We start from the raw sequence: 107,922 nt of genomic DNA, 5'->3' as shown, positions 1-107,922 counted from the left end.
AAGGACAATCTGACGCGCGAGAACATCATGGCGCAGGCGGCCAATTTGAAGAACGTGCCGCTGTCGCTGCTGATGCCCGGCATCACGCTCAACACCACGCCGCAGGATTTCCGCCCGATCAAGGACGGCTATATGCTGCAGTTCAACGGCAACGACTGGATCGTGGCAAGCGAGCTGCTGCGCGGCACCTAACGCGCGAAGCGACAAGTGGGGGCGAGGTGGCGCGCTCCGCGCACTCGGTGCAGTAGGGTGGGCAAAGGCGCACTTGCGCCGTGCCCACCACCTATCAATGCTTCGAGAGAAATGGTGGGCACGCTCCGCTTTGCCCACCCTACGAGACCGACGCAAGATCGGCGAACGGGAGGACCCCATGGATTTTCACCACTCCGAACGTTCGCTCGAGCTGCAGGAGCGCGTCCGCCGGTTCATGCGGACGCATGTCGAGCCGGTCGAGGAGCTCTATTACGAGCAGGTGAAGCCGGAAGCGACACGCTACCGGACGCCGCAGGTCCTTCAGGACCTGAAGCGGCTGGCGCGGGAGCAGGGGCTCTGGAACCTGTTCCTCTCTGGCGAGCACGGCCAAGACCCTAACAACACCGGCTTGACCAATCTCGAATATGCGCCGGTGAAAGAGATCATGGGCCGCATCCTTTGGGCGCCTGAGATCTTCAATTGCTCGGCGCCCGACGTCGGCAACATGGAGGTGCTGGCCAACTACGGTACGCCGGCACAGCAGGAGCGCTGGCTGAAGCCGCTCTTGGAGGGGCGCATCCGCTCCGGCTTCTCGATGACGGAGCCGCAGGTCGCCTCCAGCGATGCCACCAATATCCAGTGCGAGATCAGGCGCGACGGCGGCGACTACGTCATCAACGGCCGCAAATGGTTCACCTCGGGCGCGATGAACGAGGATTGCGAGATCCTGATCGTGATGGGCAAGACCGCGCCCGACGATCCCGATCGCCACCGCCAGCAATCCATGATCCTGGTGCCGAGAGCGACGCCCGGCGTGCGCATTGTGCGCGACATGCTGACCTACGGCTATGACGACGCGCCGGTCGGCCATCCCGAGATCGTCTACGAGAACGTTCGCGTGCCCGCGGAGAACATCCTGCTCGGCGAGGGCCGCGGCTTCGAGATCGCGCAAGGCAGGCTTGGCCCCGGCCGCATCCATCATTGCATGCGGCTGATCGGCTGCGCCCAGCGCGCGCTGGAGTTGATGTGCCGGCGTGCGGTCTCGCGCACGGCCTTCGGCAAGCCGCTCGCAGAGCAAGGCTCGGTGCGCGAGGACATCGCCAACTCCTTCTGCGAGATCGCGCAGGCGCGGCTCTTGACGCTGCAGGCCGCCGACAGGATGGACCGCGAGGGCAACAAGATCGCGCGCGACCTGATTGCGGCCGCCAAGATCGTGGTGCCCAGCATGGCCGCCCGCGTTATCGACCGCGCCATCCAGATCTACGGCGCTGCCGGCGTCTCGCAGGACACGTTCCTGGCGCGTGCTTACGTCTACGCCCGCTTCATCCGCATCGGCGACGGACCGGATCAGGTGCATCTGGCCGCGGTGGGGAAGGAGCTGATCAAGCGCGGCGGGGTAATGGCTTAGGGACGATCTTCCTTCTCTCCTTGTGGAAGAAGGTGCCTGCCTTCGCCGCAGCGTCGCTGCGATTATCGCGCTTTTGCGAAAAACAACGTTCCAAGAATGAAAACACGGTCAGACAGGCAAGCGCACCGATTGTCCTGACGGGTGGCGCCGTGAGACTCATGTCGTCGCGCTGTTTCACTGTCGCGCTCGTCGTCATGCTGTTGACGCAATGTCTGTCTTAGACGGCGACAAGTAAAACACGTGCTGGAACTGTCGGGGTTCCTACAAACGGTTCCGTAGCCAGGGGTTGGCTCGACCCGCAAAACGATTTGCGGCATCGGAACCGAACAATCGAAAATCACAGGAGATATAATGGTGTTCCGATCGAGCGCCGCAATTTGCGGTGCCGTGGTTGCGCTTGCCGTTTCCGTTTCTATTGCGCGATGTGAAGCTGGTGGGGTTCACTCAAGCGCTGCCGACAATGCCGCTTCCGGAGAAGCGATCGTTGGCGCGGCATCCATGTACAATCCGTTCAAGCCAGGCAGAGAGGAGGGCGGGCCGAAGACGGCTTCCGGCGAGCGCTATGACCCCTCGGTCTGGTCGGCTGCCATCAAGACGAGCTTGCGAAAGAAATTCGGTGGGGTCCGATTTGGCGTGAAGCCGAAATACGCCCTCGTCGAGGCCATCGGCAAGAAGGTCATCGTCAGGATAAACGACGTGGGACCGCTAAGGCCCGGCCGCATCATCGACTTCAATGAGCGGACGATGCGTCATTTCGATCCGAGCCTGGAGCGCGGGGTCATTCCTGATGTAAAAGTCCGGCCGCTTGCCGGCGGCGATTGGACACCCGGACCGGTTGGTTGAACCGTCGCACCAGCAGGTCGCGCAGCACGACCGAAGGTCCCGGCGTTATCGCCATGATGACATCATGGTTTGCTGCGCGCCTGCGGCAGCCATGTCTATGCGTGCAAACTGCTAAGCGGCCGTGATCTTCGAAGCCGGGCCTTCGGCTCCAGTGCCAAGCGAGTCCACACCTGTCGCCTCTATGCAGAGTTTGAGCGCTCCGCCCAGAGTTGCAGCAGCCAGATCCGCCTTGGCACCTTCCCGCAGGCTTTCCAGCGCCGCTGGGTCGATGTCCTTCATCCAGCAACCCAGAATGATTGTAGCCTTCGGCAATTTACGGCGAAGCCGTCGCACCGAGTAACGCATATGAGCAGGACTACTTGCGTCCATATAGACAAGACAGGCAATGGCGACCCCGGCGGTCTCCAGCCGGAAGATATTCGCCGTCGATAAGGCTCCCGCTGCTTCAACTCGTGCCGACAAGCCATGCTCATCCGTCAGTTGAGCCAGCATGATCGCAGCGGCTTCGTCGATCGGATTTCGTCCAGCCAGGCAGAGCACGGGATGATCGCCTTGCCATTCAGAAGGCAAGTCCTCCTTGCGCAGCACCCGCAGGCTCTCATAAGGCGCGTCCTCAGCCACGCCCTCTATGGCAGATGTAGCTTCGACATCTGTGGTCGGGTTGACCTTCGGCGACGGACGCTCATCCTGCTCCGAAATGTTATTGGCAAATTCCTGGACCGCATCCCTGATTTTGGTCAACCGGTCGGGAGCCAGAGCGCCGCGCTCGGCATCTGCTTGAGCCAGTTGCAGTCCTCGCAGGGCTACTTCGTCGTAATAGGAGCTAAGAGATCGCTCCTTCAAGAACTCCTCGGCTTTTGCCGAAGCTTCTGTCGGATCGCCGGCGAGCATCCGCTGATAGAATATCTCAGGCGGAGAGAGCGCTGGTCGGTCTCCAAACATGACGTCGAGGAACTCCAGGCGCTCGACATGGCGGCCCAGGACGACCAGACACACGGTGAGGGGTGTCGCCAGAACGAGGCCGATTGGACCCCAGAGCGCCGTCCAGAACGTCGCGGAAGCCACAACGGCCACCGGCGATAGTCCCGTGCTGTGTCCATAGACCATCGGCTCCAGCACATGGCCGACGATTGGTTCTACCACCACGAACAGCGCGATCGTCCAAAGCAGCATCGTCCAGGTTGGATCGACCGCAACCGCAAGAGCGAGAGGGAAGGCGGCGGCGATGACCGCCCCAATGTAGGGCACGAAGCGCAGCACTGCTGCCAGAATACCCCACAGGATCGCGCTTGGAACGCCGATCAGCCAGAGACCCATTCCGATGATGATGCCGAAGCTCCCGTTCAGCAGAAGCTGGATCAGGAAAAGCCGGCTGAGGCGGCTCGCCGCGTCATCAAGGGCAGCTGTGGTGCGCTGCAGGTCGTCCGAACCGGCCAGCCTGATCAGACGATTACGAAGATCCTCGCGCTGAAGCAAAATGAAGATCACGAATATGACGATGATCCCGGTCGTTGCGAGCGGATGAAGCAACGGTGAAATCAGCGTTTGCAAGCTCTCCAGCGCGCCGGGATCGGGCTGAAGCACTTCCACAGGAACGGGCTTCGGCGGGGCCGCTTTCGGAGCTGCTATGGTCCCCAACGAATTCGCGGCCTCCTTGGGCTTGTCGAGTTCTTTGCTGAGGTCCTTCAACATGCTGGAAGCCCGCTCGAGCGTGCCTCGACCGGCGGTCGTCTCACGGAAGGATTGGATCTTCTCGCTTATTGTGGACTGATATCGCGGCAAATCGCCGGCCAGCTGCGCGAGTTGGGTAGCGAGCAGACTGCCCATCGCAAATATGAACGCGAAGGCGATCACGACCACGCTCACCACAGCCAAACTGCGTGGAATGCGCAGACGCTGAACCAGTCGAACCAGGGGCGCCAGCACGAAGCTGAGCAAGACGGCCAGCGCTATCGGAATGATGATCTCGCGACCGTAATAGAGCACCATGACAATGATCGCGGCGAGAATAGCCATCGCCACGGCGCTCAATAGCGAAATCAGTTCTTCCGGTGTTCGTGCTTTGAATGGCTGCCTGATCACAGCTCCTCGCTAGGCCGGGAAAAGCGGCGAGTTTGTTGAGGGTCCGGTGAGTTCGGACGGCACATCTTTGGGAAGGTCGTCCAGTCCTGACATGACGCAAGCTGTCGAAGTCGGTGCATGAGCTTCAGGCCGGTTTGCGAGCCGGTCACAACTGACCAAGCCCGATCGGCTAGGGCTACGATCCCGACGGGTACGCATTGTTGCCATGAGCATCTGGAGCTAACGATGGTGCGCTAACGGCGGCATTGAATCGGGAGCGCCAAGCCACGTTGGGAATGAACATGTCACGCCGGGTTTAGTTCCGCGCGCTGCTCCAAGAGCGCGGTATGGCGCCCCGCTTCAGCTCGCGATAGCGTCTCGGCGTGTGATCTTTCCGGCCTGCTTCCCGCCGGAAAGCCTGAGCATTCGGGCCGCTTCCAAGGATCACTGCCTCCTGCATCGCTTCCGATAAAGCCAGATGGTGGCGATAGCAAAAGCCGCGGACTGCTCCGCGGCTTTGGTTCACAGGGAGGCGGCCTCAGCCAGCCTTCGGCTTCTCACGATCTGCCGGCGCAGCGCGAAAGCTCCAACATTGACATCATGCCCCTGTTTTGCCCGACGAGTCAAATATCATTTCGTAAAATACGAATAGACTTGGATTAGAGCCAAGCCGTTGATATCGCTAGCCCCGGCTACTGTGCACGGGGTTGTTTTCGCGCTTTTTGATGGAGCGACCCCACCGCCGTCTCCGCTGGCGATAGACGTGCTGCTACCCCGCCTTGGCGACCCGGCCGTCCGCTGCGCCTGAGCGCAGGTTCTGGAAGAACTTCTCCACCTCGCGCGACAGCGTCTCCGCCGTCTCGGTCACGCTGCTCGCAGCCGCCAGCACCGAGGAGGCCGCCGTATCCGTCTCGCCGATGGCATCGCGGAGCGAGCTGATGTTGGCGACGAGGGTCTCGTTGCCTTGGGCCGCCGATTGCGCGTTGGACGAGATCTCGCGCGTGGCGGCGTCCTGCTGGCCGATGGCGCCGGCGATCGCCGAGGTGACGTCGTTGATCTCGCGGACCGCGCCGCCGATCTCGCGGACGGCATCCACTGCGTTGCGGGTGGAGGACTGGATCATCGAGACGTTCTCGCTGATGTCGGCGGTCGCCTTTGCGGTCTGGCCCGCGAGTGCCTTCACTTCATGCGCGACGACGGCAAAGCCGCGGCCGGCATCGCCCGCGCGCGCGGCCTCGATGGTGGCATTGAGCGCGAGCAGATTGGTCTGCTCGGCGATCGCCTGGATCAGGCTGAGCACGCCGTCGATGCGTTGCGTGGCGGCTGCCAGGCTCTCGATCTCAGCGATCGATTTCTCGGTGCGCTGGCCGGTCTGCTCGACGGCGCTGGCGGATTGCCGCACCTGCCGGCCGATCTCCACCACCGACGCCGACAGCTCCTCGGCCGCGCCTGCCACCGCCGTGACATTGTGCGAGGCCTGCTCGGTTGCGTTCGCCGCCGTGCCGGCGCGGCTGCTCGCGTCCGCGGTGACGCGGGTGATGGTCTGCGCCGTCTCGCGCATGACGGAGGCGTTGTCGCTGAGGCCGCGCATGATCGCGCCGATCGCCTCGCGAAACGCGTCGACGGATTGCTCGATGTGGCGGGCGCGCTCCTCGCGCGCGGCGGAGTCCTGCGAGACCTGAGAGGCGAGATTGCGGTTACGCTCCATCGCGTCCTGGAAGATCTGGATCGCGCGTGCCAGTGCGCCGATCTCGTCGGCGCGGTCAGAGTGGGGCACCACGACGTTCTCCGCGCCGTCAGCGACCTGCTTGATGGTCGCGGTGATGGCGGAGAGGGGGCGTGCGATCGAGCGGGCGATGATGACGATGCCGATCACGACGAGGGCGAGCGCCACGCCGGCGAGGCAGGTCAGGACGAAGGACAGTGTGCGATTGGTCTCGGTCTCGTGCGCGATTTGCCTCGCGCGCTCGGCATAGACCTTGGACAGCGCCTCGAGATCCTTGTTCAGCGCCGAGCGCACGGCGCGGTTGGCCTCGTTGTCGCCCCATTCGCGGCCCGCGGCCGCATTGATCTCGACGCCGCGGCGCACCAGCTCCTTGCGAAACTCGACGAACTGCTCGATGCGCTTCTTGAAGGTGGCGAACTGCTCGGCATCGTCAGCCTTGACGATGGTCTCCCAGCGCTTCACGACGTCGAGGATCTGTGCGTTGAACTTGAGCAGGCCCTCGCCGTATTTCTTCACCACGGCCGGTTCAGTCGACATGTAGACGCCGCGCGATTCCATCACGACCGCATAGACCAGCGAGTTGACCCGCTCGACATTCAGCGCGGCGGCATTCGCGGTCTCGATCGCGGTGGTCAGCTCGGCACCGCGGCGGCTGTTGTAATCGGACAGCATCGCGATCGCGGCCGTGAGCAGCGCGAACAGTGCGAAGATCGCGTAGAGCTTGTTGGCAAGCGTGAAGCGGCCGGCAAGGCCGGCGGCATTCCCAGATTGATCGGTTGTCATGGTTTTCAGGGGCCCGAATGGCCGGGAGCGGCCGGAGAGCGCGGTCGTGCAAACTATTGCAAAACTATGCAGAATGAAGATGGACGCAGCGTTAACGCCGGGTTTGGCGCCCTTCGCCTTCGGTGGCAGGAAAGGTAGATATTTCAGCGTCTTGATCTGAAGCTATAGTCTTGGGATTGTTCAGGAGTCGGCCTTTGGCCGACGAACCCCGGAGAGACCCTTGGTCTACCGCCACACTATCGACGCCACGACCTACACGTTTCCGGATCTGCGCGACCTGCTCGCCAAGGCGACGCCGCCGCGCTCCGGCGACCGGCTGGCCGGGATCGCCGCCGCCAGTGCCGAACAGATGATCGCCGCGCGGATGGCGCTGGCCGACGTCCCGCTCGGGCAGTTTTTGCAGGAAGCCGTCATCCCCTATGAGACCGACGAGGTCACCCGCCTCGTCATCGACAGCCACGACGCCAAAGCCTTCGCGCCGGTGGCTTCGCTGACGGTCGGTGCCTTTCGCGACTGGCTGCTGTCGGATGCCGCGACGCCCGAAATCTTGCGCAAGCTGGCCGGCGGCATCACCCCGGAGATGGCCGCCGCGGTCTCGAAGCTGATGCGCAACCAGGATCTGATCCTGGCGGCGCGGAAATGCGAGGTCACCACCGCTTTCCGCAACACCATCGGCCTGAAGGGCCGGATGAGCACCCGGCTCCAGCCCAACCATCCCTTCGACGACGCCAGGGGCATCACCGCCTCCATCCTGGACGGCATCCTGCTCGGCGCCGGCGATGCCTGCATCGGCATCAACCCGGCGAGCGACGACCCGGCCGTGATCGGCCAATTGCTGCGGCTGCTCGACGAGGTCATCGCGCGGTTGAAGATCCCAACTCAGGCCTGCGTGCTGACCCATGTCACCACCACGCTGTCGCTGATCGGGCAGGGCGTGCCGGTCGACCTCGTGTTCCAGTCAGCCGCCGGCACTGAGGCTGCCAACCGCAGTTTTGGCATCGACCTCGCGCTTCTGAAGGAGGCGCAGGACGCTGGGTTGTCGCAGAAGCGCGGCACGGTCGGGCAGAACGTGATGTATTTCGAGACCGGGCAGGGCTCGGCGCTGTCGGCCAACGCCCATCACGGCGTCGACCAGCAGACCTGCGAGGCGCGCGCCTATGCGGTCGCCCGCGCCTTTGCGCCCCTCCTGGTCAACAGCGTGGTCGGCTTCATCGGCCCCGAATATCTGTACGATGGCAAGGAAATCATCCGGGCCGGGCTGGAGGATCACTTTTGCGGCAAGCTGCTCGGCCTGCCCCTCGGGATCGACATCTGCTACACCAACCACGCCGAGGCGGACCAGGACGACATGGACAATCTGCTGACGCTGCTCGCTGCCGCCGGCGTCACCTTCATCATGGGTGTCCCCGGCGCCGACGACGTCATGCTGAACTATCAGTCGACGTCTTTTCACGACGCGCTCTATGTCCGCGACGTCTTCGGATTGCGCCGCGCACCGGAATTCGACGACTGGCTGGTGCGGTCCGGCATTGCGGGCGCTGACCTCCGTCTTGCCGGCGATGCAGGCCTGCTGCCCGATTTTGCGTCACGGCTGATCGCGTGACGTGGCGGAGCACCCGGCGGCCCGAGGAAACCATTGATGCCTCCGGGAATTAAGCTCATGCCACAATATTGAGAAATTCCGGGGGCAGCATTACGCTATGTGGCTGTCTGGCAATTTCCGCAGCTAAGTCGAGCGTGGCGGGGGAGCTTTGATGCGAGCTGAAAGTAACGGGACGTCCCGGCGGATTCTCTGCGTGTTTCCGCGATACACATCGTCGTTCGGGACGTTCGAGCATTCCTACCCCCTGACCGATGGCGTCCGCGCCTTCATGCCGCCGCAGGGACTTTTGCTGCTCGCGGCCTATCTGCCCGAGGAGTGGCAGGTCAAATTCGTCGACGAGAACCTTCGCCGTACGACAAGGGAAGAGTTCGAATGGGCGGAGGCGGTCTTCGTCAGCGGCATGCACATCCAGCGCCAGCAGATGAACGATATCTGCCGCCGCGCCCACGAGTTCGATCTGCCGGTCGCGCTCGGCGGTCCGTCCGTCAGCGCCTGCCCGGATTACTATCCCTCCTTCGACTATCTCCATGTCGGTGAGCTCGGCGACGCCACCAATCAGCTGCTCGAGATCTTGTCGCGCGATATCTCGCGTCCGGAAGCGCAGGTGGTGCTGACCACCAAGGACCGCGTGCCGATGACGGAGTTTCCGATCCCGGCCTACGAGCTCGCCGACGTGAAGAAATACTTCCTCGGCAGCATCCAGTATTCCAGCGGCTGTCCGTATCAGTGCGAGTTCTGCGACATCCCCGGCCTCTACGGCCGCAATCCGCGCCTCAAATCGCCCGAGCAGATCATCGCCGAACTCGACCGCCTGCGCGAATGCGGCATGACGGACACGGTCTATTTCGTCGACGACAATTTCATCGGCAACCGCAAGGCGGCGCTGGACCTCCTGCCGCATCTGATCGAATGGCAGAAGAGGACCGGCTACATGGTGCGGCTCGCCTGCGAGGCGACGCTCAATATCGCGAAGCGGCCGGAAATTCTCGAGAAGATGCGCGAGGCCTATTTCGTCACCATCTTCTGCGGCATCGAGACACCCGACCCCGATGCGCTGAAGGCGATGCACAAGGACCACAACATGATGGTCCCGATCCTCGAGGGCGTGCAAACCATCAACTCCTACGGCATGGAGGTCGTGTCCGGCATCATCATGGGGCTCGATACCGACAAGCCCAACACTTCGGAGGCGCTGCTCGCCTTTGTCGAGGACTCCCGAATTCCGCTGCTCACGATCAACCTGCTTCAGGCGCTGCCGAAGACGCCGCTGTGGGACCGTCTGGAGCGCGAGGGACGCCTGGTCGAGGACGACGGCCGCGATTCCAACGTCAACTTCCTGTTGCCCTATGACGACGTCGTCGCGTCCTGGAAGCACGCCATGGCCGTCGCCTACGAGCCCGAGAAGGTCTACGCGCGCTTCCAGTATCAATGCGACCACGTTTACGTGCACCGCCTGAAGATGCCGACGCCAGACGAGATGAAGACCTGGCCCAACATCAGGCGCGGCCTCGTCATGCTGCGAAACATCTTCTGGAAGGTCGGCGTGCTCGGCGACTACAAGCGCGTGTTCTGGAAGTTCGCACTGGGCCGCATCAAGCGCGGCGATCTCGAAGGGCTGATCGGCTGCACCCTGATCGCGCACCATCTCATCACCTTTGCGCGGGCGGCCTCGACCGGCCAGCAGAACGCCTCGAACTATTCGATCCGGCTACGCGAGGCTTCCGTCCCCGCCGAATGATGCGACATGTCTGATCCGGCCATCCCGCGTCGTCCGACCCTCGATCTGCGGTCGCTCACGCCCGCGCGCGTCGCACTCGGGCGCAGCGGCGCGAGCCTGCCGACGCGGGCACTGCTCGACTTCACACTGGACCACGCCCGCGCCCGCGATGCCGTGCATGCCGTGTTCGATGCGCCGCGGCTGGTCGCGGATCTCCGCGCGCTTGGCCTCGTCGTCACCGAGGCGAACAGCCAGGCGGTCGATCGCAGGGACTATCTGCGGCGGCCCGATCTGGGCAGACGGCTCGATGCCGGATCAGTCGAGGCCCTGACGCGGAGCGCCTCGGAGCCGTGCCAACTCGCGGTCGTGATTGGCGATGGTCTGTCGGCGGCGGCGGTCCACGCCCATGCGGTCGCGCTGGTGATGCGCCTGCTGCCGTTGCTCGCAGCCGATGATGGTGTCGCGATCGGCCATGTCGTCGTCGCCTCAGGCGCGCGCGTCGCGCTCGGCGACGAGATCGGCGCCATTCTCGGCGCGCGCATGGTCGTGATGCTGATCGGCGAGCGGCCGGGCCTGTCGGCGCCCGACAGTCTCGGCGCCTATCTGACTTTCGCCCCGAAGCCTGATCGCACCGATGCCGACCGCAACTGCGTGTCGAACATCCACAAGGCCGGGTTGAGCTATGACGAGGCGGCCTTCAAGATCGCCTGGCTGGTCCGCGAGGGGCTCGCGCGGCAAGCGACCGGTGTGGCGCTGAAGGACGAGAGCGCGGACCGCACGCCGCGTCGAATTGGCACGGCTTTGCCCGAATGAAGGGCATTAAGGCAAAATCGCCACATCTTGATCGATTCGGCCACACTCCGCCTGCTTGCGAGAAGGGTGATTGACCTGCTAAACCCCTCGCGGCGATTTTCTGCGCATTTTCAAAGGGCAAGCCTCCCATTGGTATGGCATTTTCAAGCCGTTCGCGGGGCGCGACAAGCTCACAGACCCGAGCCGATTTAGGAACTGGACAAGGCATGCTCGAAAAGCACAGCGAGAGTGAGGTTCATGTCGACAAGGTCGAGCAGGGACCTGCGTCCTCGATCGCCTTCGGGCTGGAGCGCATCGGGCTGTTCGCCGTCCGGGCGCCCATCGTCTCCTGCATCGTCCTGCTCGTCCTGATCGTCGGCGCCGTGTTCGGCATCCACCGGATCAAGATCGACGATTCACTGTCGCAGCTGTTCCGGTCCAACACGCCGGAATTCAAGCAGTACGAAGCGGTGACCAAGAAGTTCCCAGCCGAGGAATTCGACGTCCTCGTCGTAGTCGAGGGCAAGACCCTGCTGGCGCGGAACAACCTCGAGAAGCTGCGCGACTTCGTCACCGACATGCAACTGGTCGAGGGGACGCGCGGTCTGGTCTCGCTGTTCTCCGCGCGTCAGGCGCCGGCGCCGGGCAAGCTTCCCGCCGCGCTGTTCCCGCCCGAGCTGCCCGAGGGCGCGGCCTATGACAAGTTCATCGAGGGCGTCAAAGCCAACGAAATCATCCGCGGCAAGCTGTTGTCCGAGGACGGCACGCTGGCGCTGATCGTGCTGTCGCTCGATCCGGAGGTGGTCGCCTCCAATAAGCTGACCAAGACCGTCGCCGACATCCGCGCGCTGATGAAGGAAGACCTCGGCGACACCGGGCTCAACGTGCAGCTTTCCGGCGTGCCGGTGATGCAGCTCGAGATCCGCAACGCGGTCGAGCGCGACGGGCTCACCTACAACATCCTCGGCATTCTCGCCGGCTGTGTCATTGCCATCATCTTCTTCCGCAAGATCTCTTTCATGGTGGCGGCGGCGTTCCCGCCGATGATCGCGATCCTGCTGGCGCTCGGCGCGCTCGGCTGGGCCAATTTCAACCTCAACATGTTCCTCAACGTGATGACGCCGCTCATCATGGTCATCAGCTTCTCGGACTCGATGCAGCTCACCTTCGCCGCGCGCGACCGGCTGATCGCGGGCCAGGACAAGTTCACTGCATTCAAGAACGCGGTACTGGTGGTGGGACCGGCCTGCGTGCTGACGCACGGCACCGCCGGCATTTCCTTCATCGCGCTGCAGTTCTCCGACTCCGATCTGATTCGCAAGTTCGGCGAGGCGGGTCTCGCCGCCACCATCATCGCGCTGGTCGCGGTGTTGTCGCTGGTGCCGGTGTTCGGCGTGCTGTTGGTTCGCAACGAGAAGGTCTTTGCGACCAAGTTCCAGACCGCGGATGCCGGCGTGCAGGCGCTGCGTAATTTCTGCTACTGGATCGCCGTGCGCATGGTGGGCCGCCCCGGCCTGTTCAGCCTGATCGCCGTGGTGTTCGTGGCGGGCCTCGGCGTCATCTACGCCAATCTGGAGCCGCGCTACCGGCTCGCCGACCAGGTGCCGGACAAGCGCCAGGCCGTCGCCGCCAGCGACCGGCTCGACGCCAAGCTCACCGGTGCCAACCCGGTCAACGTTCTGATCCAGTTCCCCAAGGGCGAATCGCTCTATTCACCGGAGACGCTGCAGACCATCGCGGACGTGCACGCGACGGTGGAGAAGGCGGCCGGTGTCGGCAATGTCTGGTCGGTCGAGACCCTGCGCCGCTGGCTCGCGGACAAGGCCGGCAGCGCCGACGTCGCCACCCTGAAGGAATATGTCAGCGTCATTCCGGAGCATCTTGTGCGCCGGTTCATCGATGCCGAGCAGGACGCCGTCGTGGTCGCAGGTCGCGTCCCGGACAAGGATTCCAGCCAGCTCCTGCCGATCGTCGACAAGCTCGATTCCGAGCTCGACGCCGTCCGCAAGAAGCATCCCGGCTATGAAGTGGCGGTCACGGGTCTTGCCGCGATCGCTGCGCGCAACTCGGCCGGCATGATCGAGAAGCTCAACCGCGGGCTCACCGTCGAATTCGCGCTGGTCGCGATCTTCATCGGCCTGGCCTTCCGCTCCTGGGTGGTGATGTTCGCCTGCATCCTGCCGGGCATCTTCCCCGTCGTGATGTCAGGAACGGTGCTGTGGGCGATGGGCGAAGGACTGCAATTCGCCAGCGTCGTGGCTCTGACCGTTTCGTTTGGCCTGGGCTTGAGCGCCACCATCCATTTCCTCAACCGCCTCAGGCTCGAGAGCAAGCCGGGCGTCGGCTCGGCGCTCGCGGTGGAGCGCGCCACCGTGCTGGTCGGCCCGGCATTGATCCTGACCACGCTGGTGCTCGCCTGCGGTCTCGTCGTCACGGTGTTCTCCGACCTGCCGTCGCTACGGTTGTTCGGCTGGCTCAGCGCCTTCTCGATGGTGATGGCGCTGGTCGCCGACCTCTTCATCCTGCGGCCGACGGCGATGTGGTTGATCAATCTGCACGCCAAGCTTCAGGGCACCGACAAGCCGGCGATCTGAGCGGCTTCATTCATGAGACATGAAATCGGCCCGGTCCGGGCGACTGCGCTGCGTCTCCGAAAAACAACAAAGCCCCGGTTCGCGAGAACCGGGGCTTGCTGCTTTCGAAGCGGAAAGAGCTGTCAGCCCTTCGTCATCGTGATGTTGACGCCGCGAATCTCGCCCTTGGATGAGATCTGCACCGTTTGCTTGGTGCCATTGGTGCGCAGCGACAGATTGGCGGCAAAGCCGTTGGCCTCGACGAACACCTCGATCTGGCCGCCACCGGCGGTGCCCTGGAGATTGCCGAAGATGTTGCGGTTGGTCTCGCTCCAATTGCCGGAGATCCGCTCGCCCTGGCTGGTCACGTCGCTGGTGAGGTCGAACTTGTAGCTGTCGGACGCGCAGTGCAGCGCCTGCTTGAGGCTGAGACCGGTGCCGGCAACCTTGTAGTCGGCCTTGCAGCGGATGCGCTCGGTGGAGCCGTCGGACAGCGACACCGTACCCGTGCCGGTCCACGCGCCCTCGAAACCTGCAAACGGTCCGGACGACTGAGCCTGACTTGTCGAAACCGAGAAGAGCAGCACAGCGCCGATGCCGGCCGCCTTGATTGCCAGTTCAGATCGCCCAAAGAATTTCATCTTCAAAATATCCCGTTTTGGAACGACGTCCGCTTATCACTAAGAACGTCTCGCCACATCGAAGGTTTAGTGTTCCGAGCCTGTGTCAGGTTCAATGGCCGGCCGCCCACATGTCGGCATCGCGAAGCGCACTTGCCATGGTTGGCGTCCGGATTCTCTGCGTTTCGGCATGTTTCTGGCGGCCAAGGCGGGATGGAGAGATGCAGCTCTGCAACAGGTGCGCAGCAAAACGCAACGCACCTGGATTATGACGTAGTATCAGTCTCTTACATTTGCCAGAGAAGGCGCAGGGAAGACCTGATTTGGTGGACGTGGCGCCAATTTGGCCGCATTTGCCAGTGCTTGTGCCTTCTCCGAGGCCGCTACTCCTGCGGCGACTTGCCATCAGAGCAATCCGTTCCGGTCGTCGCCCAGTGCTGCCCGGGATTGGTGCGATTCTGCCGTCAGAATGAAGGAATACAATGCGTAAGCTTCTCGTCGCTCTCACCTTGCTGTCGGCCTCCCTTTCGACCGCAGCGTTCGCCCAGCAAGGGCGCGGCACCGACGCCGAGCAGAAGGCCTGCTCGCGCGATGTGCAGAAGCTCTGCCGTCCGGTCATCGACCAGGGCGATTTCACCATCCTGGCATGCCTCAAGGAGAACCGGGCCAAGATCTCGCAGGCCTGCGACCAGGTCCTGAAGAACCACAACCAGTAAGCTCGGCCACTGGCCCACAAAAAGGCGGCCCTGGGGCCGCCTTTTCGGACCTGATCCGCAAAGGGCAGCCATCGAGAGACAGGATTGGTTTTGCGGCCGTATTCCCCTATATGGGGGCCGCGGCGGCATCGCCGGCACGGGCCAGCGCGAGCGAAAAAGCCCTTCCTGTCCAAACGATTGTAGACCAGCCCTCGATGACCTCTGCGAGTGAATTGCGATCCGGCAAGGGTGAGCGCGACGAGAATTTTCCCGTCGCGTCCTGGATCATTCATCCGCGTCATCGCGCGCTGATCCTGGCGTATTACAATTTCGTCCGCACCGCCGACGACATCGCCGACCACGCCACGCTGCCGCCGGACGAGAAGCTCGCTTATCTCGACCTGCTCGAGGCGGAATTGCTCGGCACGGGCGATACCCAGGCCGAGGCCGTCAGCTTGCGGCACGCACTGGCCGAACGTGGCATGGCGCCGCGCCACGCGCTCGACGTGCTCATCGCGTTCCGTATGGACGTGACCAAGTTGCGCTACGAGACTTGGGACGAGGTCATCCATTATTGCCGCTACTCGGCGATGCCGGTCGGCCGCTTCATGCTCGACGTCCATGGTGAGAGCACCTCGACCTGGGCCGCGTCGGATGCACTCTGCGCAGCGCTGCAGATCAACAACCACCTTCAGGATTGCGGCAAGGACTTCCGCGAGCTCAACCGCGTCTATCTGCCGCGCGATGCGCTGGCCGCGAGTGGCGCCTCGGTCGAGCAGCTCGGATTGGCGCAGTCGCCGCCGGCGATGCTGGCCTGCCTTCAGGCTCTCGCCGTGCGCAACGAAGCGCTGCTCGACGAGGGCAGGTCGCTAGCTGCGGAAATCCGGGATTTCCGCCTCGGCGTCGAGGTCTCGGTGATCCAGGCCTATGCCGACCGCATCGTGCGCCTGTTGAAGGTGCGCGATCCCTTGCGCGAGCGCGTGCACCTGAACAAGCTCGAGCTCCTCACCTTCAGCCTCGCCGGCATGATCGGCGAAGTCGGCCGCCGCGCGGTCGGGCGCAAGGCCATTTCCAGACCGGGGACTGCACATGACGCTTGAGGCGACCTCGCCCAGCGCCAATTATGGCTCGACCGCATCCGGCAGTTCGTTCTATGCCGCGATGCGCATCCTGCCGCACGACCAGCGCGAAGCGATGTTCCAGATCTACAGCTTCTGCCGCCAGGTCGACGACATCGCCGATTCCGATGGGCCGCGCGACGAGCGGCTCGCCGCGCTTCAAGCGTGGCGCAATGACATCGATGCGCTCTACCAGGGCAATCCGCCGCGGCGGCTGAAGGACTACGTCGCCTCGGTGAAGACCTTCGGCCTCAAGCGCGAGGATTTCCTCGCGATCGTCGACGGGATGGAGATGGACGTGCCGCAGGACATCCGCGCGCCCGACATGGCGACGCTGGATCTCTATTGTGATCGCGTCGCGAGCGCCGTGGGGCGGCTGTCGGTACGGGTCTTCGGCCTGCCGGAAGAAGACGGCATCGAGCTCGCGCATCATCTCGGCCGCGCGCTCCAGCTCACCAACATCCTGCGCGACATCGACGAGGACGCGGGCCTCGGCCGGCTCTATCTGCCGCGCGAAGCGCTGCTGCATGCCGGCATCACCTCCAACGATCCGGATCGCGTGATCGTCGAGCGCGCGCTGCCGAAGGTCTGCCTGCCGCTGGCGCAGCGCGCAAAGGTGTATTTCGAGAAGTCGGACGAGATCATGAACCGCAACCGCCGCCGCGCGGTGCGCGCGCCGCGGATGATGTCGAAATACTATCATGCCATTCTGGATCTCCTGATCGCGCGCGGGTTCAACGCGCCGCGCGAGCCGGTGCGTGTGTCGAAGGTCACACGCATCGCCATCCTGCTCCGTTACGCTCTCATCTGATGCAAAAAACAGCTCACATCATCGGTGCTGGAATCTCCGGCCTTTCCGCCGCCGTGCGGCTTGCCAATGCCGGCTTCAAGGTCGCCGTGCACGAGGCGACGCAGCAGGCTGGCGGCCGCTGCCGCTCCTATTTCGACGGGGCCACCAATCTCACGATCGACAACGGCAACCATTTGCTGCTGTCCGGCAACAGTCATGCGCGCGCCTATGCGCGCTCGATCGGCACCGAGGCGGGCCTCGTCGGTCCGGAGCGCGCGCAGTTTCCCTTCGTCGATCTCAAGACCGGGCAGCGCTGGCAGATCGATCTCGGCGATGGCCGGCTGCCGACGTGGGTGCTCGACGAGAGCCGCCGTGTCCCCGACACCGGGTTGATCGATTATCTAAAGCTGGCGCCGCTGATCTGGGCCTCGGAAGAGACGCTGGTCGGCAAGTCGATTCCCTGCGAGGGCGTTCTCTATCAGCGCCTGGTGCAGCCTCTGCTGCTCGCGGCGCTCAACGTCGATCCTCCCGAAGGCTCGGCAGGGCTTGCCGGCGCGATCGTGCGCGAGACGCTGCTCGCTGGCGGCCAGGCCTGCCGTCCCCTGATCGCACGCGACGGGCTTAGCGCGGTGCTGATCGAGCCTGCCGTGACGTTCCTGCAGGAGCGCGGGCACCCCGTTCAGCTCGGCCATGAGCTGCGCTCGTTTGCGACCCATGACGGCAAGGTCGGCGCGCTGAATTTCGGCGGCGAGGATGTGATCCAGATCGGCGCGGGCGACGTCGTCGTGATGGCGGTGCCGCCGCGCGCTGCCTCCAATCTGCTGCCGGGCTTGAAGACCCCGACCGAATTCCGCGCCATCGTGAATGCGCATTTCCGCGTCGAGCCGCCGGCGGGATCGGCTCCGATCCTCGGTGTGATCGGCGGCGTCGTGGAATGGCTGTTTGCGTTCCCCAACCGGCTGTCCGTCACCATCAGTAACGGCGACCGTCTGGTCGACATGCCGCGCGAGGAACTCGCGCAGGCGATCTGGAACGACGTCTGCAAAGCGGGCGGTGTTTCCGGCGAGCTGCCCCCCTGGCAGATCGTGCGCGAGCGCCGTGCCACATTTGCGGCGACGCCGGCGCAGAATGCCCTGCGTCCGGGGCCGGTCACTGCGCTGAAAAACCTGTTTCTTGCAGGCGATTGGACTGCTACGGGATTGCCTGCAACCATCGAGGGATCGGTCCGATCCGGTGATCGCGCCGCCGATCTGGTTCTGGCCGCCAAGGGATAGTGACAGGCGGCCCTGACGGGCATTTGTCCCGGTCAATTTCGGCCCATTCAATCGACTATCGGAGCAATCGAGCGAGATGGATTCCGTGAACGCGACCAGCCGCGAAGCCCAAGAATTCAGGAACTTGGAATCGAGCATTGCGTCGGCCACCGAAGGCGTCCTCGGCTTCCAGCAAACCGACGGCCATTGGGTGTTCGAGCTCGAGGCCGATTGCACGATTCCGGCCGAATACGTCCTGCTGCGTCATTATCTCGCCGAGCCGGTCGATGCCGTGCTCGAAGCCAAGATCGCCAGTTATCTTCGCCGCGTGCAGGGCGCCCATGGCGGCTGGCCGCTGGTGCATGACGGCGAGTTCGACATGAGCGCCAGCGTGAAGGCGTATTTCGCGCTGAAGATGATCGGGGATTCCATCGACGCGCCGCACATGGTGCGTGCGCGCGAGGCGATCCATTCCCGCGGCGGCGCCATTCACAGCAATGTCTTCACGCGCTTCATGCTCGCGATGTTTGGCGTCGTGACCTGGCGCGCGGTACCAGTGCTGCCGATCGAGATCGTGCTGCTGCCGTTCTGGTCGCCGTTCCACATCAACAAGATCTCCTACTGGGCGCGCACCACCATGGTGCCGCTGATGGTCATCGCCGCGCTGAAGCCACGGGCGAGGAATCCCAAGGGCGTCGGCATCGACGAGCTGTTCCTGCAGGATCCGCGCTCGATCGGCATGACCGCCAAGGCGCCGCACCAGAGCATGGCCTGGTTCGTGCTGTTCCGCGCGCTCGACGGCATTTTGCGCGTGGTCGAGCCGATGTTTCCCAAGAGCCTGCGCAAGCGCGCCATCGACGCGGCGCTCGCCTTCACCGAGGAGCGCCTGAACGGCGAGGACGGCATGGGCGCGATCTATCCGCCGATGGCCAACATCGTTATGATGTACGACGCACTCGGCAAGGACGAGAGTTATCCGCCGCGCGCGATCACGCGCCGGGGTATCGACAAGCTGCTCGTGATCAAGGACGACGAAGCCTATTGCCAGCCCTGCGTCTCGCCGGTGTGGGACACGACGCTGACGGCGCACGCGCTGCTCGAAGCCGGCGGCGACAAGGCGGTGCCGGCGGCCAAGCAGGGTCTCGACTGGCTGATCCCGAAGCAGGAGCTCGAGGTGAAGGGCGACTGGGCGGTGAAGCGGCCCGACGTACGCCCGGGCGGCTGGGCCTTCCAGTACAACAATGCCCATTATCCCGATCTCGACGACACCGCGGTGGTCGTGATGTCGATGGACCGGATGCGCCGGGAGCACGGTGCGGCCGGCTATGACGCCGCGATCGACCGTGCCCGGGAGTGGATCGAGGGCATGCAGAGCAACGACGGCGGCTGGGCTGCCTTCGACGTCAACAATCTCGAATATTATCTGAACAACATCCCGTTCTCCGACCATGGCGCGCTGCTCGATCCACCGACCGAGGACGTCACCGCCCGCTGCGTCTCGATGCTGGCCCAGCTCGGCGAGACCGCGGAGACCAGCAAGCATGTCGCGGACGGGATCGCCTACCTCCGCAAGACCCAGCACCCGGAAGGGTCGTGGTACGGCCGCTGGGGCATGAATTTCATCTATGGAACCTGGTCGGTGCTGTGCGCCCTCAACATGGCCGGCGTCCGCCATGACGACCCGATGATCCGGAAAGCCGCCGGCTGGCTGGCCTCGATCCAGAACCAGGATGGCGGCTGGGGCGAGGATGCCGTCAGCTACCGGCTGGACTACCGGGGCTGGGAGGCCGCTCCCTCGACCGCCTCGCAAACGGCATGGGCCTTGCTTGCCCTCATGGCTGCTGGCGAGGTTGATCACCCGGCCGTCGCCCGCGGGGTGGAGTACCTGATTGCAACACAGAACGAAAAAGGACTGTGGGACGAACAGCGGTACACCGCCACAGGCTTTCCCCGTGTATTCTATCTACGGTACCATGGTTATCCGAAGTTCTTCCCGCTGTGGGCGTTGGCGCGGTATCGGAACTTGCGGAACACCAACAGCAGGGTGGTAGGGGTCGGAATGTGACTTTGGGGACGGGGGACTATCTTACCGCGGGTCAAACCGTTGATCCGAGGCCGATATTGATCGTGACTGGACTGGTTCAGGAGGCCCGCATTGCGGCCGGGCCCGGAATGGCGGTCATTTGCTCGTCGAGCAGCCCCACCCAGTTGCGAGCGCTGTTGACGGTGCTGGATCCCGAGACGATTCGCGGTGTGATCTCCTTTGGCGTGGCCGGCGGGCTCGACCCGACGCTGCGCTCCGGCGACGTCGTGCTGGCGACCGAGGTGCTCGCGGGCGATACCCGCTGGGCCGCTGGCCTCTCGCTCGGCGACGACCTCATCGACCGCCTGACGTCCGGGCGCCGCCGCGTGGTGCGCGGCAGCCTCGCCGGTGCCGAGGAAGTGGTCACGGGGCGGTCCTGCAAGGCGGCGCTGCATTCGGAGACGGGAGCGGCCGCCGTCGACATGGAAAGCCACATTGCGGCCGCCTACGCCGCCGAGGCCGGCTTGCCGTTCGCCGCGGTCCGCGTCATCAGCGATCCCGCCCATCGCGCGCTGCCGGCGCTCGCCCGCGCCGCCATCAAGCCGAACGGCCAGATCGACGTGCTGGCCGTGCTGCGCGGCATCGCGCGCAACCCGACCGCGCTGCATGGACTGGTCTCGACCGGCCTCGACTTCAACCGCGCGCTGCGCTCACTTCGCGGCTGCCGCGACTTCCTGATCGGCACCGAGATCGTGGAGAGCGAGGCGCTGGTTTCAGAGGCGGCCTGAGCGGGTTCTATCGATCATTAAAAACAAAAGGCCCGGTCGCCATTGGCGATCGGGCCTTTTGTTTGATCTGCGTCACTCGGATGGAGCGGGGGCGCAATCGGGCCTTCAACGCGGAGGGACTGTCCCGGATTTCGCTTGCGCTCCATCCGGGCTACAGGGCGTCGCGCTTACGCGGCGGTTGACGCCTTACGAGCAGCCTTCTCCTGCGCGGCGGCTGCCTCGTCCTTGCGGATCTCCGACAGGCGCTTCTGCACTTCGGCGGAGAAGATGTACTGCGCCGGGCGCTGCTTGCTCATGTCGATCTCGGGGGCCATCGGACCCGTGGTCCTGACGCCGCGCAGCGACACCCACATCGCCTTCAGCGGGTTGTTGATAGCTGCGGTTGCCGCCGTCGGCTCGTAGCCGCAATGGGCCATGCAGTCGGCGCACTTCTCGTACTTGCCGGTGCCGTAGGTTTCCCAGTCGGTGGTGTCCATCAGCTCCTTGAAGGTTTTGGCGTAGCCTTCACCGAGCAGATAGCAGGGCTTCTGCCAGCCGAAGATATTGCGCGCGGGCATGCCCCAGGGCGTGCACTCGTATTCCTGGTTGCCGGCGAGGAAGTCGAGGAACAGGCCGGAATGCATGAAATTCCACTTCTTGCCCTTGCCCATCGCAAAGACGTCGCGGAACAGCTTCTTGGTCTTGGTGCGGTTGAGGAAGTGCTCCTGGTCCGGCGCACGCTCATAGGCATAGCCCGGCGACATCGAGACGCCGACACCGAGCTCGACGGTGAGGTCCAAGAACTTCGCGATCTCCTCGGCCGGATGGCCGTCGAAGATGGTGGCGTTGACGTTGACGGTGAAGCCGCGCGCCTTGGCCGCCTTGATCGCGGAGACGGCGCGGTCGAACACGCCCTTCTGCGACACGGCCTTGTCGTGGTGCTCCTTCAGGCCGTCGAGATGCACGGAGAAGAACAGATAGGGCGAGGGCTCGAACAGATCGAGCTTCTTCTCGAGCAACAATGCGTTGGTGCAGAGCGAGACGAACTTCTTGCGCGCCACGAGGCCGCGCACGATCTCGCCGATCTCCTTGTGGATCAGCGGCTCGCCGCCGGGAATGGCGACCATCGGCGCGCCACACTCGTCGGCCGCGTCCCAGCACTCCTGTGCGGTCATGCGGCGGTTGAGGATCGCATCCGGATAGTCGATCTTGCCGCAGCCGACGCAGGCGAGGTTGCAGCGGAACAGCGGCTCCAGCATCAGCACGAGCGGATAGCGCTTGCGGCCAAGCAGCTTCTGCTTGATCAAATAGCCGCCGATACGCATTTCCTTGAAGAAGGGGATAGCCATTACAAGTTTCTTTCTGGGCTTGAAATTCGGGTGGGTCAGCTCGCAGCCAGTTGGGCCGGAAGCCGGAATTCGATGTTTTCCTCGCGGCCCGGAAGCACCGAGACCTTGACCGGTCCGATCCGCCGCATCGCTTCGATCACGTCATCCACGAGTACCTCGGGCGCCGAAGCGCCGGCCGTGACGCCGACGATCCTGGCATCTTTCAACCACTCCGGATTGAGCGCGCTGCCGTCGGCAATCAGATAACTCGCGACACCGGCCTCAGTGCCGATTTCGCGGAGCCGGTTCGAATTCGAGCTATTGGCAGCGCCCACCACCAAGATCACGTCGACCAGCTTGCTCAAGTCCCTTACCGCAGATTGGCGGTTCTGTGTCGCATAGCAGATATCCCGGATATCCGGGCCTTGAATATCTGTAAAGCGGGCCTGCAGGGCCGAAATGATATCCTTTGTGTCATCCACCGACAGGGTGGTCTGGGTGATATAGGCCACTGGCGTATCCGCCGGCAGTTCAAGGGCCTTAACCTCTTCAACGCTTTGGACCAGCAGTACGGGGGCGGGAACCTGGCCCATCGTACCCTCGACCTCGGGGTGGCCGGCATGGCCGATCAGGATCAACGTGCGGCCCCTGGCGATGTAGCGCTTCCCCTGATTGTGAACCTTCGTGACCAGTGGGCAGGTGGCATTGAGCACCGGAAGGTCGCGCGCGGCCGCTTCTTCCTCGACGCTCCGGGCGACGCCATGAGCGCTGAAGACCGTCACGGCCTTGGGCGGCACCTCTGACAGTTCCTCGACGAAGATCGCGCCTTTGTTTTTCAGGCTCTCGACGACGTACTTGTTGTGCACGATCTCATGGCGCACGTAGACGGGCGGGCCGTACTTCTCCAGCGCCCGTTCCACGATCTCGATCGCACGCACCACCCCCGCGCAAAAGCCGCGCGGTTGCGCCAGATAAACTTCCATTGGACGCCCATCACGCAAGTTGCACCAATCCGCTCTCAAGTTCAGGGGATACCCTGCTACGAACCAATGAGTTGCAATATCCGCACCATCGGTTTCGCGCACGCGGTAGCCGCCCACCCTTGGCGGGGACCCCGGTGCATGGAGGCGCAGTACTTTGTGTCAAAAAATCGGCATTAAGGAAAGGTGGAATGAACTTTGGTTCCCTGCCGGATCAGTTTCGCGGTATTATAGTAGAGGGGGCCCGTGGCAGCAACGTGGCGACATTTTGTGCGCACGCTTCGTCACTTTCCCGCCTCAACTCCTCGGCTATACCCACGGCCCCGCATGATTTTGCCATGGTCTTCCGCCGTTTACCTCGAACCTTCTGACGGCGATAACCACTCAAAACAGCAATAGGTTTCGGCCGGGAACTCCGTTAAACAGCGGGCGTTTCCGGCAAGCTGTTAACCGCAGAAAGAAAAGTAGTGCTGCAAAGCGTCGTCGTTGCCATCGTCAGGGCCTGCACCCGGTTTGCCTCCCTCGTCGTCGTTCTCGGGCTCCTGCTGGCGGTGGGGGCGGGCTATTACACGTCCCAGCATTTCGCCATCAATACCGACATCAATTCGCTGATTGCCCAAAATCTGGACTGGCGCCAACGCGACCAGCAGTTCGATCGCGCCTTCGACCGGGATGCGACGATTACGGCGGTGGTGGAAGCCAAGACGCCGGAGATGGCGACCGCGGCGTCGGACGCGCTCTATGCCAAGCTGAAGGACAACAAGACCGACTTCCAGTCGATGCAGCAGCTCGGCACCGGCGAGTTCTTCGAAAAGAATGGCCTCTTGTTCCTGCCGACAGAGGAAGTCGCCAAGGTCACCGGCCAGTTCGAATCCGCAGCACCCCTGATCGAGATCATGGCGGGCGATCCCTCGATCCGCGGCCTGACCGGCGCGCTGGAAACAGGACTTGCCGGCGTCAAGCGCGGGCAGGTCAAGCTCGACAACACCGAACGGCCCTTCAATCAGATCGCGCAAACGGTCGAGACCGTGCTCAATAAGGGCAATGCGACCTTCTCCTGGCGCCAGCTCGTCAGTGACGAGCCGCTGACGGATTCGGACAAGCGCGCCTTCATCGAGTTCAAGCCGATCCTCGACTACAACGCGCTGGAGCCCGGCAAGGGCGCCACCGATGCGATCCGCAAGGCCGCAGCCGATCTGGATTTTGCCACCAAATACCAGGCGCGGGTCCGGCTGACCGGACCGGTCCCGATCGCCAACGAGGAATATGCAACCGTCCAGGAAGGCGCCGTCGTCAACGGCATCGGCACGGTCCTCGTCGTGCTGCTCATCCTGTGGCTGGCGCTGCATTCGGCGAAGATCATCTTCGCGGTGTTCGTCAATCTCTTCGTCGGTCTTGCGCTGACCACCGCCGCCGGCCTGATGATGGTGGGCTCGCTCAATTTGCTGTCGATCGCGTTCGCCGTGCTGTTCGTCGGCCTCGGCGTCGATTTCGGCATTCAGTACAGCGTCCGCTATCGCTCCGAGCGCTACAAGCACAACGATCTCTCGGGGGCGCTGATCCTGGCTGCCAAGCGCTCGGCCATTCCGTTGTCGCTGGCGGCAATGGCGACCGCGGCCGGTTTCCTCTGCTTCATCCCCACCGACTACAAGGGGATCGCCGAACTCGGACAGATCGCCGGCGTCGGCATGCTGGTCGCGTTCCTCACCAGCATCACCGTGCTGCCGGCGATGCTGAAGCTGTTGAACCCGCCCGGTGAGAAAGAGCCGGTCGGCTATGCCTTCCTGGCGCCGCTCGATCACTTCCTGGAGAAGCACCGCGTGCTGGTCGTCGGTGGCACGATGTTTCTGGCGGTCGCCGGCCTGCCGCTGCTCTATTTCATGAAGTTCGACTTCAACCCGATGAACCTGCGCAACCCGAAGGCAGAGTCGATCGCGACCTTCCTCGATTTGCGCAAGGATCCCAACACCGGCGCCAATGCCATCAACGTGATGACCACGTCGGAAGAGCAGGCAAGACAGGTGGAGGCAAAGCTGGAGAAGGTGCCGGAGGTGTTGCGCGTGATGTCGCTCAACAGCTTCGTTCCTGAAGACCAGCCGCCGAAGCTGAAGCTGCTCGCGCAGGGCGCCAAGGTGCTGAACCCCGCGCTCAATCCCGACCAGATCGACGCCGCGCCATCGGACAAGGAAAACGTCGATGCGCTGAAATCCTCGGTCGACAATCTGCGCCGGACCGCAGGCGATGCGAAGGGCCCGGGAGCGGTCGCCTCGCGTCGGCTCGCGGACGCGCTGGAAAAGCTCGCCAATGGCGACGAGGCCACGCGGAACAAGGCGCAGGACGTGTTCGTCGCGCCGATGAAGATCGTGTTCGACCAGCTCCGGAACGCGATGCAGGCCGAGCCGGTCACCCTGAAGTCATTGCCGGCAGATCTCGTCAGCGCCTGGAAGAGCAAGGACGGCATCATCCGCGTCGAGGCGCTGCCGAAGGGCGATCCCAACGACAACGACACGCTGCGCAAATTTGCGGCGGCAGTGCTCGTTGCCGAGCCGACCGCGATCGGCGGTCCGGTCTCGATCCTGAAATCCGGCGACACCGTGGTGAAGGCATTCATCCATGCCGGAATCTATGCGCTGCTGGTGATCGGCCTGTTGCTGTGGGTCACGCTGCGCCGGTTCGTCGACGTGCTGATGACGCTGGTGCCGCTGCTGGTGGCCGGCGCGGTCACGCTCGAGATCTGCGTGCTGATCGGCTTGCCGCTCAACTTCGCCAATATCGTCGCGTTCCCGCTGCTGCTCGGCGTCGGCGTGGCCTTCAAGATCTACTATGTCGTGGCCTGGCGCTCGGGCAGGACAAACCTGCTCCAGACCAGCCTGACGCGCGCGATCTTTTTTAGCGCGCTGACAACGGCGACCGCGTTCGGCAGCCTTTGGCTGTCGAGCCATCCCGGCACGTCCAGCATGGGCAAGCTGCTCGCGCTGTCGCTGGTGACGACGCTTGCCGCCGTGCTGCTGTTTCAGCCCGCCCTAATGGGCAAACCCCGCAATCTCAGGGAGTAGACAGATGTCGCCGACCTGGTCGGCGGCGCCCTTCTGACCGGGTTTGGCAGTGCCGGTGGCCTTCGGGGCTGCGGGCGCAGCCTGCGCCGCTGTAGCGCCCGTCGTTGCCGGGGCTTTCGGCGCCGCGCCGGTGGGCTTCGGCGCGCCCTTGGCCATGGCGTTGGCGGGGCTCAAGGGAATCGGGGGACTGACCCGGGTCCAGGTCTCGCCACCGCACAGGAACCCCATCACGCAGCCCTTGATCTCGAGCTGGTCGGTGCCAACCGGCGTGATGGTCGCGCTGTAGAGCTGGCCGTCCTTGGCGTTGTAGACCTGACCTTCCCATTGATCGGCGCCGGGCTTCTTCTTCATGTCGATCAGGGTCGCCATGCCCAGCGTGGGCCGGGTCTTTTTCGACGCGTCCGGATTGTTCTCGTCGCGGCCGCCGGGCTGTTTTTCCCAGGAAACCGCGCCCCACATGCTGCCATTGCATTGGGCGACACGAATGTTGGCGACGCCGTCGGCAACCCGCCAATCGCCGGTCGGATCGGCCGCGAGGGCCGGGTTGAGGCAGGTGTAACCGCCAGCCAGTATTAGTCCGGTGTAAAGGGCTAAACGCATGATAGTTCCTTGGCAGTGCAACATGGTCTAAAGCTCTGCTTGCGAAGATGGTCCGAAAAAGGGCAAAAGGCCGCACAGACCGTTTTCAGCGACGTTCCGTTTTCAGTTGACGAGACGGCCCTCAACCGAAGTATGTAGCGGATGCACAGCCCAAATCCAGACATGTCTCAGCTGTTCGCGGACCGCCAGGCCCAGCGCAGCGCCCTGCATAATCGGCATCTGAACGAGCAGTTCGTTCGGGTTCTGAAGACCATCGGCTACGATGTCGGCTTCCAGAAGGGGCAGGGACAGTACCTCTACGACCGCGACGGGGCGCGTTATCTCGACCTCTTGTCCGGTTTTGGCGTGTTTGCGATCGGGCGCAATCATCCTGTCATGCGCGAGGCGCTCAAGAGCGTGCTCGATGCCGACCTGCCCAACCTCGTCCAGTTTGACGTCTCGGTGCTTGCCGGCGTGCTTGCCGAGCGGCTTTTGAAATACGTTCCCTATCTCGACAAGGCGTTCTTCGCCAATTCCGGCGCCGAATGCGTCGAAGCCGCGATCAAGTTCGCCCGCGGCGCCACCGGCCGTCCGGGGATCGTCTATTGTGCCCACGGCTATCACGGCCTAACCTATGGCGCGCTGTCGCTCACGGGTGATTCGAACTTCCGCACCGGCTTCGAGCCGCTGCTGCCGGGCTGCACCTCGATCCCGTTCAACGATCTCGCCGCGCTCGAAAAGGCGCTGGCCTCACGCGAGGTGGCGGCCTTCGTCGTCGAGCCGATCCAGGGCAAGGGCGTCAACATGCCCACCGACGAGTTCCTGCCGGGTGCGGCTGCGCTCTGCAAGAAATACGGCACGCTGTTCGTCGCCGACGAGATCCAGACCGGCATGGGCCGCACCGGCCGCTTCCTCGCGGTCGAGCACTGGAATGTCGAGCCCGACATGGTGCTGCTGTCGAAGTCGCTGTCCGGCGGCCACGTGCCGGTCGGCGCGGTGCTGACGCGCAAGAGCATCTTCGACAAGATCTTCAACCAGATGGACCGTGCAGTCGTGCACGGCTCGACTTTCTCCAAGAACGACTTGGCGATGGCTGCGGGCATCGCCACGCTCGACATCATGGAGTCCGAGAAGCTGATCGAGTCCGCCGCCAAGCGCGGTGCCGAGCTGCGCCTCGCGCTCACGCGCATGGTGCCCGGCTACGAGCTGTTGAAAGAAGTCCGCGGCAAGGGTCTGATGATCGGCGTCGAGTTCGGTCCGCCGAAATCGCTGCGGCTGCGGGCGTCCTGGAACGTGCTGGAGGCGGCCAACAAGGGCCTGTTCTGCCAGCTCATCACCGTGCCGCTGTTCAAGGACCACAAGATCCTCACGCAAGTCGCGGGCCATGGCAGCCACACCATCAAGCTTCTGCCGCCGCTCACCATCACCGAGGAAGATTGCGGCTGGATCGAGCGCGCCTTCGACGACGTCATCGCCGGCAGCCACAAGGTCCCCGGCGCGATCTGGTCGCTCGGCAAGACGCTGGTGGACAACGCGGTGAGGCGATCGGCGTGACCTGATCCCTCAGGCCGCCTTGGGCTTGTTTACAGTCTCGATGCGGTCGAGAGCCTTGCCGAGATCGCGCTTGGCAATTTGGATATCGTAGTCATTCTGAAGATTGAGCCAAAGCTCGGCCGTGGTACCGAGGGCTTTGGCGAGTCGAAGTGCTGTGTCGGCGGTGACCCCAGTCTGTTCGCTCGCGATTCGCTCGATTCGCGTGCGGGGAAGGCCGCATGTCTTGGCGAGCGCACCTGCCGATATGTCTAGCGGAGCCAGAAATTCCTCCCGAAGAACCTCACCAGGATGCATGGGCTTTAGTTTTTTGGCCATCCTCGCGTCTCCTAGTGATAATCCACAATCTCGACCTCGGCGGCGCCCTTCGCTGTCCAGACGAAGCACACTCGGAACTGATCGTTGATCCTGATCGAGTGCTGTCCCTTGCGATCGCCCGCGAGGGCCTCAAGACGGTTGCCGGGCGGCGCCCTTAAGTCGCTGAGTTCGCTGGCTGCGTGCAGATAGCGCAATTTCCGACGCGCAACCTTCACCAGATCAGCCGGAAAGCCTTTAGGGCTTTCGCCGTCAAAGACCGCCTCAGTCGTCTTATCCCTGAAGGTCTTGATCACTCAGACAATGTATCACTACCTGATACACAATTCAAGGTCCCGCGTATCAACGAGGCCGCTACCCCTCGACATTCGCCTTCATCGCCGCCTCGAACTTGTCGACGAACTCGGCGAGCTCGTCGGCGCCGAGATCGCTGACGGCCCAGAAGTTCAGGCCGCGATTGCCCCAGCGCCGGCAGTTGAAGCCCTGCATGGTTTCGGTCTTGGGCGCGCGGTATTCCGCATTCGACGTCTGCGACACGAACAGATTGACCACGTGCTGCCGGCGTTTGTAGACGACCGCGCCGATGGCACGTGCGTCGATATAATCGAGCCTGCCGCCGACCAGCGTAAAGCCTTGTGCGGTGAGGTCGATCACGGGAGGGGCGACGTCGAGTTTGCCGTTGAACCACGGCTTCACCGTGTGCTGGTCGGTCGAGACCACGTCGATGAGGTGGCCGGCCTGGAGCGAGCGCAGATGCGCAGAGACGACCTCCGACAGGATGCGCTGCTGGTCGTCCTGGCGCAGCACCAATGCGACGACGCCGGAGGCGGCGAGCGCGGAGACTGCCGAGCCCATCGCAAAGCCGCGCAGCACGGCGCGGCGGCTCGGCTGTTGACGCTGCGGCTGCGGCAGCGAAGCCTCGATACGCGCACGCAGGCTCGCCGGTGCGGTGTAGCGCAAATCGGCCTCCGCGAGCACGCGCTGCATGTCGCGTTGGGCTGAAAGCTCCGCAGCGCAGGCCGGGCAGCTGGCGATATGGGCTTCGACCTCGCGCGCGTGGCCGGCATCGAGCTCGTTGTCGAGCAGCGCGTGAAGCAGGATCCTTGCTTCGTCGCAGGTCATCTTGCTTGCTCCTCATCCGCCGTCCAGGCCGCGCGCAGCATGGCGCGGGCGCGGGCGAGGCGGGACATCACGGTGCCGACGGGCACGCCGGCGGCCTCGGCGATTTCACGATAGGACAGGTTGTTGATCTCGCGCAGCACGAATGTTTCCTTGAACGGTTCGGCGAGGGCGTCGATCAGCTTGCGGATCGCGCCCGCATCTCGGCTGCGCAGCACTTCGGTTTCGGGACTGGTCTCGGTCTCCTGCCAGATCGGCGTCTGCTCGGCAGCGCCGGGCGTATCCTCGATCGCGCTGTGCCTGTGCGCGCGCCGTGCGTATTCGGCATTGCAGACGTTACGCAGGATCGCAAACAGCCAGGGCTTCATCGCCGGCCCGCGATAGCTGTCGAAATGCTTCAGCGCGCGCAGATAGCACTCCTGCACCGCGTCCTCGGCATCGGAGGCATCACGCAACAGATAGCGCGCGAGCGTGTAGACGTCGTCGAGATAGGGCAGCGCCGCCTCGCGGAAGCGTTGCGCCTTCTGCAAATCGTCGTTGGCGGGCATCGCTCCTCGCTTTGCCTCTTGTTCTGCTCGTTGCTTCGTGTCGTCGTTGCTCGTCTCGTCCCTGTTCGTTTCGTCCAAGTTCGCTTGGTCGCCGCGTGTGACCGAGGGCACACGAGCCCGGCCGGCGTGGGACCACCGGCCGGGCAAGACGTTGATGCCTTGGTTCGAGATGCTACTCAACCTTGATCATCCCCGTCATGTGCGGGTGCAGAGAACAAAAATATTTGTAGTCGCCCGCATTGGTGAAGGTGAACGAGAACTTGTCGTCAGTGTCTAGGGTCTTGGACCTGAATTTGCCGGCCGACACTACGGTGTGGGGGATGTCGTCCCGGTTGGTCCAGGTCACGGTGGTGCCGACCTTGATCTTGAGCTCGGCCGGCTGGAAGACGAAATTGTCGATATGCACTTCCATATCGTCGGCACGGGCGGTTGTGGCGGGTACCAGCATGGCCGCGGCCAAAGCGAGACCGAAGGCGACACCGAAGTCGCGGCGATTGAGTGTCTTCATTGTCAGCTTCCGTTCGCCCTGCATCAACCCTGGAGCGGCGTGTCGATGATCGCGAGCCGCTGCTCGTTCTGCTTGAAGTTGATGCTGGCAACGCCGAGCATTGCGCGGAGCTTTGCGTCCTCGACCTTCATCGGTCCGGGCGAGGGGGCAGCTCCCGGCGCCGGCTGCGGAAAGGCGGTGGAGCGTGCGGTGTGGAAGGTGACGTTGCCCTCGACCTTCTGCATCACCTGGTGAATGTGACCGTTCAGCACGGTGACCGAACCGAAGCCTTTCACTTGGTCCAGCGCGCGGGCGCCGTCCTCGGTGCCCCAGCCCCATTCGGGATAGACGGTCCAGAGCGGGATGTGGGCGAACAGCACGATCGGCGTCGATTTCGACTTGCCGCGCAGATCGTCCTCGAGCCAGGCGAGCTGCTCGGCGCCGAGATTGCCGAGGCCTCCGGCCTTGAGGTCGACGACATTGACGAGGCCGATGAAGTGCACGCCGCCGGCATCGAACGAATACCAGCCCGCGCCCTTGGTGCCGCGGCCGTAGCGCTCGCGATAGAACTTCACCTCCTCGTCGAGGAAGTCATGCTCGCCGGGCACGTAATGCACGTCGAGCTTGCTCTGCGAGATGATGCGATCGGCGTTGTCGAATTCCGCGGCCTTCGACAGATGGGTGATGTCGCCAGTGTGGATCATGAACGACGGCTTGACCGGCATCGCGTTGATCTTGTTGACGGCTTCCTCCAGCGTGCCGAGCGCGTTGGGATTGGCCGGCTTGTCGAAGCCGACATGGCTGTCGCTGATCTGGAGGAAGGTCATTCCGGGCGCGGCCGCGGTCGCAGCTTGCGCGGAATCGATGATGCCGAGCGAGCGCGGCACGCCACCGGTGAGGGTCCAAAGCACCCCGGTGCCGGCCCAGGTCATGCATTCCAACACCTTGCGGCGGCTTAAGCCGTCCTCGCCGTGATCGTGTCCGCTCATCGCGCAGCTCCACTTCGCCCGGAATTGGGCTTCGGAGAGGTGATTGGAGGAGCGGGGGTGTTATTCCCGGACGCGATGACGTTTTCGTGAGGTGGTTGGACGCGTAGCCCGTATGGAGCGTAGCGGAATACGGGACCAATCGAGCGTCCTCTCCCGGATTCCGCTACGCCCATCGGGGCTACGCATTCACTTCGCATCCTCCAAAATCATCGTCGCGCCTTTCTCGGCGATCATCGCGGTCGGCGTGTTGGTGTTGCCCGACGTGATGGTCGGCATGATCGAGGCATCGACAATGCGAAGGCCGCCGAGGCCGTAAAAGCGCAGGCGCTCGTCCACCACCGCCATCGGATCATTCGCCGCGCCCATCTTCGCAGTGCCGACGGGATGGAAGATGGTGGTGCCGATGTCGCCGGCGGCCTTGGCGAGCGAGGCATCGTCGTCGCCGACGGCGGGGCCGGGCAGATATTCGCTCGGGCGGTATTTTGCCAGCGCCTTCTGCTGCATCAGGCGGCGGGTGGTGCGGATGGCATCGGCGCCGACCTGGCGGTCGTCATCCGTTGAAAGGTAATTCGGCGCGATGATCGGCTTCTCGTCTAGGGCCGCCGAACGCAGACGTACGGTGCCGCGCGATGTCGGCTGGAGATTGCAGGCGCTCACCGTGATCGCGGGGAAGCGGTGCAGGGGATCGCCGAACTTGTCGAGCGACAGCGGCTGCACGTGGAACTGGATGTTGGCGCGTGCGCGCGTCGCATCGGAGCGGGTGAAGATGCCGAGCTGCGACGGCGCCATGGTCAGCGGGCCGCGGCGGCGGAACGCGTAGTCGAGGCCCATCAGGCCGCGGCGGAGCAGGTTGTAATAGGTCTCGTTCAGGGTGCGCACGCCTTCGACCTTGTAGATCGCGCGCTGCTGCAGATGATCCTGCAGATTGCGGCCGACGCCGGGCTTATCCATCACGATGTCGATGCCGAGCGGTGACAGCCAGTCGGCAGGTCCGATGCCGGAGCGATGCAGCACCTGCACCGAGCCGATCGCGCCAGCCGAGAGGACAACCTCGCGTTTGGCACGCGCCTCGATGATCTCGCCATTCTGGATGAAGCGCACGCCGACGGCGCGGCCCTGCTCGATGATCAGACGGTCGACCAGCACATGCTTTTCGAGCCGCAGGTTCGGGCGGTTCAATACCGGCTTGAGGAAGCCGCGCGCCGACGACCAGCGCCGGCCGCGCTTCTGATTGACGTGGAAATAGCTGGTGCCTTCGTTGTCGCCGGTATTGAAATCCGGGATGCGCTTGATCCCCATCTCCTCGGCTGCATCGCCCACGGCATCGAGGACGTCCCAGGACAGCCGCGGCGCCTCGATGCGCCAGCCGCCGCCGGCGCCGTGATGCTCGCTTGCGCCAAGGAAGTGATCCTCGAGCCGTTTGAACAGCGGCAGCACGTCGTCATAACCCCAGCCGGTCATGCCGAGCTGGCGCCAGTGATCGTAATCGGCGGCCTGTCCACGCATCGAGATCATGGCGTTGATCGCCGAGGAGCCGCCGATCACCTTGCCACGGGGATAGGCGAGCGAGCGGCCGTTCAGCCCGGGCTCGACCTCGGTCCTGAACATCCAGTCCGAGCGCGGATTGCCGATGGCGAAGAGATAGCCGACGGGAATGTGGAACCAGATCCAGTTGTCGTCGCCGCCGGCTTCGAGGACGAGGACGCGATTGCTGGAGTCGGCAGACAGCCGGTTGGCGAGGATGCAGCCCGCCGTGCCGGCCCCAATGACAATGTAGTCAAACTCACCTTCGAGCCGCCTTGGCATTCTGCTTCCACCCAACAGGCGTCATGCCCGGGCTTGTCCGGGGCATCCACGCGCTTTCCGTTCTAATAGTCAGACGTGGATGGCCGGGACAAGTCCGGCCATGCCTGTGAGTCAGGGCTACACCCCGATCCCCGCCAGTTGGGTGGACTGGTGCTTGCATGGTAGACAGGCCTGCATTTTCAACAAAGCTTGAGACCCTCCATGCCCATCGTGAACCGCGTCGCCGACCTTCAACCCGATATTCAGGCCTGGCGCCGGGACATCCACCAGCATCCGGAGCTGCTCTATGACGTCCACCGCACCGCAGCATTCGTCGCGGACCGCCTGCGCGAATTCGGCTGCGATCAGGTCGTGACGGGGATCGGCCAGACCGGCGTGGTCGGCGTGATCAAGGGCAGCAAGCCGGCTGGCGAGGGCCTCAAGGCCATCGGCCTGCGTGCCGACATGGATGCGCTGCCGGTCGAGGAACAGACCAACCTGCCTTACGCTTCGAAGACCCCGGGCAAGATGCACGCCTGCGGCCATGACGGCCACACCGCGATGCTGCTCGGTGCTGCGCGTTATCTCGCCGAGACCCGCAACTTTGCCGGAGATGCGGTGGTGATTTTCCAGCCGGCCGAGGAGGGTGGCGCCGGCGGCTTGGCGATGGTCAAGGACGGAATGATGGAGCGCTTCGGCATCGAGCAGGTCTACGGCATGCACAACGGTCCGGGCATTCCGGTGGGCTCGTTCGCGATCCGGCCAGGTCCGATCATGGCGGCGACCGACGAGGTCGATATCATGATCGAAGGCCTCGGCGGCCATGCCGCGCGGCCGCACAAATGTGTCGATTCCGTTCTGGTCGGCGCGCAAGTGATCACGGCGCTGCAGTCGATCGTCGCGCGCAGCATCGATCCGCTGGAATCGGCCGTGATTTCGATTTGCGAGTTCCACGCGGGCAATGCCCGTAACGTTATTCCGCAAACCGCGACACTGAGGGGCACCATCCGCACGCTGTCGCCGGAGGTGCGCAAGCTGGTGGAGAAGCGCGTACACGAGGTTGTGGCGGGCGTGGCGCAGATCACCGGCGCCAAGATCGACCTGCGCTACCAGCGCAATTATCCGGTGGTGAACAATCACGCCCCGGAGACCGAGATCGCACGTCGCATCGCGGGGCAAGTTGCGGGCGAGGCCAACGTCCTCGAGATGCCGCCGCTGATGGGCGGCGAGGATTTCGCCTATATGCTGGAGGCACGCCCCGGCGCCTTCATTTTCTGCGGCAACGGCGACAGCGCCGGCCTGCATCACCCCGCCTACAATTTCGACGACGAGGCGATCGTCTTCGGCACGTCGTATTGGGTCAAGCTGGTCGAGGAATCGCTCGCGGCGTCGTAAGGCTCTTACTTCACCTCGCCCCGCTTGCGGGGAGAGGTCGGAATTCGAGCGCAGCTTGAATTCCGGGTGAGGGGGACTCTCCGCGAGTCCGTCTCTCACCGCGATCGCGGAAGCAGCCCCTCACCCCAACCCTCTCCCCGTAAGAACGGGGAGAGGGAGTGGAGATATCTTCAGAAGATCCGCGAGAAGATCACGTACAGTGTGCCCGACAGCAGGATGGCGACCGGCAGGGTCAGCACCCAGGCCAGCACCATGTTCCTGATGGTGGCGACCTGGAGACCCGAACCGTTCGCGGCCATGGTGCCGGCGACGCCGGACGACAGCACGTGAGTGGTCGAGACCGGCAGGCCGAACACGTCGGCGGCGCCGATCGTGGCGGCGGCGACGAGCTCGGCGGAGGCACCCTGCGCGTAGGTGAGATGGGTCTTGCCGATCTTCTCGCCGACGGTGACGACGATGCGCTTCCAGCCGATCATGGTGCCAAGGCCGAGCGCGATCGCGACCGCCACTTTCACCCAGGTCGGGATGAACTTGGTCGCGCTGTCGAGGCCGCCCTTGTAGGCATTCAAGGTCCCGACCTCTTCCTTGCTGAGGTCGTTTTCCTTGTCCTTCATCAGGAAGCGGATCGCTTCCGAGGTCAGGTACATGTCGTTGCGGGTGTTGCCGACGACTTCCGCCGGCACCTTGTTCAGCGAACCGTATTTCGCGACCTGCTCGCCGACATCTTTCACCAGCACTGCCAGCGAAGGGTAGGTGCCTTCGCTGATGTGATGCGAGGTGACGTATTGCGTCACCGCAGGACGGGGATCGCCGATGATCGCATGGCCGGCGCCCTTGGCCGCAACCACCTTGGAGGCGGCTTCCGAGATCTTCGCGAACTGGGCGACCTGCGACTCCGGCAATGCGCGGTTGAGCGCATAGGCCGTGGGCACGGTGCCGATCAGGATCAGCATGATCAGGCCCATGCCCTTCTGGCCGTCGTTCGAACCATGGGCGAAGCTGACGCCGGTGCAGGTCAGGATCAGCAGGCCGCGAATCCAGATCGGCGGGGCTTTATTACCCTCAGGGGCGGCATAGAGCGCCGGGTTCTTGATCATCAGCTTGAGCAGCAGCAGCAGGCCGGCGGCGCAGACGAAGCCGACCAGCGGCGACAGCAGCAGTGCATAGCCGATCTCGGTGGCCTTGCCCCAGTCCACGCCCGATGTGCCGTCGCGGCCGCGCATCAGCGCGTTGGCAACGCCAACGCCGATGATCGAGCCGATCAGGGTGTGCGAGGAGGAGGCCGGCAGGCCAAAATACCAGGTGCCGAGGTTCCACAGGATCGCGGCGATCAGCAGGGCGAACACCATCGCGAAACCGGCGCTTGAGCCGACCTGCAGGATCAGCTCCACCGGCAGCAGCGAAACGATGCCGAAAGCGACCGCGCCGGAGGACATGAGCACGCCGAGGAAGTTGAAGAAGCCCGACCACATCACCGCAACTTCGGCCGGCAGCGAATGGGTGTAGATCACCGTCGCAACCGCGTTGGCGGTGTCGTGGAAACCGTTTACGAATTCGAAGCCGAGCGCAATCAGGAGCGCAACGATAAGGAGGATATAGGGCAGGTAGCTCGTGACCCTGGTACCGGTCGCATCGACATCGGAATAGATGCTGTAGGCCACATAGAGCAGGCCCGCGGCGAGGATGCCGAAGAACAGGATCATCGTCAGCGGATTGAAGCCCTTGTCGAGATTTGGCCGCGAGGCCGGCTGGATCGGCGCGGGATCGGCTACCGCGCGGTCGAATGCAACATCGGTCATGTCTGGACGCCCCTTAACTTTCTGTAAGGGCTATTGTCCCCGATGGATTTGAAGGCTGGATGACAACCGAGGCTTGAAAGTCGTTTTCCCACCTGTATCTAGGCGGCGCGCGCCGCTTTCTTCTGCAAGCCGGCGGCGATCTTCAAATCTTCGACAAAGCGCTGATATTCCAGCACCTTGGCTTCCGGATCGGGCAACCGCAGCAGATAGGATGGGTGCACCGTCACCAGCGCCTTGCGGCCGTCGGGCAGGTCGATCAGCCGGCCGCGGTTCTTTCCGATCGGGGTGATCTTGCCGAACACGCTCTGTGCGGCGGTCGCGCCCATCGCGACGATGAGATCGGGCTGGATGACGGAGACTTCCCGCTCATACCACTGCCGGCAGGCCTTTATCTCCGGCGTATTCGGCTTCTGATGCAGGCGGATCTTGCCGCGCGGCACGAATTTGAAGTGTTTCACCGCGTTGGTGACATAGACCTTCTTGCGGTCGACGCCGGCCTCCTGCAGCGCCCTGTCGAGCATCTGGCCGGCCGGACCGACGAAGGGATGGCCCGCGAGGTCTTCCTTGTCGCCGGGCTGCTCGCCGACCAGCATGATATTGGCGGACTTCGGGCCCTCGCCGAACACGGTCTGGGTCGCGTCCTTGTAGAGATGGCAGGCGCGGCAATGGGCGGCCTCCTCGCGGAGCGCTTCGAGATCGTCGGCAGCGGTTTTGCGTTTCATCGGAGCCTCCGGCCGCCTTTGAGGCTTGTGCGGATCGGTTGCGGCATTGGCGATCATGGCGCCGGTCATGCGTTCGGCGTCCTCGATCAAGGGCTTAATGATCGAAGCCTCGGGCAGGTTCCTCCAATATTTCTTCGGCATCTCCGTTTGCATCGCCTTCACCTTCAGGCGTGCCGGATTGAAGATGCTGGCGTAGTAACGCCGCCAGGTTTCCTCCAGCCGGTCTTCGCTCGGCGCCTCGCTCTTGCTGACGCCTGATGTGAACGAGAGCGCGTGGCCATCCCAATGCGCGCACAAATCCGGCGTCAAAATCGACCAGGGCATGTCGGCAAAGCGCTTGGCGAAGAACGGTGCGGCGAGCTCGACGATGTGATGCTCGGGCTCGAACCAGGCGACATAGTGTGCTTCGCGTTCCCTGCCGATCTCGCGGAAGCGCACGAAGGCATGCATCTTGTGCTCGTCGCGGTGGACCGCCTTTGCCATGGCCGTGACTTGCGCGACATCGGGATCGGTCGCGACCTCCATGAGATCGTGATTGTCCTTCAGCCGAAACAGCAGGCGATAGAGGATCGCGAAACGCTCGGGATCGCGATGCAGGATCGCGGCCTTGGCGAGCTCGACGAATTTTGCAGGCACGTTGAAGGTGCCGTCGCCACCCGCCGGCAGCGGAGACGGCGAGGGCGGCGTGAACAGCTCCGCTTCGCCGCCCTGCACGGTCCAGGTGATGTCGGCCGGCTTCATTTGGTGTAGCACGAGGCTACGCGCGGCTTTGCGCCAGCCATCGAAATCGGTTTCGTTCTCGAGGGTGATGTACTGCATCAGAAGCCAAATCCCAGTTGCGTTGCCGGCTTGAACCGTTCGATCAGCCGTGCCTCGTCGAGGCGATGCGGCGGGGGCCGGTGATCGCTGAGGACGATGAACGGCAGCGCCTTGGTGCGCGGCACATGCAGCCGCGCGAGATCGGCGACGCGGATCGTGTTCGTGCGGCGCGCCGCGATGATGCGCTCGACCGCCTTGGTGCCGAAGCCCGGCACGCGCAACAATTCCTCGCGGCTGGCGCGGTTGACGTCGAGCGGGAAGCGGTCGCGGTGACGTAGCGCCCAGGCGAGTTTTGGATCGATGTCGAGCGGCAGCATCGCACTGTCGTCGACGATCTCGCCGAGGTCGAAGCCGTAGAACCGCATCAGCCAGTCGGCCTGGTAGAGTCGGTGCTCGCGCAGCAAGGGCGGCGCGCGCAGAGGCAGCGCGCGGCTGGCATCGGGGATCGGGCTGAACGCGGAATAATAAACGCGCCTCAGCCTGTATGAACCGTAGAGATTGGCGCTGGTGTGGAGGATGGTGTGGTCGGAGGCCGCGTCGGCGCCGACGATCATCTGCGTGCTCTGGCCGGCCGGCGCGAAGCGTTGCGGCTTGGCTTTCGTGTTCGCGCTGCGGCTTTCCTCGGCCTCGTCCAGCTTCAGCCGCAGCCGGCCCATGGTACGGCGGATCGCGCGCACGTCTTTCTCGGGCGCAAATTGCTGCAGGCTCGTCTCCTGCGGCATCTCGATGTTGATGGAGAGACGGTCGGCATATTTGCCAGCCTCGGAGATCAATGCATCATCGGCCTCCGGGATCGTCTTGAGATGGATGTAGCCACGGAAGTGATGCTCCTCGCGCAGTTTGCGCGCGACGCTCACCACCTGCTCCATGGTGTAGTCGGGGTTGCGGATGATGCCGGAGGAGAGAAACAGCCCTTCGATGTAATTGCGCCGGTAGAAGTCGAGCGTCAGCTTGACGACTTCGTCGATGGTGAAGCGGGCACGCGGCACGTTGGAGGAGGCCCGGTTGACGCAATAGAGGCAGTCGTAATTGCAGGCGTTGGTCAGCAGCACCTTGAGCAGCGAGATGCAGCGGCCGTCCGGCGCGTAGGAATGGCAAATGCCCATGCCGGGCGCGCTCGATCCCATACCCTTGCCGTCGCTGGAATCCCGCCTCTCGGTGCCGCTGGAGGCGCAGGACGCGTCGTACTTGGCGGCGTCCGCCAGGATTTCCAGCTTGCGTTGCACGTCCATATTGGAATCCCTTTGATTCAGCTCATGAATCCCAAGGCCCGCCAATTCGATTGACTCCCGGGGCGTCGTTAGCTTTATATTAGAACATATCATGAACAAATGAGCTAGCCGCTGGTTCTCTTTTTGAGAGCCATCGGCAATCACCCTTGAGGAGCGGCGTATGAGCGGCGCACGAACAAGCGCGCTTGCAGCCTTGCGCGGCCAGATCGAGCGCATCGAGACGGCGGAGGTCGTGCATCATCATGACCGTGTCGCGCTCGGCCATAGCGAGGCCGACAGCGCGCTGAAGGGCGGGCTCGCGCGCGCGGCAATCCACGAGGTGTTTTGCGAAGGACGTCAGGGCGCAGCCGCGACGGGCTTTGTCACGGGCCTTGCCGGGCGCGTGACGGCACGCAAGCCGCTGCTGTGGGTGCGGCAGGATTTTTCAGACATTGAAACCGGTGCGCTGTCGATGAGCGGGCTCGCCGAGCTCGGTCTCGATCCGCGCCGCATGGTGATGGTGCGCGCCGCCGACGTGGAGAGCGCGCTGCGCACGTCGGCCGATGCGCTCGCCTGCGACGCGCTGGGTGCGGTCGTGCTTGAGCTCTGGGGTGAGACGAGGCAGTTCGATCTGGTGGCGAGCCGCAAGCTGACGCTGGCTGCGCAATCTTCCGGTGTCACCGGCTTGCTGCTGCGGATGGCCGCACAACCTTTGCCCTCAACCGCCGAGACCAGATGGATGCTGCGCGCGGCGCATTCGCCGCCGGGCGCGATGTGGAGCGCTTGGGGGGCGCCGCGCTTCGATGCCGAGCTCCTGCGCAATCGTCATGGCCCTTGCGGCCGGTGGATCATGGAATGGAAATGTGATGAGTGCCAGTTCTCTGAATCGTCGGCGTATCCTCAGCCTGTGGCTGCCGCGCCTGCCCATCGATCGGATCCAGCGGTTCTTTGGCAACGTCGGACTGCATGAAAATAATGCGCCCAACATCGTCGTTGCCAAGGACAGCAACGCGCTGGTGATCCATGCGTTGGACGAGGCCGCCGAGCGCCTCGGTCTGTATATCGGCCAGCCCCTGGCCAATGCCCGGGCGATGTGCCCGGATCTAAAGGTGTTCGATGCCGATGCCGTGGCCGATGCGAAGACGATCGGCGACATCGCCGACTGGTGCGACCGCTTCACGCCGCTCGTGGCGCTCGATCCGCCGCACGGGCTGTTCCTCGACATCACCGGCTGCGCGCATCTGTTCGGCGGCGAGGCTGCACTGTTGCAAACCCTTGTCCGGGCCCTCGATCGCCAGGGCTTTGCGGTCAGCGCGGCGATCGCCGGCACCTCGGTCTGCGCGCGCACGCTGACGCGGCAGGCATCTGGTATCATCGTTGCCGATGGCGGGGAAGCGGCGGCAATCAGCCGATTTCCGGTGTCCGCGCTCGGCGCGGGCGAGACCATCAGCACCGGCCTGCGACGCGCCGGCCTGAAGACCATCGGCGATGTCGCCTCGCGTACGCCGAGCGAAATCACGGCGCGGTTCGGCGCACGGTTCTCCACGCTGCTCGCGCATGCGCTGGGGCAGGGCGATGCGCCGATCAATCCACGAAAGCCGCTGCCCGATTACATCGTGGAGAAACGCTTTGCCGAGCCGATCGCGACGGACACCATGATCGCGATGACGCTGTCGCGCCTCGCCGACACGCTGATCGCGTCGATGGAGAAGCAGGGCAAGGGCGCGCGACGGCTGGAGGCCGCCTTCTTCCGTACCGACGGCGCGGTGCGCGCGATCATGGTCGAGACCGGGCGGCCGGTGACGCAAAGCAAAGTCATCGACCGGCTGTTCCGCGAGCGTCTCGATGCACTCGCCGATCCCCTCGATCCCGGCTTCGGCTTCGACATGGTCCGGCTGTCGGCAAGCCGCACCGAGATCGTGGTGCAGGAGCAGCGCGATCTCGACGCCCATGTCCACGACAATGACGAGCTTGCCGCGCTGATCGACCGCATCGCCGCGCGCATTGGCGGAAAGCGCGTCGTCGTGCATCTGCCTGAGGATACCCATATCCCTGAATGTGCGGTGCTGGCGGCGCCTGCCCAGCATCATCTCGCCGTGGCCATACAGGCCGAATGGCCCGCGCGCACCGAGAGTGAGCCGCCACTGCGTCCCTTGCGGCTGTTCGACAAGCCTGAGCCGATCAATGTGCCGTTCGCGACCGTGCCCGACGGGCCGCCGCATCAATTCACCTGGCGCCGCGCGCAACATGCGGTGGTGCGGGTGGAAGGCCCCGAGCGCATCGCCATGGAATGGTGGCGGCAGGACGGCAAGCAACTGACGCGGGACTATTTCCGCATCGAGGATGCCGAGGGCCTGCGCTTCTGGATCTTTCGCGACGGTCTTTACGAGGGGGAGTGCTTCGACGGCGACGGCAAGCCCGCTCTTCCCGGTTGGTATGTGCACGGTCTCTTCGCATGAACACGCCCGCTTATGCCGAGATCGGCATCACCACGAATTTCTCCTTCCTGCGCGGCGGCTCGGATCCGCGCGCCTATGTGCACCAGGCCAGCAAGCTCGGCATTCCCGTGATCGGCATCGCCGATCACAACACGCTCGCCGGTGTGGTGCGCGCCTACAAGGAGCTCGACAATGACGAGGTGCTGCACAAGCCGAAGCTTCTGATCGGCACCCGCATCGTCTTCATCGATGGTACGCCCGATATTCTGGTCTATCCGCGCGACCGCGCCGCCTATGGCCGGCTGTGCCAGCTTCTTACCCGGGGCAAGCGCGGCGACGACATCACGCGGATCGCGAAGGGCGAATGCCATCTCACCTTCGCCGATCTCCTTGCGTTTTCCGAAGGCCAGCTCCTGATCCTGACGCTGCCGCATCGCTTCGATGCGGCGCAGACGCAGGACATCCTCGCCAAGCTGAAAGCAAGTCGTGCCGAGGGCGTGTGGCTGGCGGCGAGCCTAATCTATCGCGGCGACGACCGCCGTCGCCTCGCGCAGCTCGATGATCTCGCCGCAAAAGCAAAAGTGCCGCTGCTTGCGACCAACGAGGTGCTCTATCACCATCCCGCGCGCCGTCCCCTCCAGGACGTTCTGACCTGCATCCGGGAGAAAACCACGATCGAGGCGGTCGGCCGGAAGCTGGAAGCCAATGCCGAGCGATTTTTGAAGACGCCCAGGGAGATGGCGCGGCTGTTCCGCGATTTCCCTGAGGCTATCGCGGAGACCATGCGCTTTGCGGACAAGATCACCTTCTCGCTCGACCAGCTCAAATACCAGTATCCGGATGAGCCGGTGCCACCGGGGAAGACCGCGCAGGGGCATCTGGAGGATCTGACCTGGGCCGGTGTCGACAAATATTTTGGCGGCAAGATCGACGACAAGCTGCGCGCCACCCTGAAGAAAGAACTCGCACTGATCGCCGATCTGAAATACGCGCATTACTTCCTCACCGTGCACGACATCGTGCATTACGCCCGCAGCCAGAACATTTTGTGCCAGGGGCGGGGATCGGCGGCGAATTCGGCGGTCTGCTACGTGCTCGGCATCACCTCGGTCGACCCGACCAAGGTCGATCTGCTGTTCGAGCGCTTCATCTCCAAGGAGCGGCTGGAGCCGCCCGACATCGACGTCGATTTCGAGCATTCGCGGCGCGAGGAGGTGATGCAATATGTCTATCGGCGTTACGGCCGCCATCGCGCCGCGATCATCGCCACCGTCATTCATTATCGCCCGCGCAGCGCCATCCGCGATGTCGGCAAGGCGCTGGGCCTGACCGAGGACGTCACCGCCGCACTCGCCGACACCGTCTGGGGCAGCTGGGGCAAGGGCCTCAACGACATGCAGGTCAGGCAGGCTGGCCTCGATCCGCAAAATTCCATGATCAATCTCGCAGTCGAGCTCGCGACCGAGCTGATCGAATTCCCCCGTCATCTGTCCCAGCATGTCGGCGGCTATGTGCTCACGCAAGACCGGCTCGACACCTATGTGCCGATCGGCAATGCCGCGATGGACGATCGCACCTTCATCGAATGGGACAAGGACGATGTCGACGCGCTCAGCATGATGAAGGTCGACGTGCTCGCGCTGGGCATGCTGACCTGCATCCGCAAGTGCTTTGATCTGATCGAGCAGCACAAGGGCGAACGCTGGATGCTGGCGAGCGTCCCGCAGGATGATTCCAAAGTCTACGACATGCTGTGCGACGGGGAGTCGCTCGGCGTGTTCCAGGTCGAGAGCCGCGCCCAGATGAACATGTTGCCCCGGCTGAAGCCACGGACCTTCTACGATCTCGTCATCGAGGTCGCGATCGTGCGGCCGGGGCCGATCCAGGGCGACATGGTGCATCCCTATTTGCGGCGGCGGAACGGCTTGGAAAAAGTGAACTATCCATCGCCGTCACCGGAGCATGGCGACAAGGACGAGCTTTACAGAGTGCTGCACAAGACGCTCGGCGTGCCCTTGTTCCAGGAGCAGGCGATGCGGATCGCGATCGAGGCCGCGAAGTTCACGGCCGAGGAGGCCAACGGCCTGCGCCGTGCGATGGCAACGTTCCGCAATGTCGGCACCATCGGCAAGTTCGAAGACAAGATGATCGGCAACATGATCGCACGCGGTTATGCGCCTGATTTTGCCAGAAACTGTTTCGAACAGATCAAGGGTTTTGGCAGTTATGGTTTTCCGGAGAGCCATGCTGCAAGCTTTGCGCAGCTTGTCTACATCTCTTCATGGCTGAAGCATTATCACCCTGATGCATTCTGCTGCGGCCTCCTGAACTCGCAGCCGATGGGCTTTTACGCCCCGGCGCAGATCGTCAGCGACGCCCGCAAGAACGGCGTCGAGGTGCGCGAGATCGATGTGTCCTACAGCTCTGCGCAGAACACGCTGGAAGAAGGAAGTGGCAAATATTGCGCCGTGCGCCTGGGCTTCCGCCAGATCGACGGTTTTCATTGGCTCGATGAGGATGAGGAAAGGCTGAAAAGAGCCGCGCCTCGGAATGAGTATGTGGAGAGAGCGCCCGACTGGGCTGACCGTATCGTCGCCGCGCGCAACCGCCGGCCCTTCACCTCGCTGGAAGATTTCGCCCGCGACACCGGACTGCCCAAGCGCGCGCTGACCCTGCTTGCCGATGCCGACGCGTTCCGCTCGCTCGGGCTCGACCGCCGCGAGGCGCTGTGGCAGGTGCGGCGCCTGCCCGACGATGTGCCGCTGCCGCTGTTCGAGGTGGCCACCGCACGCGAGCAGCCGGACGAGCACGCTAGGCCGTTGCCGGTGATGCCGCGGGCCGAACAGGTGGTCGCGGACTATCAGACCATTCGGTTATCGCTGAAGGGGCATCCGATGGAATTTTTGCGCGAGATGTTTACGCGCGAGCGCATCGTCGCCTGCAAGGACATCAATCATGACAACGAGCGGCGCCGCGTCCGCTGTGCCGGCGTCGTGCTGGTACGGCAGCGGCCGGGCAGCGCCAGCGGCGTCGTGTTCATGACACTGGAGGACGAAACCGGCATCGCCAATGTTGTGGTGTGGCCGAAGATCATGGAGCAGTACCGGAAGGAGGTGATGGGCGCACGCCTCATCCTGGTCGAAGGCTACATCCAGAGCAGCCCCGAAAAGGTGACGCACCTCATTGCCCAGCGGATGATCGACCGTTCGCACGATCTGGTCGGCCTCGCCAACGACGCCCTCGGCCGCAAGCATCCGGTGCCGGCAGGCGCCACCGTGGTCGAACCGCTCAACGACGATCCCCGCGCCCACACGGATGCGCCCGCGCAAAAACTTCGCCACCCCCGCAACGTCCGCATCCTGCCGCCGTCGCGGGATTTTCATTGAGGAATATAGAGCACTCTGCTGCCACACCGTCATTGCGAGCGCAGCGAAGCAATCCAGACTGTTACCGCGGAGAGATACTGGATTGCTTCGCTGCGCTCGCAATGACGAGCATATTCTAAAAATTCACCCGGTTCGAAATCGCGCCGTCCACCACCAGATTGGAGCCCGTGGTGAACCCCGACACCGGGCTCGCCAGAAACACCGCTGCGCTCGCGATCTCCTGTGGCGTGGCCATGCGGCCAGTAGGGTTGCGCTTCATCGCATCATTGTAGCGCTCGGGCATGTTCTGTTCGATCGTATTCCAGACGCCACCCTTGAAATAGACCGTGCCGGGCGAGACCACGTTGACGCGGATCTTCTTCTTCGCGTACTGCCGTGCCAGCCCCTTGGCCATGTGGATCAATGCCGCCTTGATCGGGCCGTAGGAGCTCGCCGTGTCCGCTTGCGCCGCGGAGATCGATGAGATGATCACGAAGGCGGGGTCGCCGCTGCTCGCACCGCTGGCCTCGAGGAACGGCCGCGCGGCGTCGAACGCATGCACGGCGCCGAGCAGGTCGAGCTGAAAATTCTGTTCCCACGATGCGGCATCATGGCCTTGCGCCATTGCGCCCGCGTTGGAGAACAGCATGTCGATGCCGCCAAGCTCCTTTGCAGCATTCTCGATCCAGGATTTCAGTGCCGCGCCGTCGGTGACGTCGACCGGGCCGCCGGTCGCGCGGATCCCGCTGGCCTTCAACTCCGTAACGGTGGCGGCAACCTGATCGGCGTTGCGTGCACACACCGCGACATTGCTGCCTTCGCCGGCCAGCGTCGCCGCAATCGCCCGCCCGATGCCGCGCGTGCCGCCAAGCACGACGGCGTTCTTGCCTTTGAGACCGAGATCCATTGTTTGGTTTTCCTTTTTTGTTGGTCGCAGCGAGTGTAGCTGTTTCGAGAGACGCCCAAAAGCCTCCACATCGTCATTGCGAGGAGCTCTTGCGACGAAGCAATCCAGACTGCCACTGCGGAAAGACTCTGGATTGCTTCGCTTCGCTCGCAATGACCGTGTGGAAACAGCGGCCCTCACTCCGGTGCCGCCCCCACCGGCGGGCCGCCGGGCGGGCGGTGCAGGAATGTCAGTGAGACGTAGGCGCCGGCCCAGGAGCCGATCGCCGCGAAAGCCACATAGAAAGCGTTTTCGGTGTAGCTGATCACGGCATAGGAGGAGAGCATGTACCAGACCGCGCTCCAGTTCGCCGCGGGCACGCGCTTGCGCGCGATCACGGCCGAGGTGAACATGACATAGACCGCGTCGGTGGCCGCCGTTGCGATGAACACGGCGCCTGCGGTGAGGGGATCGATGGCGGCCATTGCATGTCCTTGTGTGCTAATGCGATGGTCGCAAACTAAAGGGAGAGAAGGGTCATGCAAAGCCCCACCGAAATTCTCAGTGGCATCTGGACCTCCGCCGGCGGTGATGCCGCCGCGCTCGCGCGCGTGCGGCTGACGGGCGAGGAGCCGCAAATCCCGTCCTCGTTTCGCGTCGCAATTGCCGGCCAGACCACGATCGCCGCCGCCGGTCTTGCCGCCGCCGAAATCTGGAGATTGCGCAGCGGCGAGGCGCAGGACGTCAGCGTCGACCTGCGCCATGCCGTCGCCGAATGCCGCTCCGAGCGCTATTTGCGCGTCGACGACAAGCCGCCGCCGCCCGCCTGGGACGCCATCGCCGGCGTCTACAGAACCGGCGACAACCGCTTCGTCCGCTGCCACACCAATTTCCCGCATCATCGCGACGCCGTCTGCAAGGTGCTCGGCTGCGAGCCCGAGCGCGAGAAGGTGCAGGCCGCATTGATGCAATGGAAGGGCGAGGATTTCGAGACTGCGGCTTACGCTGCGGGCGGCGTCGTTGCCCTGATGCGGAGTTACGACGAATGGTCGGCGCTGCCGCAGGCCCGCGCGCTCGCCGAACTGCCGCTGGTCTCGATCGAGAAGATCGGCGAGGCTCCGCCAAAGCCATGGCCGCAACGATTGCCAAAAGGCGATCGCCCCCTCGCAGGTCTGCGCGTGCTCGATCTCTCCCGCGTCATCGCGGGGCCCGTCGCCGGCCGCACGCTCGCAGCGCACGGCGCGGATGTGCTGCTCGTGTCAGGCCCCGAACTGCCGGCCATTCCGTGGCTGACCATCGACACCGGCCGGGGCAAGCTCACCACCTTCATCGAGCTGAAGAGCGAGGCGGGCAGGGCGCAGATGCGCGCGCTGTTGAAGGACGCCGACATCTTCTCGCAAGGCTATCGGCCGCGCGCGCTCGCCGCTCTCGGCTTCACGCCGGAGGACGCGGCGAAAATCAATCCCGGCATCGTCTACGTGACGCTGTCGGCCTATGGCCATGCCGGTCCATGGACCGAACGGCGCGGCTTCGATTCGCTGGTGCAGACCACGACCGGCTTCAACCATGCCGAGGGACAGGCTGCTGGCATAGATGGGCCAAAGGAATTGCCGGCGCAGATGCTCGACCACGCCACCGGCTATCTGATGGCGTTCGGCGCGATGATGGCCAAGGCCCGCCAGGCCCGCGAAGGCGGCAGCTGGCACGTGCGCGTGTCGCTGGCGCAGACCGGGCGCTGGCTGTGGAATCTCGGACGGCTCGAAAATGGCCTGAATACCCCGGATATTACGGGCGAGGCCGTACACGCTGCATTCATCGAGAGCATGCCATCTGGCTTCGGCACGTTGAAGGCGGTGCGCCATTCAGCGCTGCTGTCGAAGACGCCGGCGCAATGGAGCCGTCCGGCGATGCCGCTCGGCAGTCATCCGGCAGAGTGGCCGGTGACAAACTGACGTGAAGCTGACGTGTCGCAAATTTTTAACGCAAACCGAAAGGCGCGCGGCGTTTTTTAGGTTGTTTGAAATCACAATTCGGCACTATTAGCGCGACCGATGACGCCGGCATCCGCCGCTATCATCGCAGACATGACCGGGCCCCATGGTAGTTGAAAATACCAAGCGATTGCAGGTGCTTACAAAACAACGGGTAATTACATCCGTAGTTTTACTAGCTCTTGCCGGTGCCGGGGCTTACGGCTTCCTCCATGCGGGAGCGAAGGAGAAGAACCACTCCGAGATATCCAGCCAGTCGCGCAGGAATGCGCAGAACTTCACGCCGACGCCATCGGAATGGGCGACGCTGACGATCGAGCCGGTCAAGGCCAAGACCTTCCGCGCCGAGTATGTCACCGAGGGCAAGGTCGCGGTCGACGAGGACCGTTCGACGCCGGTGTTTTCGCCCTATGCGGGCCGCGTGACCAAGCTGCTCGCCAAGCCCGGCGAGGTGCTGAAGCAAGGTCAACCGCTGTTCACGATCGAGGCCGCCGACACCGTGCAGGCCCAGAACGATTTCATTGCGGCAATGACCTCGCAGAACAAGGCGAAGTCGGCGATCGATCTTGCCGACATCCAGTTCAAGCGCGCCAAGGACCTCTACGAGGGCCATGCCATCCCCCTGAAGGACTACCAGCAGGCGGAAGCGACCCAGGTTCAGGCGCAGAACGACATGCGCTCATCGGCGACGGCGCTGGAAGCCGCACGCAACAAGCTGCGTATCCTCGGCTTCACCGACGAGACCATCAAGGCGTTCCAGGACAAGGGCGTCATCAATCCAGAAGTCACGATCTATTCGCCGATCGCGGGCACGGTCGTGCAGCGTAAGATCGGCCCCGGCCAGTACGTCAATTCGGGCGCCAGCGATCCGGTCTTCGTCGTCGGCGACCTCTCCACGGTCTGGCTCACCGCCTTCGTGCGCGAGAGCGATGCGGCTGCCGTGTGCATCGGGCAGGACATCACCGTCAACGTGATGGCGCTCCCGGGCCGCCCCTTGACCGCCAAGGTCAACTACGTCGCCGCCGCGATCGATCCGAACACCCGCCGCCTGCTGGTCCGCGCCACCATCGACAACAAGGACGGCCTGCTGAAGCCGGAGATGTTCGCCAACGTCACGATCTATTCGTCCGGCGACCGCGCCGCGCCGGCGGTACCGAAGCAGGCCTTGATCTACGAAGCCGACAAGGTCCGCCTCTGGGTCGCACGCGAGGACAAGTCGGTCGAGCTGCGCGAGATCAAGATCGGTCTCATCAATGGCAATCTCGTCGAGGTCACCAGCAATCTGAAGCCCGGCGAGCAGGTGGTCACCAAAGGCAGCCTGTTCATCGACCGCGCGGCGTCCGGCAGCTGATCGACGGGCCGGGAAAAAAGACAAGCTGAAGACCTGAATGGATCGCCTCGTCGCCCTTGCCGTCAACCGGCGCTTCCTGATGGTCGGGATGTTCGTCGCCGTGCTCATCGGCGGCCTGATCGCGTTCAACCAGCTCAACATCGAGGCTTATCCCGATCCGACCCCGCCGATGGTCGACATCGTGACGCAGAGCCCGGGCCTGTCGGCCGAGGAGATCGAGCGCTACATCACGATCCCGATCGAGACGCAGGTTGCGGGTCTGAAGAACGTGACGACCATTCGCACCATCTCGCTCTATGGCCTCTCCGACGTCAAACTGCAGTTCTCCTTCGCCTACACCTATGACGAGGCGTTACAGCAGGTCTTGAACCGCCTGGCGCAGCTCGCGCCGCTGCCCGGCAACGTGCAGCCGCAGATCTCGCCGCTCAGCCCGATTGGCGAAATCTTCCGCTACCGTCTCGTCGGCCCGCCGAACTACAGCGTGCTCGACCTCAAGACCATCCAGGACTGGATTCTCCAGCGGCGCTTCCGTGCCGTGCCCGGCGTGATCGACGTCACCGGGTGGGGTGGCAAGAGCAAGACCTATGAGCTCCAGGTCGACTTCAACAAGCTGGTCGCCAACGGCCTGACGCTGCCGCAATTGCTCCAGGCGGTCGGCAATTCCAACGTCAATGTCGGCGGCAACACTGTCAATATCGGTCAGCAATCGGCCGTGGTGCGCGGCGTCGGCCTGATCCGCTCGATCGACGACCTCGCCAACACCATGGTCTCGCAGACCAACGGCAATCCGGTGCTGGTCAAGGACGTCGCCACCGTCACCGTCGGCCAGAAGCCCCGTCTCGGCATTGCCGGCCTCGACGAGGCCGACGACATCGTGCAGGGCATCGTCCTGATGCGCCGCGGCGAGCAGAGCTCGCCAACCATCAAGCGCGTCCACCAGCTCGTTCAAACCATTAACGAGTCCAGCATCCTGCCGCCCGGCGTGCGCATCGAGCGCATCTACGACCGCGGCGACCTGATCGAACTCACCACCCACACCGTGCTGCACAACATGGTGGTCGGCATTCTCTTGATCGTGCTGCTGCAGTGGATCTTTCTCGGCGATCTCCGCAGTGCGCTGATCGTCGGCGCCACCATTCCGTTCGCGTTGTTCTTCGCGGTGATCATCCTGGTGCTGCGCGGGGAATCGGCGAACCTGCTGTCGGTCGGCGCGATCGATTTCGGCCTGATCGTCGATGCCACGGTCATCATGGTGGAGGCGATCTTCCGGCGCCTGACGCAGACGACGCCGATGTCGGAATCCGAGCAGATGTCGTCCGAGACGCTGTTCGGCATGAAAAGCCACGCCATCCTCAGCGCGGCGGCCGATGTCTCCCGTTCGATCTTCTTCGCCGCCGCGATCATCATCGCAGCCTTCCTGCCGCTGTTCACGCTCTCCGGCGTCGAGGGCAACATCTTCGGGCCGATGGCCCGGACCTATGCCTACGCTCTTGCCGGCGGCCTGCTTGCGACCTTCACCGTCACTCCGGCGCTGTCCGCGATTATCCTGCCCGCGCATGTCAGGGAGACCGAGACCAGGGTGATGCTGATCCTGCATCGCATCTACATGCCGGTGCTGCGTTGGGCGGTCGCCAACCGCGGCATCATGCTCGGTGGTGCGTTCGGCCTCGTGCTGATGACGGTTGCGCTCAGCCGGTTGCTTGGCCTCGAATTCCTGCCGAAGCTGGAGGAGGGCAATCTCTGGATCCGCGCCACGCTGCCGCCGACCATCTCGCTCCAGGAAGGCAACTCCTACGTCAACGAGATGCGCAAGGTGATCCGCGCGCGGCCTGAAGTGGAATCCGTGGTGTCGCAGCACGGCCGCCCCGATGACGGCACCGACGCGGCCGGCTTCTTCAACGCCGAGTTTTTCGCGCCGCTCAAGCCCGCCAGCCAATGGCCCGGCACCCGCGACAAGGAAGAGCTGACCGCGCAACTGCTCAAGCAGCTCGACGATCGCTTCCCCGGCGTCGAGTTCAACTTCTCGCAATATCTCCAGGACAACGTCTCCGAAGCCGTCTCCGGCGTGAAGGGCGAGAACTCGATCAAGCTGTTCGGCAGCGACCTCCAGGCGCTGACCGACACCGCCAACAAGATCAAGTCGGTGCTGGCAACCGTGCAGGGCGTCACCGATCTTGCGGTGTTCACCTCACTCGGGCAGCCGACCATCCAGATCGACATCAACCGCGCCAAGGCCGCGCGCTACGGCCTTGCCCCGGGCGACATCAACGCCACCATCAAGGTCGCGATCGGCGGCGACACCGCCGGCGACATCTACGAGGCGGGAAGCGATCGCCACTTCCCGATCATCGTTCGCCTTGCGCCGGAATTCCGCCGGAGCGCCGAGGCGATCCAGAATTTGCGGATCGGCGCGCCCGGACCGAACGGCACCGTCACGCAGATTCCCCTGAGCGAGGTCGCCACCATCAGCCTCGTCTCGGGTGCCGCCTACATTTATCGCGAGCAGCAGGAACGCTATCTGCCGATCAAATTCTCGGTGCGTGAACGCGACCTCGGCAGCGCGATTCGCGAGGCGCAGCAGAAGATCGCCGATCAGGTGCAGCTGCCGCCCGGCGCGCACATGGACTGGGTCGGCGAATTCGGCAATCTCCAGGACGCGATCCGGCGATTGTCGATCGTGGTGCCGATCTCGCTGGCGCTGATCGGCGTCCTGCTCTGGTTCAATTTCGGCTCGATGACCGACACGCTGCTCGCCATGAGCGTGATCCCGATGGCGATCTTCGGCGGCGTGCTCGGTCTGTTGATCACCGGCACCGCCTTCAGTGTCTCGGCAGCGATCGGCTTCATCGCGCTGTTCGGTATCGCCGTGATGGACGGCATCATCATCCTGTCGCAGTTCAACCAGCTCATCGAAGAGGGCATGGACCGCATGAGCGCGGTGATACGCACCGGCGAATTGCAGCTTCGGCCGGTGCTGATGACCTGCGTCGTCGCCGGCATCGGCCTGTTGCCGGCCGCGCTGTCGGAAGGCATCGGCTCGCAGGTGCAGAAGCCGCTCGCGGTCGTCGTGGTGACCGGCATGATGCTCGCGCCGATCGTGATCCTGGTGACGCTGCCGGTGCTGATCTCCTTCTTCTCCCGCCGCGCACGCTGACGCCGCCGATCACAGCATCCGCTGCGCGATCCGCACCAGCATCATGGTGCCGAGGCCCAGCAGCATCAGGCTGGCCAACCGGCTGCTCATCGACAGCATGCGCGGCGTCAGCCGTGACCGCGCCGTTGCCACGATCGTGCTGAGCACCGTCCACCAGATCGCGGAACCGACGAAGACACCGGCGATCAGCGGGGCTGCCGCGGCCTGCATGGAGAAGGCGTGCAGCGCAGCCAGAAACAGGATGACGGTCAGCGGATTGGTGAACCCAAGCGCGATGGCGCTGAGATAGGCGCGCGCCAGACGTACGTTGTCGATGTCGTCGGTCGTCTGGAGCGCGACCGAGCCGCGATGGGTTCGGATCGCGAACCACAGCAGCGTGAGCGCCGAGACGATGCCGAAGCTGGCGGCATTGGCCTCGACCCAGGGCTGTGCAAGCGAGCCCAGGCCCAAAACCGCGAGGGCGCTGTAAGTGAGATGCACGGTCGCCGCGCCGAAGCCGGTTGCGAGGCCCGTGGCCATTCCTGATGCCAATGTGCGCTGAATGCACAGCATGCCCATCGGTCCGATAGGGGCGGCGACGGTGAAACCAATTCCAATGCCGGAAAAAAGCGCGGCAAGATAATGCGATAAAGGCATGCACCCGCACGAACAAATGAAATCTGTGCGTGTGCGTAGCCCCGAAAATGAATCGCCGCCTCAACCAGAAGGGTGAGAAACGAGCGAGAGCACAAACACGTTCGTGTGAGTCCAAGGAGTTTGTGCCTTCGCGACAACAGTTCCACGCCTCACTGTGGAACCGTGTCGCGGTCGTTGAACCGAATGGCGCTTGGCGCGACTCAGAACCCGTAGAGTTGCGCCGGGTTGTCGACCAAGATCTTCTTGCGCACATCCGCATCCGGCGCCCATACCGGCAGCTGGTTGAGCAGGCGGCCGTCGTCGATCTGGTAGAGCGGTGCGATGTCGGTGGCTTTGCGTCCCTCGACACGGCTCGAATCCGGGTGGGGCCAGTCCGTACCCCAGACGACGCGGTCTGCATTCGCTGCGATCAGTGCGCGCGCATAGGGCGCCATGTCCTGATAGTCGGGCGCGAGCTTCGAGGAGCGATAGGCGCCGGAAATCTTGACATACGCCTTGCCGGATTTCACCAGCGCGACCAGGTCGGCAAATCCCGGTTGCTCCAGCCCAAGCGAAGCCTCGAGGCCGCCGAAATGGTCGAACACGACGGGGACCGGCGCCGTCTCGACGAGGTCCTTGATCGCCGAGATCATGGGGAGCGTGGTGTAGAGCTGCACGTGCCAGCCGCGCGCCTTCATGCGCTCGACTGCGGCGGTGAAGCGCGGCCGGCCGACATTGGGGTCGTTGACGCCGCCGGTCGCGAGATTGAGGCGGACACCGCGAAAGCCGTCTGCTTGCATCGCGTCGAGCTGGGCCTCGGTCGTTTTGTCGTCGATCACGGCCACCCCGCGCGCGGCCGCGCCGCGCGCCTTCATGCCGAACAGCGTCGAGGAATTATCGGTGCCGTAGACGCTGGGCGTCACGATCACCACGCGCTCGATATGCAGCGTCTTGTGCAGCGCTGCCATTTCTTCAGGGCTCGCTGGCTCCGGCGTGTAAACGCGGCCGGCAAAAAACGGAAACTTCTCGACGTCGCCATGGATGTGGGTGTGACAGTCGCAGGCATGCGCCGGGACGTCGAAATTGACCGGCGTCGCGGGCTGCGCCGCGCGGGCGTGGGCTTTGCTGGTCATGGATACTCCGGCGGCAAGAGAGGCAAGCATAACGCTGCGTCGATTGAGCATGGTTTCTCCCCCTATTTATTATTTGGCAGTGGCCTCGCGACAATAGCACATCAACCCGGCAGCCGCTGCGCTTCGCTGCATAGCTGCTCGACTAGGTCCGCAAGCGGGCGTGAGCCGTCGACGCGCACGACCGGGCAGGTCAGCTTCGCGAGCCACGCTTCATCTTTTGGGAAACTACGGCCGTCGCGATCGCCGGCTTCGTAGTGCGAGGCCCAGTCGACGAACGACTCCGCCTCCTCATGACGCCAGCCGCCCTGTGCGACGGCATCCGCTCCGAAATGCGTAGCCTCGCGGTCACGCAGGCGCTGCAAGCGGAGCTCGCGCGGCGTCGTCACAAAGACGACGAGATCGAAGAATGGGACGAACTCGTCGCCCCAACCGGTGACGGTTCCGCTCAGCACCCAATCGAGCCGCGGCAAGAACATCTCGCGCATCAGCCGCAAACGTTCGGCGGCAGGGCGTGTCGTCTGGTAGGGCGGCGCGGTCGGGAGCCAGAAATAATCATCGCTGTCGTGATGCGGCAGCGCAAGCCGGCCGGCGAGCGCACGGCCGAGCGTCGTCACGCCGGAGCCTGAAGCTCCCATCAGATGGATGCGGCGGCTCTTCATCGGCACCAAGCCAGACGATTTGAAACTACTGCCCAGACGGCGTGCGCAGGCCGTGCCAGGCGTCGCGGACCTGCTGGTAGTGTACCTCGGGCAGATAGTCCGGCGTGTTCAGGCTCAAGGTCTTGACGTCGAGATGGCCGACGGCGCTGAGCAGGGTGTAGGAGGCGATCACGCGGTCGCGATTGGCGCCGATCAGGCGGGCCTTGGCCTGGATCAGATCGGCCTGCGAGTTCAGCACGTCCACCGTCGTGCGCTGTCCGCCGGCGGCCTCGCGCTGCACGCCCTGGAGCGCGACGGTCGCCGCTTTTACTTCGGATTCCGAGGCCGAGACCGCGATCTTGGCGCCTTCATTGGCAACCCACGCGCTGACCGCCGCCGTGCGCGCCTGGTTGCGCACCTGGTCGAGCACGAGCCGGCTCTGCGCCGTGATCTCCTTGGCCTGCCGGGTCTGTGCGGCGGCCTGGCCGCCGTCGTAGATCGGCACGGTGACATTGGCGACGATCGAGGCCTGGTCTTCGGCGAAGGTGCCGAGCGTCGGGTCGTTGTTGCGGCTCTTGCTGGCGCTGCCCTGGACGCTGGCGCTCGGCAGCAGGGCGCCTTCGGCGACGCGGATATTAGTGGAGGCGACATCGACGTCGAAGCCTGCCGCCATCACCGCCGGGTGCTGACGGATCGCCATCGTCAGCGCGTCTTCGCGGCTCTTCGGCAGATAGCGGTCGACGACGTCGGCAGCGCGAAGCTGCGACGGCGCATTGCCGATCACCTGCGCGTAGATTGCCTGGCTCACCGCCAGCGCGACTTCGGCGGCATTGAGATCGGAAAGCCCGCGGTTGAGCCGCGCCTCGGCCTGCGCGCTGTCGGTCGGCGTGACGTCGCCGGCATTGAGGCGCCGCTGGGTGACCGAAAGCGTTTCGCGCAAGAAGGCGACGTTGGAGCGTTGCGCCTCGACCAGCGACTGGTTGGCGAGCACATTGGTGTAGGCGGTGACCGCGTCGAGCAGCACGCCCTGGCCGACATTACGCAGCGCCTCGCGGCCCGACTGCACCTGGAGTTCGGCGGCGCGCACGTTGTTGGCGGTGCGGAAACCGTTGAACAGGGTCTGCGACACGGTGACGCCGATGATCCATGGCTTCAGATTGGCGGTCTGGATGGTGTTGTCGGGCAGCAAATTGCGCACCGATTGCAGCCCCGCGCTGAGGCTTGCCACGATCTGGGGCCGGTAGCCGGCGAGCGCCTGCGGCACGTTCTCGTCGGTGGCGCGCTGCCGCGCACGTTCGGCATTGAGCTGCGGATTGGTCTGGTAGGCCTTGGCGAGCGCCTCCGGCAGCGCTTCCGACCATGCGGCGGAGGGCAGGGCGCAACAGAGCGCCAGCGTGGTCCATGTCGCGAGCACAGGAGCCACGCCCGATCGATGCCGCGTCATCACGCGACCAGCTCTGGCGGCACGCCCAATCATGTAATCCGCAAATCCCGGCTGTCCGCCCCCGCCGACGGCGGCTCTCTTAACTGTTTAACCAGCCGAGGTCCCGCAGGCAAACTGCCGCGGGGGAAACCCCCATGTATTCCGTGCTTGTTGCAGCTACATCACAGGGATTCTGCGGGAAAGGCAGAGTCTTACACCTGCCTGACCGCTAGCCTCCTTACCGGTTCTTGTTCACCGGCTTCCGCTTCTCGATGAACGCCGCCATGCCCTCGGAGCGGTCCTCCAGCGCGAAGGTCGAGTGGAACAGGTTGCGCTCGACGCTCATGCCCTCGGCGAGCGTGGTTTCGAAGGCGCGGTTGACCGCTTCCTTGGCCATCGCGACCGCCGGCCGCGACATCGCGGCGATCTTCTCGGCCGCGGCCATCACCTCGTCCATCAGCTTGTCGGCCGGCACGATGCGGCTGACGAGGCCGCTGCGCTCGGCTTCGGCTGCATCCATCATGCGGCCGGTGAGGCAAAGGTCCATCGCCTTGGACTTGCCGATCGCACGGGTCAGGCGCTGGGTGCCGCCGATGCCGGGGATGGTGCCGAGCGTGATTTCGGGTTGGCCAAATTTGGCGGTGTCGGCTGCGATGATGAAGTCGCACATCATCGCGAGCTCGCAGCCGCCGCCCAGCGCATAGCCCGAGACCGCCGCGATCGTCGGCTTGCGGCAGCGTGCGACCCGATCGCCGCCGATCGCGGCAAAATCCTCCGAGAACATGTCGATGAAGCTTTTCGGCTGCATCTCCTTGATGTCGGCACCGGCGGCAAATGCCTTCTCGCTGCCGGTCACGACGATGCAGCCGATGGCGTCATCGGCTTCGAGATCGTCGACGGCCGCGGCGATCTCGCGGAAGACGCCGAAGGAGAGTGCGTTGAGCAGCTTCGGCCGATTCAGCTTGATGATGCCGACCGCGCCTTTGCTTTCGACGATGATGTGTTCGAACGTGCTCATGCTCCACCCACGCTTTTGGTTGAGCGGGCAATGTGCCCGCTGGCGCGGTGGGCTTCAAGAGGCGCTAAAGCCATCGGAGCAGGAACGGCCGGAACACGCGGTGAGATACGCGTTCCGGACGAGGTCGCGCGGACCGGCGATCAGGCCGAAATCAAGCCAAAGTCACGCCATGAACATGCGCGCGGCGGAGGCCAGCGTCAGCAGCGTGCCGACGCCGATGAAGATTTTTCCAATCAGGGAGCTCTGGTCCCAGGCCGAGCTCTGCTGGCTGCTTGCCATCACCGGTGCCGGACGCGGCTGCGCGTCCGTCGCGGCAATCACCGCCTTCTGTACCGGGGCGTTGTCCTGTTGCAGGGCGCGGTCGATGTCGTTGAGCTGATCGGGTGGGACGACCTGGCTCTCGGCGTTCGGGGCGGCGGTATTATCGGCCGCGGCCTGGACGTTGTCGTTGGCGCGGCCCGTCATTGCGGAGGCGGCTGCCGCAGTCGGCGTATCGGCGGCGGCGAGCTGCGCATTGGCGTTGGCGACTTCCGGCGGCATCTGGCTCGAGGCCGGGACCTCACGAGTGTCGGCCTTCGCCTCGTCGGCCGTTGCCGCGGCGTCCTTCTTGTCGGCCTTGTCGTCGGATTTCTGTGCCGTCTTGGCGCTGTCGCGGTGGCGCGACGTGTGACGCCGCTGCTTGCTCGGCTTGACCTCGTCCGCCTGTTTGCCTGCACTGTCCGACTTGCTGGTTGCGGTCGAACTCGGCGCCGCCTGTGCAACGCCCCCGAACAGCACGAAAAGCCCGGCCAGGAGAATCAGGGCCGCGCGCCCGCTGGCTTTCATCATGTTGACATCTCCCCAAGTCCGCCCGTCCCGGACCGAACAGAGACCCTGGGGCGTGACGACAGCGGGGCAGAAAATGGGAATCTTCGGGCCACACCGGGCAAAAGCGCGGCAAACCCTTGCCGGCGCGGCCGCCCGCGGGTGCGTACGGGACCGATCGGTGTTATGAGCCGTCGCAGATCCTGACGGCCGTATCGGTTGCGTGGCCAAGTATGATCACGAATTCGTGATCATACTGCCGCCGGCGTAACAAACTGAAAGAACGGCCGAATTGCATGGTGAGGGCGCGCGTGCGCGGACGTGAGGACGAGTGGACCGACCTGATGCGGTCGGCCATGGCAGGCGATGACGCGGCGTATCATCGTCTGTTGAAGGCGGTCACGCCTGTGCTGCGCGCTGCCGCGAGGCGCGGCCTGGCGCGGGCCGGGCAGCCTCCCGACCAGGCCGAGGATATCGTGCAGGAGATTCTGTTGGCGGTGCATCTGAAGCGGCACACTTGGGACAGCGAAGCCCCGTTCGCCCCGTGGCTGTTTGCGATCGGCCGCAACAAGCTGATCGACATGCTGCGGCGACGGGGCAGGCGGATTTTCGTCAACATCGACGATTTCGCCGAGATCCTGCCGGGCGAGGCGCCGCAGGAGACGGCCTCGGCGGGCGAAGTCGCCAGCCAGCTCAATACGCTGCCGCAACGCCAGCGCGACGTGTTGCAGTCGATCGCGGTCGACAGCACCTCGATCAAGGACACGGCGGCGAAATATTCGATGAGCGAGGGCGCGGTGCGGGTCGCGCTGCATCGCGGACTTGCGGCGCTGACAGCCAAACTGCGGGACCACTAGTCATGGATACCGATCAACTCATTCGCTCGCTCGCGGCCGACAACGCCCATCGCCCGCCGCGCGTCGGCGCGGTGCTGACCATGGCGCTGCTGGTCGCCGCGCCGCTGTCGATCCTGATCTTCGCCACCTTCCTCGGTGTGCGTCACGACGTGATGAGCGCGATGCACAACCCGTTCTTCGACATGAAGTTCGCGGTCACGCTGTCGCTCGCGATCCCGGCGATCATCGTCAGCCTGCATCTGTCGCGTCCCGAAGCCTTGCTGCGTGGCTGGGGCTGGCTGCTGCTGCTGCCCGTCGGGCTGCTCGCGGTGGCGATCGGCAGCGAGGCGATGATGGCGCCGGCCATGCCGGTGACGATGCGATTGATGGGCAAGAATTCCAGAGTTTGCCTGTTCGCAATCCCCGCGATGTCGCTGCCGCTGCTTGCCGGCGCCCTGTTCGGCCTGCGCCACGGCGCGCCGTCGCATCCCGCGCTCGCCGGTGCGCTCGCCGGCCTGGTGTCGGCGGGCCTTGCCGCGACGCTGTACGCCTCGCACTGCACCGATGACTCGCCGCTGTTCGTCGCGACCTGGTACACGCTCGCCACCGCGTTGGTGACGGCAATTGGCGCGCTGGTGGGGGCGAGGGTCCTACGCTACTAGCTCGCCTGCTTCACGCCACCGGCGCCGCGCCCTGCTGCATGCGGTGGAAGCGCAGCACCTGCTGCGCGGTCGAGCTGCGCAGCGCCTCGTAAGCGTCGCGCAGCGTCAGCATGTCGGTCTGCGGGCCGCCTGAGAGCTTCTCGCGCAGGGCGATGATGGCGCGGACGCTCGACCATTGCATGGCCGCGACCTTGGCGAGGATCATCACGCCCTCGACCCGGCTTTCGATCATCATGGTCTCGGCGGTCTCGACTGCGACGCCCGCAAGCGCCGCGAGCCCCGCATTGGTCTCGTCGAACTTGCCCTGCTCTGCGAAGGTGGCGACCTCGAGCTCGGTCAGGCGGCCGTCCTCGTGCAGCGACTTCACCAGCGCCCGCGCCATCTCGGTCTGCCGGGTCATGGTGGCGGCGCGGATCCGCTGAGCCGCTTCCTGAACCACGCTGGACACGTCGCCCGCGAGCTCCGGATGCGCGGCCTCCAGCTTCCGGCGCACGGTCAAGGAGGCCTTCGCGACCAGCTTCAAATAATGATGGCGGGGCAGGTCGGCCCGCAGGCCGATGCAGCTGGCAAGGTCGTCGTCACGTTCGGCGCGGGTCACGAGGTCGGCGAGACTTCCCTCGGACAGTTGCGCGCCCGGATTGCTGACGGTCGATTGCACCACGTCCTCGTCGCCGCGGGCCACCAGCACGTCGCTCAGCGCTTCCGACAGCACACGCCGCAGCGAGATCGCCTTGAGATGGGCCTGGCCCCTGGTGCGCGCGATCTCCATCAGGGTCGCCTCGTCCAGCCGTTCGGATTTCGACAGCACCGGGCCGGAAACCTCGATCACCTCGTCGAGCGCGAGCGTGCGGATGATCTTCGGCGGCGCAGCCGCGATTGATGCGAGGCGGTCGGCGAGCAGCGCCCTGGCGGACGTCTCGATCCGCTCGATCAGGCATTGGAACACCTCGTCGAACACGCGGACGTGGTCGTCGGAATAGTCCACCGCGTTGTCCACGAACAGATCGGTGACGCGGCGCAACGTCTCGACCCGGTGCGCAACGGTGCCGTGCGAGAGCGCAGTTTGCAATTCCTCGAGCAGACTCTCGGATGATTTTGCGGATTTGGATCTCATTGCCCTGTCCTGGAGCGTTCGGCCCGGCCGCGGCTTCTGTCGCGCCGGGAGAAAATGGATGGGTCAGCTCGTTGCAATGCGGTTGCGCCCCTGTGCCTTGGCGGAATAGAGCGCGCTGTCGGCGCGCACGAGAAACGTGTCGGCAGTATCGTTGTCGCGCAGCGTCACGACGCCCGCGGAAATGGTCACGCGCATGCCCGGGGAGAATGCGCTCCAGTCCAGGTCCGCGACGATGCCGCGCAGCCGATCGAGCATGCGCGACGCCGCATCGCCGTCCATCCCCGGCAGCAGCAGCAAGAATTCCTCGCCGCCGTAGCGGCCGAAGCAGTCGGCCGGGCGGATGTTGGCGAAAATGGTGATCGCGAAGGTGCGCAGCACCTCGTCGCCGACGGGATGGCCATGGGCGTCGTTGATGCGCTTGAACCAGTCGAGGTCGATCAGCGCGATCGCGCAAGGGGTCGACGTCTGCCGCGATTTTTCGATCTCGTCGTCGAGAAGCCGCATGATACAGCGGCGGTTGTAGGAGCCTGTGAGCTCGTCGAGCTCCGCCAGTTCCTCGATGCGCCGATAGGCGGCCTTCAGCTCGATGCTGCGCCGGTACAGAATCTTGCGCAGCGTGGCGCCGAACAGGCCGAGGAAGGCGCACTGGCCGATCACCAGCACGAAGCACAGCATCGATGCCGCCCGTTGCAGCTGGGTCGTAACCGGCAGTCCGATTGGCAAGTCCGAGGCGAGGAAGACCAACGCGAGCCCGCAAGTGGCGAGAGCCCAGGTGAGCATCGCCTGACTCGATGTCATACGAAGCGTGCCGAAGGCGAAGATCAGAAACAGCACGGCCAGGAACGCGACGCCGACTGTCGGCACCGCGAGCAGGAACAGCAGCTGCAGCGTCATATGCGCCGAGATCTGGAAGACGGTGAGGTAATGATCCTCGAATTGGTCGCCGAAGCCCGCTTCCGATAGCACGGTGAAGGTCCCGATGATCAGCAGGCCGCCGAGCCAGAACAGCGACGGAACGCCCATGGAGATCACGCCGTCAAAGGCGTAGAGCAGCAGGACGAAGGCGCCGAGCGAATAGCTTGCCACCTGGCCGACATACATCTGGCGCCGCTGCCGGATCCGGCGCGCCAGGACCTCGGGTGCCGCTGCCTCGGTCGTCAAGGCGAGATCCGCGGCCTCAGCGGCATTCCTCTCGGGAAAGGACGTCGCAGCCGTGCTCATGGTCCCGCCAGTGGTGGATGTCAGCCCAAAAATCTACGTCGCAAGCCTTTAGGTTTGGTATCCTTCGAAACCGAATCCACGCTGTGCGGCGCGGCAGCAGGGGACGTCGATCGCTCCAGGAATTTGCCGGCGATTAGGTATCGTGTGCGACGCGGTCGAGCCAAAGCAGGGCTTCGGAAGACATATGTCGTGCTAGGCTGCTAAGGTTCCATGCACGTCGGGCCGTCTCTATTGGGATGGCATTGCTCAGGAAAGTGCTTCATTACTATGTTACCGTTCTTGAGCGAAGCACCCAGCCCCGGGTGGCAACAGGAAATTTCCCGTATGTGGGGTAGATCACATAGCCTCCCGTATGACTGCGGTAGGTTGAACAATTTTACCCCTCCCGTCGAACCGTCTGCCGCATCGACCCGACCAACCTTGCGAGACGGCCTTTGAGCGTGACACAAGCGGCTTCGGACGAGATCCTGATCGCCAGGATCGCTCAAGGTGACCGGCTCGCCATGCAGGTGCTGTACGGGCGGCACCATGTCAGGGTGTATCGGTTCGGCCTCCGGCTCGTGCGGGACGAGCAGGCGGCGGAAGACCTCATCAGCGAGGTGTTTCTCGACGTCTGGCGTCAAGCCGGCAAGTTCGAGGGCCGATCCGCCGTTTCCACCTGGCTGCTGGCCATTACCCGATTCAAGGCCCTGTCTGCGCTCCGGCGCAGGAAGGATTTTGAGTTGGACGACGACGCCGCGAACGCGATCGAGGATACGTCCGACAATCCGGAAACGGCGGTGCAGAAGAAGGATACCAGTGAAGCGTTGCGGGAGTGTCTGACGGGCCTCTCGCCGGACCATCGGGAAATCGTCGATCTCGTCTACTACCACGAGAAATCCGTGGAAGAAGTGGCCGAAATCGTTGGCATCCCGGAGAACACTGTGAAGACGCGCTTGTTCTATGCGCGCAAGAAATTGGCCGAACTGCTGAAGGCAGCCGGCATTGAGCGAGGCTGGCCATGATGGCTTTGAGCAAGAAGATGCTGGAGCAAGAGCCCGGTGAAATTGAACTGCTGCTGCCGTGGCACGCCGCCGGCACGCTGAACCCGCGCGATGCGCGCCGCGTCGACGAGGCGCTGGCGCGCGATCCGGAGCTCGCGAAGCAATATGCCGCGATCCGCGGCGAGTATGAAGAGACCATCCATCTGAACGAGAGCCTGGGTGCTCCGTCGGCGCGTGCGATGCAGAAGCTGTTCGCCGCGATCGACGCTGAGCCTGCGCGGGCGGCCGGTTCGCTGCCGCTGTCGGCGCGCATCGCCACCTTCTTTGCGAGCCTGTCGCCGCGCACTCTGGCCTGGTCGGCGAGTCTTGGCGCCATGGCGCTCGTACTGCAGGCCGGAATCATCGGCGCCGTGTTGACGAAGACCCAGACTGCGACCTTCCAGACTGCTTCGCTCTCGACCAGCGCTCCGATCACCCGCGACCTCGGCACGACCGTCCCGCCAGCGCGCGCGCTGGTACGCTTCACGCCCGAGGCGCGCGTCGCCGACATCACGGCATTGCTCGACGGCTACCAGGCTTCGATCATCGGTGATGCCAAGGGCGGCATGTTCCGCCTCCAGTTCGACAAGGCGATGAGCCGTGACGAACTCACCTCGCTGCTCGGCAAGATGCAGCGCGAGAAGTTCGTCAACCTCGCCGTCGCAGCGCCGTAAGGCGCTTCCAAACCAATGACGCGCAAGTTTGAAAGTGGAGTAAGAGCCGGGGCCTGCGCTTCGTCGGTCGCAGCCGCGCTTCTGCTCGCCGCCTGTCTCGGCGTCGAGGTTGCGCAGGCGCAGGCGATCATGCGCACGCCGACGATCAGTGTCCCCTCCCGAATGCCGACGATTTCTCCTGGCATCGCCGCACGCGTCAGTCCCGGTGTTGCCGCCAGAGCGGTGGCCGTTGGCCGTGGTCCCGGTCCGATTGTGACGACGAGGATTTCGGCGCGGATGGGACCGACGCCGGTGCTGCCTTATGCGCGATACTCCCCGAACCTCTATCCCGCCTGTACCGCGCCCGATCGCGACGCCGCCGGCGAGTGCCTGGCGCAGCAGAACGCAGGCGGCGATGGCTCGGGCAAATCGGGCAAGAAGACCGCCGGAAAGGGGCGCGGCAACAACACGCCCGTCGCCGCGGATTTGCGCACCTTCGCCGGCGAATTCGTCGCCGAAATCGACGGCGGGCTGTCGTTGAGCCAAGCCGACGAGCTTGCGCGTCGCCATGGCCTGACCCGCGTGTCCTCCGAGAATTTTCCCCTGATCGGGGCAACGTTCGGACTGTTCCGCATCACCGACGGCCGGCCCTCCGCGACGGTGCGGCGTGAATTCGCGGCCGACGGCAGCGTGCGCTCGGTCCAGCCGAACTTCCGCTACCTGCTCCAGGACCAGAAATCGTCGGTGCCGACCGAGGGTGATCCCGCGCAATATGCGCTGGCCAAGCTCCGCCTGCCGCAGGCACATACTCTCGCGCATGGCGCCAATGTGACGGTCGCCGTGATCGACTCCGGCATCGACGTCCAACATCCGGAACTTGCCAATTCCATTGCCGACAATTTCGATGCGCTTGGCAGCGCCGACGGCCCGCACATTCATGGCACCGGCATTGCCGGCGCCATCGTGGCGCATGCCAAGCTGATGGGCAGCGCGCCCGAGGCGCGCCTCATCGCCATCCGCGCCTTCGGCGGCACCACCGGCGGGGCCGAGAGCTCGTCCTACATCATCCTGCGCTCGCTGAACTATGCCGCCGAGCATGGCGCCCAGATCGTCAACATGAGCTTTGCCGGTCCCAAAGACGCCGTGATCGAGCGGGCCATCGCGGCGACCGCCGCGCGTGGCCTGGTGCTGATCGCGGCCGCCGGCAATGCCGGCGCGAAGTCGCCGCCACTCTATCCGGCCGCCAATCCCAACGTGATCGCGGTCAGTGCGACCGACCAGCAGGACCGGCTGTTCACCGCCTCCAACCGCGGCAACTACATCGCGGTCGCGGCCCCCGGCGTCGATATCTTCCTGCCGGCGCCTGACGGCAAATACCAGATGACGTCGGGCACCTCGTTCTCGGCCGCCTATGTCTCCGGCGTCGCGGCGCTGCTGCTCGAGCGCAACTACGCCTTGAAGCCGGAAGCGCTGCGCACGACGCTGGCGAAGACGGCGCGCGACCTCGGTTCACCCGGCCGTGATGATCTGTTCGGCGATGGTGAGGCCGACGCGTTTGCCGCGGTCATGGCCGTTCCCGCCGCCGGCGCGACGCCGGTCGCGGCCGCCTCCGGTACAACAAAACGTGAAGATATCGGGAAGCGTCGCGACGAGCCTGGCGTCCGCGCATTAGAGCAACCGTCGTTGTCGAGCACCGAGGATAAAGCCATGGTTTCTCAAGCGGATAAGCCGGCGACGCGATAGCGGCTGCGACAACTTTGCGCGCGGCGCGAAGGTCGAAAAATCAAACGCCGCGTTGAACGTTCGGCCCGCTGCCACGACCAAATTATGTGGGAGCGGTTATCCCTCCCCATAAGTCATATTAGGCGCGAGCGCCCATCCACCCCAAGCGCCCATATGGCTCGACCCGTCCGGTTGTCCCCCCGGACGGGTCTTTTCTTTTTGGACGTCCAATTCCTCGAAGCCCTACGCGAGATCAGCTTCCGGTTGAGAGATCGTAGCTCACTCAGCGCGACCGCTCCGCCGGCACGCCGCAAGCGCGCTATGCTTGTGCGAAGCTTGACTCCAAAACCCCTTGAATCTCCGCACGACTACGGAGTTTGGTGACGAAAACATCGTCGTTGCTGGACAAGTCAAAACTTTTCCACAAAATATTCACGTCGCGTCTAAATTGATTCGTGTGCGTTGCGTCGCGTCCGTATTTTCTCCTGACGGGCTGATTTATGACACATCGCCAAGAAGCTATTCGCGACATTGCTATTGGCCGCGACGTTGCGGCACGCTGGTGCGCTCTCGCCGAGCAGCGGCTGGTGCATCTCTCCGAGATGTTCGAGACCGGGCGCTGGCGCCGCTATCACTCCGAGATCGCATTTCTCGAAAACATCCAGGAAGCCAAGCTCGCCGTCCAGACCTGGCGCGCGCTTGCCACCGGCGCCGATGTCGCCACGGCGGCCGCCAGCGTCTCGCCCGCATTCGGCTGGTCGCCGGCGACAATGCCCCGCATGTTTCCGCGCGAGCCCCAGGCGCAGACCGTGCAACCGAAGGCCGTGCACATCGCCCCGCAGATCGCCGTGCCGGTCAGGCTCGATCCCAAGCCGGGCGTTCTCGCCGAAATCTCCGAAGCCCCGGCCGCGCAGGTCGCCGCGCCTGCCCCGATGGCACCGCTCAGAGTGCCGGCTGCCATGGCGCCGCCCACCGCGCCCGTCGCGATGACGGGGCCCAAGGTGCCGGCCGCGACGGCAGCGCCCAAGGCAGTGGCCGCAATGGCGGCGCTTCTGCCGCAGTTCTCTCCGCCGGCAGCCGAAATTGTCGCAGCCCCCGAACGTCTGGTTGAGTTCACCTTCAGCCTCGACGGCCTCGAAGCGAAGTACCCGCTGCTGCGGAACGCGTTCTAGCGTTCGAGAGCCAGAGGCGAGGAACGGCACCTACCGCCGCACCGCATTCCCGCCGACGACCAATTGCGCAAACCGCTGAGCGCCGTCCGCCGACAAATCCGACGTTACGGCGCGCGCGTGGTCGAGCCCGACGACGGCGCCGCGCGGGGTTTCCGAGATCATGTTGTTGTTGACGAGCGCGGTGCCTGCGCCGGGCACGACGGACACCCCGACGCCGGCCAGCGCCTTGCGGATCACGTTGCCCGTGATCGCGACGTCGCGGAGATATTTGCCCCAGCCGGCGACGATGCCGTAGGACGGCGCGTTCTCGATCACGTTGCCGGTGACCGATGAATCCGCCTCGATGTAGATGCCGATGCCGGCATCGTCATCCGGCGCGGTGCCGATCGGCCGCTTCGGGATCAGATTGCGGATGATGTTGCCCTGAACCACTGCGATGCGGCCGCCTTCGTTGAAATTGCAGACGGAGACGCCGACGGCGGCGCCGTCCACAATGTTGTTGGCGATCACCGCGGCCTCGAACGCAAATTCCGAATACAGCGCGACCTCGCGCACGTCGCTGACGCTGTTACCGGTGATGTGGATGTTCGAGGCCGAGTTGCCGCGCACGGCGGAGTAATCGCAGTTCTTGATGCGATTGCCGCGCACGATGACGTTGCCGGCGCGGAACGCGTTGATGGCATTGCCGTACTGGCCGGAGCCGCCGGGGCCGGCCTTGATGTCCTCGATGCGGTTATCAGTGACCAGCGTGCCGTCATCGCCGATGGCGGTGCGCAGGATCTCGATGCCGTTGTCGTTGGTGCCGGTGATGGTGTTGTGGGAGACGCTGAGACCCCTGGCGTCGAACGACACCACTGCCGTCACCGCGATGTTGGTAAAGATGTTGCCCGAGATGTCGCCGGAGACCTGCTCGAGCCAGATGCCGCTGCCGCCGGACCTCGTGATTTCGCAATCGGTGATGCGGACGTCGCGTCCGCCGAGGATCTGGATCAGCCCGCGCCGCGTCGGCAGCGGAATGCCGCCGCCGTCGAAGGTGATGCCAGAAAGGCCGATTGCATCCGAGCCGTCGCTCTGGATCGCCGACGCCCCGCCGGTGAAGACGAATTTTGTCGCGCCGCGCACGCCGACCAGTTGCGCGCCATTTGGCAGGCGCAACAGTCCCGTGCGGTAGATGCCGGGTGGCAGCGCCAGCGGCATCTGCGCCCGCGTGGCCTCGTCGATCGCACGCTGGAGCGCGCGGGTCTGATCCTCGCTGCTGCCGGGCCGCACGCCATATTGCGTAGCATCGCGGCCGAGCAGCGACGTCAGCGGCGCTGCGCGCGCGGCGTCGGCTGGTATCGCGAGCGCGCCGGCGATGCCTGCGGTCGATGCTCCGATGAGATGGCGGCGATTGAGGTCCATGGACGCGTCCTCCGGCGGCCGCGGGGGTCCGCAGCGGTTAGGTAGCGCAGGGCCGCTGGTCGCGTGAGGATTGTTCGCGGTAGGGTTAAATGTTTACGCAGTCGTGTTCCGCGCCTTCCGTGCCAACTGCACCATCTCCATCAGCATCGCTTCCCCGGCGTCCACCAGTTCCTCCAGCGTGATCCGCGGCGCGCCCTTGCGGCGCATGGCGCCGCTGCGCGCAAGCAGGGGAATATGGATGAACGCCGCAAGCTGCGGCCCGCCAGCCTTGACGTTCTCGATCGCGCGCCAGCTCAGGTAATTGCAGAGATAGGCGCCGGCATCGCGCGAGGCGCGTGCGTCGATGCCGGTGAGGCGCGCGGCGCGCAGCAGCCTTGCGGTGTGCGGACCGAAAATCATCGCGTCCGCATTGGCGGCGATGCCGCGCTTGCTCGAGCGTGTGTTGGCGGCGTCGGGCCAGAGCATGGTGACGGCGTTGCGCGCGCGGCTCTCGATGCGCAGATAGGGCGTGCGTGCCGCGAGGCCAAACATCAGCAACGCATCCGGCTTCTCCTTCGCGAGCACCTCCGGCAATTGCCGGTCCACCGCGGCATAGGTGACCGGGAAGATGTGGCTGGAGATTGCGGCATCGTCGAGTGCGGGACGGCGCAATTGCGCCAACCGGGCGACCAACGGCTGGGTCGGATTGTAGGGCGCGCCGGGAAACGGGCCGAAGCCGGTGAGGAGGATGCGGAGCTTGTCGCTCATTGCAGCAACTCCAGGATCTTTTCGGCGGCGAGCGCCGGCGTAAGATGGCCGTCGGCGACCTCGGTCTCGATCTTCCGAACCTTGGTCCGCACCGACGCCTCGCTGCGCAGCCGCGCCAGCATGCGCTGCTCCAGCATCGACCACATCCATTTCACCTGCTGCTCGCGCCGCCGTGCGGCGAAGTCGCCGGATGCATTCATCGCCTTGCGGTGATCGAGAACCTTTTGCCAGATCTTCGCGATGCCGTCGCCGGTCAGCGCCGAATAGGTCTCGACCGGCGGATGCCAGTGCTCGGAGCGCGGCGTCAGGATGTGCAGCGCGCCGCGATAATCGGCGGCGGTGATGTTGGCGCGCTTGAGATTGTCGCCATCGGCCTTGTTGATCGCGATCATGTCGGCGAGCTCGACCAGGCCCTTCTTGATCCCTTGGAGCTCGTCGCCGCCGCCCGGCAGCATCAGAGCCAGGAAGAAATCGGTCATGTCGCAGACTGCCGTTTCGGACTGGCCGATGCCGACAGTCTCGACCAGCACGACGTCGAAGCCGGCCGCCTCGCACAGCAGCATCGCCTCGCGTGTCTTGGCCGCGACGCCGCCGAGCGTGCCCGAGGACGGCGAGGGCCGGATGAAGGCGTCGTCGGACGCCGACAGCCGGGCCATCCGCGTCTTGTCGCCGAGGATCGAGCCACCGCTCCGCGCCGAGGACGGATCGACCGCGAGCACCGCGACCTTGTGGCCTTGCTCGATGAGATGGGTGCCGAGCGCGTCGATGGTGGTGGATTTGCCGACGCCGGGCGAGCCGGTGATGCCGACGCGGACTGCCCTGCCGGTATCGGGCAAGAGCATCTGCACCAGCTCGCGCGCCAGCGCCTGGTGATCGCTGCGCCGGCTCTCGACCAGCGTGATGGCCCGCGCGAGCGCCGCGCGGCTGCCGGCGCGAAGGTCATGGGCGAGGGATTTGATGTCCAGTGAAGGCTTTTTCTCAACCATGCCCTGCTTTACAACGCCCGCGCGGGGCAGGCGAGGGCTGCTCGCCCGATATCACCGGGATGTCGCCGCCACCCCCGTCCGCAGCGGTTTCACCTTCCGCCACGCCCAGACCATCACCGGCCACAGCAGCGCGCCGATCGCCATGGCGGCGAGGATCGCGGCGACCGGGCGCTCGAAAAACGGCAGGATGCTGCCGTCCGACTTGATCAGCGAAGTGACAAAGGCCTGCTCGACCATGGTGCCCATGACGATGCCGAGCACCATCGCGGCGACGGGATAGCCGTTTGCTTCCATCACATAGCCGATGATGCCGAAGGCGGCGACGGTGACGACGCCGAACATGTTGTTGCCGATCGCGAACGAGCCGACCGCGCAGCACAGCATGATGATCGGCATGATGGCGGAGCGCGGTGCCAGCAGGATGTAGGCGGCAACCCGGATCATGGCGATGCCGAGCGGGATCATCAAAATGTTCGCGATGATGAACATCAGATAGATCGCGTACATGCTCGACGCTTTCTCGGTGAACAGCGTCGGCCCCGGGTTGAGCCCCTTCATGTAGAGCACGCCGATCGCGATCGCGGCGATGGTGTCGCCGGGGATGCCGAACAGCAGCGACGGCACCCAGCCCGAGGCGATGCTGGCATTGTTGCTGGCGCCGGCCTCGACCAGGCCCTCGACATGGCCGGTGCCGAATTTTTCCGGTTCTTTGGAGAAGCGCTTTGACATCGCGTAGGACACCCAGGCGGCCATGTCGGCGCCGGCGCCGGGCAGCACGCCGATGATGATGCCGACGATGTTTCCGCGCGTCATCTGCCAATGGTATTTCTTGGTCAGCTTCCACTGACCGGCCATGATGCTTCCGAATTTGCGCCGTGGCAGCGGCGGCGGCTCGGGCGTCAGCATCGCGCGCATCACCTGGCCGACCGCGAACACGCCGACCAGCGCGGGGATGGGCTCGATGCCGCCGAACAGATCGGTGAGGCCGAAGGTGAAGCGCGGCACGCCGCCGGGATTTTCGATGCCGACGCAGGAGACCAGCAGGCCGAGGAACATGCCCGCGATTGCCTTCACGGGCGAGGAGCGCGCCACCAGCGTCGCGCACATCAGGCCGAGCAGCGCCAGCCAGAAATACTCGAAGGTCGAAAACGACAGCGCGATCTCGGCCAGCGGCGGCGCCAGGATCATCAGCGACAGCACGCCGGCGATGCCGCCGACGGCCGAGAACCACACGCCGGCCCCGAGCGCCAGCTCGGCCTGCCCCTTGCGGGTCATGGCGTAGGCCTCGTCCGCATAGGCGGCGGAGGCGGGCGTTCCGGGGATGCGCAGCAGCGCGCCGGGAATGTCGCCGGAGAAGATCGCCATTGAGGACGCCGCGACGATGGTCGCGATCGCCGCGATCGGCGAGAGATAGAAGGTGACGGGGACGAGCAGGGCGGTTGCCATCGTCGCGGACAGGCCCGGCAGCGAGCCGATCACGAGCCCGTACACCGAGGCTGCGAACATCGCGATGATGACCTCCCAGGTGGAGATCAGTGCGAACGCTTCAATCAGGGTTTTCAGCATGAGATCACCAGGGCGTCGGCAACAGGCCGGCGGGCAGCGGCACGCGCAGCAGCTTGCCGAAGATGAGGTGGATCGCGAACGGCGCCAGCGCTGCGAGCGGCAGCGCCAGCTTCCACTTCGCCCCCAACGCGGTCGAGGTGACGTAGACCATGATCGCCGCGGTGATGATGAAGCCGAGGCGGTCGGCTGCCACCACGTAGAACAGCAGCAGCGCCGGCGGCAGCAGCGCGCGCAGGCCGTACAACTTTCCCTGCGGCGGCGGGGCAGCCGCTGCCTGGCCATCCTCGAGCGGGATCAGCTCTTCCGCCTCCTCGAAGGTGTGGCCGATCCCGAACACGATCGCGAGCCCGCACAGCGCAAGCCCAATGCCGATCACGAGCGGAAATACGTTGGGGCCGACCGGCTGCCCGGGCACCGGCGGCAGCAGCCAGCCGCCATAGGCGGCTGCTGTGCCGAGCACGACGAGAAACGATCCCGTGACGGAGTCGGGAAGACGCATGGGAGGAGTCCTACAAGAGATGTTCTCCCTCTTCCCGCGCGCGGGGAGAGGGTCGGGGTGAGGGGGGCTCTCCGCGGGGGAGGTGAAAGCTGGATTCGCGGAGAGTCCCCCTCACCCGGAATCCGCGCTTCGCACGTATTCCGACCTCTCCCCGCAAGCGGGGCGAGGTGAATTGAGCGTGCGGACCGGCCACTTCAATCAACTATCGCCTCGCGTGATAGCCGCAGGAGATTACGCCTTGCTCAGACCCGCCGCCTTCATGGCTTCGCCCATCTGGGCGTCGCCCTTGTCCATGAAGCTTGCGAACTGGCCGGCATCACCCCACACGGTGCCGAAGCCGCGATTGCCCATGAAGTCCTTGAACTCGGCGGAGTCGTAGACCTTCTTCAGCGCCGCGGTGAGCTTCGTTGCGATCTCCGGCGGAAGGTTCTTCGGCGCACCGATGCCCCGCCAGGCGCCGGTCGCGTAGTCGATGCCCATCGCCTCCTTCAGCGTCGGCACGTCCTTGAAGATCGGATTGCGCGCCGGCGCCATGATGGCAAGGCTCCTGGCCTTGCCGGCCTCAATGATGGCGCGGGCTTCCGGGACCGAGCAGGTGGTAAGGTCGAGACCGCCGGCGGCGAGGTCCTGCATCGCGGGTGCGGCGCCATTCGAGGGCACCCAGGCGACCTGATTGGCGGGCAGGCCCATCGCCTGCATCCAGCCGACCAGCGCGAGATGCCAGATGCCGCCCTGGCCGGTGCCGGAGGCCTTGAACTTGCCGGGAGGGGCCGCCTTGATGGCTTCGGCGAGTTCCTTCACCGTCTTGTAAGGCGAGGAGGAGGAGACCTGGATGCCCGGAGGATCTTCGTTCATCAGCGCCAGCGGGGTGTAGCTCTTCGGCGCCAGTTCGGTCAGCCCCTGCCAGTGCATCATCGAGATTTCGACCGTGAGCATGCCGATGGTGTAGCCATCGGGCTGCGCGGTCGCGATCGCGGTATGGCCGACGACGCCGGAGCCGCCGGTGCGATTGACCACGTTGAAGGGCTGGCCGAGATCCTTCTCCAACAGCGCTGCGACAATGCGCGCAGTCGCGTCGGTGCCGCCGCCCGCGCCCCAGGGCACGATCACGGTGACGGGCCGCGCCGGATAGGCTTGCGCGCGTGCGGGTGTGAGGCCGAATGCGGCGGATGCCGCGACTGCGGCAGATGAAGCCGCAAAGGTGCGGCGCGTAATCTTGGACATCAATGCCTCCCAACGGCGCCCATGACGTCAGGCGCTCTTGTCAATGGCGACATTCTAGTCGGCTTTGCAGCGCGGCTGCAAGGCAGCGCTACCAGCGCTCTGCGAGCAACCTGTTGCTGCTCAACACGATCATTGCGGCTCGTCCGCGTCGCTCTTCGGCCGCGCGCCACCGAAGATGCGGCTGCCTTCCGCTGTGAGATAGGGTTTCAGCATTTCCCACGGCACGAACGCGACATGTTCGCCCTCGGCGTAGGGGCCGACTGCGTAGGGCGGATAGTGGAAGGTGAGCTCGGAACTCTTGCCCGCGTCGGTTGAAGGCGCGAGCGTCACCGCGCCGATCTTGAGCAGGCTCGGCTCCACGCTCTTGAACCACTCGTCGGTCGCGGTCTCGCTGGTATCGCGCTTCTTCTTCTCGATCTTCAACGATGCGATCACCGCCTTCACCATTGCCTTCATGGCCGGGCCGTTGTCGGCGGTCTCGGTGAAGAACGGGCGGATGGAGATGCGCTTGTTCTCCGCCTTGTCCCACAGGACCGTGTTCACGTCGGAATTGGGATGGGCGCCGCGGGTGTCCATGTAGTCGTTGCGCAGGATGCTGACATAGCGGTCGGCGACGACGGAGCGAACCGTATATTTGCGCTCGAAGTCCCAGCCGCCATCCCTGAAGAACTGCGGATCCTCTTTGCGCGAGGCGGCGGCTTCTGCCGCGTTCTTGTCAATCCACTTCCTGCCTTCAGTCAGGCAGTCGGCCGCCAGCGCCGCATCGACCTTGACCTTGTCGTCGAGGAAAACGCGGGCCTCGATGCTCTTGGTCTTGATCACCGCGTCGGGCTTGGGGTCGGCGGCATGGGCGGGCGAGGCCAGGGTGATTGCAGTGATCGCCGAAAGCGCGGCGATGGTGCGCAGCACTAGGCCCACGCGCACACGATAATATGTCACATTAGCATTCATAAATTTCAGTTGATTTCCGACCGCCGTCCACGGGTCTCGATATTTGCGGGAGATAAACACTACAAAATAAGCGGTCGAGAATACTGGGCGCGAACACCGAGTCCAACAAAGGACAGCCCTCCGTAGACAAAGTTGGAACTACCACATCGCGACAGTGTGGATTCGAGATAGATACAACATGTCATCGACTCTCGGTTAGTCTGCTGCTGTCGGTAGCGGTTCGTTCGCCGCTGACGTTTCGTTGCACGAATGATCCAATGAATGCACCCAGAGTAAGTTTCGCTAGGTCCAGAAAGCCATCCACGCCAAAAATCGCGACAAAAGAGAAGAATAACGTCAACCCAACTGTGGCGAGAGGCAGCCCAGTTAAGCCCAGTTTGGTAGCAGTGCCTGTAGTACCCGAAAGGCTGCTTAGTCGTACATATTGGTCGATACCCTTCTCGTTAGCATCCCGGATCAAATCCTCTAGCAAGCGTCGGTCTTGAGGAGGTATTACCACCTTAGGGGTTGAAGCATCGCTCAACAGAGCTCGGCTGCCGAGCAGGACGCAGAAGAGAGCGGCTGCTGCGGCGATGCCTAGAATTACTACGTCAAGCAATGCCAGAGAACGATGCTCACTAATATAAAAAAAGATCCCATAGCCGATTGCACCAGCGAACATAAACAGCGTTAGTGCACCGTACATCGTCAGAACACGGCGAACCGATTCCTGCCTTCGGACTCGCTCATCATCTCTCGATACGGCGCTTTCGTCTGTATCGGACATCGGCCCCCTCCTTCTGTTCGATCGGGAGGATATGACAACTCGCAGTGCAACCACAAGGCGGCAACGTGCTCGCTCGTCCAATGAAACAAAGGAAAAGCGAATCAGAACCTGGTGTCCGATAGAGCGGCGGAATTACTCCGCCGCCTCGCTATGCCCGAGCCGGGCGTTCAGCTTGCGGATCAGCTCCTCGGCCGCGTCCGCGATCACCGTGCCCGGCGGGAAGATGGCTTCCGCGCCAGCCGCATAGAGCGCGTCGTAATCCTGTGGGGGCACCACGCCGCCGACGATGATCATGATGTCGTCGCGGCCCTGCTTCTTCAGCGCGGCCTTCAGCTCCGGCACGGCGGTGAGGTGGGCGGCGGCGAGCGAGGAGACGCCGAGGATGTGGACGTCGTTCTCAACCGCCTGGCGCGCGGCTTCGTCGGCGGTTGCGAACAGCGGCCCGATGTCGACGTCGAAGCCGATATCGGCGAAGGCCGACGCGATCACCTTCTGGCCGCGGTCGTGACCGTCCTGGCCGATTTTTGCGACCAGGATGCGCGGGCGGCGGCCTTCCGCCTCCTCGAAGGCATCGATCAGCGCCTGAACTTTCTCGACCCGGTTACCCATGCTGGACGCCTCCCGCTTGTAGACGCCGGTGATGGATTTGATTTCGGCGCGGTGCCGGCCGAACACCTTCTCCATCGCGTCCGAGATCTCGCCGACGGTTGCCTTCGCGCGCGCAGCGTCGATGGCGAGCGCGAGCAGATTGCCGTTGCCTTCGCCGGCCGAGCGCGTCAGCGCGGCGAGCGCGGCCTCGACCTCCTTCTGGTTGCGTTCGGATTTCAGCCGCGTCAGCTTGTCGATCTGGAGCCGGCGGACATTGGTATTGTCGACCTTGAGGATATCGATCGGAGTTTCGTCGGTCGGCTTGTATTTGTTGACGCCGATCACCGCCTGTTTGCCCGCATCGATGCGGGCCTGGGTCTTGGCCGAGGCTTCCTCGATGCGCAGCTTCGGTACGCCGGCCTCGATGGCCTTGGCCATGCCGCCGAGCTCCTCGACCTCCTGGATGTGGCTCCAGGCCTTGGCGGCGAGGTCGCGCGTGAGACGCTCGACATAATACGAGCCGCCCCAGGGGTCGATGATGCGGGTGGTGCCGCTCTCCTGCTGCAGGAAGAGCTGGGTATTGCGGGCGATACGCGCGGAGAAATCGGTCGGCAAAGCGAGCGCCTCGTCGAGCGCGTTGGTGTGCAGCGACTGGGTGTGGCCTTGCGTCGCCGCCATCGCTTCCACAGTCGTGCGCATCACGTTGTTGAAGACGTCCTGCGCGGTCAGCGACCAGCCGGAGGTCTGGCAATGCGTGCGCAGCGACAGCGAGCGCGGATCGCTGGGGTTGAACGGCTTGAGCAGCTTCGCCCAGAGCAGCCGCGCCGCGCGCATCTTGGCGACTTCCATGAAGAAGTTCATGCCGGTCGCCCAGAAGAACGACAGCCGCGGCGCGAAGCGGTCGACGTCGAGGCCCGCCGCAAGGCCGGCGCGAAGATATTCGACGCCGTCGGCCAGCGTATAGGCGAGCTCGAGGTCCTGCGTCGCCCCGGCTTCCTGCATGTGATAGCCGGAGATCGAGATCGAATTGTATTTCGGCATCTTCTGCGAGGTGTAGGCGAAGATGTCCGATATGATTCGCATCGAGGGCGCAGGCGGATAGATGTAGGTGTTGCGCACCATGAACTCTTTCAGAATGTCGTTCTGAATGGTCCCTGAGAGCTTCTCCGGCGGCACGCCCTGTTCCTCGGCAGCAGCGACGTAGAGCGCCAGGATCGGCAGCACCGCGCCGTTCATGGTCATGGACACGCTCATCTGGTCGAGCGGAATCCCCGCGAACAGCGTCCGCATGTCGTAGATGGAATCGATGGCAACGCCAGCCATGCCGACGTCGCCGCCGACGCGCGGATGATCGCTGTCATAGCCGCGATGGGTGGCGAGGTCGAAGGCGACCGAGAGGCCCTTCTGTCCGGCTGCGAGATTGCGGCGGTAGAACGCGTTGGAATCCTCCGCCGTGGAGAAGCCGGCGTATTGCCGCACAGTCCAGGGCTGGTTGACATACATGGTCGGGTAGGGGCCGCGCAGATAAGGCGCGATGCCCGGATAGGTCTCGAGGAAGTCGAGCCCGGCGAGGTCGGCCTCGCTATAAGCGGGCTTCACCAGGATGCCCTCGGGCGTCAGCCACGGCTCGGCGCTGCCGGTCGGGGCGCCGGTGACGGCTCGCTCGAAGGCGACGTCGGCGAAATCAGGAATGCGGCTCATGGTTTCAACCATATCATAGGCGCTCAATCATGATCCGGATGCTGATGGCTGACGATGGTCGCCATCTTCTCCGGCCCGTAATTCTGCTGCGTGGTCTGGCTTGGCAAATTGGCGATCCCGACCACCCAGCCGAGACGGGACTCGGTGCCGAACTGCCGCGTCGGCACCACGTGGTCGGGGCGGTCGAACGCGCCGGTCATGATCTCGATGCGGTCGCCGTCGATGCGGCCGAAGCTCAACGGCGTGCCGCAGGCGGCGCAAAAGCCGCGTTCGGCGATGGAGGAGGAGCGGAAGAACGACGGCTGCCCCTTGGTCCAGGCAAAGTCCGTCTTGTTGATGTCGGCAAAAGAGGCGAACGGCGCGCCGCTGGCCTTCTGGCACATCCGGCAGTGGCAGATCGAAACCCTGTTCGGCGCCGTCATGACTCCAAAGCGCACTGCCCCGCATTGGCAGCCGCCGGTGAGAACGGGTTTGCCTGCGTCCGTCATGGCTGCTCCATTCGTCGATAGGCGTCTTGCAATGTCGCAAGCGCGTCGCCTCCGGCGAAGACAAAACCGGTGACGCCGGCTGCACGCAGCGCCGCCTCGGCATCGGTCGGGCGGCCTGCCAGATAGATAAGTCGGGCGCCGGCGGTTTGCAGGGCCTGCGCCGCGGCTTCGGCGTGTTCCGCATAGACCTTGTCGCTGGAACAAAGGCAGGCGAGCCCGGCACCGGAGGCCTTGAAGGCTGCCGCTAGCTGGGCCGGATCAGCGAAGCCCTCGCTGTCGACGGCCTGGATGCCGCCGGTCTCGAACAAGCTCTTGGCAAAGGTCGCGCGCGCCGTGAAATCGGCGGGTGTGCCGAGATTGGCTAAGAACACTTTCGGTCGCGCGCCCTGTGCCTTCAAGGCCGCATCGGATTTGTCCCGCAGCGCCTCGAACGGTTCCGCCAGCCGGATCGGCGGCAGCGCGTCGAACTTGTATTTTTGCTCGCCATAAGGCGCCAGCGCGATCGGCGTCGCCTTCAGCACCGTCGTCTCGTTCTCGTGCAGGTTCGGAAACTCGCTGGCGCCGGTCAGCACGTCGCGGCGTTTTGCGATATTGGCGTCGCGGGCTTTTCGCGCGGCCGCGACCTTGCTCTGGAACAGGCCCTGCTGAAGCGCTGTGAAGGCGCCGCCGGCTTTCTCGCTCTCCTGGAACAGCGTCCAGGCGGCCTCGCAGAGCTGGCCCGTCAATGTCTCGATGCCGCCTGCGCCTGCCGCGGGATCGCTGACCTTGGCGAGATTGCTCTCTTCCAGCAGCACGGCTTGTGTGTTGCGCGCCACGCGCCGCGCGAACGGATCGGGCAGGCCGAGCGCCAGCGTATGCGGCAGCACGGTGATCGCGTTCGCGCCGGCGAGTCCGGCCGCAAACGTCGCCATGGTGGCGCGCAGCATGTTCACATAGGGATCGCGCTGCGTCAGCATGCGCCAGGCGGTATCGGCGGCGATGAACAGCGGTTTTGGCGTGAGCCCGCACGCCGTCTCGATACGCGCCCACAGCAGCCGCAAGGCGCGGAATTTTGCCATGGTGAGGAACTGATCTGCATCCGCGGCAAGCCGCGCATAGACCATGCCCTGCGCCTGCTCCAGCGGAACGCCTGCGCCCTCGATCGCGCGCAAATAGGCGATGCCGCAGGCGAGCACGAAAGCGAGCTCCTGCGCCTCCGAGCCACCGGCATCGTGGACGACGCGTCCGTCGGCTGATGCGAACGGTCCCTTGAAGCCGAGCGCGGCGAGGCCCTTGATGCCGCCGGTGACCGCCGGAACGATCTCGTCCCAGGTGTAGGGGCTATGGCCCCACACCGCGCCGGCCGCGAGCGGGTCGAGTCCGAAGCGGATGTCGCAGGCCGCGGGATCGATGCCGTTGCTCTTCACATATTCCGCGACGTGGATCGCCGCCATCCGCGATTGCGGACCGATCTCGAGCTCCAGCCCGATGCCGGCATCGAGATGGATATCCTTCAAGATCTTTGCGACTGCGTCCGCGGTCGGTTCCAGCCCGAAACCGTGAGCGGCATTGGCGCCGGCGAACACCAGCGCCAGACCCGTCGCGCCATTTTCGAGATCGGTCAGTGCCTGCGCATTCGCCGCACTTGCATCGGGATGGTCGATCCGCTGCATGATCTGCCAGGGCGCCGCCGCCGGCCGTCCCACCACGGGCGCAACGCCTTTGGCGCGCGGATAGAGTGGATCGATCCTGATTCCGTCATAGGTCTTGCCGACCAGCTTCTCGAACGGCGCGCCCTTCAGCACACCGTCGACCAGCTTGCGCCAGTCGTCGACGGTCGCCTTGGGAAAATCCGCCGCCAGCGGCAGGTCGTCAGTCGCGGAGGTCATGCGGCGAGGGGCTCCGAAAAATCTTGTTGTTCGCAGCCGAAATTGCCACGGCCGGCCGTCCCTGCAAACGGTTGTTTTTGGTTAACCGGTATCCGGAAGCCGCTCAATGCCTTGTGTCGAGACGCTGGCGAGACCGTCACGGACACAAATGCCTGCGATCACGCGGTCGGGCGCGATCTCGGCCAGCGGCACCAGCACAAAGGCGCGCTCGAACAGGCGCGGATGCGGCAGGGTCAGGTCGGGCTTCTGCATCGACACGTCGTCATAGGCAATCATGTCGAGATCGAGCGTGCGCGGGCCCCAGCGCCGCTCCTTATCGCGCGAGCGGCCGAATTTCTGCTCGACCTTCTGCATCACGAACAGCAGCGCATGCGGATCGAGATCGGTCTCGATCTCGACGCAGGCGTTGATGAAGGGAGCCTGGTCCTCGTCGCCCCAGGGCGGCGTCGCATAGTCCGACGAGCGCGCGATCAACGCGGCCTGAGCCATGCCGCAGATATGGGCGATCGCCTTCTGGAAGGTCGCGCGGACATCGCCGACATTGCCGCCGAGCGCAATCAGGACGCTCGCCATGTCAGGGGTGCCGCGAGCGCGTCAGCATGATTCCGACGTCGTCGAAGATCGCGGCGATCGGCGCATGCGGCTTGTGCACGGTGATCTTGACCGCACGGATGCGCGGAAAGTGCGACAGGATGGCATCGGCCACCGCGCCGGCTGCGCGCTCCAGAAGCTTGTAATTGGTGTTCTTGAAGGCCGCGGTGGTGGTCGCCACGACGTCGGCGTAGGACACGGTGTCGGCGAGCCGGTCGCTGCGGGAAGGCTCCGACAGGTCGGTATAGAGCTCGAGGTCGATGACGAAGCGCTGGCCGACCTCGGTCTCGTGCTCCATCACGCCGTGGCGGGCATGGATCGACAGGCCGCTCACGAAGATCGTATCGGTCATGGCTTGCTCTCGATTGCGTGCGCCACTCGCAGGGCCTGCAAGGTCTCGGCGACGTCATGGGTCCTGATGATTTTCGCGCCGCGCTGCGCGGCGATCAGATGCGCGGCGATCGAGCCGGCGAGCCGCTCTGTCGGCTCCGACGGCGACACCGAAGCGATGAAGCGTTTTCGCGAGGCTCCAACGAGGATCGGCAGGCCAAACATGTCGAGCTCGCGAAGTCGCGCCAGCGCAATCATGCTCTGTTCGGCCGTCTTGCCGAAGCCGATGCCGGGATCGAGCACGATCTTGTCGCGGGCGATGCCGGCCCGTGCCGCGATCTCCAGCGAGCGCTGGAAGAACGCCTTCATGTCCGCAACGATGTCGATGGTGGGATCGACGCTGTCGCGGTTGTGCATGACGATGACGGGGGCGCCTCTCGAGCCAATCAGCGGCGCCATGGCGGCATCGCGCTGCAGCCCCCAGACGTCGTTGGCAATCGCCGCGCCCTGATCGAGCGCGAAGGCCACCACTTCCGCCTTCATGCTGTCGATCGAGACCGGCACACCGAGCGCCACGATGTCCGATAGCACCGGCCGCAGCCTGGCCAGTTCGTCTTCCGCGGTGACCGGCCGCGCGCCCTTGTAGGGCCGGGTGGACTCGGCACCGATATCGATGATGTCGGCCCCGGCCTCGATCATCGCCCGTGCCCGCGCGAGCGCCTGCTCGGGCGCGATGAATTCGCCGCCGTCGGAGAATGAATCCGGGGTGACGTTGAGCACGCCCATCACCGCCGGGATCGGCCGCTCCAGCAGCGTCCGCAGCACGTCAAGCCCGACTGAACCGGCCGCCGGGACGGATGGGGAAGGCGAGGCATTCATGCGGCCCGCTTTAGCGGTCGGGGAGGGGGGATTCAAGGCAGGATTGGGGGCGATCCAGTGGCCCAATGCACTCCAGGCCTGTGAGGGCGCGATGCTCTTGCCCACACTCCGTCATTGCGAGCGTAGCGAAGCAATCCAGGCTGCCGCTGCGGAGAGACTCTGGATTGCTTCGCTGCGCTCGCAATGACGACCGGGTCGGAGCGGTGCTCTATCTGCCCAGCCTTGTCGCTGGATCAATACGAAATCTTCGGCGGCAGCTTTTTCGCCTTGGCGATGATGTCGCCGACCGACTTTTCCGAGGGCAAGATGCGGAGCAGCTTTTTCTTCTCGTTGGCGTCCCGCATGCTCTGGGCGAGCCTTGCCGGATTCCGGTAGGCGAGCTCGCGCACGGTGGTGACGCCGGCGGCGCGGACCAGGCCGACCTTGGCCCTGCCCATGCCGGGGATGCGCATGTAGTCGGAGACGTTGGCCCATTCCAGCAGCAACTGCTCGCTGATGCCGGTCTTGGCGGAGAGCGCCTTGCGGCCCTTCACGGTCGATGCCGCCTCGAGCAGCGCGTCGGTGGTGCGGATACCTTGCGCCTTCAACTTGTTGGCGGCAAAGGCCGACAGGCCCTCAATCTCGGAGATCGGATATGTCATGATACTCGATGTGAAATGCGCAGGCGTCAGGCGAACTGGCTGAGGCCCGGGGTCCCCGCGATGATCTTGCCCATCTGATCCGCTCCGATTTTGTCTCGGCCGAAGCGAAAAAGTTCACGGGCGATGTTCTGAATCTCGGACATGCCAAGTCCCAGGCCCATCAGGCGCGTGCCGACCGCCATCAGGCCGCCGCCCATCAGCCGCGACAGTCCTCCGCCGCTGCGGGACGCCTCGATTGCCGCTTCTGCACCTGGAATCTGGTCGATCAGGACCTGGACGCTGTCGGAAGGACCCTCGTTGCGGAGGAAGCCCAGGATAATGCCGACGGTCTTTTCGGCGACAGCACTATCTATGCTGGCGTTTGTCGCCAGCCGCCCGATCAGCTCGTCCATATGGCCGCCCCTCAGCCGGTTCACATGCCGGAGTATTGCTTTCGAAAATGATCTTGAGCCGGTGTGATGTGAAATACAAGCGATGAACGCCATCAACGTTCCGATTCATTCTCGAACGCGCGAGGAGTGTTGCAGCGCTGCAAGGGCGGAGATGAAATCGGCAGAAAAATGCCGCGATGCGAATGCGTCGTTCCTACTTTCGGCGGATGTCACTCGCATGTTTCCGACGATGTCGCATGCCCGGAGCACGTTGAATGGTTTCAATCAGCGCGCGATATGCGTTAAACTACGGAACTGGTGCATTCGAGTTTCGATATGCGAAACAGGGCAGAGAGATCAGGGAATAATGACCGCACAGGACAGCAAGCTCGGTGATACCGACGACAAGATCTTCGTCGGTAAAGGAAGCGAGCAGGCATGGTTGACGCTGGCGTTCGCCAATCGCCACGGCCTCGTCACGGGTGCAACCGGAACCGGCAAGACGGTCTCGCTGCAAGTGATGGCAGAAGGATTTGCGCGCGCCGGTGTTCCAGTGTTCGCGGCCGACATCAAGGGCGACCTCTCAGGCATCTCCGAGGTCGGCGAAGCCAAAGATTTCATCGTCAAGCGCGCCACCGAGATGGGACTGACGTTCCAGCCCGACCAGTTCTCGACGGTGTTCTGGGACGTGTTCGGCGAGCAGGGCCACCCGGTGCGGGCGACCGTCACGGAAATGGGCCCGCTCCTGCTCGCACGTATGCTCGACCTGAACGATGTGCAGGAAGGTGTGCTCAACGTCGCCTTCCGCGTCGCCGACGAGAATGGGCTGACGCTGATCGACATGAAGGATCTGCGCGCGCTGCTCGATGCCATCGTGCCCGACGCCGGCAAGAAGGGGGCGGATGCCGAGGAGAGTCCGCTTGCCGAGATCAAGAAGGCGGCGCAGGGTTTTGGCAACGTCACCAAGGCCACTGTCGGCACCATCCAGCGCCAGCTGCTGGTGCTGGAGAACCAGGGCGCCACCAAATTCTTCGGCGAGCCGGCGCTGACGCTGAAAGACTTCATGAAGACCGACCGCGACGGCCGCGGCATGGTCAACATCCTCGTTGCCGACAAGCTGCTCCAGAGCCCACGGCTTTACGCGACATTCCTGCTGTGGATGCTGTCGGAGCTGTTCGAGGAGCTGCCCGAGGCCGGTGACCTGCCCAAGCCGAAGCTGGTGTTCTTCTTCGACGAGGCGCATCTGTTGTTCAACGACGCGCCCAAGGCGCTGATGGACAAGATCGAGCAGGTGGTGCGCCTGATCCGCTCCAAAGGCGTCGGCGTTTATTTCGTCACGCAAAACCCGGTCGACGTGCCCGACCGCGTGCTCGGACAATTGGGCAACCGGGTGCAGCACGCGCTCCGCGCCTTCACTCCACGCGACCAGAAGGCGGTCGCCGCCGCGGCCCAGACCTTCCGGCCCAACCCGAAGCTCGACACTGCCAAGGTGATCATGGAGCTCGGCAAGGGCGAGGCGCTGGTGTCCTTTCTCGAAGGCAACGGCACGCCGGCGATGGTCGAGCGAGTGATGATCCGGCCGCCATCGGCCCGGATCGGACCGATCACGCCGGAAGAGCGCAAGGCGATCATGGATGCAAGCCCGGTGAAGGGCAAATACGACACCGCCGTCGATGCAGAGTCCGCCTACGAGATGATTCAGAAGCGCATTGCCGGCACGGCTGCGACTGCCGATCCCGGCGCGGCTGGCGGAAATGGAGGCGGCGGCATCCTCGGCCAGATCGGCTCGATCGTCGGCACCATCTTCGGCACCAACGTCAAGCGCGGCCGCCTCTCGACGGGGCAGGTCATCGCGCGCGACATGACTCGATCGGTCACCAATCAGGTGATCGGGGGGATGGCCGCCAATATCGGCAAGTCGGTCGCCGGCCAGCTTGGTGGCTCGATCGGCCGCACGCTGGTCCGCGGCGCGCTCGGCGGCTTGCTGCGCAGGTAGGCAGAAAGCCTCGTTTGAGGCAATTCGTCCGCGGACCCGCCGCTTGTGCGCGGCGGGTACAAATTCGGGTGATCAGGACTCTCCAAGCGTCCGTTGGTCTGCTAGGTGCTATGGCCCCTGACTGGACCACATCGTGACCTCACCTGAATCTTTCGTTCGACCCGGCGCATTCCGAAACCTGTCGTTGCGTGCGCCGCTCGACATGCTCTTCCTGCTCTGCTGCTTCATCCTGGCTGCCGATGTCCTCGGACCCGAGATCTTCGGGCACGGCAAAACCAAGGACTACGGCCTGTGGTACTGGGCCGGGCAGCAGGTCTTAAAGGGTGGGCCGCTCTATCCCGGCGACATCCGTGCGTACTTCGAGTTCATCTACCCACCGCTGCCGGCGATCCTGCTGGCGATCCCGAGCTGGTTCGGCAAGATCGCGCTCTACAGCGTGCTGTCGATCCTGAATATTGCGGCGTGGTGGTACACCGGGATGCTCTCCAACGCCATGACCGGTTCGTGCCGCACGCCTGGCCCCTGGCTGGAGGCGCTGCCCGCTCTCGTCACCGTGACCTTCGTGTTCGACATGTTCGATCTTGGCCAGCCGAACCTCCTCCTGCTGGCGATGATGCTCTACGGCTTCTGGAGCTTGCAGCATCAGCGCTCCTGGCTCGCAGGTTTCATGTTCGCGCTCGCCACCGCCATCAAGGTGTTTCCCATTGCGGTGCTGCCCTATCTGGTCTGGCGGCGAAACTGGGGAGCCGCCGTCGCTACGGTCGCCTTCACCGGCATGCTTCTCTATATCGTGCCGGCCCCCATTCGCGGCTTCGAGCGCAACGCCGCCGAGCTCAAGACCTGGTATCAGGGCATGGTCGGGTCGAGCTCGGAACAAGGATTTGGCCAGCGCGACGAGCAGAACTGGTCGTGGGTGAACCAGTCACTCATTGCCGTCACGCACCGGCTGGTCCGGCCAATCAATTACAATCAGGAGGATCCCAACAAGCCGCCGCGCACGATGAATGTCATCGACGTCGATTTCAGGACGGCGAACTGGATCGTGCTGGCGGTGTCGGCGTTGCTCGGACTCGGCTTCGTCGCGGTCATGCCACGGCAAGCGCGGCGTACGGCGCGCTCGGACGCCGAGGAGCTCGCCATCCTGTTCTGCCTGATGACGGTGGCATCGCCCCTGGCGCGGCAATACTACTTCATGTGGCTGTTCTTCCCGATGACGGTGCTGATGCATCGTGCCGCCTTCGACGACCGGGCGAACGTGCGCCTGGGAACCTGGCTTTTCCTTGGCGCCGCCGGCATCCTCATGCTGCTGGCGCTGCCGTGGTTTCCCAATGTCTTCCAGGCCTGGGGCAATAACCTCGTCGCCACAGCGGTCCTCGCAGCTAGTCTCGCATGGCACATCCGGCATCCGCCGGTTGCGGCTGGCCCCAACGCCGCGGCAGCGCTAAAAGCCGACAGTTCTTGAGAAGACAGCTTGAGCCCCGACGTCTTGGGATTCGAACGCAGGGAATACGACAATGGCAAATGCGCAGCTTCAATCCGTGCTCGACCACATCGACAACGAGTTCGACAACAGCCTGGAGCGCCTGTTCTCGCTGTTGCGGATCAAGTCGATCTCCGCCGATCCGGCCTTCGCGGCCGATTGCAAGGCGGCGGCCGAGCATCTTGCCAGGGACATCGCGAGCCTCGGCGTTGCGACTGAAGTGAGGCCGACCGCCGGCCATCCCGCGGTCGTCGGCAAGAGCGTCGCGGGCGGCCGGCCGCATGTGCTGTTCTACGGCCACTATGATGTGCAGCCGGTCGATCCGATCGAGCTCTGGCACCGTCCGCCATTCGAGCCTGTTGTGACCGACCATGCCGACGGCCGCAAGATCATCGTGGCGCGCGGCGCCGAGGACGACAAGGGCCAGGTCATGACCTTCGTCGAGGCCTGCCGCGCCTGGAAGAAGGTGACGGGGTCGCTGCCGATCGACGTCACGTTCCTGATCGAAGGCGAGGAAGAAGTCGGCTCGAAGAACTTCGTGCCCTTCATCGAAGCCAACAAGGACGAGTTCAGGGCGGATTACGTGCTGGTCTGCGACACCGGCATGTGGGACCGCAACACGCCGGCGATCACGACCTCGCTGCGCGGTCTGCTCTATGAGGAGCTCAAGATCACCGCCGCCAATCGCGATCTGCATTCTGGCGTGTTCGGCGGCAGCGCGATGAACCCGATCCGGGTGCTGACCAAAATTCTCGGCGGGCTGTTCGACGATGACAACCGTATCACCATTCCGGGCTTCTATGACGGGGTGAAGGACACCCCGCCGGACATTCTCGCGCAGTGGAAGAAGCTCGATTTCACGCCGGACACGTTCCTCAAGCCGGTTGGGCTATCGATACCGGCCGGCGAGAAGGGCAGGCTCCTGGTCGAGCAGGCTTCCACGCGTCCGACCTGCGACGTCAACGGCATCTGGGGCGGTTATATCGGTGAGGGCTCGAAGACGGTGATCCCGTCGCACGCCTCGGCCAAGGTCTCGTTCCGGCTGGTCGAAGGCCAGGATCCCGCGAAGATCCGCAAGGCTTTCCGTGAGTACGTGACGGCGCGCATTCCGGGAGACTGCAAGGTCGAGTTCGGCGACCACTCTGCCGGGCCTGCGATTGCGCTCGACTGGAACATGAAGCCGCTCGCCGCGGCCAAGACCGCGCTGACCGAGGAATGGGGCAAGGAGACGGTGCTGATGGGCTCGGGCGCGTCGATCCCGATCGTCGCGGACTTCAAGCGCACGCTGGGGCTGGATTCGCTGCTCGTTGGTTTCGGCCTCGACGACGACAACATCCACTCGCCGAACGAGAAGTACGACCTCCGCAGCTTCCAGAAAGGCATCCGCTCCTGGGCGCGCATCCTCGCGGCGCTGGCGGAGGTGAAGTAGCAGGCGCTCTGTCCTCGTCATTGCGAGCGTAGCGAAGCAATCCAGAAATCTCTCCGCGGAGACAGCCTGGATTGCTTCGTCGCTTCGCTCCTCGCAATGACGGGCCAAATAAAAACGCCGCCCGGAATTGGGCGGCGTTTCATTCCGAAAATGTGTAGAGGGTGTTGACACCTACCCTACACCAAATCCCGAAAATCTCAAGACCGGTACCCCGGAAGCTCGCGGTCCAGCTTGCGCAGCAGTGGCGGCCACACCAGGTTGGTGGCGCGCAACTCGGCGCGGTCGCGGTTGGCGAGCAGCTCGGTGTTCTTGTCGATCGCGACATCGTCGACCGGATAGACCGGCGTGCCCAGCGCGCGGGTACGTACCTGCATCGAGCAGGCCCGCTCGAGGTGATACATGCGCTCGAAGGCCGAGGCGACCGAGCGGCCGACCGTCATCGTGCCGTGGTTGCGCAGCAGCATGTGGTTATGGTCGCCGAGGTCCTTCTGCAGCCGCGGCCGCTCGTCGTGGTCGAGCGCGATGCCTTCATAGTCGTGATAGGCGAGGTCGTGGGTGACGAGCTGGGCGGTCTGGTTCAGCGGCAGCAGGCCTTCGGCGCTGCTCGAGACCGCGGTGCCGTCGAGGGTGTGGAGATGCAGCACGCAGATGGCGTCCTCGCGCACCTCGTGGATCGCCGAGTGGATGGTGAAGCCGGCGGGGTTGATGCTGTACTCGCTCTCGGAGAGCTGGTTGCCGTGCAGATCGACCTTGACCAGGCTCGACGCCGTGATCTCGTCGAACATCAGCCCGTAGGGGTTGATGAGGAAATGATGGTCGGGGCCGGGCACGCGGGCGGAGATATGGGTGTCGACCAAATCGTCCCAGCCGTAGAGCGAGACGAGACGATAGCATGCGGCGAGATTGACCCGTTGCTGCCACTCGGCCTCCGTCATGTTCGACGGCACTTCCTTCAGGCGCGCTTCCGCTGGCGACATGGCTGATCTCTCCGAACATCGTTGTTGCGGGGAGGGAGGGTAGTCCTGCCGCGAGCTGCCAGCAAGGCACACAAAGCGCGGCAGTCCAGCGTAGCCCGCATGAGCGAAGCGACATGCGGGCCGCTTGATAGGCCCCGGATGTCGCTGCGCTCATCCGGGCTACGGTCCGGAGGAATTGATTACGGCGCCGGGATCGAGAGCAGGCTGGAAATGCTGCTGCCGCGGATGTCGTAGACGCGGGCGAACACCACGTCGTCGCGCTTGATCTCGACCAGCACGGGCGCGGTGAGGCCCTTGCAGTAGAACTCACCGAGCGTCATGGCGAAATCGGCGGCATTGGAATCCCAGCCGATGGTGAAATCGGGACCGAGCGCGACCTGGGCGGGGCGCTGCGGACCGCACACGGCGACCTTCCATTTGCGGTTGCGCGGCGGCACTTCCTGGCGTTCCACCAGTTGCTCGCGCAATTCGTCCGAGGCCTGCTTCAGCGCCAGCCCCCAATAATCCAGCATGAAGCGGTCGTCGGCGCCGCGCACGGTGCCGGCGATGTGGTTGAAGTGGGTGTATTGATAGGGATGCAGGCGGATCATCTCGGCGAGCGAAAGCGCCAAGCCAAAACAGAAGGTGGCGAGCACGACCGGTTGCCAGGTGCGGTGATTGGCGCGCAGGCGCTCCATCGCCCAGCCAAAGGCGACGCCGCCCAGCACCGCCATCGGCGGGATCACGAAGACGAAATGGCGGATGCCGTTGTACAGCGCCGGCCGCTTCACCATCGCGATCGCGAGCGGCAGCGTCGCGGCGAGCGTGAGCATCAGCAGGATGGTCTTGCGGCGGGCGGGAACCTCGCGACGCGGCAGCAGTGCGAAGGTGCCGATCACGGCGCCGAACATCAGCACCAGCATCACCTCGGGCAACTGAAGCGCAAACAGCGTCGGCAGATAGGACCAGGGCATGTCCGGCACGGATACGATCGCGCCGTCGAACATCTCCTTCCAGGGTTTCTCGAAGAAGTGCGAGAAGTAGGTCAGCGCCTCGAAGGGATTGCCGGGCTCCATGATCGACCACGGCCAGATCAGCCCCATCACGAGGTAGCCGAGCACGAGGCCGGGCAGCAGCACGTAGACGACATAAGCGAAGCGGCGGACCGACTCGCGCAGGCCCTCGCTGCGCAGTTCCTCCAGGAACAGCGGCATGAAGCCGATCACGGCATAGACCAGCGCAAGGCCGCCGAGGATGCGGGTGCCGAGCGAGAGGCCGGCACCAAGGCCGATGATCAGGATCGTGCGCGGCGAAGGCTGCGGATATTCCTCGGCGAGGCGGACGAGACCCAGCATCAGGATGATCATGGCAACCGCGAAGGGTGCATCCTTCGGGTTCATGAACATGTGGCCGTAGAAGATCGGGCAGAGCGCGAGCAGCAGGAGCGAGGCAAGTCCCGCAAGGGGGCCGCCGACACGGCGGCCGAGCCGCCACGTCACCGCAAGTCCGATCACGCCAACGACGGCGCCGACCAGACGGCGCGTCTCGAACAGCTCGAGCGGAATCACCTTGTGCAGGAGGGCCGCGACCATGTCGAAGCCGCCGCCATACATGTAAAGGTTGGCGAAGGAGAGTGCCGCGGTGTCCTTGAAACCGGAACCGAACATGCGCAGCAGCAGATCGGCATATTCGGCGTGGGTGTAGTCGTCCCAGCCGAGCCCGTAGTCGCGGAAGGTCAAACCGGCAATGACGGCGACCGCAGCCAGCACCAGCATGGCGAGATCGTCGCAAGTCCGTTCAACCGAGCGCCGCAGAGGCGTGTCGATCGCCGAAGTCGTGATGGATGTCATGGCTATTGGTGACCCGGAATCCCCTCTTGGCCCTGCTGGTGCGCGCGGGCCTGTTCCCCGGAATCCCTATAGCGCAGTTCCATTACCAAGTAATTGGGCATTATGGCTAAATTCCTGATGCAACGCAGCAAATCCGACCACCTCGAGAGCAGCTTAGAAGTAGTGAGCCGTAGCTGAAGGGAATGTGAATAAGTCCCTGATTTCCTTTCCTTTAGGAACGCAGGCTATAATTCGACGTTGGCGTGGAACACCGGATGACGGTATCGTGGCGTGACGAGTGTCGCGTGTGGCTGCGCGGCCGGGGGTGAGTTCGATGGCGTTGGCATTGTTGATCGCGGGGATTTTCGCCGTTTTGGCGGGCCTCCTTGCGATCCTGTTCGGCTTCACCGTCAGGGAATTCAGTCTCGGCAGTACCCTCATAATCTCCGGCACCATCGGCGTCTGCTCCGGAATGTTACTGGCCGGCCTCTACGTCGTGGTCGCGGAATTGAAGGGCATGGCCCGCCGGCTCTCTGGATCAATCGCCCCATCCGACGTTCGGGTCAGGCCCGTGCTGCCAGGTCTCGGGATGGCTGGAACGCCTGCCCCCGCGCCTGAGCCGGGCGCAGAGAAGATGGAGCCGGCGCCGCCATTGCCGGCCGCAGGACCGCCCCCTTGGCAGAACGAAGCAGCCGCGCGCGAGCGTCCGCACGTCGAGCCTCCGCCACCGCCGGAAGCTCCGAGCCCGCCTGAGGTTCCCGAACCGCCGCGCCGGCGCAACCTGCTGTTCGCCTCGACCTCGCGCAAGGAGCGCGAGCGCGCGGAGGCGAAGACCGGCGAGAGCTTGCTGCCGCATGCCGAGCCGTCGGCGGAGCCTGCCGCCCCGGAGGCGCCGCCTGCGAGCTTTGACGACGCCTGGCCGAAGCCGGACCGTATGAGGCCTGCAGAGCCGCCGGCCGCCGCGCGGCGCCCGCCACCGCGCTCGCCGTCGACCTTCGCGGAGGCTACTCCGCCGCCCGCACCGGAGCCGGCGGCCGCGGCCGAACAGGCGCCCGTGACCGTGCTCAAATCCGGCATCGTCGACGGCATGGCCTATTCGCTCTATTCCGATGGCTCGATCGAAGCCCAGATGCCGGAGGGGATGATGCGCTTTGCCTCGATCGACGAGCTGCGCTCCCACCTTGACCAGCGGGGCGCTTGAAGAGCGGGCGCAGGCAAGTCTGGCGAAGGCAAGTAAAGCGCTGGCGTTCTTGTTGGTTCGTCAGTAAATCAGCCCATACGCCTCAGTTGTCCCATTTCAGCCAAACGTATTGTTGACACGGAATACTCTGACGTCGTCTCTCCCGTGAGACGCAAGGTGGAGAAAGGCGGGGCTGATGTCGGATGCCGGGGCTAAGAATTTCATTGAGCTGACGGCGGGCATCGTGTCGGCCTATCTCAGCAACAATCCGACGCCTGCGGCTGAGATTCCGAACCTGATCAGTCAGGTCCATGGCGCGCTGGTGCGCGTGTCGTCGGGCCGCACCGAGACGGTGCCGCTCGAGCCTGCAAAGCCGGCGGTCTCGCTGAAGAAGTCGATCGCGCCCGATTATCTGGTCTGTCTGGAAGACGGCAAGCGCTTCAAGTCGCTGAAGCGCCATCTGCGCACCCAGTACAACATGACGCCCGAGCAATATCGCGAGAAGTGGGGCCTGCCGGCCGACTATCCCATGGTCGCGCCGAACTATGCGGTGGCCCGCTCGCAGCTTGCGAAGCAGATGGGACTGGGACAGCAGCAGCGGAAGCGGAAGTAGAATTTCTACGATGCTTCCGCGAGCGCCTCTTTCGCGTCGGTCTTGATGCGCTCGACCATCGAGCGCAGGCCGTTGGAACGCTGCGGCGTCAGATGATCGCGAAAGCCGAACTCGTCGAACACGGCAATGGCGTCGGTCGCAAGAATCTCCTGCGGCGTGCGGCCGGAGTAAAGCGACAGCACGATCGCGACCAACCCGCGCACGATATGGGCGTCACTGTCGCCGCGATATGTCAGGATCGGTGCGCCGCCATCGCGATGATCGATCAGCTTCTGAAGCCAGACCTGGCTGACACAGCCATTCACCTTGTTCTCGGCCGAATGCTCGGCCTCGGACATCGGTTCCAGGGTGCGGCCGAGCTCGATGACATACCGATAGCGGTCGTCCCACTCGTCCAGAATCTCGAAATTGTCCCTGATTTCGTCGATCGTCGTCATGCTGGCCCAAAGTTCCCGTTCAGGCCAATATAGGGACGCAAAGCGCCGAAATCGATAGGGTTTGGGCGCTAATTCGCCGGTGCGAGCGCCGGGCCGCGCCATTCCAGCGCGAGGTCGTCCTGGGACAGGGTGTCGCGCGGCGCCTCGCTCGCAGCAAGATCGCCTTCGCCGGCCAGCGCGATCGAGCCGGTGTGGTCGGGCGCCTTCTTGTCGGGCTTCTCGAGCTGCTCTTTCTTGTCGTTGATGATCTGGTAGATCTTCTTCGCGCCGTCCTGCGCGCGTTGGCCGATGATGGTCGCGGCCTGTCCGCCGACCTCGCAGGCCGCCGGCTGGCGCTTGCAGAACTGGGTCATGTCGGAGACGGCCGCGGTCGCAGCCTGCACCGCGTCGGCAGCGCCGATCTGCGGCAGCTTGTCCGATTCGGGCGTCTTGTCCCGCGGCAGGAGCACCAGCACCAGCCCGAGCCAGAATGTGATGCGAAGCAGAAAGCGCATCTTGCGACCTGTATGTTAGATCCCGCCGCGGCGATCTCCACGGATGTCGGACCTAGCAACTCTCGATAAATCGCAAGTGATTGCCTTCCGCTTAATTCGCGGAAAATTGACTCAAGAATCTTTGCAATCGACGGTGTCGTAAATTTTCGATTGACCACCACGCCCGTGTTCTGCCGCCACGCCCGTCCACCATTTCGAAACCATGCGGATCACGGGGAAACCCTGTGTTCACCATCCTCGCCGATGACGTCGTCAAATCGTCTAAAAAGCCCTGCGACGACGGGGGAGCCGGCGGCGCGCCGCGCTGCCTTAGTGTTCGTTTAAGGTCGCTCTGACACGGTGGCTCAACGATAAGGAGGCGTTCCGGCGCGTCTTCCCGACGAATGAGCCGAAGCGCGAGACCCGTGACAGTTTTGAGTATCATCCGCGATTGTCTCGATGCGCTGCTGCATCCCTCCGCGCGTTACGACGCGCTGACGCGAGCGCGCCATCGTGCCTTCATGGCCCCGCGGCTGCTCGGCAGCCTGGCCGCCTTCGCCGCATTCCCGGTCTATCTCGCCATGCGCGGCGCGCCGAGCGCGATCGAGGTCGCAGCCTTCGCCTGGCTGATTGCGCCGATCCTGTTGTCCTGGTTCCTGTCGCGCACCGGCCGTTACGAAGGCGCGCATGTGCTGTCGTCGCTGGCGCTGTCGGGCCTGATCATGGCAGTTGCGGTGACGACCGGCGGCATCGAATCATTCGCCGCGATCTGGCTGGTCGTGGTTCCCCTCGAAGCTGCGCTGTCGGCCTCGCGCCGCGTCGCGGCCTTTGCCTCGCTGCTGGCGCTGTCGTGCGCCGGCATCCTGATCCTCGTCAGCCAGCTCGGCTGGCTGCCGATTGGCGACACCAGCGCTGCGGAACGCAGCGTGCTGATGGCGTTCGGCGTCGCCTCGGCGACGCTCTATGCCGCAGGTCTGGCCTTCGGTGCGGAATCGCTTGCGCGCACCAGCATTGCGCTGCTGTTGCGTGAGGAAGAGCGTTACCGCCTCCTGGCGCGGAATATGAGCGATGTCATCTCGCGGCATCAGCGCAACGGCGCGGTGCAGTTCATTTCACCGGCGGTGGAAGCCATGCTCGGCGTGCCCGTCGCGCAACTGCTCGGCCACAGCCTGTTCGATCGCGTCCATGTCGCCGATCGGCCGGCGTATCTGACGGCGCTGTCCGATGCCGCGCGCGGCGACGTGCGCAGCGTCGAGTTCCGGTTGCGCCGGGAGCGGGCCGGCTCGGAGCGCGGCCAGGTTGATTTCATCTGGGTCGAGATGCGCTGCCGCCCGCTCGATCAGCATATGGGCCGTGATGCCACGCGCGAGGCCGATGTCGTCGCCGTGATGCGCGATGTTACCGACCGCAAGCTCTCCGAGCAGGCGTTCGATCAGGCGCGCAGCGCTGCAGAGGCGGCGGACGCCGCCAAGACGCGCTTCCTCGCCACCATGAGCCATGAGCTGCGCACGCCGCTCAACGCCATCATCGGCTTCTCCGAGATGATCACGCAGGAGCAGACCTTGATGCTGGGCGCAGCCCAGCGGAGGGAATACGCCCAGCTCATCAACGATTCCGGCCAGCATCTGCTCTCGGTCGTCAACGGCATCCTGGACATGTCCAAGATGGAATCGGGCAATTTCGAGATGGCATCGGAACCGTTCGCGCCGCGTGCATCATTGATGCATTGCTGCAATCTGCTGGCGCTGAAGGCGCGAGAGAACGGCGTCGATCTCGTCACCGATGCGCCGCAGGACCTGCCTGTCATGACCGGCGATCCGCGCGCCTTCAAGCAGATCGTGCTCAACCTCGTCGCCAACGCCGTCAAGTTCACCGAGCGCGGCGGTCAGGTCACCGTCACAGCCGCGGTCTCGGGCTCGCAGCTTGCGCTGCGTGTCAGCGACACCGGTATAGGCATCGCGCCTGACGATCTCAAGCGCATCGGCGCGCCGTTCTTCCAGGCCGGCAAGACCTATCAGCGTCGTCACGAAGGCACCGGCCTCGGACTTTCGATCGTGAAGAGCCTGGTGGCGTTGCATCTCGGTGAATTGACGGTACAAAGCAGGCTCGGCGAGGGCACTGCTGTCACCGTCAAGCTGCCGCTGGTCTACACGCCGCAGGCCAAGACGTCTGATATGAAGACTTCTGATGGCAAGATGTCCGACAGCAGGGCGAGCGAGAGCAAGATCGCGACCTTGACGCCGGTGCTGCGCCAGGAACTTCAGAACCACGAACTTCAGGATCACGAACTTCAGGACCATCCTCACGACCAAGTTCAGGACCAACCCGCTCTGGTGAAGAAAAGTGCCTAAGAAGTCTGCCAAGGACCAAGCCGCTCCGCGCCGCCGTGGCGCCAAGGCCGCGATCATCGATGTCGAGACCGAGCGCAATCTCGTGCTGCGCGTGCTGCTGCATAGCCCCAAGGATACGCTGGCCGGTCTCGTCGCCGTCGCCGCCATCGGCGCGATCGTTGCCAATGCGCTGTTCCTGCAGACCGGCCGGCACCCGGCGCCGATGTTCGGCACCGTGATCAATCTTCCCGCACCGTCGTCCATGGCGCTGTCGAACCCCTTGCCCCGTCCGCGTCCCGTCGGCGCCGATACCTCGCCGCTCGAGCCGAGAGCGACGGAGTTTCGTGCCGAGCCCAGACCTGCCGAGCCCAGATCTGCAGACAAGCCGCCGGAGAGGCCCGTCGAGGCGACTGCATCGACGCCGCGCTCGGGCGATCCCATGACCAATCTGGTCAAGCAAACGATTGCGGCGCCGCCGTCCGTCGCGCGTCCGCCGGCGCCGATCCCCTTGCAGCAGGGCCCGGCCGCGCGGCGCATCGCCGGCGTGCAGCGCGCTCTCTCCGAATACGGCTACGGGAATTTGAAGATCACCGGCGCGATGGGCGCCGAGACCCAGTCCGCGATTCAGAAATTCGAGCGCGAGCACAAGATGCAGGTCACCGGCCAGCTGTCCGACCGCCTGCTCCGCGAGCTCGGCGCCGCGATCGGCCACCCCGTCGAATAGTCGTCACTGTTGTGCGAAGGCTGGTGCTGATTGCCGCGCTGTCCTATCGTGGCCTCCATGCGTTTGAAATCAAATATCTGGGTCTCAGCCTATTTGCGCCGGTGCCAGACCGAGGGCGTGTACGGCGCGGTGCGTCGTCGCGGCGCGGAGGAGGCGGGTGCGGTGTTCGTGAAGGTCTCGTTGCTCGACGGCAACGCGATGCTCTATGTGCCCGCGCCGCAGACCTCTTATGACGACGGTCGGCCGGTTGATCGCTTCTTCGTGCCGCTTGCGCCGCAGCCGATGCCGGAGCCGGTGGTGGAGGAGCGTCTGACCAAGGAGATCCGCTTCGACTCCGACATCTGGATCGTCGAGACTGAAGACCGCGCCGGGCGGCATTTTCTCGAATTGGCGAAGGCCTAACGATCCGATCCGTCGGTCCCCGTCCGCACCGCGGGCGCGGAGCCGGGCTGCACGCCCGGGCGCGTCTGGCTTGCGCCCATGCGCGCGCGCTGGCGCTCGCTGTCGTGCAGCGACGGCTGGTACTTGGCACGGGTGACGGCGAGCGTCGAGCCGCGCCAGGCGGCGAGCATTACCAGCGCCGCGCGGTCGCTGAGACGATCGTAAAGCCGCGACAGCCGGTACACGTCGGTCACGGAGTTGCCGATCTCCGGCTTGAAGAACAGCAGGATGCGCTGGAACACCGGGCTTGGCATGTCGAGTGCGCGCGCGGCGACCGCGAGCGCTTCGCCGCTTGCATCGTCGACGATCTGGGCTGCGACGCGCGAGGGCAGGATCAGGCTGTCGCCGAGCTCGAAGGTGAAATTCTCGACATCGCCCGCGATCGCCGCCATCTCGAGGATCTGGATCGCGCGCTTGGCGCGGACTGTCGGAATCCGCGGCGCGGCCTTCAGCGGCGTCTCCGCCAGATTGTGCAGGATCAGCGCGCGCTCGGCGGCGCCGGCGCGGAAGAACATGTCGTGGATATCGGCCGCGTCCGTTGGCTGCATCGCCATGTTCGAGGCCATGCGCAGCTCGGCGTCGGTTGGCGTGCGAACCGGCAAGGGGGCAGGAGCGGGGGCCGGGACGGGCGCCGGGATTTCGCGCGCGAGCGGAACCCTGCGGCCCTCCTGCGCGGCCGACAGTCCGAGCTTCTGCATGATCGGCGCGGGCGTCGACGGATAGATCGCAAGCCGCGCCTTGACGGCCGCGCGCGTCGCGTCGTCGACCTGGTCGATTAGTCGTGTGGCGAGCTCGACGAACTGGCGCTGCTCGTCGTCGCTATGGGTGCTCGACTGGACATAGAGGTCGGTCAGCACGCGCAGCAGCGTCGGACGAACATCGACGCCTTCGCGACGGGAGAGGGTCATCAGCCCGTCGAATCCTGGAAACAACGACTTGGTCATGGAGAGATACGCGACCTGGAAGAGATACTCGCCGTCAGCCTATCGCGGGCTCCTTTAAAGGCTCGTTAAGGAAAACGAGGCGTGAAGCCGAACGGGCAATTTGAAGCGTTCTCGTGCCGCAACGGGACGGCGGATCCCGCCCGTGCGGTTACGGTCCCGTCGGCACGTTTACACCCCGTTAACCATGAACTGATCTTAATGATCTCCATGTTGCAGAGGCGCGCCGGGTCGCGCGGCAATTGAAGAGAGCTGATATGGGGACCATCATCGAATTTCCGGCCGGTCGCCGGGTGAGCGCGTCGGGGGACGTGGCTCCGCGCGCGGACATGGGCACGATTTTGATCCTTCCTGTGATCCGCATCGAGCGTGAGAGCGACGAAACCAGCGGCGATCACGGGCCGGAGCAGGGCACAGCGCCGGGGCGCCGTCGTCGTCGCCGCTAGCCTTCGGCCTTTGCAATGCCGGAGAACCTCCGCCAGATCCGGCCCGTTGTAACGGCCATCATGCTCGCAGTGCTGGGCGCGACGCTTGCCGCCTGTAGTGGCGGCGATTTCGGCCGGACCCGCGCCGATATGCGCAGCGACGACATGCATCGCTGGCTGGGCGCGGAAGTCACCTCCAGCGTCGGCCTGAAGCCATCCCAATTCCAGCTCACCGACGAGGAGCGCCAGCTTCGCGACCTCGCTTATCCCCTGATCGAGCCGCCGCTGTCGCGGCCCGCCTGGAAGAGCGTGTTCGGCGACTACAAGGCGCTGCCCTCGCCCTGGCGACAAAAGATCGTGTTCGATCGCACCATGTATGGTCGCACGCTGATCGACGAGCCGCACCGTTCGCATTCTTCGCGCTATACGCAGCTGATGGAGGACGTGCGCAACGACATCACCCGCTTCGAGCCGTTCTTCGCCTCCGCGATCCGCGTCATCGATCTCGACAAGAAGCGCAATGCCAGCATGGCGCGCGTCTCCTCCCTCTCGCCGAAGGAGAAGGAGGACGCGGTCGAGCGCATGCAGGAGAACTCGCTGATCATCCAGTGGGTGCAGCAGTGCCTCGAGCAGCGCGTCTCGTCCTATCGCTGGGGGCTGGAGCGGCTGGTGATCCAGGCGCCCGACGGCATGGCCGCCGATGCCGACCGCCTGATCGGCGAACTCGCCGCCCAGACCGCCAACCCGCCGGTCGCGGCCCAGCCGCCCTACGGCCGCGCGGTGGTCTCGAAAGGCTGATCGTTTCTAGGGTTGATCATTTTCGGCAGCGCGCCGACGCTTGATTGCGTCGGTTAAGCGCGCTGCTTCAGCAGCTTCCCGACAAAATCCTTCAGCGCATCGTGTGCTCGTCAACGCTGCCCGTCGTGCACGGAGATCGCGGATGCCGCAAGGCCGCCGATGCGCGCGTGAGGGCGGCCGCCGGTCGCCATCACGAGACCGAAGGCGATCTCGTCGCGCCGTGGTGAATCCCATAGCGTCATCTCTGCGGTGCCGAAATGGCTGCGGACATAGGCGGCGTGAATGTGCCCGAGCGGGACCATGAGCCGCGTGCCCGGACCGCCGATGGTCTTCGCCGCCGGGACGATTGCCTTGGGCTGACCGAGCACCTCGCGCATGCCCTGGCCGCCGGCCTCGTGCCAGACCGCGCCGTGCTCGAGCTCGCCGTCCTCGCCGACGATGATGCCCTTGCCATAGGCTTCGATCTGCGCGGCGCCGCCGAGCTGCGCGATCAGCCGCGTTGCAAGCTCGCGCCCGAGCTCGCGCAAGGATGCCTGAAACGGCATCAGGTCAGGTTCGAAGCGGCGCGCGAAGGGATTGCGGATCACCGCGACGGCCGTTCCGACCATCAGCGGCTTCTCCCGCCGGGGACCGCGCTCGTGCCAGATGGTCTCGACGCTGAGCGCGGTCTTGCGGATGTCATGGGACACGTCTTGGGCCACCTCTTGGGACGACAAGTCTTGGGACGACAAGTCTTGGGACGACATGCGCAGGCTCTATGCTTCGTCGACGACGGGATTGCGCAGCACGCCGATGTTCTCGATCTCGACCTCGACCACGTCGCCGGGCTTGAGGAAGACAGGCGGCTTGCGGGTGAAGCCGACGCCGGCCGGCGTGCCGGTGGCGATGACGTCGCCGGGGACGAGATCGAAGATGGTCGAGCTGTACTCGATCAGCCGCGGGATCGAGAAGATCAGCATCGAGGTGTCGGACGACTGCACCACCGCGCCGTTGACGCGCGTCTCGAGCTTCAGCTTGGTGGGATCGCCGATTTCGTCCGGCGTCACCAGCCATGGTCCGAACGGGCCGGTGCCGACGAAGTTCTTGCCGGAGGCGATCTGCTGGGCGTGGCGCTGCCAGTCGCGCACGCTGACGTCGTTGTAAATCGAGTAGCCCGCCACGTGATCCCAGGCGTCGGCCTGGCTGATGTGACGGCCGCCCTTGCCGATGACGACAGCCATCTCGCCCTCCCAGTCGAAATTGTCCGAGACCTTCGGCCGGATCACCGGCGCGTCGTGCGCGACCTGGGAGCGCCAGACCCGGAGGAAGATCGGCGGAAATTCCGTGATCTCGCGCTTCATGCCGAACGCCACGGCTTCATTGTGGTGGTCGAGATAATTGCGCACGGCGCAGACGATCTTTTCCGGACGCGGGATCACCGGCAGATATTTGACGTCGCTCAGCGCCATCGTGGGCTTGTGCCCGGCGACGATGGCCTCGCGCCGCGCATAGTCGTCGCTGCCGAGGAAGTCCGCGAGAACAGGGTACTGGGGCAGGGCGCGACCGAGATCCACGACGCCATTTTCGACAACGGCGCCCCAGCTTTCCCGATTTCCGTCCAAGAACGACAGCAGCTTCATGGTCACGCCTCAAAGGTTGGCATTTTCGATCTTGTCTATTATTTTCGAAAATGGAGCGGCGCGCAAGCCCACGGCGGTAAAAAGCCGTTGCCGCCTATTCGATATCGAGCAGATGCGCGGCGTAGGTTGCCACGTTGTCGGCGGTCGAGCGGATATGCGTCTCGATCAGCTGCACAGCGAGATCCGGATTGCGCGAGATGGCGGCCTGCATGATCGCCTGGTGCTCGCCGGCCTTGTCGCGCGGACGCGGCCGGAAATTGGCCGAGAGATGCCGATAGCGCTCGGCGCGATCGAACAGCTCGGCGCGAATGGCGAGCAGTGTCGCCGAGCCGCAGGCGGAGACCAGCGCCTGGTGGAATTGGCGGTGGGCGATCTTCCATTCGGGATCGCGCAGCGGATGTTCGGGATCGCGCTGCTCGATTCGCTTCAATCTATGCAGTGTGGAGATGACGGCGATTTCCCAATCGTCGTCGCCCCGCTCGATCGCGCGGCGGATCAATTCCACCTCGATCAGCACCCGCGCATCGGTGACCTCCACCAGATCCTGGCGGCTGACCGGCGCTACGCGAAATCCGCGCTGCTCCTGCGCGTCGACCAGGCCTTCGGCCGTAAGCGCCGTCAGCGCCTCGCGCAGCGTCGTGAAACTGACGCCGAATCGTTCGCGCAGGACGTCGAATCGCAGCGGCTCGCCCGGCGCCAGGCCGCAGGCAATGATCTCCGCGCGCAGCCGATGGGTGATGTCGGCGGCAACGGTCTTGCCGAATTCCTTGCGGGGGCGAATGGCGCTTTCGGACATGGTTTCTGTCATTGAATCGATGGCTCAACATGCCGCGCCAACGAGCAACTTGCAATAATTTTCGTAATCGGTATCATTTTCGAAAATACGGCTTGGGAGGCGTGTGACATCATGAGAGCGGTGCTGGTGCGTCAGCCGGGTGGGCCGGATGCACTCGAATTGGTCGAGCTTCCGGTGCCTGTGCCCGGACCCGGCCAGGTGCAGATCCGCGCCGAAGCGTTCGGCGTCGGGCAGCCCGATGTGCTGATCCGGCGTGGCGTCTACAAATGGATGCCGCCGCTGCCGGCCAATCCCGGCAACGACGTCGCCGGCCGCATTGCCGCGCTCGGGCCTGGCATCGAGGGCTTTGCGATCGGCCAGAAGGTGCTGCTGAGCGCGCGCGATCTGTCGCAGCGCGGCGGTTGCTACGCCGATTATGTGGTCGCGCCCGCGGACGCCATTCACGTGCTGCCCGACAATGTCGATCTGCAAGCGGCCGTGTGCCTGTCGAACTACCAGGTCGCTTACGCGCTGCTGAACGAGTGCCGCCATCCGCGCGCACCGGCGAGGGTGCTGGTGATCGGAGCTGCCGGTGGTGTCGGCACCTCGCTGGTGCAGCTTGCCAAGCTCGCGCAGATGAATGTCATCGGCACGGTCTCCACCGACGAGAAGGCCGCGTTTGCGCGGAGCAACGGCGCCGATGAAATCATCTTCTATCGCCGCGAAGACGTGGTGGCGCGGACCCGCGAGCTGACCAATGGCGAGGGCGTTGGCCTCGTGCTCGATCACGTCTGTGGGCCCGAGTTCACCGGCTATCTCGGCGCGCTCGGCAAATGGGGGACGCTGCTGTCGTACAACGCCTTCGCCGGATTGCCGGAAGAAAACCTGATGGCGGCGATGCGCGACCATCTCGACATCTGCCCGGCGATACGCTGCTTCTCCTTCCACATCTACGACCACGATCGCGACGGGCGTCGCGCGCTCATGCGCAACGTGATCGAGGCGCTGAGCCGCAATGCGATCAAGCCGGCGATCTCGGCGGTCCTGAAACTCGACGAGGTCAGGCAGGCCCACACGCTGCTCGAGCAGGGCTCCGCGCTCGGCAAGATCATCATGACGCCATGAGGGGGTGGATTGCACGATGACGACACAAGCACCCATTGCACGCTTCACCCGGCTGCGGCATGCGAGCTTCGCCTCGCCCGATCCCGAGCGGCTGCTCGACTATTACCGCGCCGTGATCGGTCTTGGCCTCGTCGGCCGCGACGGCAACCGCATCTTCCTCGCCAACGATGCCGAGCAGCTTTCGCTGGTGATCGAACCCGGCGATGCGGCGCTGACGAGCATCGCCTTCGAGATAGCTCCTGATGTCCAGATCGAGGCGCTCGGCGCCGCGCTGAAGCAGGCCGATCTGCGGCCCGAGCTGCATAGCGATCCCCTGCCTGGCGTTTCCAGGCTGCTGTCGTTCAGCGATCCCGAAGGCACGCGCTTCGAGTTGATCCAGGGCTGGAAGCCGACGCCCGCGCAGGAGCGGATCGGTGCGCTTGCCGTCAGCAAGCTCGGCCATGTCGCGCTTGGCACGCCCGATCCGCGCGCTGCCTCTGAGTTCTACGCGAACATGATGGGCCTGCGGGTTTCCGACTGGATCGAGGATCGCTTCGTGTTCATGCGCAGCGGCTTCGAACATCACACGCTGAACTTCGCCCGCGCGCCCGTCCGTGGCCTGCATCATGTCGCGTTCGAGCTGCGTGGTGCCGCCCACATGCACGCAGCCTGCGATCATCTGGCGCGGCACAAGCTGCCGGTTCTCTGGGGGCCGGTTCGTCATGGCCCCGGCCATAACACGGCGATCTACCACCGCAACCCCGACGGGCATGTGGTCGAGCTGTTCTTCGATCTCGACCGCATGACCGACGAGGCGCTCGGCTATTTCGAACCGCGTCCCTGGCATCGCGATCGACCGCAGCGGCCAAAAGTCTGGGTCGGTCTGCCGCGCGACGTCTGGGGCATGCCGCCATCGCCTGAATGCACGGAGTTCGCCCGCTAGCGGATTCAAACTCGACTTGAAGAACGCCGCCTCGTCGCGGCCAACGATAGAACAATCAAAAGGGAGGACGCATCCATGCGAAGGATGAAGCGGCTTGCTGCGGCGATTTTTCTGTTTGGCGGTTGTCTCGCAACCACTTCGGCGTCGGCGGACAATTATCCGTCGCGCCCGATCCGGCTGCTTCATGGATTTGCCGCCGGCGGCGCGGCCGACACGCTGTCGCGCATCATCGCCGACGGGCTCTCGAAAAAGCTCGGGCAGCCGATCATCGTCGAGGCCAAGCCTGGCGCCGGCGGCAACATCGCCGCGGATGCCATCGCGAAGGCGGCGCCCGACGGCTACACGATCGGGCTCGTCACCGGCGCTCACGCCATTTCCGCGGCGACCTACAAGAGTCTCGCCTACCAGCCGGCCGAGAGCTTCGAGATGATCTCGACGCTGGTCTATTACGCGCTCGTCATCGCTGTGCGTAGCGATTATCCGGCAAAATCGCTGGGCGAACTCGTCGCCATGGCAAAGCAGAAGCCCGGTGCGCTCTCCTTCGGATCGGTCGGTTTCGGCAGCACGCACCATCTTGCAGGAGAGCTGTTGAACGCAGCCGCCAGCGTCGAGATCGTGCACGTGCCCTATCGCGGCGATTCTCAAGCGGTCACTGCGCTGCTCGGCGGAGAGGTTCCGGTGATCGTCGGCACGCCGGTGCTGCTCGCCGCGCAGATCCAGGGCGGTGCGATCCGCGGCCTGGCGGTGACCTCGCCGACGCGCACCGCATTGTTGCCCGACGTGCCGACGGTTCAGGAAGCCGGTATCAAGGGATATGACGTGCGCACCTGGGCCGGCCTGCTGGCCCCGAAGGGAACGCCGCCCGCCATCATGGCCGCACTCAACGCGGCGACGCTCGACGCACTCAGGGATCCCGACCTCAAGCAGCGTCTGGAGACCGCTGTCGGCGGCGAGGTTCGCGGCAGCTCGCCGGAGGAGATGAAGCAGCTGATCGAGACCGAGATCAGCAAATGGACCGGCGTGGTGGAGCGGGCGAAGATCCCGAAGATCTGATCCCAATAGGACAGGGATTTCGTAAGCCTATCGCGCCTCGACCACCTCGCCATCCTCCTTCACGAACCGGCCGATGGGCTGGTCCAGGAGGTCGATGACGGCTTCCGAGGGACGGCACAGGCGTGTGCCCTTGGGGGTCACCACGATCGGACGGTTGATCAGGATGGGGTGCGCGAGCATCTGGTCGATCAGCTCGTCGTCGGACCATTTGGGATCGTCGAGGCCGAGCTCCTTGTAAGGCGTGCCTTTCTCGCGCAGTAGCGCGCGAACGGAGATGCCGAGGGCCTTGACGAGCTCGACCAGTGTTTCGCGGGATGGCGGCGTCTTCAGATATTCGATCACGTCCGGATCGACGCCGCTCTGCCGGATCATCGCCAGCGTGTTGCGCGAGGTGCCGCAGGCGGGGTTGTGATAGATCGTGACGCTCATCGGGTGGTCTCCGCGATTGGGATGGGGCCGCGCGCCTGGGGCCGTCCGAGCAGCCAGTTCATCAACAGCATGGCAGCAAAGGCTCCGCAGAGCTCCGCGAGAATAAATCCGGGCAGGTCGGCGGGACGTATGCCCGAGAACGTGTTTGTCAGCGACCTCGCGATCGCCACGGCCGGATTGGCGAATGAGGTCGAGGCCGTGAACCAATAGGCCGCGGTGATATAAAGGCCGACCAGCCAGGAGACGGCGGTGCGCTGAAACCGGATGCCGGCCAGGATCGTCGCGACCAGACCGAAAGCGGCGACGGCTTCGGCGAACCATTGCGCTCCCCCGGTTCGCACCTTCGCCGAGAAATCGAGCAGCGGCAGTCCGAACATCAGATGCGCCGCCACCGTTCCCGCGATGCCGCCGGCGATCTGCGCGACGACGTAAAGTGCGGCGTCGTTCACCGGCAGCTCGCGCTTGCCGGTGAAGATGAGGGTCACTGCCGGATTGAAGTGCGCGCCGGAGATCGGTCCCAGCACGGTGATCAGGACGACCAGAATGGCGCCGGTCGGCAACGTATTGCACAGAAGCGCCAACGCGACATCCTTGGTCAGCGTCTCCGCCATGATGCCGGAGCCGACCACCGTGGCGACGAGAATGCCCGTGCCGAGCGCCTCGGCCGCGAGGCGGCGCGGAAGATCGAACTGATCAGGCACGGCTTCGCTCCTTTCGTCTCGGCTTGCAGCAGGCTTGCAGGGTTTCGATGACCGGCTCGCAGACTTCCGGCCGTCCGCCGCAGCAATCGCGCAGCAGGAAAACCGCGACGTCGCGAAATTCGCCGAGGTTGGCGCGGTAGACGATCGAGCGGCTGTGCCGTTCGGAGGTGACGAGGCGTGCGCGCGTCAGGGTCGACAGATGCGCCGAGAGTGTGTTCTGGGGGACCTCCAACAGCCGGGCGAGATCGCCGGCCGCTAGGCCGTCGGGCTCGTGCCGGACCAGCGTCCGGAAGGCCTCCAGCCGAGTCGACTGGGCCAGGGCGGCGAGGGCGAGGACGGCTTCTTCGGTTTCCATATATCCAGACTTATGGAAGTACGGAGGCTCCGTCAATCTGAATCCAAAGCGGGTCACTGGCGCACTATTTCGAATCTTCTAGAAGAATCGTTGACGGCGCGGACCAGCGGGTGCATCATGGCGGCCATGAAGATCGATGACGCAGCAACACGCCTCGAAGCCTTGGGCAACCGGACGCGACTTCAGATCTATCGTGCCCTGGTGCGGGCAGGGCACAAGGGCATGCCCGTCGGCCGCTTGCAGGACAAGCTGAAGATACCGGCGTCGACGTTGTCGCATCACATCAAGACCCTGGTCTCGGTCGGGCTCGTCAGCCAGGTGCGGGAATCGACGACGCTGATCTGCCACGCGAACTTCGAGGCCATGCGGGGCCTGGTCGATTTCCTGGCGGCGGAGTGCTGCGCGGACGAAGTCGGATGCAAGACGACGCAAACGGCGGCGTGATTTTTTTACAAATTATTCCATAATTCTAGAAATATGGGAGAAGTGGAATGAACGCTAAGACGGTCGCCATCATCGGGGCAGGGCCGGTCGGCCTCGCCGCGGCCGCGCATGTGCTTGAACGCGGCATGTCCCCCGTCGTGCTGGAGGCCGGACCAGAGGCGGGGCACGCGGTGCGCCAGTGGCAGCAGGTCCAGCTCTTCTCGCCGTGGGAGTACAACATCGACAAGGCCGCGGCGCGCCTGCTCGCGCCGACGGGATGGAATTCGCCGGACCCGAGCGCCTATCCGACCGGCGGCGAGCTGATCGATCGATATTTGACGCCGCTTGCGACGCGAACGCCACTGCGCGAGGTGATCCGGACATCCAGCCGCGTCTCGGCCATCAGCCGCGTCGGCTTCGACAAGGCCAAGACGAAGGGACGTGAGCAGGCGCCGTTCGAAATCCGCTACCAGAACGGCAAAGGTCCCGACGTGCTGCGCGCGGATGCCGTGATAGACACATCAGGCACATGGTTCTCGCCCAATCCCGCCGGAGGCAATGGTCTGCCCGCGATCGGCGAGCGTGAATGCGCCGGCCACATCGCCTATGGCATGCCCGATGTCCGTGGTGCCGGCCGCGCCAGATATGCCGGCAAGACCGTTGCGGTGCTCGGCGCCGGCCACTCCGCGGTGGGCACGCTGATCGATCTCGTGCATCTCGCGGGCGAGGTGCCGGGGACGCAAGCGATCTGGCTGTTGCGCGGCGCCGATCCCGCCAAGGCGTTTGGCGGCGGCCGGAATGACAAGCTCGCTGCCCGCGGAGAGCTCGGCAGCGCCTTCGCCGCGCTCGTTGTCGCCGGGAAGATCAGGGTCGAAACGGAATTCGCCGTCACGCATCTGTCGGACTCCGAAGGCCGCCTCGAGATCGCGGCCGGCTCGGGTTGCGGTGCGCGAAGCGTGATCGTGGACGAGCTGATCGTCTCGACCGGATTTCGTCCCGACTTTTCGTTCCTGTCCGAATTGCGCCTGCGGCTCGATCCCGCCATCGAAGCGCCGGTCGCCCTGGCGCCGCTGATCGATCCCAACGAGCACAGCTGCGGCACGGTGCGCCCGCACGGCGCGCGCGAGCTCGCGCACGATGAGCCGGGTTTCTACATGGCGGGCATGAAATCGTATGGCCGCGCGCCGACCTTTCTCATGATGACAGGGTATGAGCAGGTGCGCTCGATTGCAGCCGATCTCGCCGGCGACAAGAAAGCCGCCGCAAGGGTGGAGCTCGTGCTGCCGGAGACCGGCGTCTGCTCGCGCGGCGGCGTCGAAGCCGCCGGAGCCGCATCAGGATGTTGCGGTGGGCCGGCGAAGCAGGAACCGACGGCCTGTTGCGCCGACGACGAAGCGGCGAAGAAGGCCGGCGCTTCGGGGTGCGGTTGTTCATGAAGTTGGGTCTTGCAGCTGCAGCCGGAGAGTTGCCCATTGTGGTTGGTGCGCCGTGTCGGCTCGGGGGCGGGAGGACAGCATTCGTAACTTGAGCGGGCGGTCTCTGATCGCGGTGATGTGCATCGGCCAGGTCGGCAATCTGCTGCCGCATGTGACACTGTCCGCGAATCTGGCGCAGCATCTGATGCCGGCGTGGGGGCTTTCCGCGGCCGAAGGCGGCTTGATGGCGAGCGGTTACGCGTTCGGCTACATGCTCGCCGTGCCCGTGCTGACGACGTTGACCGACCGGATCGACGCGCGGCTCGTCCTGCTCTGGGGCTCGATCGTCAGCGGGCTGGCGACCGCAGCGTTCGGACTCTTCGCGCAAGGGTTTTGGTCCGCGACCGCGATCTGGTCCCTGGCAGGGCTTGGATTTGCCGGCGCCTACATGCCGGGCTTGAAGGCGCTGACGGACCGGCTTCCCCCCGGCGACACCTCGCGCGCCGTCACGCTGTACACGTCGAGCTTCTCGGTCGGCGTCGGCCTCTCGTTCCTGGTCGCGCAAGTGATCGCCGACCGCTGGGGATGGCG

At 64.5% G+C, this 107,922-nt stretch carries 96 protein-coding genes and 1 pseudogene (1 of these 97 cut by a window edge); 44 read left to right on the top strand and 53 right to left on the bottom strand.

Annotated elements, in window-relative coordinates:
* From AC0L20_RS25575 to AC0L20_RS25565, 3 genes and pseudogenes are all read left to right on the top strand, one after another.
* A pseudogene (locus tag AC0L20_RS25575) lies at positions 1-192 on the top strand (ABC transporter substrate-binding protein); the annotation flags it as partial.
* Positions 193-370: 178 nt separating this feature from the next.
* Positions 371-1,600 carry an acyl-CoA dehydrogenase family protein gene (locus AC0L20_RS25570; protein WP_473293530.1) on the top strand — a complete coding sequence of 410 codons (1,230 nt, stop codon included), beginning with the start codon at positions 371-373 and terminating at the stop codon, positions 1,598-1,600.
* A gap of 351 nt (positions 1,601-1,951) precedes the next feature.
* Positions 1,952-2,443, top strand: a complete 492-nt coding sequence (locus tag AC0L20_RS25565; RefSeq protein ID WP_473293529.1) for a septal ring lytic transglycosylase RlpA family protein — start codon at positions 1,952-1,954, stop codon at positions 2,441-2,443.
* A 111-nt stretch (positions 2,444-2,554) separates the two neighbouring features.
* On the opposite strand, the gene AC0L20_RS25560 is transcribed toward AC0L20_RS25565, so the two are convergent.
* Positions 2,555-4,525, bottom strand: a complete 1,971-nt coding sequence (locus AC0L20_RS25560; protein ID WP_473293527.1) for an AI-2E family transporter — start codon at positions 4,523-4,525, stop codon at positions 2,555-2,557.
* A 748-nt stretch (positions 4,526-5,273) separates the two neighbouring features.
* The gene (locus AC0L20_RS25555) at positions 5,274-7,013 is read right to left on the bottom strand and encodes a methyl-accepting chemotaxis protein (protein WP_473293525.1); all 1,740 of its coding nucleotides are present in this window, start codon (positions 7,011-7,013) and stop codon (positions 5,274-5,276) included.
* Positions 7,014-7,233: 220 nt separating this feature from the next.
* Here AC0L20_RS25555 and AC0L20_RS25550 point away from each other — a divergent pair, with 220 nt between their 5' ends.
* The 4 genes from AC0L20_RS25550 to AC0L20_RS25535 all read left to right on the top strand — a co-directional run bounded on the left by AC0L20_RS25550 (position 7,234) and on the right by AC0L20_RS25535 (position 13,719).
* Positions 7,234-8,616 carry an ethanolamine ammonia-lyase subunit EutB gene (locus AC0L20_RS25550; RefSeq protein WP_473293523.1) on the top strand — a complete coding sequence of 461 codons (1,383 nt, stop codon included), beginning with the start codon at positions 7,234-7,236 and terminating at the stop codon, positions 8,614-8,616.
* A gap of 151 nt (positions 8,617-8,767) precedes the next feature.
* Entirely contained in the window at positions 8,768-10,354 is a 1,587-nt protein-coding gene (locus AC0L20_RS25545; RefSeq protein ID WP_473293521.1) for a B12-binding domain-containing radical SAM protein, read from the top strand.
* Positions 10,355-10,360: 6 nt separating this feature from the next.
* Positions 10,361-11,146, top strand: a complete 786-nt coding sequence (eutC, locus tag AC0L20_RS25540) for an ethanolamine ammonia-lyase subunit EutC (protein ID WP_473293519.1) — start codon at positions 10,361-10,363, stop codon at positions 11,144-11,146.
* Between the two features lie 206 nt (positions 11,147-11,352).
* The gene (locus tag AC0L20_RS25535) at positions 11,353-13,719 is read left to right on the top strand and encodes an efflux RND transporter permease subunit (RefSeq protein ID WP_473293517.1); all 2,367 of its coding nucleotides are present in this window, start codon (positions 11,353-11,355) and stop codon (positions 13,717-13,719) included.
* A gap of 122 nt (positions 13,720-13,841) precedes the next feature.
* On the opposite strand, the gene AC0L20_RS25530 is transcribed toward AC0L20_RS25535, so the two are convergent.
* Positions 13,842-14,339, bottom strand: coding sequence for a hypothetical protein (locus AC0L20_RS25530; protein ID WP_027516853.1), 498 nt, complete (start codon positions 14,337-14,339; stop codon positions 13,842-13,844).
* 461 nt (positions 14,340-14,800) lie between these two features.
* Between AC0L20_RS25530 and AC0L20_RS25525 the strand changes: the two genes are divergently transcribed.
* The 6 genes from AC0L20_RS25525 to AC0L20_RS25500 all read left to right on the top strand — a co-directional run bounded on the left by AC0L20_RS25525 (position 14,801) and on the right by AC0L20_RS25500 (position 20,985).
* Positions 14,801-15,034 (top strand): hypothetical protein, encoded by a 234-nt coding sequence (locus AC0L20_RS25525; protein ID WP_007593627.1) that lies wholly within the window; start codon positions 14,801-14,803, stop codon positions 15,032-15,034.
* A 194-nt stretch (positions 15,035-15,228) separates the two neighbouring features.
* On the top strand, positions 15,229-16,113 hold the full coding sequence (hpnC, locus tag AC0L20_RS25520) for a squalene synthase HpnC (RefSeq protein ID WP_473293515.1): 885 nt from the start codon (positions 15,229-15,231) through the stop codon (positions 16,111-16,113).
* Positions 16,103-16,942: a presqualene diphosphate synthase HpnD gene (gene hpnD, locus AC0L20_RS25515; protein ID WP_473293513.1), complete on the top strand. Its 840-nt coding sequence runs from the start codon at positions 16,103-16,105 to the stop codon at positions 16,940-16,942. Before hpnC ends, hpnD begins: the two co-directional genes overlap by 11 nt.
* Positions 16,942-18,195, top strand: coding sequence for a hydroxysqualene dehydroxylase HpnE (gene hpnE, locus AC0L20_RS25510; protein ID WP_473293511.1), 1,254 nt, complete (start codon positions 16,942-16,944; stop codon positions 18,193-18,195). Before hpnD ends, hpnE begins: the two co-directional genes overlap by 1 nt.
* A gap of 76 nt (positions 18,196-18,271) precedes the next feature.
* Positions 18,272-20,239: a squalene--hopene cyclase gene (shc, locus tag AC0L20_RS25505; RefSeq protein ID WP_473293509.1), complete on the top strand. Its 1,968-nt coding sequence runs from the start codon at positions 18,272-18,274 to the stop codon at positions 20,237-20,239.
* The gene (locus AC0L20_RS25500; protein WP_027516857.1) at positions 20,236-20,985 is read left to right on the top strand and encodes a phosphorylase; all 750 of its coding nucleotides are present in this window, start codon (positions 20,236-20,238) and stop codon (positions 20,983-20,985) included. Before shc ends, AC0L20_RS25500 begins: the two co-directional genes overlap by 4 nt.
* Positions 20,986-21,152: 167 nt before the next feature.
* On the opposite strand, the gene hpnH is transcribed toward AC0L20_RS25500, so the two are convergent.
* Together hpnH and ispH are read right to left on the bottom strand one after the other, a co-directional pair.
* On the bottom strand, positions 21,153-22,313 hold the full coding sequence (gene hpnH, locus AC0L20_RS25495) for an adenosyl-hopene transferase HpnH (protein WP_027569013.1): 1,161 nt from the start codon (positions 22,311-22,313) through the stop codon (positions 21,153-21,155).
* 35 nt (positions 22,314-22,348) lie between these two features.
* Positions 22,349-23,275, bottom strand: coding sequence for a 4-hydroxy-3-methylbut-2-enyl diphosphate reductase (gene ispH / locus AC0L20_RS25490; RefSeq protein ID WP_027516858.1), 927 nt, complete (start codon positions 23,273-23,275; stop codon positions 22,349-22,351).
* A gap of 464 nt (positions 23,276-23,739) precedes the next feature.
* Between ispH and hpnN the strand changes: the two genes are divergently transcribed.
* Positions 23,740-26,328 carry a hopanoid transporter HpnN gene (gene hpnN, locus AC0L20_RS25485; RefSeq protein WP_456765219.1) on the top strand — a complete coding sequence of 863 codons (2,589 nt, stop codon included), beginning with the start codon at positions 23,740-23,742 and terminating at the stop codon, positions 26,326-26,328.
* Here the strand turns inward: hpnN and AC0L20_RS25480 are convergent.
* Positions 26,296-26,928, bottom strand: a complete 633-nt coding sequence (locus tag AC0L20_RS25480; protein ID WP_247426047.1) for a DUF2147 domain-containing protein — start codon at positions 26,926-26,928, stop codon at positions 26,296-26,298. The genes hpnN and AC0L20_RS25480 overlap by 33 nt on opposite strands.
* A 141-nt stretch (positions 26,929-27,069) precedes the next feature.
* Between AC0L20_RS25480 and hpnO the strand changes: the two genes are divergently transcribed.
* Positions 27,070-28,461 carry an aminobacteriohopanetriol synthase HpnO gene (hpnO, locus tag AC0L20_RS25475; RefSeq protein WP_026233264.1) on the top strand — a complete coding sequence of 464 codons (1,392 nt, stop codon included), beginning with the start codon at positions 27,070-27,072 and terminating at the stop codon, positions 28,459-28,461.
* 9 nt (positions 28,462-28,470) lie between these two features.
* On the opposite strand, the gene AC0L20_RS25470 is transcribed toward hpnO, so the two are convergent.
* The 7 genes from AC0L20_RS25470 to AC0L20_RS25440 form a co-directional block, all read right to left on the bottom strand.
* Positions 28,471-28,776: a HigA family addiction module antitoxin gene (locus AC0L20_RS25470; RefSeq protein WP_456765218.1), complete on the bottom strand. Its 306-nt coding sequence runs from the start codon at positions 28,774-28,776 to the stop codon at positions 28,471-28,473.
* An 11-nt stretch (positions 28,777-28,787) separates the two neighbouring features.
* Positions 28,788-29,069 carry a type II toxin-antitoxin system RelE/ParE family toxin gene (locus tag AC0L20_RS25465; RefSeq protein ID WP_473293505.1) on the bottom strand — a complete coding sequence of 94 codons (282 nt, stop codon included), beginning with the start codon at positions 29,067-29,069 and terminating at the stop codon, positions 28,788-28,790.
* Between the two features lie 58 nt (positions 29,070-29,127).
* A complete protein-coding gene (locus AC0L20_RS25460) occupies positions 29,128-29,895 on the bottom strand; it encodes an anti-sigma factor family protein (protein WP_473293503.1) in 768 nt (255 codons plus the stop codon).
* On the bottom strand, positions 29,892-30,440 hold the full coding sequence (locus AC0L20_RS25455; RefSeq protein WP_473293501.1) for a sigma-70 family RNA polymerase sigma factor: 549 nt from the start codon (positions 30,438-30,440) through the stop codon (positions 29,892-29,894). The genes AC0L20_RS25460 and AC0L20_RS25455 overlap by 4 nt, the downstream gene beginning before the upstream one ends.
* Before the next feature lie 172 nt (positions 30,441-30,612).
* On the bottom strand, positions 30,613-30,948 hold the full coding sequence (locus AC0L20_RS25450) for a cupredoxin domain-containing protein (protein WP_473293499.1): 336 nt from the start codon (positions 30,946-30,948) through the stop codon (positions 30,613-30,615).
* Between the two features lie 23 nt (positions 30,949-30,971).
* Positions 30,972-31,916, bottom strand: coding sequence for a metallophosphoesterase family protein (locus AC0L20_RS25445; protein WP_473293497.1), 945 nt, complete (start codon positions 31,914-31,916; stop codon positions 30,972-30,974).
* 186 nt (positions 31,917-32,102) lie between these two features.
* Entirely contained in the window at positions 32,103-33,722 is a 1,620-nt protein-coding gene (locus AC0L20_RS25440) for a GMC family oxidoreductase (RefSeq protein ID WP_473293495.1), read from the bottom strand.
* A gap of 201 nt (positions 33,723-33,923) precedes the next feature.
* Here AC0L20_RS25440 and AC0L20_RS25435 point away from each other — a divergent pair, with 201 nt between their 5' ends.
* Positions 33,924-35,096, top strand: a complete 1,173-nt coding sequence (locus AC0L20_RS25435) for a M20 aminoacylase family protein (protein ID WP_473293493.1) — start codon at positions 33,924-33,926, stop codon at positions 35,094-35,096.
* Positions 35,097-35,266: 170 nt separating this feature from the next.
* Here AC0L20_RS25435 and AC0L20_RS25430 read toward each other — a convergent pair whose 3' ends face one another.
* From AC0L20_RS25430 to AC0L20_RS25420, 3 genes are all read right to left on the bottom strand, one after another.
* Positions 35,267-36,895: an inorganic phosphate transporter gene (locus AC0L20_RS25430; RefSeq protein ID WP_473293491.1), complete on the bottom strand. Its 1,629-nt coding sequence runs from the start codon at positions 36,893-36,895 to the stop codon at positions 35,267-35,269.
* 98 nt (positions 36,896-36,993) lie between these two features.
* Complete coding sequence (locus AC0L20_RS25425) at positions 36,994-38,436, bottom strand: UdgX family uracil-DNA binding protein (RefSeq protein WP_473293489.1); 1,443 nt, start codon at positions 38,434-38,436, stop codon at positions 36,994-36,996.
* Positions 38,436-39,668 carry a putative DNA modification/repair radical SAM protein gene (locus tag AC0L20_RS25420; protein ID WP_473293487.1) on the bottom strand — a complete coding sequence of 411 codons (1,233 nt, stop codon included), beginning with the start codon at positions 39,666-39,668 and terminating at the stop codon, positions 38,436-38,438. The genes AC0L20_RS25425 and AC0L20_RS25420 overlap by 1 nt, the downstream gene beginning before the upstream one ends.
* A gap of 160 nt (positions 39,669-39,828) precedes the next feature.
* Here AC0L20_RS25420 and AC0L20_RS25415 point away from each other — a divergent pair, with 160 nt between their 5' ends.
* Genes AC0L20_RS25415 through AC0L20_RS25405 form a run of 3 tightly spaced genes read left to right on the top strand, consistent with a single transcriptional unit; the run spans position 39,829 to position 45,471 of the window.
* On the top strand, positions 39,829-40,617 hold the full coding sequence (locus tag AC0L20_RS25415; RefSeq protein ID WP_473293485.1) for an ImuA family protein: 789 nt from the start codon (positions 39,829-39,831) through the stop codon (positions 40,615-40,617).
* A complete protein-coding gene (locus AC0L20_RS25410; protein WP_473293483.1) occupies positions 40,514-42,106 on the top strand; it encodes a Y-family DNA polymerase in 1,593 nt (530 codons plus the stop codon). Before AC0L20_RS25415 ends, AC0L20_RS25410 begins: the two co-directional genes overlap by 104 nt.
* Entirely contained in the window at positions 42,103-45,471 is a 3,369-nt protein-coding gene (locus AC0L20_RS25405; protein WP_473293481.1) for an error-prone DNA polymerase, read from the top strand. Before AC0L20_RS25410 ends, AC0L20_RS25405 begins: the two co-directional genes overlap by 4 nt.
* A gap of 115 nt (positions 45,472-45,586) precedes the next feature.
* On the opposite strand, the gene AC0L20_RS25400 is transcribed toward AC0L20_RS25405, so the two are convergent.
* On the bottom strand, positions 45,587-46,357 hold the full coding sequence (locus AC0L20_RS25400; RefSeq protein ID WP_473293479.1) for an SDR family NAD(P)-dependent oxidoreductase: 771 nt from the start codon (positions 46,355-46,357) through the stop codon (positions 45,587-45,589).
* Positions 46,358-46,533: 176 nt separating this feature from the next.
* The gene (locus AC0L20_RS25395; protein ID WP_007593600.1) at positions 46,534-46,821 is read right to left on the bottom strand and encodes a hypothetical protein; all 288 of its coding nucleotides are present in this window, start codon (positions 46,819-46,821) and stop codon (positions 46,534-46,536) included.
* 54 nt (positions 46,822-46,875) lie between these two features.
* Here AC0L20_RS25395 and AC0L20_RS25390 point away from each other — a divergent pair, with 54 nt between their 5' ends.
* The 3 genes from AC0L20_RS25390 to AC0L20_RS25380 all read left to right on the top strand — a co-directional run bounded on the left by AC0L20_RS25390 (position 46,876) and on the right by AC0L20_RS25380 (position 52,832).
* Positions 46,876-48,288, top strand: a complete 1,413-nt coding sequence (locus AC0L20_RS25390) for a CoA transferase (protein WP_473293477.1) — start codon at positions 46,876-46,878, stop codon at positions 48,286-48,288.
* 145 nt (positions 48,289-48,433) lie between these two features.
* The gene (locus tag AC0L20_RS25385; protein ID WP_473293475.1) at positions 48,434-49,678 is read left to right on the top strand and encodes an efflux RND transporter periplasmic adaptor subunit; all 1,245 of its coding nucleotides are present in this window, start codon (positions 48,434-48,436) and stop codon (positions 49,676-49,678) included.
* A gap of 37 nt (positions 49,679-49,715) precedes the next feature.
* A complete protein-coding gene (locus tag AC0L20_RS25380) occupies positions 49,716-52,832 on the top strand; it encodes an efflux RND transporter permease subunit (protein WP_473293473.1) in 3,117 nt (1,038 codons plus the stop codon).
* A gap of 9 nt (positions 52,833-52,841) precedes the next feature.
* On the opposite strand, the gene AC0L20_RS25375 is transcribed toward AC0L20_RS25380, so the two are convergent.
* From AC0L20_RS25375 to AC0L20_RS25350, 6 genes are all read right to left on the bottom strand, one after another.
* Positions 52,842-53,468, bottom strand: coding sequence for a LysE family translocator (locus tag AC0L20_RS25375; RefSeq protein WP_456765203.1), 627 nt, complete (start codon positions 53,466-53,468; stop codon positions 52,842-52,844).
* Positions 53,469-53,668: 200 nt separating this feature from the next.
* Positions 53,669-54,631, bottom strand: coding sequence for an amidohydrolase family protein (locus AC0L20_RS25370; protein ID WP_473293471.1), 963 nt, complete (start codon positions 54,629-54,631; stop codon positions 53,669-53,671).
* Positions 54,632-54,681: 50 nt separating this feature from the next.
* Positions 54,682-55,239: a P-loop NTPase family protein gene (locus tag AC0L20_RS25365; protein WP_473293469.1), complete on the bottom strand. Its 558-nt coding sequence runs from the start codon at positions 55,237-55,239 to the stop codon at positions 54,682-54,684.
* Between the two features lie 25 nt (positions 55,240-55,264).
* On the bottom strand, positions 55,265-56,662 hold the full coding sequence (locus AC0L20_RS25360; protein ID WP_473293467.1) for a TolC family outer membrane protein: 1,398 nt from the start codon (positions 56,660-56,662) through the stop codon (positions 55,265-55,267).
* 217 nt (positions 56,663-56,879) lie between these two features.
* A complete protein-coding gene (locus AC0L20_RS25355; protein ID WP_473293465.1) occupies positions 56,880-57,659 on the bottom strand; it encodes an enoyl-CoA hydratase in 780 nt (259 codons plus the stop codon).
* A 162-nt stretch (positions 57,660-57,821) separates the two neighbouring features.
* Positions 57,822-58,487 carry a hypothetical protein gene (locus AC0L20_RS25350; protein ID WP_473293463.1) on the bottom strand — a complete coding sequence of 222 codons (666 nt, stop codon included), beginning with the start codon at positions 58,485-58,487 and terminating at the stop codon, positions 57,822-57,824.
* A 287-nt stretch (positions 58,488-58,774) separates the two neighbouring features.
* Between AC0L20_RS25350 and AC0L20_RS25345 the strand changes: the two genes are divergently transcribed.
* Positions 58,775-59,320: a sigma-70 family RNA polymerase sigma factor gene (locus AC0L20_RS25345; RefSeq protein WP_027516883.1), complete on the top strand. Its 546-nt coding sequence runs from the start codon at positions 58,775-58,777 to the stop codon at positions 59,318-59,320.
* Positions 59,321-59,322: 2 nt separating this feature from the next.
* Positions 59,323-59,961, top strand: coding sequence for an NrsF family protein (locus AC0L20_RS25340; RefSeq protein WP_456765193.1), 639 nt, complete (start codon positions 59,323-59,325; stop codon positions 59,959-59,961).
* Between the two features lie 10 nt (positions 59,962-59,971).
* Here the strand turns inward: AC0L20_RS25340 and AC0L20_RS25335 are convergent, their stop codons facing one another.
* Together AC0L20_RS25335 and AC0L20_RS25330 are read right to left on the bottom strand one after the other, a co-directional pair.
* Positions 59,972-61,075 (bottom strand): DUF2336 domain-containing protein, encoded by a 1,104-nt coding sequence (locus tag AC0L20_RS25335; protein ID WP_473293460.1) that lies wholly within the window; start codon positions 61,073-61,075, stop codon positions 59,972-59,974.
* A 63-nt stretch (positions 61,076-61,138) separates the two neighbouring features.
* Positions 61,139-62,296, bottom strand: coding sequence for a GGDEF domain-containing protein (locus tag AC0L20_RS25330; protein ID WP_473293458.1), 1,158 nt, complete (start codon positions 62,294-62,296; stop codon positions 61,139-61,141).
* 434 nt (positions 62,297-62,730) lie between these two features.
* On the opposite strand from AC0L20_RS25330, the gene AC0L20_RS25325 reads away from it, so the two are divergent.
* The 4 genes from AC0L20_RS25325 to AC0L20_RS25310 all read left to right on the top strand — a co-directional run bounded on the left by AC0L20_RS25325 (position 62,731) and on the right by AC0L20_RS25310 (position 66,865).
* Positions 62,731-63,300 (top strand): sigma-70 family RNA polymerase sigma factor, encoded by a 570-nt coding sequence (locus AC0L20_RS25325; RefSeq protein WP_007593582.1) that lies wholly within the window; start codon positions 62,731-62,733, stop codon positions 63,298-63,300.
* Positions 63,297-63,992 (top strand): hypothetical protein, encoded by a 696-nt coding sequence (locus AC0L20_RS25320; protein WP_473293456.1) that lies wholly within the window; start codon positions 63,297-63,299, stop codon positions 63,990-63,992. The genes AC0L20_RS25325 and AC0L20_RS25320 overlap by 4 nt, the downstream gene beginning before the upstream one ends.
* A gap of 15 nt (positions 63,993-64,007) precedes the next feature.
* Positions 64,008-65,714, top strand: coding sequence for a S8 family serine peptidase (locus AC0L20_RS25315; protein ID WP_473293454.1), 1,707 nt, complete (start codon positions 64,008-64,010; stop codon positions 65,712-65,714).
* A gap of 509 nt (positions 65,715-66,223) precedes the next feature.
* Entirely contained in the window at positions 66,224-66,865 is a 642-nt protein-coding gene (locus AC0L20_RS25310) for a TIGR03809 family protein (RefSeq protein WP_473293536.1), read from the top strand.
* A 30-nt stretch (positions 66,866-66,895) separates the two neighbouring features.
* Here AC0L20_RS25310 and AC0L20_RS25305 read toward each other — a convergent pair whose 3' ends face one another.
* The 16 genes from AC0L20_RS25305 to AC0L20_RS25230 all read right to left on the bottom strand — a co-directional run bounded on the left by AC0L20_RS25305 (position 66,896) and on the right by AC0L20_RS25230 (position 82,483).
* Complete coding sequence (locus AC0L20_RS25305) at positions 66,896-68,266, bottom strand: TIGR03808 family TAT-translocated repetitive protein (protein ID WP_473293452.1); 1,371 nt, start codon at positions 68,264-68,266, stop codon at positions 66,896-66,898.
* Positions 68,267-68,359: 93 nt separating this feature from the next.
* Positions 68,360-69,013 (bottom strand): pyroglutamyl-peptidase I, encoded by a 654-nt coding sequence (locus AC0L20_RS25300; RefSeq protein ID WP_473293450.1) that lies wholly within the window; start codon positions 69,011-69,013, stop codon positions 68,360-68,362.
* A complete protein-coding gene (meaB, locus tag AC0L20_RS25295) occupies positions 69,010-69,999 on the bottom strand; it encodes a methylmalonyl Co-A mutase-associated GTPase MeaB (RefSeq protein WP_473293448.1) in 990 nt (329 codons plus the stop codon). The genes AC0L20_RS25300 and meaB overlap by 4 nt, the downstream gene beginning before the upstream one ends.
* Positions 70,000-70,050: 51 nt before the next feature.
* Positions 70,051-71,565, bottom strand: a complete 1,515-nt coding sequence (locus tag AC0L20_RS25290) for a tripartite tricarboxylate transporter permease (RefSeq protein ID WP_473293446.1) — start codon at positions 71,563-71,565, stop codon at positions 70,051-70,053.
* 4 nt (positions 71,566-71,569) lie between these two features.
* Positions 71,570-72,064, bottom strand: a complete 495-nt coding sequence (locus AC0L20_RS25285) for a tripartite tricarboxylate transporter TctB family protein (RefSeq protein WP_007608177.1) — start codon at positions 72,062-72,064, stop codon at positions 71,570-71,572.
* A 231-nt stretch (positions 72,065-72,295) separates the two neighbouring features.
* Entirely contained in the window at positions 72,296-73,288 is a 993-nt protein-coding gene (locus tag AC0L20_RS25280; RefSeq protein WP_473293444.1) for a tripartite tricarboxylate transporter substrate binding protein, read from the bottom strand.
* Between the two features lie 129 nt (positions 73,289-73,417).
* Entirely contained in the window at positions 73,418-74,197 is a 780-nt protein-coding gene (locus AC0L20_RS25275; RefSeq protein ID WP_473293535.1) for an RsiV family protein, read from the bottom strand.
* A 223-nt stretch (positions 74,198-74,420) separates the two neighbouring features.
* Entirely contained in the window at positions 74,421-75,005 is a 585-nt protein-coding gene (locus AC0L20_RS25270) for a hypothetical protein (RefSeq protein WP_473293442.1), read from the bottom strand.
* 132 nt (positions 75,006-75,137) lie between these two features.
* Positions 75,138-77,294 (bottom strand): methylmalonyl-CoA mutase, encoded by a 2,157-nt coding sequence (scpA, locus tag AC0L20_RS25265; RefSeq protein ID WP_473293534.1) that lies wholly within the window; start codon positions 77,292-77,294, stop codon positions 75,138-75,140.
* Between the two features lie 23 nt (positions 77,295-77,317).
* Positions 77,318-77,782, bottom strand: coding sequence for a GFA family protein (locus tag AC0L20_RS25260; protein WP_473293440.1), 465 nt, complete (start codon positions 77,780-77,782; stop codon positions 77,318-77,320).
* Positions 77,779-79,650 carry a methylmalonyl-CoA mutase family protein gene (locus tag AC0L20_RS25255; protein WP_473293438.1) on the bottom strand — a complete coding sequence of 624 codons (1,872 nt, stop codon included), beginning with the start codon at positions 79,648-79,650 and terminating at the stop codon, positions 77,779-77,781. The genes AC0L20_RS25260 and AC0L20_RS25255 overlap by 4 nt, the downstream gene beginning before the upstream one ends.
* 81 nt (positions 79,651-79,731) lie before the next feature.
* Positions 79,732-80,223, bottom strand: a complete 492-nt coding sequence (gene folK, locus AC0L20_RS25250; RefSeq protein ID WP_473293436.1) for a 2-amino-4-hydroxy-6-hydroxymethyldihydropteridine diphosphokinase — start codon at positions 80,221-80,223, stop codon at positions 79,732-79,734.
* A gap of 1 nt (position 80,224) precedes the next feature.
* A complete protein-coding gene (gene folB, locus AC0L20_RS25245) occupies positions 80,225-80,593 on the bottom strand; it encodes a dihydroneopterin aldolase (RefSeq protein WP_027516901.1) in 369 nt (122 codons plus the stop codon).
* Positions 80,590-81,450: a dihydropteroate synthase gene (gene folP, locus AC0L20_RS25240; protein ID WP_473293434.1), complete on the bottom strand. Its 861-nt coding sequence runs from the start codon at positions 81,448-81,450 to the stop codon at positions 80,590-80,592. The genes folB and folP overlap by 4 nt, the downstream gene beginning before the upstream one ends.
* A gap of 233 nt (positions 81,451-81,683) precedes the next feature.
* The gene (locus AC0L20_RS25235) at positions 81,684-82,091 is read right to left on the bottom strand and encodes a DUF4332 domain-containing protein (RefSeq protein ID WP_007608193.1); all 408 of its coding nucleotides are present in this window, start codon (positions 82,089-82,091) and stop codon (positions 81,684-81,686) included.
* A 26-nt stretch (positions 82,092-82,117) separates the two neighbouring features.
* A complete protein-coding gene (locus AC0L20_RS25230) occupies positions 82,118-82,483 on the bottom strand; it encodes a DUF2267 domain-containing protein (protein ID WP_247399217.1) in 366 nt (121 codons plus the stop codon).
* A 346-nt stretch (positions 82,484-82,829) separates the two neighbouring features.
* Between AC0L20_RS25230 and AC0L20_RS25225 the strand changes: the two genes are divergently transcribed.
* The 3 genes from AC0L20_RS25225 (at position 82,830) to AC0L20_RS25215 (ending at position 87,367) form a co-directional block, all read left to right on the top strand.
* Positions 82,830-84,458, top strand: coding sequence for a helicase HerA-like domain-containing protein (locus AC0L20_RS25225; RefSeq protein ID WP_473293431.1), 1,629 nt, complete (start codon positions 82,830-82,832; stop codon positions 84,456-84,458).
* A gap of 133 nt (positions 84,459-84,591) precedes the next feature.
* Positions 84,592-85,920, top strand: coding sequence for a glycosyltransferase family 87 protein (locus tag AC0L20_RS25220; RefSeq protein ID WP_473293429.1), 1,329 nt, complete (start codon positions 84,592-84,594; stop codon positions 85,918-85,920).
* Between the two features lie 52 nt (positions 85,921-85,972).
* A complete protein-coding gene (locus AC0L20_RS25215) occupies positions 85,973-87,367 on the top strand; it encodes a M20/M25/M40 family metallo-hydrolase (RefSeq protein WP_473293427.1) in 1,395 nt (464 codons plus the stop codon).
* A 197-nt stretch (positions 87,368-87,564) separates the two neighbouring features.
* Here AC0L20_RS25215 and AC0L20_RS25210 read toward each other — a convergent pair whose 3' ends face one another.
* The gene (locus tag AC0L20_RS25210; RefSeq protein ID WP_007593534.1) at positions 87,565-88,344 is read right to left on the bottom strand and encodes a class II aldolase/adducin family protein; all 780 of its coding nucleotides are present in this window, start codon (positions 88,342-88,344) and stop codon (positions 87,565-87,567) included.
* Positions 88,345-88,523: 179 nt separating this feature from the next.
* Positions 88,524-90,173, bottom strand: coding sequence for an ArnT family glycosyltransferase (locus AC0L20_RS25205; protein ID WP_473293425.1), 1,650 nt, complete (start codon positions 90,171-90,173; stop codon positions 88,524-88,526).
* Between the two features lie 313 nt (positions 90,174-90,486).
* Between AC0L20_RS25205 and AC0L20_RS25200 the strand changes: the two genes are divergently transcribed.
* Together AC0L20_RS25200 and AC0L20_RS25195 are read left to right on the top strand one after the other, a co-directional pair.
* Positions 90,487-91,353: a DUF308 domain-containing protein gene (locus AC0L20_RS25200; protein WP_473293423.1), complete on the top strand. Its 867-nt coding sequence runs from the start codon at positions 90,487-90,489 to the stop codon at positions 91,351-91,353.
* A gap of 175 nt (positions 91,354-91,528) precedes the next feature.
* Positions 91,529-91,945, top strand: coding sequence for a Ros/MucR family transcriptional regulator (locus AC0L20_RS25195; RefSeq protein WP_027569063.1), 417 nt, complete (start codon positions 91,529-91,531; stop codon positions 91,943-91,945).
* Positions 91,946-91,950: 5 nt separating this feature from the next.
* Here AC0L20_RS25195 and AC0L20_RS25190 read toward each other — a convergent pair whose 3' ends face one another.
* Together AC0L20_RS25190 and AC0L20_RS25185 are read right to left on the bottom strand one after the other, a co-directional pair.
* Complete coding sequence (locus AC0L20_RS25190; protein WP_007608201.1) at positions 91,951-92,382, bottom strand: SufE family protein; 432 nt, start codon at positions 92,380-92,382, stop codon at positions 91,951-91,953.
* A 68-nt stretch (positions 92,383-92,450) separates the two neighbouring features.
* Positions 92,451-92,876, bottom strand: coding sequence for a DUF5330 domain-containing protein (locus AC0L20_RS25185; protein ID WP_473293420.1), 426 nt, complete (start codon positions 92,874-92,876; stop codon positions 92,451-92,453).
* A 383-nt stretch (positions 92,877-93,259) separates the two neighbouring features.
* On the opposite strand from AC0L20_RS25185, the gene AC0L20_RS25180 reads away from it, so the two are divergent.
* Genes AC0L20_RS25180 through AC0L20_RS25170 form a run of 3 tightly spaced genes read left to right on the top strand, consistent with a single transcriptional unit; the run spans position 93,260 to position 96,311 of the window.
* A complete protein-coding gene (locus AC0L20_RS25180; RefSeq protein ID WP_473293418.1) occupies positions 93,260-95,206 on the top strand; it encodes a PAS domain-containing sensor histidine kinase in 1,947 nt (648 codons plus the stop codon).
* Positions 95,199-95,909 carry a peptidoglycan-binding domain-containing protein gene (locus AC0L20_RS25175; protein ID WP_473293416.1) on the top strand — a complete coding sequence of 237 codons (711 nt, stop codon included), beginning with the start codon at positions 95,199-95,201 and terminating at the stop codon, positions 95,907-95,909. The genes AC0L20_RS25180 and AC0L20_RS25175 overlap by 8 nt, the downstream gene beginning before the upstream one ends.
* Before the next feature lie 57 nt (positions 95,910-95,966).
* Positions 95,967-96,311 carry a DUF1491 family protein gene (locus tag AC0L20_RS25170; RefSeq protein ID WP_473293414.1) on the top strand — a complete coding sequence of 115 codons (345 nt, stop codon included), beginning with the start codon at positions 95,967-95,969 and terminating at the stop codon, positions 96,309-96,311.
* Here the strand turns inward: AC0L20_RS25170 and AC0L20_RS25165 are convergent.
* Positions 96,308-97,294 carry a DUF2336 domain-containing protein gene (locus AC0L20_RS25165; protein WP_473293412.1) on the bottom strand — a complete coding sequence of 329 codons (987 nt, stop codon included), beginning with the start codon at positions 97,292-97,294 and terminating at the stop codon, positions 96,308-96,310. The genes AC0L20_RS25170 and AC0L20_RS25165 overlap by 4 nt on opposite strands.
* Positions 97,295-97,548: 254 nt before the next feature.
* Here AC0L20_RS25165 and AC0L20_RS25160 point away from each other — a divergent pair, with 254 nt between their 5' ends.
* The gene (locus AC0L20_RS25160; protein WP_027516916.1) at positions 97,549-97,737 is read left to right on the top strand and encodes a hypothetical protein; all 189 of its coding nucleotides are present in this window, start codon (positions 97,549-97,551) and stop codon (positions 97,735-97,737) included.
* Positions 97,738-97,752: 15 nt separating this feature from the next.
* Positions 97,753-98,514, top strand: a complete 762-nt coding sequence (locus tag AC0L20_RS25155) for a hypothetical protein (RefSeq protein WP_085395547.1) — start codon at positions 97,753-97,755, stop codon at positions 98,512-98,514.
* A gap of 110 nt (positions 98,515-98,624) precedes the next feature.
* Here AC0L20_RS25155 and AC0L20_RS25150 read toward each other — a convergent pair whose 3' ends face one another.
* The 3 genes from AC0L20_RS25150 to AC0L20_RS25140 form a co-directional block, all read right to left on the bottom strand.
* Positions 98,625-99,203 (bottom strand): amino acid synthesis family protein, encoded by a 579-nt coding sequence (locus AC0L20_RS25150; protein WP_473293410.1) that lies wholly within the window; start codon positions 99,201-99,203, stop codon positions 98,625-98,627.
* 66 nt (positions 99,204-99,269) lie between these two features.
* Positions 99,270-100,133, bottom strand: a complete 864-nt coding sequence (locus tag AC0L20_RS25145; protein ID WP_473293408.1) for a fumarylacetoacetate hydrolase family protein — start codon at positions 100,131-100,133, stop codon at positions 99,270-99,272.
* Positions 100,134-100,227: 94 nt separating this feature from the next.
* The gene (locus AC0L20_RS25140) at positions 100,228-100,929 is read right to left on the bottom strand and encodes a GntR family transcriptional regulator (RefSeq protein ID WP_473293406.1); all 702 of its coding nucleotides are present in this window, start codon (positions 100,927-100,929) and stop codon (positions 100,228-100,230) included.
* Between the two features lie 111 nt (positions 100,930-101,040).
* Between AC0L20_RS25140 and AC0L20_RS25135 the strand changes: the two genes are divergently transcribed.
* From AC0L20_RS25135 to AC0L20_RS25125, 3 genes are all read left to right on the top strand, one after another.
* On the top strand, positions 101,041-102,033 hold the full coding sequence (locus tag AC0L20_RS25135) for a zinc-dependent alcohol dehydrogenase family protein (protein WP_473293404.1): 993 nt from the start codon (positions 101,041-101,043) through the stop codon (positions 102,031-102,033).
* Positions 102,034-102,049: 16 nt separating this feature from the next.
* On the top strand, positions 102,050-102,955 hold the full coding sequence (locus AC0L20_RS25130) for a VOC family protein (protein WP_473293402.1): 906 nt from the start codon (positions 102,050-102,052) through the stop codon (positions 102,953-102,955).
* A 75-nt stretch (positions 102,956-103,030) separates the two neighbouring features.
* Positions 103,031-104,008: a tripartite tricarboxylate transporter substrate binding protein gene (locus AC0L20_RS25125; protein WP_473293400.1), complete on the top strand. Its 978-nt coding sequence runs from the start codon at positions 103,031-103,033 to the stop codon at positions 104,006-104,008.
* Between the two features lie 27 nt (positions 104,009-104,035).
* Here AC0L20_RS25125 and arsC read toward each other — a convergent pair whose 3' ends face one another.
* From arsC to AC0L20_RS25110, 3 genes are read right to left on the bottom strand one after another with little or no spacing between them, the layout of a single operon-like run.
* Positions 104,036-104,437 carry an arsenate reductase (glutaredoxin) gene (gene arsC / locus AC0L20_RS25120; RefSeq protein ID WP_473293398.1) on the bottom strand — a complete coding sequence of 134 codons (402 nt, stop codon included), beginning with the start codon at positions 104,435-104,437 and terminating at the stop codon, positions 104,036-104,038.
* Positions 104,434-105,138, bottom strand: a complete 705-nt coding sequence (locus AC0L20_RS25115; RefSeq protein WP_473293396.1) for an aquaporin — start codon at positions 105,136-105,138, stop codon at positions 104,434-104,436. Before AC0L20_RS25115 ends, arsC begins: the two co-directional genes overlap by 4 nt.
* A complete protein-coding gene (locus AC0L20_RS25110) occupies positions 105,131-105,493 on the bottom strand; it encodes an ArsR/SmtB family transcription factor (RefSeq protein ID WP_473293394.1) in 363 nt (120 codons plus the stop codon). Before AC0L20_RS25110 ends, AC0L20_RS25115 begins: the two co-directional genes overlap by 8 nt.
* A gap of 126 nt (positions 105,494-105,619) precedes the next feature.
* On the opposite strand from AC0L20_RS25110, the gene AC0L20_RS25105 reads away from it, so the two are divergent.
* From AC0L20_RS25105 to AC0L20_RS25095, 3 genes are all read left to right on the top strand, one after another.
* Complete coding sequence (locus tag AC0L20_RS25105; protein WP_473293533.1) at positions 105,620-105,937, top strand: ArsR/SmtB family transcription factor; 318 nt, start codon at positions 105,620-105,622, stop codon at positions 105,935-105,937.
* A 47-nt stretch (positions 105,938-105,984) separates the two neighbouring features.
* On the top strand, positions 105,985-107,352 hold the full coding sequence (locus AC0L20_RS25100) for an NAD(P)-binding domain-containing protein (RefSeq protein WP_473293392.1): 1,368 nt from the start codon (positions 105,985-105,987) through the stop codon (positions 107,350-107,352).
* A gap of 115 nt (positions 107,353-107,467) precedes the next feature.
* On the top strand, positions 107,468-107,922 hold the 5' portion of the coding sequence (locus AC0L20_RS25095; protein ID WP_473293532.1) for an MFS transporter. 727 nt of this gene lie beyond the right edge of the window; 455 of the gene's 1,182 nt are visible here — the first part of the coding sequence; the start codon lies at positions 107,468-107,470; its stop codon lies beyond the right edge, outside the window.

Source organism: Bradyrhizobium sp. Kon58, from assembly GCF_055807455.1.
The sequence above is the reverse complement of the archived record's forward strand: the minus strand, read 5'-3'. Positions and strand labels throughout refer to the sequence as shown.

Bases quoted from the DNA above. Each gene is read 5' to 3' on its own strand.
- eutC (WP_473293519.1), top strand. From the start codon at position 10,361: ATGTCTGATCCGGCCATCCCGCGTCGTCCGACCCTCGATCTGCGGTCG.
- AC0L20_RS25255 (WP_473293438.1), bottom strand. From the start codon at position 79,650: ATGACCTCCGCGACTGACGACCTGCCGCTGGCGGCGGATTTTCCCAAG.
- hpnO (WP_026233264.1), top strand. From the start codon at position 27,070: ATGCACAGCCCAAATCCAGACATGTCTCAGCTGTTCGCGGACCGCCAG.
- AC0L20_RS25395 (WP_007593600.1), bottom strand. From the start codon at position 46,821: ATGGCCGCCATCGATCCCCTCACCGCAGGCGCCGTGTTCATCGCAACG.
- AC0L20_RS25335 (WP_473293460.1), bottom strand. From the start codon at position 61,075: ATGAGATCCAAATCCGCAAAATCATCCGAGAGTCTGCTCGAGGAATTG.
- hpnH (WP_027569013.1), bottom strand. From the start codon at position 22,313: ATGGCTATCCCCTTCTTCAAGGAAATGCGTATCGGCGGCTATTTGATC.
- AC0L20_RS25530 (WP_027516853.1), bottom strand. From the start codon at position 14,339: ATGAAATTCTTTGGGCGATCTGAACTGGCAATCAAGGCGGCCGGCATC.
- AC0L20_RS25315 (WP_473293454.1), top strand. From the start codon at position 64,008: ATGACGCGCAAGTTTGAAAGTGGAGTAAGAGCCGGGGCCTGCGCTTCG.
- AC0L20_RS25330 (WP_473293458.1), bottom strand. From the start codon at position 62,296: ATGAGCACGGCTGCGACGTCCTTTCCCGAGAGGAATGCCGCTGAGGCC.
- AC0L20_RS25460 (WP_473293503.1), bottom strand. From the start codon at position 29,895: ATGACCTGCGACGAAGCAAGGATCCTGCTTCACGCGCTGCTCGACAAC.
- hpnD (WP_473293513.1), top strand. From the start codon at position 16,103: ATGACGCTTGAGGCGACCTCGCCCAGCGCCAATTATGGCTCGACCGCA.
- AC0L20_RS25290 (WP_473293446.1), bottom strand. From the start codon at position 71,565: ATGCTGAAAACCCTGATTGAAGCGTTCGCACTGATCTCCACCTGGGAG.
- folB (WP_027516901.1), bottom strand. From the start codon at position 80,593: ATGACCGATACGATCTTCGTGAGCGGCCTGTCGATCCATGCCCGCCAC.
- AC0L20_RS25400 (WP_473293479.1), bottom strand. From the start codon at position 46,357: ATGGATCTCGGTCTCAAAGGCAAGAACGCCGTCGTGCTTGGCGGCACG.
- AC0L20_RS25435 (WP_473293493.1), top strand. From the start codon at position 33,924: ATGCCCATCGTGAACCGCGTCGCCGACCTTCAACCCGATATTCAGGCC.
- AC0L20_RS25270 (WP_473293442.1), bottom strand. From the start codon at position 75,005: ATGTCCGATACAGACGAAAGCGCCGTATCGAGAGATGATGAGCGAGTC.
- AC0L20_RS25450 (WP_473293499.1), bottom strand. From the start codon at position 30,948: ATGAAGACACTCAATCGCCGCGACTTCGGTGTCGCCTTCGGTCTCGCT.
- AC0L20_RS25185 (WP_473293420.1), bottom strand. From the start codon at position 92,876: ATGCGCTTTCTGCTTCGCATCACATTCTGGCTCGGGCTGGTGCTGGTG.
- ispH (WP_027516858.1), bottom strand. From the start codon at position 23,275: ATGGAAGTTTATCTGGCGCAACCGCGCGGCTTTTGCGCGGGGGTGGTG.
- AC0L20_RS25105 (WP_473293533.1), top strand. From the start codon at position 105,620: ATGAAGATCGATGACGCAGCAACACGCCTCGAAGCCTTGGGCAACCGG.
- AC0L20_RS25365 (WP_473293469.1), bottom strand. From the start codon at position 55,239: ATGAAGAGCCGCCGCATCCATCTGATGGGAGCTTCAGGCTCCGGCGTG.
- AC0L20_RS25285 (WP_007608177.1), bottom strand. From the start codon at position 72,064: ATGCGTCTTCCCGACTCCGTCACGGGATCGTTTCTCGTCGTGCTCGGC.
- AC0L20_RS25170 (WP_473293414.1), top strand. From the start codon at position 95,967: ATGCGTTTGAAATCAAATATCTGGGTCTCAGCCTATTTGCGCCGGTGC.
- AC0L20_RS25130 (WP_473293402.1), top strand. From the start codon at position 102,050: ATGACGACACAAGCACCCATTGCACGCTTCACCCGGCTGCGGCATGCG.
- hpnE (WP_473293511.1), top strand. From the start codon at position 16,942: ATGCAAAAAACAGCTCACATCATCGGTGCTGGAATCTCCGGCCTTTCC.
- AC0L20_RS25355 (WP_473293465.1), bottom strand. From the start codon at position 57,659: ATGAGCACGTTCGAACACATCATCGTCGAAAGCAAAGGCGCGGTCGGC.
- AC0L20_RS25440 (WP_473293495.1), bottom strand. From the start codon at position 33,722: ATGCCAAGGCGGCTCGAAGGTGAGTTTGACTACATTGTCATTGGGGCC.
- AC0L20_RS25525 (WP_007593627.1), top strand. From the start codon at position 14,801: ATGCGTAAGCTTCTCGTCGCTCTCACCTTGCTGTCGGCCTCCCTTTCG.
- AC0L20_RS25235 (WP_007608193.1), bottom strand. From the start codon at position 82,091: ATGACATATCCGATCTCCGAGATTGAGGGCCTGTCGGCCTTTGCCGCC.
- hpnC (WP_473293515.1), top strand. From the start codon at position 15,229: ATGACCTCTGCGAGTGAATTGCGATCCGGCAAGGGTGAGCGCGACGAG.
- AC0L20_RS25455 (WP_473293501.1), bottom strand. From the start codon at position 30,440: ATGCCCGCCAACGACGATTTGCAGAAGGCGCAACGCTTCCGCGAGGCG.
- AC0L20_RS25200 (WP_473293423.1), top strand. From the start codon at position 90,487: ATGGCGTTGGCATTGTTGATCGCGGGGATTTTCGCCGTTTTGGCGGGC.
- AC0L20_RS25135 (WP_473293404.1), top strand. From the start codon at position 101,041: ATGAGAGCGGTGCTGGTGCGTCAGCCGGGTGGGCCGGATGCACTCGAA.
- AC0L20_RS25425 (WP_473293489.1), bottom strand. From the start codon at position 38,436: ATGCAGTACATCACCCTCGAGAACGAAACCGATTTCGATGGCTGGCGC.
- arsC (WP_473293398.1), bottom strand. From the start codon at position 104,437: ATGAGCGTCACGATCTATCACAACCCCGCCTGCGGCACCTCGCGCAAC.
- AC0L20_RS25565 (WP_473293529.1), top strand. From the start codon at position 1,952: ATGGTGTTCCGATCGAGCGCCGCAATTTGCGGTGCCGTGGTTGCGCTT.
- shc (WP_473293509.1), top strand. From the start codon at position 18,272: ATGGATTCCGTGAACGCGACCAGCCGCGAAGCCCAAGAATTCAGGAAC.
- AC0L20_RS25190 (WP_007608201.1), bottom strand. From the start codon at position 92,382: ATGACGACGATCGACGAAATCAGGGACAATTTCGAGATTCTGGACGAG.
- AC0L20_RS25280 (WP_473293444.1), bottom strand. From the start codon at position 73,288: ATGTCCAAGATTACGCGCCGCACCTTTGCGGCTTCATCTGCCGCAGTC.
- AC0L20_RS25350 (WP_473293463.1), bottom strand. From the start codon at position 58,487: ATGATGAAAGCCAGCGGGCGCGCGGCCCTGATTCTCCTGGCCGGGCTT.
- AC0L20_RS25535 (WP_473293517.1), top strand. From the start codon at position 11,353: ATGCTCGAAAAGCACAGCGAGAGTGAGGTTCATGTCGACAAGGTCGAG.
- AC0L20_RS25415 (WP_473293485.1), top strand. From the start codon at position 39,829: ATGAGCGGCGCACGAACAAGCGCGCTTGCAGCCTTGCGCGGCCAGATC.
- AC0L20_RS25380 (WP_473293473.1), top strand. From the start codon at position 49,716: ATGGATCGCCTCGTCGCCCTTGCCGTCAACCGGCGCTTCCTGATGGTC.
- AC0L20_RS25145 (WP_473293408.1), bottom strand. From the start codon at position 100,133: ATGAAGCTGCTGTCGTTCTTGGACGGAAATCGGGAAAGCTGGGGCGCC.
- AC0L20_RS25165 (WP_473293412.1), bottom strand. From the start codon at position 97,294: ATGACCAAGTCGTTGTTTCCAGGATTCGACGGGCTGATGACCCTCTCC.
- AC0L20_RS25385 (WP_473293475.1), top strand. From the start codon at position 48,434: ATGGTAGTTGAAAATACCAAGCGATTGCAGGTGCTTACAAAACAACGG.
- AC0L20_RS25205 (WP_473293425.1), bottom strand. From the start codon at position 90,173: ATGACATCCATCACGACTTCGGCGATCGACACGCCTCTGCGGCGCTCG.
- AC0L20_RS25140 (WP_473293406.1), bottom strand. From the start codon at position 100,929: ATGTCCGAAAGCGCCATTCGCCCCCGCAAGGAATTCGGCAAGACCGTT.
- AC0L20_RS25480 (WP_247426047.1), bottom strand. From the start codon at position 26,928: ATGCGTTTAGCCCTTTACACCGGACTAATACTGGCTGGCGGTTACACC.
- AC0L20_RS25100 (WP_473293392.1), top strand. From the start codon at position 105,985: ATGAACGCTAAGACGGTCGCCATCATCGGGGCAGGGCCGGTCGGCCTC.
- AC0L20_RS25375 (WP_456765203.1), bottom strand. From the start codon at position 53,468: ATGCCTTTATCGCATTATCTTGCCGCGCTTTTTTCCGGCATTGGAATT.
- AC0L20_RS25445 (WP_473293497.1), bottom strand. From the start codon at position 31,916: ATGAGCGGACACGATCACGGCGAGGACGGCTTAAGCCGCCGCAAGGTG.
- AC0L20_RS25305 (WP_473293452.1), bottom strand. From the start codon at position 68,266: ATGGACCTCAATCGCCGCCATCTCATCGGAGCATCGACCGCAGGCATC.
- AC0L20_RS25320 (WP_473293456.1), top strand. From the start codon at position 63,297: ATGATGGCTTTGAGCAAGAAGATGCTGGAGCAAGAGCCCGGTGAAATT.
- AC0L20_RS25340 (WP_456765193.1), top strand. From the start codon at position 59,323: ATGGATACCGATCAACTCATTCGCTCGCTCGCGGCCGACAACGCCCAT.
- AC0L20_RS25215 (WP_473293427.1), top strand. From the start codon at position 85,973: ATGGCAAATGCGCAGCTTCAATCCGTGCTCGACCACATCGACAACGAG.
- AC0L20_RS25155 (WP_085395547.1), top strand. From the start codon at position 97,753: ATGCCGGAGAACCTCCGCCAGATCCGGCCCGTTGTAACGGCCATCATG.
- AC0L20_RS25180 (WP_473293418.1), top strand. From the start codon at position 93,260: ATGAGCCGAAGCGCGAGACCCGTGACAGTTTTGAGTATCATCCGCGAT.
- AC0L20_RS25420 (WP_473293487.1), bottom strand. From the start codon at position 39,668: ATGGACGTGCAACGCAAGCTGGAAATCCTGGCGGACGCCGCCAAGTAC.
- AC0L20_RS25470 (WP_456765218.1), bottom strand. From the start codon at position 28,776: ATGGCCAAAAAACTAAAGCCCATGCATCCTGGTGAGGTTCTTCGGGAG.
- AC0L20_RS25545 (WP_473293521.1), top strand. From the start codon at position 8,768: ATGCGAGCTGAAAGTAACGGGACGTCCCGGCGGATTCTCTGCGTGTTT.
- AC0L20_RS25555 (WP_473293525.1), bottom strand. From the start codon at position 7,013: ATGACAACCGATCAATCTGGGAATGCCGCCGGCCTTGCCGGCCGCTTC.
- AC0L20_RS25160 (WP_027516916.1), top strand. From the start codon at position 97,549: ATGGGGACCATCATCGAATTTCCGGCCGGTCGCCGGGTGAGCGCGTCG.
- AC0L20_RS25195 (WP_027569063.1), top strand. From the start codon at position 91,529: ATGTCGGATGCCGGGGCTAAGAATTTCATTGAGCTGACGGCGGGCATC.
- AC0L20_RS25210 (WP_007593534.1), bottom strand. From the start codon at position 88,344: ATGTCGCCAGCGGAAGCGCGCCTGAAGGAAGTGCCGTCGAACATGACG.
- AC0L20_RS25370 (WP_473293471.1), bottom strand. From the start codon at position 54,631: ATGCTCAATCGACGCAGCGTTATGCTTGCCTCTCTTGCCGCCGGAGTA.
- AC0L20_RS25260 (WP_473293440.1), bottom strand. From the start codon at position 77,782: ATGACGGACGCAGGCAAACCCGTTCTCACCGGCGGCTGCCAATGCGGG.
- folK (WP_473293436.1), bottom strand. From the start codon at position 80,223: ATGGCGAGCGTCCTGATTGCGCTCGGCGGCAATGTCGGCGATGTCCGC.
- AC0L20_RS25125 (WP_473293400.1), top strand. From the start codon at position 103,031: ATGCGAAGGATGAAGCGGCTTGCTGCGGCGATTTTTCTGTTTGGCGGT.
- meaB (WP_473293448.1), bottom strand. From the start codon at position 69,999: ATGGTTGAGAAAAAGCCTTCACTGGACATCAAATCCCTCGCCCATGAC.
- scpA (WP_473293534.1), bottom strand. From the start codon at position 77,294: ATGAGCCGCATTCCTGATTTCGCCGACGTCGCCTTCGAGCGAGCCGTC.
- AC0L20_RS25410 (WP_473293483.1), top strand. From the start codon at position 40,514: ATGAGTGCCAGTTCTCTGAATCGTCGGCGTATCCTCAGCCTGTGGCTG.
- AC0L20_RS25225 (WP_473293431.1), top strand. From the start codon at position 82,830: ATGACCGCACAGGACAGCAAGCTCGGTGATACCGACGACAAGATCTTC.
- AC0L20_RS25230 (WP_247399217.1), bottom strand. From the start codon at position 82,483: ATGGACGAGCTGATCGGGCGGCTGGCGACAAACGCCAGCATAGATAGT.
- folP (WP_473293434.1), bottom strand. From the start codon at position 81,450: ATGAATGCCTCGCCTTCCCCATCCGTCCCGGCGGCCGGTTCAGTCGGG.
- AC0L20_RS25300 (WP_473293450.1), bottom strand. From the start codon at position 69,013: ATGAGCGACAAGCTCCGCATCCTCCTCACCGGCTTCGGCCCGTTTCCC.
- AC0L20_RS25405 (WP_473293481.1), top strand. From the start codon at position 42,103: ATGAACACGCCCGCTTATGCCGAGATCGGCATCACCACGAATTTCTCC.
- AC0L20_RS25430 (WP_473293491.1), bottom strand. From the start codon at position 36,895: ATGACCGATGTTGCATTCGACCGCGCGGTAGCCGATCCCGCGCCGATC.
- AC0L20_RS25570 (WP_473293530.1), top strand. From the start codon at position 371: ATGGATTTTCACCACTCCGAACGTTCGCTCGAGCTGCAGGAGCGCGTC.
- AC0L20_RS25390 (WP_473293477.1), top strand. From the start codon at position 46,876: ATGCAAAGCCCCACCGAAATTCTCAGTGGCATCTGGACCTCCGCCGGC.
- AC0L20_RS25110 (WP_473293394.1), bottom strand. From the start codon at position 105,493: ATGGAAACCGAAGAAGCCGTCCTCGCCCTCGCCGCCCTGGCCCAGTCG.
- AC0L20_RS25360 (WP_473293467.1), bottom strand. From the start codon at position 56,662: ATGACGCGGCATCGATCGGGCGTGGCTCCTGTGCTCGCGACATGGACC.